Annotated in this window: 115 protein-coding genes and 2 pseudogenes (2 of these 117 running past the window's edge); 72 read left to right on the top strand and 45 right to left on the bottom strand. The window is 65.3% G+C overall.

Going from position 1 to position 108656, the window contains the following annotated elements; translation table 11 throughout:
- The 4 genes from ffh to MJ8_RS31695 form a co-directional block, all read right to left on the bottom strand.
- Window positions 1-1016: the 5' portion of a signal recognition particle protein gene (ffh, locus tag MJ8_RS31710; protein ID WP_201412449.1), read on the bottom strand. The gene continues 574 nt to the left of window position 1, outside the view; the window shows 1016 of its 1590 coding nt (coding positions 1-1016); its start codon is at window positions 1014-1016; its stop codon lies off the left edge, out of view.
- Between the two features lie 342 nt (window positions 1017-1358).
- Window positions 1359-2309: a CPBP family intramembrane glutamic endopeptidase gene (locus MJ8_RS31705; RefSeq protein WP_201412448.1), complete on the bottom strand. Its 951-nt coding sequence runs from the start codon at window positions 2307-2309 to the stop codon at window positions 1359-1361.
- 146 nt (window positions 2310-2455) lie between these two features.
- Complete coding sequence (locus tag MJ8_RS31700) at window positions 2456-3061, bottom strand: DUF1236 domain-containing protein (RefSeq protein WP_201412447.1); 606 nt, start codon at window positions 3059-3061, stop codon at window positions 2456-2458.
- An 85-nt stretch (window positions 3062-3146) separates the two neighbouring features.
- Window positions 3147-4226, bottom strand: coding sequence for a putative zinc-binding metallopeptidase (locus tag MJ8_RS31695; RefSeq protein ID WP_201412446.1), 1080 nt, complete (start codon window positions 4224-4226; stop codon window positions 3147-3149).
- Window positions 4227-4534: 308 nt separating this feature from the next.
- Here MJ8_RS31695 and MJ8_RS31690 point away from each other — a divergent pair, with 308 nt between their 5' ends.
- Entirely contained in the window at window positions 4535-5332 is a 798-nt protein-coding gene (locus MJ8_RS31690; RefSeq protein ID WP_201412445.1) for a lytic transglycosylase domain-containing protein, read from the top strand.
- 232 nt (window positions 5333-5564) lie between these two features.
- Here MJ8_RS31690 and MJ8_RS31685 read toward each other — a convergent pair whose 3' ends face one another.
- Window positions 5565-6788 (bottom strand): argininosuccinate synthase, encoded by a 1224-nt coding sequence (locus MJ8_RS31685; RefSeq protein ID WP_201412444.1) that lies wholly within the window; start codon window positions 6786-6788, stop codon window positions 5565-5567.
- 151 nt (window positions 6789-6939) lie between these two features.
- Between MJ8_RS31685 and MJ8_RS31680 the strand changes: the two genes are divergently transcribed.
- A complete protein-coding gene (locus MJ8_RS31680; protein WP_201412443.1) occupies window positions 6940-7581 on the top strand; it encodes a LysE family translocator in 642 nt (213 codons plus the stop codon).
- Window positions 7582-7605: 24 nt separating this feature from the next.
- Here the strand turns inward: MJ8_RS31680 and MJ8_RS31675 are convergent, their stop codons facing one another.
- The 3 genes from MJ8_RS31675 to MJ8_RS31665 all read right to left on the bottom strand — a co-directional run bounded on the left by MJ8_RS31675 (window position 7606) and on the right by MJ8_RS31665 (window position 11005).
- Window positions 7606-8073 carry a hypothetical protein gene (locus MJ8_RS31675; RefSeq protein ID WP_201412442.1) on the bottom strand — a complete coding sequence of 156 codons (468 nt, stop codon included), beginning with the start codon at window positions 8071-8073 and terminating at the stop codon, window positions 7606-7608.
- Window positions 8070-9302 (bottom strand): 23S rRNA (adenine(2503)-C(2))-methyltransferase RlmN, encoded by a 1233-nt coding sequence (gene rlmN, locus MJ8_RS31670; RefSeq protein WP_201412441.1) that lies wholly within the window; start codon window positions 9300-9302, stop codon window positions 8070-8072. The genes MJ8_RS31675 and rlmN overlap by 4 nt, the downstream gene beginning before the upstream one ends.
- A 272-nt stretch (window positions 9303-9574) precedes the next feature.
- On the bottom strand, window positions 9575-11005 hold the full coding sequence (locus MJ8_RS31665; RefSeq protein ID WP_225248087.1) for a DHA2 family efflux MFS transporter permease subunit: 1431 nt from the start codon (window positions 11003-11005) through the stop codon (window positions 9575-9577).
- A gap of 318 nt (window positions 11006-11323) precedes the next feature.
- Here MJ8_RS31665 and MJ8_RS31660 point away from each other — a divergent pair, with 318 nt between their 5' ends.
- The gene (locus MJ8_RS31660; protein ID WP_201412440.1) at window positions 11324-11623 is read left to right on the top strand and encodes a hypothetical protein; all 300 of its coding nucleotides are present in this window, start codon (window positions 11324-11326) and stop codon (window positions 11621-11623) included.
- Between the two features lie 200 nt (window positions 11624-11823).
- A complete protein-coding gene (locus tag MJ8_RS31655; RefSeq protein WP_201412439.1) occupies window positions 11824-13170 on the top strand; it encodes a chloride channel protein in 1347 nt (448 codons plus the stop codon).
- 65 nt (window positions 13171-13235) lie between these two features.
- Here MJ8_RS31655 and MJ8_RS31650 read toward each other — a convergent pair whose 3' ends face one another.
- The 3 genes from MJ8_RS31650 to MJ8_RS31640 all read right to left on the bottom strand — a co-directional run bounded on the left by MJ8_RS31650 (window position 13236) and on the right by MJ8_RS31640 (window position 14945).
- On the bottom strand, window positions 13236-13742 hold the full coding sequence (locus MJ8_RS31650) for an invasion associated locus B family protein (RefSeq protein WP_201412438.1): 507 nt from the start codon (window positions 13740-13742) through the stop codon (window positions 13236-13238).
- Between the two features lie 257 nt (window positions 13743-13999).
- Window positions 14000-14362, bottom strand: coding sequence for a YkvA family protein (locus tag MJ8_RS31645; protein WP_201412437.1), 363 nt, complete (start codon window positions 14360-14362; stop codon window positions 14000-14002).
- 289 nt (window positions 14363-14651) lie between these two features.
- Window positions 14652-14945 carry a 4a-hydroxytetrahydrobiopterin dehydratase gene (locus MJ8_RS31640; protein WP_201412436.1) on the bottom strand — a complete coding sequence of 98 codons (294 nt, stop codon included), beginning with the start codon at window positions 14943-14945 and terminating at the stop codon, window positions 14652-14654.
- A gap of 102 nt (window positions 14946-15047) precedes the next feature.
- Between MJ8_RS31640 and MJ8_RS31635 the strand changes: the two genes are divergently transcribed.
- Window positions 15048-15557 (top strand): low molecular weight protein-tyrosine-phosphatase, encoded by a 510-nt coding sequence (locus MJ8_RS31635; protein WP_201412435.1) that lies wholly within the window; start codon window positions 15048-15050, stop codon window positions 15555-15557.
- Here MJ8_RS31635 and thpR read toward each other — a convergent pair.
- Window positions 15464-16057 (bottom strand): RNA 2',3'-cyclic phosphodiesterase, encoded by a 594-nt coding sequence (gene thpR, locus MJ8_RS31630; protein ID WP_201412434.1) that lies wholly within the window; start codon window positions 16055-16057, stop codon window positions 15464-15466. The two genes, MJ8_RS31635 and thpR, sit on opposite strands and share 94 nt — an antisense overlap.
- A gap of 118 nt (window positions 16058-16175) precedes the next feature.
- A complete protein-coding gene (locus tag MJ8_RS31625; protein ID WP_201412433.1) occupies window positions 16176-16820 on the bottom strand; it encodes an arylesterase in 645 nt (214 codons plus the stop codon).
- Between the two features lie 82 nt (window positions 16821-16902).
- Here MJ8_RS31625 and MJ8_RS31620 point away from each other — a divergent pair, with 82 nt between their 5' ends.
- From MJ8_RS31620 to MJ8_RS31605, 4 genes are all read left to right on the top strand, one after another.
- Window positions 16903-17601 carry an ABC transporter ATP-binding protein gene (locus tag MJ8_RS31620; RefSeq protein ID WP_201412432.1) on the top strand — a complete coding sequence of 233 codons (699 nt, stop codon included), beginning with the start codon at window positions 16903-16905 and terminating at the stop codon, window positions 17599-17601.
- Window positions 17601-20141 carry an ABC transporter permease gene (locus tag MJ8_RS31615; RefSeq protein WP_201412431.1) on the top strand — a complete coding sequence of 847 codons (2541 nt, stop codon included), beginning with the start codon at window positions 17601-17603 and terminating at the stop codon, window positions 20139-20141. Before MJ8_RS31620 ends, MJ8_RS31615 begins: the two co-directional genes overlap by 1 nt.
- Before the next feature lie 227 nt (window positions 20142-20368).
- Window positions 20369-21109: a Bax inhibitor-1/YccA family protein gene (locus MJ8_RS31610; RefSeq protein WP_041003072.1), complete on the top strand. Its 741-nt coding sequence runs from the start codon at window positions 20369-20371 to the stop codon at window positions 21107-21109.
- 115 nt (window positions 21110-21224) lie between these two features.
- The gene (locus MJ8_RS31605) at window positions 21225-21761 is read left to right on the top strand and encodes a GNAT family N-acetyltransferase (RefSeq protein WP_201412430.1); all 537 of its coding nucleotides are present in this window, start codon (window positions 21225-21227) and stop codon (window positions 21759-21761) included.
- Window positions 21762-21916: 155 nt separating this feature from the next.
- Here the strand turns inward: MJ8_RS31605 and MJ8_RS31600 are convergent, their stop codons facing one another.
- Window positions 21917-22303, bottom strand: a complete 387-nt coding sequence (locus MJ8_RS31600; RefSeq protein ID WP_201412429.1) for a DUF2794 domain-containing protein — start codon at window positions 22301-22303, stop codon at window positions 21917-21919.
- A gap of 732 nt (window positions 22304-23035) precedes the next feature.
- Between MJ8_RS31600 and MJ8_RS31595 the strand changes: the two genes are divergently transcribed.
- On the top strand, window positions 23036-23974 hold the full coding sequence (locus MJ8_RS31595; RefSeq protein WP_201412284.1) for an IS110 family transposase: 939 nt from the start codon (window positions 23036-23038) through the stop codon (window positions 23972-23974).
- Between the two features lie 284 nt (window positions 23975-24258).
- Here MJ8_RS31595 and MJ8_RS31590 read toward each other — a convergent pair whose 3' ends face one another.
- A complete protein-coding gene (locus tag MJ8_RS31590; protein WP_201412428.1) occupies window positions 24259-25077 on the bottom strand; it encodes a DUF1223 domain-containing protein in 819 nt (272 codons plus the stop codon).
- A gap of 185 nt (window positions 25078-25262) precedes the next feature.
- Here MJ8_RS31590 and MJ8_RS31585 point away from each other — a divergent pair, with 185 nt between their 5' ends.
- Window positions 25263-25937 (top strand): ceramidase domain-containing protein, encoded by a 675-nt coding sequence (locus tag MJ8_RS31585; protein WP_201412427.1) that lies wholly within the window; start codon window positions 25263-25265, stop codon window positions 25935-25937.
- A 65-nt stretch (window positions 25938-26002) separates the two neighbouring features.
- On the opposite strand, the gene acnA is transcribed toward MJ8_RS31585, so the two are convergent.
- Window positions 26003-28693, bottom strand: a complete 2691-nt coding sequence (gene acnA / locus MJ8_RS31580; RefSeq protein WP_210345615.1) for an aconitate hydratase AcnA — start codon at window positions 28691-28693, stop codon at window positions 26003-26005.
- A 283-nt stretch (window positions 28694-28976) separates the two neighbouring features.
- Between acnA and ccmA the strand changes: the two genes are divergently transcribed.
- The 4 genes from ccmA (at window position 28977) to MJ8_RS31560 (ending at window position 31328) form a co-directional block, all read left to right on the top strand.
- Window positions 28977-29585: a heme ABC exporter ATP-binding protein CcmA gene (ccmA, locus tag MJ8_RS31575; protein WP_201412425.1), complete on the top strand. Its 609-nt coding sequence runs from the start codon at window positions 28977-28979 to the stop codon at window positions 29583-29585.
- 211 nt (window positions 29586-29796) lie between these two features.
- Window positions 29797-30462, top strand: coding sequence for a heme exporter protein CcmB (gene ccmB / locus MJ8_RS31570; protein ID WP_140700682.1), 666 nt, complete (start codon window positions 29797-29799; stop codon window positions 30460-30462).
- Window positions 30463-30579: 117 nt separating this feature from the next.
- Entirely contained in the window at window positions 30580-30753 is a 174-nt protein-coding gene (gene ccmD, locus MJ8_RS31565) for a heme exporter protein CcmD (RefSeq protein ID WP_201412424.1), read from the top strand.
- Entirely contained in the window at window positions 30750-31328 is a 579-nt protein-coding gene (locus MJ8_RS31560) for a DsbE family thiol:disulfide interchange protein (RefSeq protein ID WP_201412423.1), read from the top strand. Before ccmD ends, MJ8_RS31560 begins: the two co-directional genes overlap by 4 nt.
- 308 nt (window positions 31329-31636) lie before the next feature.
- On the opposite strand, the gene MJ8_RS31555 is transcribed toward MJ8_RS31560, so the two are convergent.
- Window positions 31637-31801: a hypothetical protein gene (locus MJ8_RS31555; protein ID WP_224532113.1), complete on the bottom strand. Its 165-nt coding sequence runs from the start codon at window positions 31799-31801 to the stop codon at window positions 31637-31639.
- Window positions 31802-32096: 295 nt separating this feature from the next.
- On the opposite strand from MJ8_RS31555, the gene MJ8_RS31550 reads away from it, so the two are divergent.
- Both MJ8_RS31550 and MJ8_RS31545 read left to right on the top strand, forming a co-directional pair.
- On the top strand, window positions 32097-33017 hold the full coding sequence (locus MJ8_RS31550; RefSeq protein WP_140752111.1) for an SMP-30/gluconolactonase/LRE family protein: 921 nt from the start codon (window positions 32097-32099) through the stop codon (window positions 33015-33017).
- 93 nt (window positions 33018-33110) lie between these two features.
- Window positions 33111-33317 carry a tautomerase family protein gene (locus tag MJ8_RS31545; protein WP_128259601.1) on the top strand — a complete coding sequence of 69 codons (207 nt, stop codon included), beginning with the start codon at window positions 33111-33113 and terminating at the stop codon, window positions 33315-33317.
- A gap of 236 nt (window positions 33318-33553) precedes the next feature.
- On the opposite strand, the gene MJ8_RS31540 is transcribed toward MJ8_RS31545, so the two are convergent.
- From MJ8_RS31540 to MJ8_RS31505, 8 genes are all read right to left on the bottom strand, one after another.
- Window positions 33554-34084 (bottom strand): NADPH-dependent FMN reductase, encoded by a 531-nt coding sequence (locus MJ8_RS31540; RefSeq protein WP_201412421.1) that lies wholly within the window; start codon window positions 34082-34084, stop codon window positions 33554-33556.
- A 36-nt stretch (window positions 34085-34120) separates the two neighbouring features.
- Complete coding sequence (locus tag MJ8_RS31535) at window positions 34121-34741, bottom strand: pyridoxamine 5'-phosphate oxidase family protein (protein ID WP_201412420.1); 621 nt, start codon at window positions 34739-34741, stop codon at window positions 34121-34123.
- Window positions 34742-34790: 49 nt separating this feature from the next.
- The gene (locus MJ8_RS31530) at window positions 34791-35447 is read right to left on the bottom strand and encodes a septation protein A (protein WP_201412419.1); all 657 of its coding nucleotides are present in this window, start codon (window positions 35445-35447) and stop codon (window positions 34791-34793) included.
- A gap of 60 nt (window positions 35448-35507) precedes the next feature.
- Window positions 35508-37223 carry a signal recognition particle-docking protein FtsY gene (gene ftsY / locus MJ8_RS31525; protein WP_201412418.1) on the bottom strand — a complete coding sequence of 572 codons (1716 nt, stop codon included), beginning with the start codon at window positions 37221-37223 and terminating at the stop codon, window positions 35508-35510.
- A gap of 14 nt (window positions 37224-37237) precedes the next feature.
- Entirely contained in the window at window positions 37238-38563 is a 1326-nt protein-coding gene (gene mtaB, locus MJ8_RS31520) for a tRNA (N(6)-L-threonylcarbamoyladenosine(37)-C(2))-methylthiotransferase MtaB (RefSeq protein ID WP_201412417.1), read from the bottom strand.
- The gene (gene dapF / locus MJ8_RS31515) at window positions 38563-39447 is read right to left on the bottom strand and encodes a diaminopimelate epimerase (RefSeq protein WP_201412416.1); all 885 of its coding nucleotides are present in this window, start codon (window positions 39445-39447) and stop codon (window positions 38563-38565) included. Before dapF ends, mtaB begins: the two co-directional genes overlap by 1 nt.
- 74 nt (window positions 39448-39521) lie before the next feature.
- Window positions 39522-39683, bottom strand: a complete 162-nt coding sequence (locus tag MJ8_RS31510; protein ID WP_031195454.1) for a DUF1328 family protein — start codon at window positions 39681-39683, stop codon at window positions 39522-39524.
- Between the two features lie 30 nt (window positions 39684-39713).
- The gene (locus MJ8_RS31505; RefSeq protein WP_201412415.1) at window positions 39714-40751 is read right to left on the bottom strand and encodes an MBL fold metallo-hydrolase; all 1038 of its coding nucleotides are present in this window, start codon (window positions 40749-40751) and stop codon (window positions 39714-39716) included.
- Window positions 40752-40877: 126 nt separating this feature from the next.
- On the opposite strand from MJ8_RS31505, the gene MJ8_RS31500 reads away from it, so the two are divergent.
- The 3 genes from MJ8_RS31500 (at window position 40878) to zapE (ending at window position 43450) form a co-directional block, all read left to right on the top strand.
- The gene (locus MJ8_RS31500; RefSeq protein ID WP_201412414.1) at window positions 40878-41315 is read left to right on the top strand and encodes a VOC family protein; all 438 of its coding nucleotides are present in this window, start codon (window positions 40878-40880) and stop codon (window positions 41313-41315) included.
- 195 nt (window positions 41316-41510) lie between these two features.
- The gene (locus MJ8_RS31495; protein WP_225248086.1) at window positions 41511-42068 is read left to right on the top strand and encodes a protease inhibitor Inh/omp19 family protein; all 558 of its coding nucleotides are present in this window, start codon (window positions 41511-41513) and stop codon (window positions 42066-42068) included.
- Between the two features lie 182 nt (window positions 42069-42250).
- On the top strand, window positions 42251-43450 hold the full coding sequence (gene zapE, locus MJ8_RS31490) for a cell division protein ZapE (RefSeq protein ID WP_201412413.1): 1200 nt from the start codon (window positions 42251-42253) through the stop codon (window positions 43448-43450).
- 156 nt (window positions 43451-43606) lie between these two features.
- On the opposite strand, the gene MJ8_RS31485 is transcribed toward zapE, so the two are convergent.
- Entirely contained in the window at window positions 43607-44071 is a 465-nt protein-coding gene (locus tag MJ8_RS31485) for a GNAT family N-acetyltransferase (protein ID WP_201412412.1), read from the bottom strand.
- 212 nt (window positions 44072-44283) lie between these two features.
- Here MJ8_RS31485 and mdh point away from each other — a divergent pair, with 212 nt between their 5' ends.
- The 11 genes from mdh (at window position 44284) to lpdA (ending at window position 56159) form a co-directional block, all read left to right on the top strand.
- Complete coding sequence (gene mdh / locus MJ8_RS31480; RefSeq protein WP_095769532.1) at window positions 44284-45252, top strand: malate dehydrogenase; 969 nt, start codon at window positions 44284-44286, stop codon at window positions 45250-45252.
- A 41-nt stretch (window positions 45253-45293) separates the two neighbouring features.
- Complete coding sequence (sucC, locus tag MJ8_RS31475; protein ID WP_201412411.1) at window positions 45294-46487, top strand: ADP-forming succinate--CoA ligase subunit beta; 1194 nt, start codon at window positions 45294-45296, stop codon at window positions 46485-46487.
- 5 nt (window positions 46488-46492) lie between these two features.
- Window positions 46493-46864 carry a cupin domain-containing protein gene (locus MJ8_RS31470; RefSeq protein ID WP_201412410.1) on the top strand — a complete coding sequence of 124 codons (372 nt, stop codon included), beginning with the start codon at window positions 46493-46495 and terminating at the stop codon, window positions 46862-46864.
- 3 nt (window positions 46865-46867) lie between these two features.
- Window positions 46868-47365, top strand: coding sequence for a DUF1579 family protein (locus tag MJ8_RS31465; protein WP_201412409.1), 498 nt, complete (start codon window positions 46868-46870; stop codon window positions 47363-47365).
- A 12-nt stretch (window positions 47366-47377) separates the two neighbouring features.
- The gene (gene sucD / locus MJ8_RS31460) at window positions 47378-48280 is read left to right on the top strand and encodes a succinate--CoA ligase subunit alpha (protein ID WP_201412408.1); all 903 of its coding nucleotides are present in this window, start codon (window positions 47378-47380) and stop codon (window positions 48278-48280) included.
- Window positions 48281-48427: 147 nt separating this feature from the next.
- On the top strand, window positions 48428-51415 hold the full coding sequence (locus MJ8_RS31455) for a 2-oxoglutarate dehydrogenase E1 component (RefSeq protein ID WP_201412407.1): 2988 nt from the start codon (window positions 48428-48430) through the stop codon (window positions 51413-51415).
- 45 nt (window positions 51416-51460) lie between these two features.
- Window positions 51461-52741 carry a 2-oxoglutarate dehydrogenase complex dihydrolipoyllysine-residue succinyltransferase gene (odhB, locus tag MJ8_RS31450; protein ID WP_201412406.1) on the top strand — a complete coding sequence of 427 codons (1281 nt, stop codon included), beginning with the start codon at window positions 51461-51463 and terminating at the stop codon, window positions 52739-52741.
- 16 nt (window positions 52742-52757) lie between these two features.
- On the top strand, window positions 52758-53471 hold the full coding sequence (locus MJ8_RS31445; protein ID WP_201412405.1) for a DUF4241 domain-containing protein: 714 nt from the start codon (window positions 52758-52760) through the stop codon (window positions 53469-53471).
- 29 nt (window positions 53472-53500) lie between these two features.
- Entirely contained in the window at window positions 53501-53977 is a 477-nt protein-coding gene (locus MJ8_RS31440) for a hypothetical protein (protein ID WP_412177083.1), read from the top strand.
- On the top strand, window positions 53974-54729 hold the full coding sequence (locus MJ8_RS31435; protein ID WP_201412403.1) for an SDR family oxidoreductase: 756 nt from the start codon (window positions 53974-53976) through the stop codon (window positions 54727-54729). Before MJ8_RS31440 ends, MJ8_RS31435 begins: the two co-directional genes overlap by 4 nt.
- A 23-nt stretch (window positions 54730-54752) precedes the next feature.
- The gene (gene lpdA / locus MJ8_RS31430) at window positions 54753-56159 is read left to right on the top strand and encodes a dihydrolipoyl dehydrogenase (protein ID WP_201412402.1); all 1407 of its coding nucleotides are present in this window, start codon (window positions 54753-54755) and stop codon (window positions 56157-56159) included.
- A gap of 622 nt (window positions 56160-56781) precedes the next feature.
- Here lpdA and MJ8_RS31425 read toward each other — a convergent pair.
- Both MJ8_RS31425 and MJ8_RS31420 read right to left on the bottom strand, forming a co-directional pair.
- Window positions 56782-57846 carry a TraB/GumN family protein gene (locus tag MJ8_RS31425; protein WP_201412401.1) on the bottom strand — a complete coding sequence of 355 codons (1065 nt, stop codon included), beginning with the start codon at window positions 57844-57846 and terminating at the stop codon, window positions 56782-56784.
- Window positions 57847-57989: 143 nt separating this feature from the next.
- Window positions 57990-58928 carry a tyrosine recombinase XerC gene (locus MJ8_RS31420; RefSeq protein WP_201412400.1) on the bottom strand — a complete coding sequence of 313 codons (939 nt, stop codon included), beginning with the start codon at window positions 58926-58928 and terminating at the stop codon, window positions 57990-57992.
- A 98-nt stretch (window positions 58929-59026) separates the two neighbouring features.
- Between MJ8_RS31420 and rimM the strand changes: the two genes are divergently transcribed.
- Together rimM and trmD are read left to right on the top strand one after the other, a co-directional pair.
- Entirely contained in the window at window positions 59027-59626 is a 600-nt protein-coding gene (gene rimM / locus MJ8_RS31415; protein WP_201412399.1) for a ribosome maturation factor RimM, read from the top strand.
- Complete coding sequence (gene trmD / locus MJ8_RS31410) at window positions 59623-60306, top strand: tRNA (guanosine(37)-N1)-methyltransferase TrmD (protein WP_201412398.1); 684 nt, start codon at window positions 59623-59625, stop codon at window positions 60304-60306. The genes rimM and trmD overlap by 4 nt, the downstream gene beginning before the upstream one ends.
- A 97-nt stretch (window positions 60307-60403) precedes the next feature.
- Here trmD and MJ8_RS31405 read toward each other — a convergent pair whose 3' ends face one another.
- Window positions 60404-61156, bottom strand: coding sequence for a sulfite exporter TauE/SafE family protein (locus tag MJ8_RS31405; RefSeq protein ID WP_201412397.1), 753 nt, complete (start codon window positions 61154-61156; stop codon window positions 60404-60406).
- Between the two features lie 343 nt (window positions 61157-61499).
- On the opposite strand from MJ8_RS31405, the gene rplS reads away from it, so the two are divergent.
- From rplS to leuC, 8 genes are all read left to right on the top strand, one after another.
- Entirely contained in the window at window positions 61500-62018 is a 519-nt protein-coding gene (gene rplS / locus MJ8_RS31400) for a 50S ribosomal protein L19 (RefSeq protein WP_040996377.1), read from the top strand.
- 349 nt (window positions 62019-62367) lie between these two features.
- On the top strand, window positions 62368-62787 hold the full coding sequence (locus MJ8_RS31395) for an organic hydroperoxide resistance protein (protein ID WP_201412396.1): 420 nt from the start codon (window positions 62368-62370) through the stop codon (window positions 62785-62787).
- Window positions 62784-63284, top strand: coding sequence for a MarR family winged helix-turn-helix transcriptional regulator (locus MJ8_RS31390; RefSeq protein ID WP_412177082.1), 501 nt, complete (start codon window positions 62784-62786; stop codon window positions 63282-63284). Before MJ8_RS31395 ends, MJ8_RS31390 begins: the two co-directional genes overlap by 4 nt.
- 168 nt (window positions 63285-63452) lie before the next feature.
- On the top strand, window positions 63453-64250 hold the full coding sequence (locus MJ8_RS31385; RefSeq protein ID WP_201412394.1) for a basic amino acid ABC transporter substrate-binding protein: 798 nt from the start codon (window positions 63453-63455) through the stop codon (window positions 64248-64250).
- Window positions 64251-64328: 78 nt separating this feature from the next.
- The gene (locus MJ8_RS31380; RefSeq protein WP_201412393.1) at window positions 64329-65141 is read left to right on the top strand and encodes an amino acid ABC transporter permease; all 813 of its coding nucleotides are present in this window, start codon (window positions 64329-64331) and stop codon (window positions 65139-65141) included.
- A gap of 58 nt (window positions 65142-65199) precedes the next feature.
- Window positions 65200-65850 carry a class I SAM-dependent DNA methyltransferase gene (locus tag MJ8_RS31375; protein WP_201412392.1) on the top strand — a complete coding sequence of 217 codons (651 nt, stop codon included), beginning with the start codon at window positions 65200-65202 and terminating at the stop codon, window positions 65848-65850.
- A gap of 207 nt (window positions 65851-66057) precedes the next feature.
- On the top strand, window positions 66058-66183 hold the full coding sequence (locus tag MJ8_RS32615) for a hypothetical protein (protein WP_127238320.1): 126 nt from the start codon (window positions 66058-66060) through the stop codon (window positions 66181-66183).
- Between the two features lie 66 nt (window positions 66184-66249).
- Window positions 66250-67659 carry a 3-isopropylmalate dehydratase large subunit gene (gene leuC, locus MJ8_RS31370; RefSeq protein WP_201412391.1) on the top strand — a complete coding sequence of 470 codons (1410 nt, stop codon included), beginning with the start codon at window positions 66250-66252 and terminating at the stop codon, window positions 67657-67659.
- Window positions 67660-67723: 64 nt separating this feature from the next.
- Here the strand turns inward: leuC and MJ8_RS31365 are convergent, their stop codons facing one another.
- Window positions 67724-68029 carry a hypothetical protein gene (locus MJ8_RS31365; RefSeq protein ID WP_201412390.1) on the bottom strand — a complete coding sequence of 102 codons (306 nt, stop codon included), beginning with the start codon at window positions 68027-68029 and terminating at the stop codon, window positions 67724-67726.
- Window positions 68030-68192: 163 nt separating this feature from the next.
- On the opposite strand from MJ8_RS31365, the gene MJ8_RS31360 reads away from it, so the two are divergent.
- Window positions 68193-69389 carry a GGDEF domain-containing protein gene (locus tag MJ8_RS31360; protein ID WP_201412389.1) on the top strand — a complete coding sequence of 399 codons (1197 nt, stop codon included), beginning with the start codon at window positions 68193-68195 and terminating at the stop codon, window positions 69387-69389.
- A gap of 55 nt (window positions 69390-69444) precedes the next feature.
- Window positions 69445-69778 (top strand): annotated as a pseudogene (locus MJ8_RS32505) (GGDEF domain-containing protein); the annotation flags it as partial.
- On the opposite strand, the gene MJ8_RS31355 reads toward MJ8_RS32505, so the two are convergent.
- Window positions 69724-70080, bottom strand: a complete 357-nt coding sequence (locus MJ8_RS31355) for a hypothetical protein (RefSeq protein ID WP_201412388.1) — start codon at window positions 70078-70080, stop codon at window positions 69724-69726. The pseudogene MJ8_RS32505 and the gene MJ8_RS31355 overlap by 55 nt on opposite strands.
- A gap of 240 nt (window positions 70081-70320) precedes the next feature.
- Between MJ8_RS31355 and MJ8_RS31350 the strand changes: the two genes are divergently transcribed.
- From MJ8_RS31350 to MJ8_RS31320, 7 genes are all read left to right on the top strand, one after another.
- Window positions 70321-70851 (top strand): hypothetical protein, encoded by a 531-nt coding sequence (locus MJ8_RS31350; RefSeq protein ID WP_201412387.1) that lies wholly within the window; start codon window positions 70321-70323, stop codon window positions 70849-70851.
- Between the two features lie 228 nt (window positions 70852-71079).
- A complete protein-coding gene (sdhC, locus tag MJ8_RS31345) occupies window positions 71080-71502 on the top strand; it encodes a succinate dehydrogenase, cytochrome b556 subunit (protein ID WP_040996394.1) in 423 nt (140 codons plus the stop codon).
- Complete coding sequence (sdhD, locus tag MJ8_RS31340) at window positions 71502-71897, top strand: succinate dehydrogenase, hydrophobic membrane anchor protein (protein WP_201412386.1); 396 nt, start codon at window positions 71502-71504, stop codon at window positions 71895-71897. Before sdhC ends, sdhD begins: the two co-directional genes overlap by 1 nt.
- 4 nt (window positions 71898-71901) lie before the next feature.
- Window positions 71902-73737, top strand: coding sequence for a succinate dehydrogenase flavoprotein subunit (sdhA, locus tag MJ8_RS31335; RefSeq protein ID WP_201412385.1), 1836 nt, complete (start codon window positions 71902-71904; stop codon window positions 73735-73737).
- A 2-nt stretch (window positions 73738-73739) separates the two neighbouring features.
- Window positions 73740-74174, top strand: coding sequence for a DUF3052 family protein (locus MJ8_RS31330; RefSeq protein WP_201412384.1), 435 nt, complete (start codon window positions 73740-73742; stop codon window positions 74172-74174).
- Window positions 74174-74953: a succinate dehydrogenase iron-sulfur subunit gene (locus MJ8_RS31325; RefSeq protein WP_201412383.1), complete on the top strand. Its 780-nt coding sequence runs from the start codon at window positions 74174-74176 to the stop codon at window positions 74951-74953. Before MJ8_RS31330 ends, MJ8_RS31325 begins: the two co-directional genes overlap by 1 nt.
- Before the next feature lie 73 nt (window positions 74954-75026).
- Window positions 75027-75659: a YceH family protein gene (locus MJ8_RS31320; protein WP_201412382.1), complete on the top strand. Its 633-nt coding sequence runs from the start codon at window positions 75027-75029 to the stop codon at window positions 75657-75659.
- Window positions 75660-75879: 220 nt separating this feature from the next.
- On the opposite strand, the gene MJ8_RS31315 is transcribed toward MJ8_RS31320, so the two are convergent.
- Window positions 75880-76305, bottom strand: a complete 426-nt coding sequence (locus MJ8_RS31315; RefSeq protein WP_059189445.1) for an OsmC family protein — start codon at window positions 76303-76305, stop codon at window positions 75880-75882.
- A gap of 194 nt (window positions 76306-76499) precedes the next feature.
- Between MJ8_RS31315 and MJ8_RS31310 the strand changes: the two genes are divergently transcribed.
- Window positions 76500-76724, top strand: coding sequence for a hypothetical protein (locus MJ8_RS31310; protein WP_201412381.1), 225 nt, complete (start codon window positions 76500-76502; stop codon window positions 76722-76724).
- A complete protein-coding gene (locus tag MJ8_RS31305) occupies window positions 76721-77077 on the top strand; it encodes a YciI family protein (RefSeq protein WP_201412380.1) in 357 nt (118 codons plus the stop codon). The genes MJ8_RS31310 and MJ8_RS31305 overlap by 4 nt, the downstream gene beginning before the upstream one ends.
- Before the next feature lie 164 nt (window positions 77078-77241).
- Here MJ8_RS31305 and MJ8_RS31300 read toward each other — a convergent pair whose 3' ends face one another.
- Window positions 77242-78519, bottom strand: coding sequence for a ubiquinone biosynthesis hydroxylase (locus MJ8_RS31300; protein WP_201415635.1), 1278 nt, complete (start codon window positions 78517-78519; stop codon window positions 77242-77244).
- Window positions 78520-78622: 103 nt separating this feature from the next.
- Here MJ8_RS31300 and tesB point away from each other — a divergent pair, with 103 nt between their 5' ends.
- The 7 genes from tesB (at window position 78623) to xth (ending at window position 86722) form a co-directional block, all read left to right on the top strand.
- On the top strand, window positions 78623-79486 hold the full coding sequence (gene tesB, locus MJ8_RS31295; RefSeq protein WP_201412379.1) for an acyl-CoA thioesterase II: 864 nt from the start codon (window positions 78623-78625) through the stop codon (window positions 79484-79486).
- 247 nt (window positions 79487-79733) lie between these two features.
- Window positions 79734-80072 carry a P-II family nitrogen regulator gene (locus MJ8_RS31290; protein ID WP_006327120.1) on the top strand — a complete coding sequence of 113 codons (339 nt, stop codon included), beginning with the start codon at window positions 79734-79736 and terminating at the stop codon, window positions 80070-80072.
- Between the two features lie 49 nt (window positions 80073-80121).
- Window positions 80122-81450 (top strand): ammonium transporter, encoded by a 1329-nt coding sequence (locus MJ8_RS31285; RefSeq protein WP_412177136.1) that lies wholly within the window; start codon window positions 80122-80124, stop codon window positions 81448-81450.
- Window positions 81451-81758: 308 nt separating this feature from the next.
- Window positions 81759-82034 carry a hypothetical protein gene (locus MJ8_RS31280; protein WP_201412377.1) on the top strand — a complete coding sequence of 92 codons (276 nt, stop codon included), beginning with the start codon at window positions 81759-81761 and terminating at the stop codon, window positions 82032-82034.
- Between the two features lie 208 nt (window positions 82035-82242).
- The gene (locus MJ8_RS31275) at window positions 82243-84921 is read left to right on the top strand and encodes a DNA translocase FtsK (RefSeq protein WP_201412376.1); all 2679 of its coding nucleotides are present in this window, start codon (window positions 82243-82245) and stop codon (window positions 84919-84921) included.
- A 223-nt stretch (window positions 84922-85144) separates the two neighbouring features.
- Entirely contained in the window at window positions 85145-85822 is a 678-nt protein-coding gene (locus MJ8_RS31270; RefSeq protein WP_127237421.1) for an outer-membrane lipoprotein carrier protein LolA, read from the top strand.
- A gap of 93 nt (window positions 85823-85915) precedes the next feature.
- Window positions 85916-86722: an exodeoxyribonuclease III gene (gene xth / locus MJ8_RS31265; RefSeq protein ID WP_201412375.1), complete on the top strand. Its 807-nt coding sequence runs from the start codon at window positions 85916-85918 to the stop codon at window positions 86720-86722.
- 109 nt (window positions 86723-86831) lie between these two features.
- Here xth and MJ8_RS31260 read toward each other — a convergent pair whose 3' ends face one another.
- Together MJ8_RS31260 and MJ8_RS31255 are read right to left on the bottom strand one after the other, a co-directional pair.
- Complete coding sequence (locus MJ8_RS31260) at window positions 86832-87287, bottom strand: Crp/Fnr family transcriptional regulator (RefSeq protein ID WP_201412374.1); 456 nt, start codon at window positions 87285-87287, stop codon at window positions 86832-86834.
- 263 nt (window positions 87288-87550) lie between these two features.
- Window positions 87551-88234, bottom strand: a complete 684-nt coding sequence (locus MJ8_RS31255) for a response regulator transcription factor (RefSeq protein ID WP_040991447.1) — start codon at window positions 88232-88234, stop codon at window positions 87551-87553.
- Between the two features lie 149 nt (window positions 88235-88383).
- Here MJ8_RS31255 and MJ8_RS31250 point away from each other — a divergent pair, with 149 nt between their 5' ends.
- Window positions 88384-88917 (top strand): L,D-transpeptidase family protein, encoded by a 534-nt coding sequence (locus MJ8_RS31250; RefSeq protein ID WP_225248085.1) that lies wholly within the window; start codon window positions 88384-88386, stop codon window positions 88915-88917.
- Window positions 88918-88976: 59 nt separating this feature from the next.
- On the opposite strand, the gene MJ8_RS31245 is transcribed toward MJ8_RS31250, so the two are convergent.
- Window positions 88977-89237, bottom strand: a complete 261-nt coding sequence (locus tag MJ8_RS31245; protein ID WP_201412372.1) for a hypothetical protein — start codon at window positions 89235-89237, stop codon at window positions 88977-88979.
- Window positions 89238-89367: 130 nt separating this feature from the next.
- Between MJ8_RS31245 and gcvA the strand changes: the two genes are divergently transcribed.
- On the top strand, window positions 89368-90288 hold the full coding sequence (gene gcvA / locus MJ8_RS31240) for a transcriptional regulator GcvA (RefSeq protein WP_201412371.1): 921 nt from the start codon (window positions 89368-89370) through the stop codon (window positions 90286-90288).
- A 10-nt stretch (window positions 90289-90298) separates the two neighbouring features.
- On the opposite strand, the gene MJ8_RS31235 is transcribed toward gcvA, so the two are convergent.
- From MJ8_RS31235 to tsaD, 6 genes are all read right to left on the bottom strand, one after another.
- Window positions 90299-90724 carry a DUF1761 domain-containing protein gene (locus MJ8_RS31235; protein ID WP_201412370.1) on the bottom strand — a complete coding sequence of 142 codons (426 nt, stop codon included), beginning with the start codon at window positions 90722-90724 and terminating at the stop codon, window positions 90299-90301.
- A 51-nt stretch (window positions 90725-90775) separates the two neighbouring features.
- Entirely contained in the window at window positions 90776-91474 is a 699-nt protein-coding gene (locus tag MJ8_RS31230) for a class I SAM-dependent methyltransferase (protein ID WP_201412369.1), read from the bottom strand.
- Window positions 91429-91854, bottom strand: coding sequence for an EVE domain-containing protein (locus MJ8_RS31225; protein ID WP_201412368.1), 426 nt, complete (start codon window positions 91852-91854; stop codon window positions 91429-91431). The genes MJ8_RS31230 and MJ8_RS31225 overlap by 46 nt, the downstream gene beginning before the upstream one ends.
- Window positions 91855-91942: 88 nt before the next feature.
- Window positions 91943-92239 carry a YciI-like protein gene (locus MJ8_RS31220; protein ID WP_140753950.1) on the bottom strand — a complete coding sequence of 99 codons (297 nt, stop codon included), beginning with the start codon at window positions 92237-92239 and terminating at the stop codon, window positions 91943-91945.
- Between the two features lie 17 nt (window positions 92240-92256).
- Complete coding sequence (locus MJ8_RS31215; RefSeq protein WP_201412367.1) at window positions 92257-93276, bottom strand: NAD(P)H-dependent glycerol-3-phosphate dehydrogenase; 1020 nt, start codon at window positions 93274-93276, stop codon at window positions 92257-92259.
- Window positions 93273-94373, bottom strand: a complete 1101-nt coding sequence (tsaD, locus tag MJ8_RS31210; protein WP_201415634.1) for a tRNA (adenosine(37)-N6)-threonylcarbamoyltransferase complex transferase subunit TsaD — start codon at window positions 94371-94373, stop codon at window positions 93273-93275. The genes MJ8_RS31215 and tsaD overlap by 4 nt, the downstream gene beginning before the upstream one ends.
- A 101-nt stretch (window positions 94374-94474) precedes the next feature.
- Here tsaD and hemC point away from each other — a divergent pair, with 101 nt between their 5' ends.
- The 6 genes from hemC to MJ8_RS31180 all read left to right on the top strand — a co-directional run bounded on the left by hemC (window position 94475) and on the right by MJ8_RS31180 (window position 100532).
- Entirely contained in the window at window positions 94475-95398 is a 924-nt protein-coding gene (gene hemC, locus MJ8_RS31205) for a hydroxymethylbilane synthase (protein WP_201412366.1), read from the top strand.
- A gap of 1 nt (window position 95399) precedes the next feature.
- Window positions 95400-96113: a uroporphyrinogen-III synthase gene (locus MJ8_RS31200; RefSeq protein WP_201412365.1), complete on the top strand. Its 714-nt coding sequence runs from the start codon at window positions 95400-95402 to the stop codon at window positions 96111-96113.
- 105 nt (window positions 96114-96218) lie between these two features.
- Window positions 96219-97706, top strand: a complete 1488-nt coding sequence (locus MJ8_RS31195) for a COG4223 family protein (protein ID WP_201412364.1) — start codon at window positions 96219-96221, stop codon at window positions 97704-97706.
- A gap of 9 nt (window positions 97707-97715) precedes the next feature.
- Entirely contained in the window at window positions 97716-99284 is a 1569-nt protein-coding gene (locus tag MJ8_RS31190) for a heme biosynthesis protein HemY (protein ID WP_201412363.1), read from the top strand.
- Window positions 99285-99317: 33 nt separating this feature from the next.
- Window positions 99318-99797 carry a TerB family tellurite resistance protein gene (locus MJ8_RS31185; protein WP_201412362.1) on the top strand — a complete coding sequence of 160 codons (480 nt, stop codon included), beginning with the start codon at window positions 99318-99320 and terminating at the stop codon, window positions 99795-99797.
- 18 nt (window positions 99798-99815) lie between these two features.
- On the top strand, window positions 99816-100532 hold the full coding sequence (locus tag MJ8_RS31180) for a glutamine amidotransferase (RefSeq protein WP_201412361.1): 717 nt from the start codon (window positions 99816-99818) through the stop codon (window positions 100530-100532).
- A 29-nt stretch (window positions 100533-100561) separates the two neighbouring features.
- On the opposite strand, the gene MJ8_RS31175 is transcribed toward MJ8_RS31180, so the two are convergent.
- Together MJ8_RS31175 and MJ8_RS31170 are read right to left on the bottom strand one after the other, a co-directional pair.
- Complete coding sequence (locus MJ8_RS31175) at window positions 100562-101560, bottom strand: membrane dipeptidase (protein WP_201412360.1); 999 nt, start codon at window positions 101558-101560, stop codon at window positions 100562-100564.
- Window positions 101557-103004: pseudogene (locus MJ8_RS31170) on the bottom strand (aldehyde dehydrogenase family protein). The gene MJ8_RS31175 and the pseudogene MJ8_RS31170 overlap by 4 nt, the downstream one beginning before the upstream one ends.
- 100 nt (window positions 103005-103104) lie before the next feature.
- Between MJ8_RS31170 and MJ8_RS31165 the strand changes: the two are divergent.
- Genes MJ8_RS31165 through MJ8_RS31145 form a run of 5 tightly spaced genes read left to right on the top strand, consistent with a single transcriptional unit; the run spans window position 103105 to window position 108373 of the window.
- Window positions 103105-104013: a LysR family transcriptional regulator gene (locus MJ8_RS31165; RefSeq protein WP_201412359.1), complete on the top strand. Its 909-nt coding sequence runs from the start codon at window positions 103105-103107 to the stop codon at window positions 104011-104013.
- Between the two features lie 15 nt (window positions 104014-104028).
- Window positions 104029-105033, top strand: a complete 1005-nt coding sequence (locus MJ8_RS31160; protein ID WP_201412358.1) for an Ldh family oxidoreductase — start codon at window positions 104029-104031, stop codon at window positions 105031-105033.
- Window positions 105030-106679 carry a hypothetical protein gene (locus MJ8_RS31155; protein WP_201412357.1) on the top strand — a complete coding sequence of 550 codons (1650 nt, stop codon included), beginning with the start codon at window positions 105030-105032 and terminating at the stop codon, window positions 106677-106679. Before MJ8_RS31160 ends, MJ8_RS31155 begins: the two co-directional genes overlap by 4 nt.
- A complete protein-coding gene (locus MJ8_RS31150) occupies window positions 106676-107251 on the top strand; it encodes a DUF3726 domain-containing protein (protein ID WP_201412356.1) in 576 nt (191 codons plus the stop codon). The genes MJ8_RS31155 and MJ8_RS31150 overlap by 4 nt, the downstream gene beginning before the upstream one ends.
- Before the next feature lie 15 nt (window positions 107252-107266).
- Window positions 107267-108373, top strand: a complete 1107-nt coding sequence (locus MJ8_RS31145; RefSeq protein WP_201412355.1) for an SAM-dependent methyltransferase — start codon at window positions 107267-107269, stop codon at window positions 108371-108373.
- A gap of 70 nt (window positions 108374-108443) precedes the next feature.
- On the opposite strand, the gene MJ8_RS31140 is transcribed toward MJ8_RS31145, so the two are convergent.
- A protein-coding gene (locus MJ8_RS31140) for a hypothetical protein (protein ID WP_201412354.1) crosses the window boundary here: on the bottom strand, window positions 108444-108656 show its 3' portion. Its footprint extends 54 nt past the window's final position; only the last 213 of its 267 coding nucleotides appear in the window; the start codon falls outside the window, past its right edge — the gene reads right to left on this strand; its stop codon occupies window positions 108444-108446.

Here is a 108656-nt window from a genome sequence, read left to right as displayed (position 1 = left end):
TGCTGAAGCTGCTGGGCGAGGTCGTTCAGGTCGAACTTGCCCGACTGCATCTTCTTGGCCATCGCCGCCGCCTGCTCGGCGTCGATTGTCTCGGCAGCCTTCTCGACAAGCGAGACGATGTCGCCCATGCCGAGGATGCGGTCGGCGATGCGCTTGGGATGGAATTCCTCCAGCCCGTCCATCTTCTCGCCGGTGCCGATGAGCTTGATCGGCTTGCCGGTGACGGCGCGCATGGAAAGCGCCGCGCCGCCGCGGCCGTCGCCGTCCATGCGGGTGAGCACCAGGCCGGTGATGCCGACACGTTCGTCGAAGCTTTTCGCCAGATTGACGGCATCCTGGCCGGTCAGCGAGTCGGCGACCAGCAGGATCTCGTGCGGGCTCGACACCTTCTTGATGTCGGCCATCTCGACCATCAGCGGCTCGTCGATATGGGTGCGGCCGGCGGTGTCGAGGATGACCACGTCATGGCCGCCGAGCTTGGCCGCCTGCACGGCGCGCTTGGCGATGTCGACCGGGCTCTGGCCGGCGATGATCGGCAGCGTCGCCACCTTGGTCTGCTCGCCGAGCTGGCGCAACTGCTCCTGTGCGGCGGGACGCCGCGTGTCGAGCGAGGCCATCAGGACCTTCTTGTTCTGCCGCTCGGTCAGCCGCTTGGCGATCTTGGCCGAGGTGGTCGTCTTGCCGGAGCCCTGCAGGCCGACCATCATGACGACAACGGGCGCCGGCGCGTTGAGGTCGATGGCGACGCCTTCGGCGCCCAGCATGTCGACCAGCTCGTCATGGACGATCTTGACGACCATCTGCCCGGGTTTGATCGACTTCAGCACCGCGGCGCCGACCGCCTTCTCGCGCACCTTGTCGGTGAAGGAGCGCACCACTTCCAACGCGACGTCGGCCTCGAGCAGCGCACGGCGCACTTCGCGCAGCGCCGCCGAGACATCCGCCTCGGACAATGCGCCGCGACCGGTCAGGCCGTTCAGGATGGAGCCAAGACGCTCCTGGAGGGATTCAAACATCTGCGGTCCTTGATCTCGGTTCGGGGTCGAACCGAGAGGTAGTGCGTTCGCGCCGGGTCGCCAAGCAAAGCGCAAAGCCAAAAAGCACCCGGGGGCGCATCGCGCTGCCGGGTGTTGGCCTCCGGGATCTCTTTATAGCACTGGCCTCAAAGAGGCGCTGGCGTCCTGGTCGGCTTTCGCGAAGGATACTCGTCGCGGAAATTCAGCGGCTCTAGACAGGAAAACGGCCGCGGAGTCAAGGCTAATGCATGTCGGGCAAAAGTGCGCAGCGGTCTTGCGGCAACGACATGCATCAAGAACAAAGGCTCAAATCCGGGGCCAAACGCCGCGATTCGATGCGCCTCATGGCGAACTTTGCTTGCTCGTCCCAACCCGCAGCGGCGAGCGCCGGTGCAAAAGCAGGAGCATGGTCAAAAGCGTGCTGACAATGCCGATAGCGGCAATCAGAACGGCGTCCAGCCCGGTCCAGCCGGGACCTTCGAGCGGCTTGGCGTTGAGCAAGGCGAAGCCGTTATAGCCTTCCTGGTGCGAGATCAGAAGGAAGCCGGTCAGGTTGTTGCCGAGATGGGCGCCGAAACCGGCGCCGAGATTGCCGGTGACATAGACAAGCAGCGTGAGCAGCAGCGCAAAGATGCCGATCGAGACGAAGACGCTGGCATTGATGGCAAAAGTCGAGGCTGTATTCCAGTGCAGCGCGGTGAACAGCAGGCCCGGCAGCAGCGCCCAGATCCACGGGCTCCGGAAGCGACAGGCGAGGCCGCGCAGCAGATAGCCGCGAAACAGCATTTCCTCCGACGAGGTCTGCAGGAACGCGAGCAGAACGATCGGGATGAGGAAGAGAAGCCAGGACGAGAAGGCGATCGGTCCGCGCGCGATCTCCGGCTGCAGCCAATAGAGCAGGACCTCGGAGAACAGCGATGTGATCAGCACCGCGCCCAGGCCCTTGAGGAAATCCAGGCCGGCGATACGGCGGGTGAGGCCGAAGAGCGCGGATAGCGGCTCGCCGTGAACGAAGCGCGTCGCCACCCACAGGCCGATCCAGATGCCGGCAAAAGAGGTCAGGGCGCTCAGGATTCCGACCGGCGATGCCAGGAAGTCCTGCATATACTGCCCGGTCGAGGGTCCGGGCAGGCGCCAGACGATGTAGACATAGGTGCCGGCAAACAGCACCAGGGCCGTCATTGCCATCCAGAAAGCAACGACGATCGCCGTGCCGAGGAACAGGCGCGGCAAAGTGGTCTTTTCGTTCGGCGAGCGGCGATAGCCCTCGAAGGCGGCATTCTCGATCGTCACGCGGCTCCCCGCCGAAGGCTTTCCACCACATCGGTTTAGGGGATCGCAGTTACCACGCAATTACCGACGTCCGGGTTGCCGCGCGTAAAGAACAAAGAGCGGCCGCCATCGCTGGCGGCCGCTCTTCTCATGGCGATCAAGTCCGATCAGCGCATCACATAGACGATGCGCCGCGTGCCGGGGTCGACCAGCGCCGGCTGGTTGTTCACATAGACATAGCGATACCGGTAATCGGGGATTTCGCGCAGCTCGACCGTGTCGGGCAGCGTGGCGCCGGTCACCACCTCGCCGTCGAGATAGACCGGGTCGACCCGGTGCGTGGCGACATAGGTGCCGACCTCGGCCGGCGGCCTGCCGATCGACTCGATCGCGTCATCGTTGGAGACGATGGCGCCGGTGTAGGTATCGCTGGTGTAGATGTTGTCGGTCGGCGGCGCCACGACGGCAATGTCGGCATTGGCCGGGCGGCGGGTCACGACGACGCGGGTGCCGCCGAAATCGCCGGTCACATAGTCGGAATAGACCCAGCCCTTGCCGTCCGCCTCGGCGATCGTGCACCATTTGCTGCCTTCGATGCAGCCATTAAGGGTGGCCGACTGCCCTGCCGCCAGCACACCGATAACCGGATATTGCGGACCGGGGCCAGCGCGAACGTTCAGGTCGGTCACCGCCTGGACGGGGGTGTCGGCAAAAGCGGCGCCCGAGATCGTGAGCAGCGCACCGGCCAGTGCCGGAAGCATTAGGCGTTTCATGGTTTCTCTCCGTTTTTCAACGCTCCCTCGGGCTCGACAACGAAACAAAGGCTTATGCGTTCCGGCTAAATTGCTTTTGGCGGGCTCACGAATTGTTCCGGTCCTCTTCCGGCGCGCCGGTCAAAAGATCATGCACGAACGCCAGTTTGCGCGCCGCCACCTCCGAAATCACGAAGGGGTAAAGGTCCGGCAGGCCCATGCAGCGATTGATCGAGTTGGAAGCCTCCGACAACACCAGCCATCGGGCCAGAATCCTTTCAAACGGCTCCGGCGCCGGGTCGGGATCGGCGGGCGCCGGCTGCAGACGACCACCAGTGTCGCCGCGCGGGATGGTATCGGCATCCACGGTCTCCAGCCGGCCCAGCGGAAAATTCAGCGCATGGACCATTTCCAGCGTGTCGGCGATGTGGAGATGATGCGCCCAGGTCTCGGCCCAGTCCTCCCAGGGATGGGATGCGGCATAGGCGGAGATGTGGCGTTGCTGCCAGTCCGGCGGCGCGCCATTGGCGTAGTATGCCTTCAGGGCCTGTTCGTAATCGGCCTGCTCGTCGCCGAAGAGCGCGCGGAAGGCCCGGAGACGAGCGGGATCGTCACGGATCAGCCGATCCCAATAATAATGGCCGAGCTCGTGACGGAAATGGCCGAGCAGAGTGCGATAGTTCTCGCCCATCTCGACGCGCCGTCTTTCGCGCTCGGCGGAATCGGCCTCGGCAACGTTGAGGGTGATCAAGCCGTTGTCATGGCCGGTCAGGATGCGCTCACCACCTGGACCGGCGCCGATCGGGTCGGCGAGAAAGTCGAAAGCAAGGCCGATCTCATCCTTGGCATCGGCCTTGGGAACGACCGGCAGGCCGAAGGCGAGCAGAGAATAGACGGCGCGCTTCTTCGCCGCTTCCACGCGGATCCAGCGCCGGCGGTTGCCGTCGATGGAAAGGTCGGGAATGACCTGGTTGAGGGCACAGGCGCGGCAGAAAGGCCGGCCAGCCTCGGCCCGCCAGTTGCAGGCGCATTCATCGGCATTGCCGCATGGCAAAACGCCGTCTCTGCCGCTGAGCACGAAGTTCGCTCGTTCGGGGTCATAGAGCACCAGGCTGGAGCAGTTCAGACACTGGGCGTTCTCGAAATAGAGGCGATGGCCGCAATTGGGGCAGTCGAACAGCTTCATGCGTGATCAACCTGCAGGGAACGTGGAGGTGAACTCGGGCTCTAACGCCTGCCGACATCCGGCGTTCCGGTGCTATTTCGCCGCGCGACGCGTCTTTACCACGGCAAGCCCCGCCGAACCGGCAGCAAAGACCGGACGTCAATGTCTTTTCATGAGGCAAGACCGCCACACCTGACGGCCGATCGCAGCGGGATTGCCTTTCTTTCGCCCGTGTCGGGTGCCACGTCCCCGGCGAGGGCGGTGACAACCGGGCGTTTCGCTGGCAAATTCACAACCGGGACGTGATTCAGGCAATTCAGGAGAACGAGATGGCATTTTTTGCCAAGGGAAGGATTTTCGCGGCGGCAGTGGTGGCGACGCTCGCGCTGGCGGGCGGCGCCGAGGCGGCTCCGAGCTGCGGCAAGAATGGCGCCGGCTTCGACGCCTGGAAACAGGACTTTGCCGCCGAGGCCAGAGCCGAAGGTGTCGGCCAGAGGGGCTTGTCGGCGCTGGCGGGTGCTACCTACGCCACCAGGACGATCGCCGCCGACCGCGCTATCCATAAGGCGTTCAGCGGCTCCGTGGAGGCTTTCATGCAGCGGCGCGGCGCATCCGCGATCATCTCGCGCGGCCGCGCGCTGAAGAAGGCGAATGCGGCGATGTTCGCCAATATCGAGCGGACTTATGGCGTGCCGCCGGGTGTGCTGCTCGCCATCTGGGGCATGGAAACCGGCTTCGGCGCCTCGATGGGCAACCAGAACACGGTTTCGGCGATCGTGACGCTGGCCTATGACTGCCGCCGCCCGGATTATTTCAGGCCGCATGCCATCGCGGCGCTGAAGCTGGTCGATCGCGGCGCGCTCAGCGCCTCCTCGGTCGGCGCCATGCATGGCGAGATCGGCCACACCCAGTTCCTGCCCGGAAACGTGCTGAAATACGGCGTCGGCAGCGGCAATCTGCGCGACCGCAACACGGCGCTCGCCTCGACCGCCAACTTCCTCAAGGCTCATGGCTGGCATGCCGGCGCGAGCTACGAGGCCAATATGGGCGCGATCGCCGGCTGGAATTCGGCCAGCGTCTACCAGCAGGCCATCGCCCGCATCGCCGAGGCGATCGACGCGGATTGATCAAGTATCAGTATTGAGCAGAACAGCCCGGCTTGCGCCGGGCTTTTTTGTGGACTTGGAGATTGGCGAAAGCCGGTACGTGGGAATCTCTCCCTCGAGGCGGAGATGTCGCCGAAGGCGACAGGCAGCAACGTATTCTTCGTCATTCTAGGGTCTGCGCGCGTCGCTTCGCTCCTTGCCCCGCCCTAGAATGACGAAGGGACAGCACTCCCCTTGCGCGAGATCAGCAGCTTCAGCCCTTGCGGTTCCTTGCCGCCAGCGTCCGCAGCCTCAATCCATTCAGCCGGATAAAGCCCTCGGCGTCTTTCTGGTCGTAGGCGCCGCGGTCGTCCTCGAAGGTGACCAGCGCATCGGAATAGAGCGTCTTCTTCGACTTGCGGCCGGTGACGATGACATTGCCCTTGTAGAGCTTCAGCCGCACCGTGCCTTCGACGTCTTCCTGGCTCTTGTCGATCATCGCCTGCAGCATCACGCGCTCGGGTGAGAACCAGAAGCCGTTGTAGATGAGCTCGGCATAGCGCGGCATGAACTCGTCCTTGAGGTGCGCGGCGCCCCGGTCGAGCGTGATCGATTCGATCGCGCGGTGGGCGGCGATCAGGATGGTGCCGCCGGGGGTTTCGTAGACGCCGCGCGACTTCATGCCGACGAAACGGTTCTCGACCAGGTCGAGGCGGCCGATGCCGTTGTCGCGGCCGAGGTCGTTCAGCGCCGCCAGCATGGTGGCCGGCGACAGCTTCTTGCCGTTGAGCGCGACCGGATCGCCCTTCAGGAACTCGATCTCGATCTCGGTGACGACATCGGGCGCGTCCATCGGCGAGACGGTGCGCTGATGCACGAATTCCGGCGGCTCGCTCCACGGATCCTCCAGCACCTTGCCCTCGGAAGAGGAATGCAGGAGGTTGGCGTCGACCGAGAAGGGCGCCTCGCCGCGCTTGTCCTTCGGCACCGGGATCTGGTGCTGCTCGGCAAAATTGAGGAGGTCGGTGCGCGACTTGAACGACCAGTCGCGCCACGGCGCGATGACCTTGATGTCGGGGTTCAGCGCGTAAGCCGACAATTCGAAGCGGACCTGGTCGTTGCCCTTGCCGGTGGCGCCATGGGCGATGGCGTCGGCGCCGGTCTCCCTGGCGATCTCGACCAGGTGCTTGGAGATCAGCGGCCGGGCGATCGAGGTGCCGAGCAGATAGGTGCCTTCATAGACGGCATTGGCGCGAAACATCGGGAAGACGAAGTCGGAAACGAATTCCTCGCGCACGTCCACGATGCGGATGTCCTTGATGCCCATCATCTCGGCCTTGCGGCGCGCCGGCTCCAGCTCGCCGCCCTGGCCGAGATCGGCGGTGAAGGTGACGACCTCGGCGCCAAGCTCGGTCTGCAGCCATTTCAGGATGATGGAGGTGTCGAGGCCGCCGGAATAGGCGAGCACGACTTTCTTGACGTTGTTGGTCTTGGACATTTTTGGCGGTTCCGCGGGAAAAGAGCTTCGCGGGCGAGGTATCACGGGGTTTCCAGGCGATGCAAGAGATGAAGACGCGCAGGACGGCAGTTGCTGGCGAAACAGAAAAGCCTGCGTTATAGGTCTGCGATCCATCTCGCAGGACCTCCCAATGTCCTTCATCCCCGACACTTCGACCCTCATCCAGTTCTCCATCGCCACCGTCATCCTGGCGATCACGCCCGGGCCGGACATGACGCTGTTCGTTTCGCGCACGCTGAGCCAGGGCCGCGCCACCGGCTTCGCCTCGATGGCCGGTGCGCTCTGTGGCACGCTCATCCATACAACTTTGGTGGTGGTCGGCATCTCGGCGCTGATCGTCGCCTCGCCGATGGCCTTCCTGGCCTTGAAGATCTTCGGCGCCGGCTATCTGGTGTTCTTGGCCTGGCAGGCGATCGCCAAGGGCTCGGCCTTCTCGCCGGAGAAGCGGACGGGGCCGCAGGTCTCCTTGTTCCGCAGCTGGGCGGCCGGGCTCGGCGTCAACCTGCTCAACCCGAAGATCATCCTGTTCTTCATGACCTTCCTGCCGCAATTCGTCTCCGCGCATGATCCGAACGCGTCCGGGAAACTGTTCTTCCTCGGCGTGATGTTCATCGTGCTGTCGATCCCGGTGACGGCGCCGATGGTGCTGGCGGCGGAAAGGTTTTCGGCGGCGATGAAGGCCAGCCCGCGCGTCACGCGCGTGGTCGACTATCTGTTCGGCGGCGTGTTCTCGGCCTTCGCGCTCAAGATCCTGACGGCGCAGGCGAGGTAGACCCTCGCGCTTTGCAGGCGCAGGTCAGGCTTCCGGATCTGGCAGCGGCTCGCGGCGCCAGCTGCCGGCCCAGCGGCCGGCGGAGAGCCAGTAGAAGATGCCGCCGACCATGCCGCAGCCGATCACGGCCAATCTGGCGTTGGTCGCGGTGACATCGAAATTGGCGTCGCCCAGACTGTGCACGAAGCCAAGGAAGACGACGGCGATGACGGCGCCGCCCAGCGCGTAGAACAGCCAGTCGCGCCGGCCGAGCGCCTCGGCGATCAGGATGACGACCGCCGCCGGCATGAAGGCGAAATAGGCGACGAACAGCGCCACGAAAGGCACCGAGAAATAGAGCGAGGCGGTGGCCGCCGGCTCGGGATTGGCCGGCGTGTAGCCTAGATGCGCCAGGACCAGGATGTTGAGGAAGGCGCTCGCCGCCAGCGAGGCGACGACATAGCCGACAAGGATGACGCCGAAGCGGACGAGATAGGCGATGATGCGCCTCAAGCCTCGCCGTGCCCCGCGATCATCATGGCTTCCAGCGCCAGGCGATCCACTTTCCGCATCCGCTCCGATTCCGACTTGAGCTGGCCGCAGGCGGCGAGGATGTCGCGGCCGCGCGGCGTGCGGATCGGCGAGGCGTAGCCGGCATTGTTTATGTAGTCGGCAAACTTCTCGATCGTCTCCCAGTCCGAGCACTGGTAGTTGGTGCCGGGCCACGGGTTGAAAGGGATCAGGTTGATCTTGGCGGGAATGCCCTTCAAGAGCTTCACCAGCGCCTTGGCGTCGTCGAGCGAATCGTTGACGTCCTTCAGCATCACATATTCGAAGGTGATGCGCTTGGCGTTGGAGAGGCCCGGATAGGCCTTGCAGGCGGCGATCAGCTCCTTGAGCGGGAACTTCTTGTTGATCGGCACCAAAAGGTCGCGCAGGTCGTCATTGGTGGCGTGCAGCGAGATCGCCAGCATGACGCCGATCTCCTCGCCGGTGCGGGCTATCTCCGGCACCACGCCCGAGGTCGAGAGCGTGATGCGGCGCTTCGACAGGGAAAGCCCGTCGCCGTCGGACGCGATCAGCAGCGCCTTCTTCACCGCCTCGAAATTATAGAGCGGCTCGCCCATGCCCATCATGACGATGTTGGACACTTTTCTGCCCTCGGCCGGCACGATGGCGCCGTCCGGCGTGTCGCGGTCGGGGAAGTCGCCGAGCCGGTCGCGCGCGGTCAGCAGCTGCGCCAGGATTTCTTCCGTCGTCAGGTTGCGCACCAGCTTCTGCGTGCCGGTGTGGCAGAAGGAGCAGGTCAGCGTGCAGCCGACCTGCGAGGAGATGCAGAGCGTGCCGCGACCCTCCTCGGGGATGTAGACGGTCTCGATCTCGACCGGGCGGCCGGCGCCGCGCGGCGGAAAGCGGAACAGCCATTTGCGGGTGCCGTCGGAGGAGATCTGCTCCTCGACGATCTCCGGCCGGGCGACGGTGAAGTGCCTGTCGAGCGCGGCGCGCAATTCCTTGGAGATGTTGAACATATGCGCGAAGTCGGAGACGCCGCGCACATACATCCAGTGCCAGAGCTGCTGGGCGCGCATCTTCGCCTGGCGCTCGGGCACGATGCCGGCACTGATGAGCGCCTCGCCGAGCTCGGCGCGGGTCAGGCCGATCAGCGACGGCTTCTCGGTGGGTGCTGCGCGGCGCAAGGCGTCACGGGCGCCTTCGGCGGTAAGATCAAGCGAAACGGTCATGGTGGCGCCAATATAAGCGATTTGCGGCCGATTTCAGCATCGGCCGCACAGGAAGCGCGGCGCATAGCACAGCTGAGCGCCGGAGTCATGCGGCGGGTTCCCCCTTCTCCCCTTGTGGGAGAAGGTGGCCGAGCGAAGCTCGGCCGGATGAGGGGTGTTCCAGCGGAGTGAGGCGTTGGCGTTTCCTGGAACACCCCTCATCCGTCTCGGCGCTATGCGCCGATCCACCTTCTCCCACAAGGGGAGAAGGAGGAGCCTCGACTGGCACCGCCTTACTCTTGAGCTTCCGCCTTCCGGCGATGGCCGCTGACCTGCTGGCCGTCTTCCGGATGCAGGAAGAAGAAACCCGGAATGGCAAGCAGCGGAATGACCGCCGTCAGCAGGAACGCCCAATGGAACTGGTCCGCCGTCGGCGCGTGCACCTCACCGGAGACGAGGCCGAGCACCATGGCGGCGATCGAGACGCCGAGCGAGACGCTGAGCTGCTGCAGGACGCCGCCCAGGCTGGTGGCGCGGCTGAGCTTCTCCGCCGGCAGGTCGGCATAGGAGAGCGTGTTGGACGACATGAACTGCGCCGAGCGGACGATGCCGAAGAAAAAGACATAAAGGCCGATCGCCCAATGCGGGGTGTCGGCGCCGAGCAGGGCAAAACCCGCCACGGCAACGGAGCCGACCACGGCGCTGCCGCTCAACACGGCCTTGAAGCCGAAGCGCCGCAGGAAGAACGACAAGAGCGGCCGCATCAGCAGGGCGCCGAAGCTGCCGACGAAGGTCAGCGACCCCGACGTGACCGGGCTCATGCCGAAGCCGACCTGCAGCATCAGCGGCAACAGGAAGGGCGCGCCGTTGAGGCCGATGCGGCACAGCCCCCCGGCCAGCGTGCCGACCCAGAAGGAGCGGAATCGGAACAGCGTGAGATCGACCGCGGGCGCGGCGACGCGGCGCGCATAACGGCCGAAGGCGAAGAGCAGCAGGACCGATGCGGCCAGCACCAGCACGGTCGCCAGCGAGGAGATCACCGGCTTGCCGATATTCTCCAGGCCGAACTGCAGGAGCGCCGCGCCGGCGCCCACCATGAGGAAGCCGGCGAAATCGAAAGGCTGCGCTTCCTCGCCCTGGAAATCGTCGACGAAGCGCAAGGCGGCGAAAATGCCGATGAGGCCGAACGGCACGTTGACGTAAAAAATCCAGCGCCAGGAGGCATAGGTGGTCAGGAGGCCGCCGAGCAGCGGCCCGATGACGGGACCGACGATCGCCGGCAAGGTCATATAGGTCATGGCGGTGATTAGCCCGCTGCGCGGAAAGGAACGCAGCAGGATCAGCCGCCCGACCGGCGTCATCATGGCGCCGCCCAGCCCCTGCAGCGCGCGCATGGCCAAAAGCATGCCGACGCTATCGGCCACGCCGCACAGGACCGAGCCGAGGGTGAAGGTAAAGAGCGCCAGCGCGAAGATCTTTCGCGCGCCGAACCGGTCGGCGAACCAGCCGCTGACCGGGATGAACACGGCCAAGGTCAGGATGTAGGTGGTGATCGCCAGATTGAGCCGGACCGGCGTGGTGTCGAGGCTTTGCGCGATTGCGGGAATAGCGGTTGTGAGGATGGTGGAATCGAGCTGTTCCATCAGGAAGGCGATGGCGACGATTGCCGGGATGATCAGCTTCAGCCGCGGGTCGCGCTCTGTCGCAAAGAGATGCTGTTCCAATTGTCCGCCAGTTCCGTCGCGCAGGAAGCGGCGGCCCGATGCGAGCCGTCCGCGATCACGCCGGCGTGGATGTCGTGCGGCCCGGCCGGCCCGGCCTCCCCTCGCACCGGACTGCTTTATGTCCCGACCGATGCGAAGCGGTAGCAATTTCGACTGGCACAGAGGTCAACAAATTTTGACTGGCCTGCGCCAGGGGCGCGACGTGGCCGGCTGCCGCCATGAAACCCGATCACATATTCGTGTTGACGTAACCATTCGAGCCGCTTCCGCGAACCTGAAAGGGGCAACCATGCCCCTCAAACAATGGGAGTTGTTCAGATGCACTCGATCAAGTTCGCACTTGTTGCCGGCCTCGCCGGTCTTTGCGCCTCGCAGGCCTTCGCTGAGGACACGATGGGCGCCATGACGATGATGAAGGGCGGCCAGGTGACCGCGATCATGCCGGACGGTCACATGGGCACCATGATGCCGGACGCCAAGATGAGCGCCGAGATGATGAAGATGGCCAAGCCGATCAAGCATTGCATGATGATGATCACCGACGCCAAGGGCAAAGCCTACATGATCGACACGTCGACCAAGAAGGCCCAGGCCGAATGTGAAAAAATGGCGATGTGACTCGCCCATCCCGCGTGCCGACCTCTCCCGCCGGCCGGTACGCCGGCGGGTTATCCGCCATCCGGCGACATCTTTTGCGAGCCCTCCAGCCGTGATCCTCGAGCACCGTTCCCCGACTTTGCCGGCATAGCGCCAGACCGCCCTCGCGGGTTGATCGCCCCGGCGAGTGTGCTAGGGCGGTGACTATCGAGAGGATGGTCATGGCCGGAATATCGCGAAAATACCGCATGCTGCGGCGTTCACACGCCATGTGGATGTCGCGGCGCGTCTGGCAGCCGCGCCTCGTCTTCTGGGCCGGCGCCATATCGATCGGGCTGATCAGCGTCCTGTTCGCCCTGCTCGCCGACCGGGCGCAGGCCCTGTTCCATGTGGTGACGGGCAATGGCGGCGGCTGGCGCTTCTATCTGCCGCTTGTGGTGACGCCGCTTGGGTTCGTCCTTTGTGCTTGGCTGGCGCATTCCTTCTTCCCGGGATCGCAAGGCAGCGGCATTCCGCAGGCGATCGCGGCGCGGCATCTGCGCGACGAGGACGATCGCAGCCGCATCCTGTCGCTCAGGCTGGTGGTGGGCAAGATCGCGCTCACCATCGTCGGCCTCGCCTGCGGCGCCTCGATCGGCCGCGAGGGTCCGACCGTGCAGGTCGGCGCTTCGGTGATGCTGCAGGCGGCACGCTGGGGCGGCATGGCGCAGGCGCGCGGCCTGATCCTGGCAGGATCCGCCGCAGGCATCGCCGCCGCCTTCAACACGCCGCTCGCCGGCATCGTCTTCGCCATCGAGGAAATGGGCCGCGCCTATGAGGCGCGCACCAACGGACTGGTGCTCACGGCGGTGATCCTGGCCGGCCTCGCCTCGCTGGGTCTGCTCGGCAACTACACCTATTTCGGCGTCGCCAAGGACACGGTCGCCTTCGCCGCCGACTGGCCGCTGGTGCTTGCCTGCGGCATCGTCGGCGGCGGTGTCGGCGCGCTGTTCTCGCTCTCGGCGCTGAAGGTCATGCGCCGCATCCGGCGCTGGAACGCGCTGCAGCCGCTGCCGCGCTCGCTGGTCGTGGCGGGCGTCTGCGGGCTCGCCGTGGCGGTGATCGGCGTGGCGTCCGGCGGGCTGACATTCGGCACCGGCTACGTGCAGGCGCGCGGCGCGATCGAGGGCACGCCGCTGCCGGCCTTCTTCTTCGTCGAGAAATTCGCCGCCGGCCTCCTGTCGATGGTGTCGGGCATTCCCGGAGGCCTCTTCGCGCCGTCGCTGGCTGTGGGCGCGGGGCTGGGCAGCACGCTCGGCCTGGCCTTCGGCACGGCCACGGGAACCGCGGCGCTGCTCGGCATGGCCGGCTATTTTGCCGGCGTCGTGCAGGCGCCGATGACGGCCTTCGTCATCATCCTGGAAATGACCGGCAACCACGACAATGTGATCGCGCTGATGTGCGCGGCGATGCTCGGCTACGGCACGGCGAGGCTCATCTCCAACGAGCCGCTCTATCATGCGCTGTCGCGCGTCTTCATCGCCGAGGCGATCCGGCGACGCAGGGCGGAAACCCCCGCACAGGGCTGAGCGCGCAAACAAAAAGGCCGGACTTGATGCCCGGCCCTGTGCTCAAGATCGGATGCCGTTTCGGCTTACTTGCACTTGGCGATGGAGGCCAGCGCGGCCGAGATGCCCTTCAGCGAGAAGACGTAGGAGGTGGGGTTGCCGCGGCCGGACTTGGCCTGCACCTTCATGTCGGTGCCGGTCTTCATGGCGGCAATCAGCACCGGCTCTTCCGCCGCGTTCTCGACCCAGGCCGACTTGCCGCGGGTGAACATCGAGAAGGTCTTCTTGTCGATGGTGACGGTGGCCTTCGAGCCTTCCTGGAAATTGTAGCCGGCGATGAATTGCGGCTCGTAGGAGACCTGCTGGCCCGGCCGCTGGCTGACGAAGAAGAACATGTCACCATGATCGAGCGACGGGGGCTGCTTGTCGGTGGGCACGGTCAGCACATAGCAGACTTTGCCGGCCTTCGACTGATAGCTGTAGGTGCCCCAGGCATTGTGCTGGCCGATCTTGGTCGCCTGCTGCGCCAGCGCCGGGGCGGCGAAAGCGGCCACCAGGACCAGGCTGGAAACTGTAGCAATCAATCCGCGCATCGTTCTTCCCGTATTCCAAGTGGTGCGGAGGCGGGCCGCGTGGCGTCCTGCCGTCGCTTCATTTTGATTTAATCAGGGTTACCAAACGGTGAATTGTCCTCGAAGAAAAGGAACTCACCCCAGGAAACCGCCACCATCCGCGCCGCCACTGTGGATTGAGGCTGGCGCGACGTCCCGGCGCGGAGTTGGAGGCCACGAAAACGGCAAGAGTTTGTCTTTTCGCCGCTGCTGATTTGCGTGCTACAAACGCGCCGCCATCAGTTCTTGTCGGCCAGCGCGTCCCTGGCGGCCTGCCTGTGGGCGGGCGTGATATGGGCGCTGACGGCGGTGATCGCCGCGGTCAGCACGGCAAGGTCGTCGGTGTAGCCGAGGCCGACGACGAAATCGGGAATGAAATCGAACGGCAGGACGAAATAGCCGAGCGCGCCGAGCAGGGTGGCCTTGGCACGCAGCGGCGTGTCCTTGTCCATGGCGCAGTAATAGGCGGCGACGACCTCATCCATGAACGGAATCTGCCGCGCCGCCTTCTTGGCGGTGCGCCAGAATTTCTCGCGGACCTCGCCTTCGCCTGCGAGCTTGTCGCCAAAGCCGAAGAAATCGAAACCGGGACCTTGCGTCATCAATCGCTCCTTAGCGGCCGCGCGCAACCCATGCGTGCCGACCCGCCGCGAAAGATGTGGTGAAAGCGGGGGGCTGCTGCAAGAGTTCGGGGGTTGGTCGCCCAGGAAAATCGGACTCGGCAGGGCTGGTTCATAAGAAGCATCGTGGCGATCGCCATCGCCTGGCGATTGGCCGAAACCTCCATCCGATCGTGGATGACGAAGTTCGCAGGCTTCGGTCAATTGCGGACGATTGCCGCTTCGCTCCTTGCTCCGCCCCGGAATGATGAAGTCACGAGGCCCTTCGCCCTCAGTGAAAATACCTATTCATCCGCTTGGCCAGTTCGATATCCAGCGCCGTCACGCCGCCGGCGTCATGGGTGTTCAGCGTCACGTCGACGGTCTTGTAGACATTCGACCAATCGGGGTGATGATCCATCTTCTCGGCGGCCAGCGCCACGCGCGTCATGAAGGCGAAGGCTTCGGAGAAATTCTTGAAGACAAAGCTGCGTTTGATGGAAGCGCCGTCGGCGGCCAGCGACCAGCCTTCGAGCTCGGCCAGAGCGGCGGCGATCGCGTCCTTGCTGAGTTTTTCTCTCGTCATGATGATTCCCGTGCTATCTCGAGTTGGCCCTCACCATAGTGCAAGTCGCCCAAAGGCGCTTTGCGGTTTTGGGGTTGCAAATGCACAAATGGCGCATATCGCATGAGCATAAAGCCGATAAATTCCGTTCTGTTCGTCTGCCTCGGCAACATCTGCCGCTCGCCGCTGGCCGAGGGCGTGTTTCGCGCGGTGCTCGCCGAGCACGGCAGAGGCCTTGTGATCGATTCGGCCGGGACCGGCGGCTGGCATGCCGGCCAGGAGCCGGACCGGCGCTCGATCGCGGTGGCCGCAAAGCACGGCGTCGACATTTCAAGACAGAGGGCGCGCAAGGTGCTGCCGGAGGATTTCTCGCGCTTCGACCTCATCCTCGGCATGGACCGGGCGAATGTGCGCGACCTCAAGGCGCTGGCGCCGCATGTCCTGCGCGACCGGGTCCATCTCTATCTGGACTTCGCGACGGGGAATGCCGTGGACGTGCCGGACCCCTATTATGACGGCGCCGAGGCCTTCGCGTCGGTCTACCGCATGATCCGCGAGGCATCGGAGGCGCTGGCGAAGCGGCTCGAGGCCATCGTTTCGCCGACCAGCGGCCAGGCCTCCTCGACGATGTAGGGGCCGCCGCCGACCGAATCGCGCGACGACATCAGCACGAAGCGGCCGACGCGGAAGGGCAACGCGGCGAAATTGCCGCGCGCCGAAAGATATTGTGCGACATCGAGCGGACTCGCATTGCGCAGGCGCGCCAGCGTCACATGCGGCGAGAACTTGCGCGGATCGGCCGGCAGTCCGAGCCGCTGGCAGATGCGGTCGATCTCGCCCTGCAGCGCCGTCAGGTCCGGCGAGGCCGACACGCCGGCCCACACCGCATGCGGCTTCTTGCCCCCGAAGGCGCCGACGCCCGTGAGCGTCATCTGGAACGAGGGGCGGTCGACCCTGTCGAGGGCGTTGGCGATCTCGTCGGCGACATGGCCCTCGACATCGCCGATGAAGCGCAGCGTCAGATGGTAGTTTTCGACATCGATCCAGCGCGCTCCAGGCAGCCCGCCCCGGAGCAAGGATAAGGAGAGAGCGGCGTCACGCGGAATTTCGAGGGCGGTGAAAAGACGTGGCATGTGAAGCCTCCTGTCCTCGAATCGAAACTCTCGGCCCTAGCGAATCATCGATATCAGCGCGGGGCAAGCGGTTTGTTGTCCACAAGGTTTCCCCAGCGGAAAGCGCGGCATTCCGGACTCATGACGGCCCCCCATTGTCGGCGATCGCCTTCTCGACCACGGGAAGGATGCGCTCCACCATGACGTCGACCCCCTTGGGATTGGGATGCAGGCCGTCTTCCAGTTGCAGGTCGGGGTGGCCGGCGACGCCGTCGAGAAAGAACGGATAGAGCGGGACGCCGTACTTTCCGGCGAGCCGCGGATAGATGGCGTCGAAGGCCTTCTGGTAGTCGGCGCCGAGGTTGGGCGCGGCGCGCATGCCGGCGAGCAGCACCGGAATGTTGCGTTGCTTCAGCTTGTCGAGCATGGCGTCGAGGTTCTTCTCGGCAATCTCGGGCGAGAGGCCGCGCAGCATGTCGTTGGCGCCGAGCTCGAGGATCACCAGCCTTGTGCCGTCCGGCACCGACCAGTCGAGCCGCGCCAGCCCGCCGCTCGAGGTGTCGCCCGACACGCCGGCATTGGCGACGGTGACGTCGAGGCCTTTCGCTTTCAAGGCTGCTTGCAGCCTGTCAGTGAAGCCCTGGCCCGGGCCGAGGCTGTAGCCCGCCATCAGGCTGTCGCCGAAGCCGACGATGGTGAAGGTGTCGGCGCGCGCCGGCGAAAAGGCGCCGCAAAGGGCGAGGAAAAGGATGAGGGCTGCGGCAAAACGGTGTTTGAATGCCATGCGGCGAGCCCCATATGACCGGAACAACCCAGGGAAGGAGACACGGACGGTCTCCTTTTTCCACATATAGGGCACTTTCATTGTGACAGAACCGGTCATCGCGCTGAGGGACGTATCGCTGACGCTCGGCGAGGGCGCGTCCTCCGTCCATGTGCTGAAGGGCGTCAGCCTCGATGTGGCGGCGGGGCAAGCCACCGGCATCGTCGGCCCTTCGGGGTCGGGCAAGTCGACGCTGCTGATGGTTCTCGCCGGCCTGGAAAAGGTCGATTCGGGCACGGTCCGGATCGCCGGCGAATTGCTCAACGGCAAAAGCGAGGATCAGATCGCATCGTTTCGGGGACGAAACATCGGCATCGTGTTCCAGTCCTTCCACCTCATCCCCAACATGACGGCGCTGGAGAATGTCGCGGTGCCGCTGGAGCTTGCCGGCCATGCCGATCCGTTCGGGGTGGCCGCGCGCGAGCTTGCGGCGGTCGGCCTGAGCGACCGCTTGACGCACTATCCGGGCGAGCTTTCCGGCGGCGAGCAGCAGCGCGTGGCGATCGCGCGGGCGCTGGCGCCGTCGCCGCGCATCCTCATCGCCGACGAGCCGACCGGCAATCTCGACCAGGCGACGGGAAAGCAGATTGCCGACCTTCTCTTCGCCAAGGCGGCCGAACGCGGCATGACGCTGGTGCTGGTCACGCATGATCCGCTGCTTGCCGGACGTTGCGCGCGCCAGGTTTCGATGCGCTCGGGGCGGATCGAGGATGCGCCTGCGCCTGCCAAGGTGCCGGCCTGATGCGGACATTGAAGCTCGCCGTCCGCTTCTCGCTGCGCGAAATGCGCGGCGGCCTGTCGGGCTTCATGATCTTCCTGGCCTGTATCGCGCTGGGCGTGGCGGCCATCGGCGGCGTCAATTCGGTGGCGCAGGCGATTTCGGCCGGCGTCGCCGATCAGGGCCAGACGCTGCTTGGCGGCGATTTGCGCTTCCAGGTCAACCAGCGCAGCGCTTCCGATGCCGAACTCGGCTTCATCCGCAGTCTCGGGGCGGTGTCGCAGACCTCCGGCATGCGCTCGATGGCGCGGCTGGAGGACGGCTCCGACCAGGCGCTGGTCGAAGCCAAGGCCGTCGACGACGCGTATCCGCTCTACGGCGCGCTGGAAACCGACCCGGCGCTGCCGAAGGACCAGTTGTTCGGCGAAAGGTCCGGCGTGTTCGGCGCCGCCGCGCCCGACCTTTTGTTCGACCGGCTCAATCTTCACATCGGCGACCGGCTGAAGCTCGGCAGCGCCACTTTCGAGCTGCGGGCGGGGCTGGTCAGCGAGCCGGACGCGGTGTCCGACGGTTTCGGCTTCGCGCCGCGGCTGATGATCTCCAGCCAGGGCCTCGCCGCATCCGGCCTGGTGCAACCGGGCAGCCTGGTCGAGAACGCCTATAAGGTGAGGCTGCCGGATGGCACGTCGGAGGCGCGGATCAAGGATATCCAGGCACAAGCCGCGAAAGATTTCCCGCAGGCCGGCTGGTCGATCCGCACGCGCAGCAACGCCGCGCCCGCGCTCTCCGCCAATATCGGGCGCTTCTCGCAGTTCCTCACCCTGGTCGGGCTGACGGCGCTGGTGGTCGGCGGCGTCGGCGTGGCGAACGCCGTGCGCGCCTATCTCGACGGCAAGCGCGGCGTCATCGCCACCTTCAAGAGCCTGGGCGCCTCGGGCGGCTTCGTCTTCACTGTCTATCTGGTCCAGATCCTTTTGATCGCCGGCCTCGGCATCGTGCTCGGGCTGATCCTCGGCGCCGCCATGCCCTTCGTGGCGAGCGCGCTTCTGCAATCGGTCATTCCGGTGCCGGCGCAAGGCGGCTTCTACGCGAGCGCGCTCGCCATGGCCGCGCTCTTCGGCCTGCTGGTGACGCTGGCCTTCGCGCTCCTGCCGCTCGGCCGCGCCCGCGACGTGCCGGCGACCGCGCTGTTCCGTGAGATGGGTTTCGAGAGCCGCGGTCTGCCGCGCCTGCCCTATGCGGGCGCGGCGCTGGCGATCGTCGCCGCGCTGGCGGCGCTGGCGATCCTCTCGGCCAACGACTACCGCATCGCCTCGATCTTCGTCGGCGCCACGGCCTTTGCCTTCCTGGTGCTGCGGCTGGTGGCCGTGCTGGTGCAATGGGCCGCAAGAACGAGCCCGCGCACACGTTCCGTTTCGCTGCGGCTGGCGCTCGGCAACATCCATCGGCCCGGCGCGCTGACGCCCTCGGTTGTGCTCTCGCTCGGCCTCGGACTGACGCTGCTGGTGACGCTGGCGCTCATCGATGGGAATCTCCGGCGACAAATCTCCGGCAGCCTGCCGGAACGGGCGCCGAATTTCTTCTTCGTCGATATCCAGAGCAGCGACGTCGACGCCTTCGCCAACCTTGTCGGCAAGGAGTCGCCGCGGGGAACGCTGGTCAAGGTGCCGATGCTGCGCGGCCGCATCATGGCGCTCAACGGCGTCGACGTCGACAAGGTGAAGATTCCGGCCGACGGCGCCTGGGTGCTGCGCGGCGACCGCGGCCTGACCTATGACGCCAGGCAACCGGAAAACGCGACGCTGACCGAAGGCACATGGTGGCCGCAGGATTATTCCGGCGAGCCGCTGGTCTCGTTCTCGGCCGAGGAGGGCAAGGCGCTCGGGCTGAAGCTCGGCGACAGCGTCACCGTCAACGTGCTGGGACGCAACGTGACGGCGAAGATCGCCAATTTCCGCCAGGTGCAATGGGAGACGATGGGCATCAACTTCGTCATGGTGTTCTCGCCCAACGCCTTTGCCGGGGCGCCGCATGGCTGGCTGGCGACGCTGACCGACAAGCAAGCCACCACGGCCGACGACGCAAGGCTGCTCAACGCCGTCACCCGCGCCTTTCCGGCGGTGACGACCGTGCGCGTCAAGGACGCGCTCGACATCGTCAACCGGCTGGTGGCGCAACTGGGCACGGCGATCCGCGCCGCCGCCGGCGTGGCGCTGATCGCCTCGGTGCTGGTGCTCTCCGGCGCCTTGGCCGCCGGCAACCGGGCGCGCATCCATGACGCGGTGGTGCTGAAGACGCTCGGCGCGACGCGACGAACGCTGATTATCGCTTTCTCGTTGGAATATGTGCTGATCGGCCTTGCGACGGCGCTGTTCGCGCTTGCTGCCGGCGGCATCGCCGCCTGGTTCGTGGTCGCGCATATCATGACGCTGCCGTCGCATTTCATGCCTGAGGTGGCCATGGCGACCATTCTCGTCTCGTTGACGGTCACGGTCGGCATCGGCCTTGCCGGCACCTGGCGGGTGCTTGGCCACAAGGCGGCGCCGGTGCTGCGCAACCTCTGATCGGCGGGCCTTCCGGCAGGCTGCCCGGTTAAATCTTTGTAAGAATGGCGGCCGGGAGGCCCGAAAACCGGGCGTTTGCCTTCTCACAAAGCGTTACCGCGCGTTACCGTCTTGTTCTTGACGTCGAGAACGCTCATATTTTGCGCAGGCATGCTGGAGCCCCGCCAGCGGCGCCTGGTCCCCAAAGACCTGTCACCGGACGGGGCAGAAGCAACAGAGGATTTCCAATGGCTGATCCCATTCGCAACTACCAGACGTCCGCCGCCCCCGGCGCGCGCGTCGATATCGATCAGGGCCTCCGCGCCTATATGATCAAAGTCTACAACCTCATGGGGCTTGGCCTGCTGATCACCGGCCTTGCCGCCTGGGGCGCCTTCCACCTCGCCGTCACGGGCGACGGCCAGCTGACCGGATTCGGCCAGCTCATCTATGCAAGCGCGTTCCGCTGGGTCGTCATCCTGGCGCCGCTCGCCGCCGTGATGTTCCTGTCGTTCCGCATCCAGTCGATGAGCGTGGCGGCAGCGCAGACCACGTTCTGGGTCTATGCCGGCCTTGTCGGCCTGTCGCTGTCGACGATCTTCCTCGTCTACACCGGCACCAGCATCACCCAGACCTTCTTCGCCACGGCCGCGGCCTTCGGCGGTCTGTCGCTCTACGGCTACACGACCCGGCGCGACCTGTCGGCGTTCGGCTCGTTCCTGATCATGGGCGTGATCGGCCTGCTGATCGCGATGCTGATCAACATTTTCCTGCAGTCGTCGGCGCTCGCCTTCGCCATCTCGGCGATCGGCGTGCTGGTCTTCGCGGGCCTCACCGCCTACGACACGCAGCGCATCAAGGAAATGTATTTCGAGGGCGACGTCGCCGACGTCGCCGGTCGCAAGGCGATCATGGGCGCGCTGCAGCTCTATCTCGACTTCATCAACCTGTTCATGTTCCTGCTGCAGTTCATGGGCGACCGCCGCTAAAGGCGTTGTCCGGTTCCGCTGGACCACAGACTTTGCGAAGGGCGGCCCAACGGCCGCCCTTTTCTTTGTGCATTGCTCTGCTGTCATCGAGGCAGGAAAGAGAATTGCCCAAATTATGAGCACTATTGCGATCCGACCCGCCACAGCGGCCGACCTCGACCGGATCACCGAAATCTACGCCGATGCGGTCGCGCACGGCACGGCGAGCTACGAGTTGGAGCCGCCCAGCCGAGCCGAAATGGGCAACCGATTCGATGCCCTGGCGGCGGGCGGCTTTCCCTATCTGGTGGCGGAAAAGGATGGCGTCGTGCTCGGCTATGCCTATGCCGGACCGTTCCGGCCGCGCCCCGCCTACCGATTCGTCGTCGAGGATTCGGTTTATGTCGCGCCCGAGGCCAAGGGGCAGGGCGTGGGCTCCGCGCTGATGCGTGCCTTGATCGAGACGACGCGCGCGGCGGGCTTCCGCCAGATCATCGCGGTGATCGGCGACGGCCATGCCGACAGCGCCTCGGTGCGGCTGCACGAGAAGCTGGGCTTCCGCCATTCCGGGCGCCTGGAAGGCTCCGGCTACAAGCACGGGCGCTGGCTGGACACGGTGTTCATGCAACTGTCGCTGAACGGCGGCGCAGCGCTGCCGCCGGATCCGGAGTAGCTGCCGGAGCGGCGGTTTCGTGAGCGGCTCAGGGGTGCTGAAGAGGGATTGAAGACATGAAGAATTGAAGAACTGGAGAAAAGAAAGATCATTTTATCAGGCGCGTAGCGCCTCTTTGCCTCAATTCCTCAGTTCTTCAATTCTCCAGTTCCTCTTCACGCCTCGACAACCTTCAGCTTCGCATCGAACACGCCGAGCACGCGGCCGAGTTCCTGGCCGCGCTTCAGGATGCGGCCGCCGGCGGCGATCACGGCGAAAGCGCCTTGTCGGCGCGCCAGCTTGGGGTCCTTGACGATCTGGAACAGCGGCACTTCGCTGGCCCGTCGGAAGACGGAAAAGACAGCGCGATCAGCGAGATGGTCTATTGCATAGTCGCGCCATTCGTTGGCCGCCACCATGCGTCCGTAAAGCCTCAGGATCTGGTCAAGCTCGCGCCGGTCGAATCGCACCGGCTGGTCGAGGCGGGCATTGCGCGCCTCGTGCAACGGGATCAATATTCCGGATGCTTCCCCATCCTCCGTCCCGCTGCTGTGATCGGTCATGCCTCGATCCTTCGATTGAATCATGCGCCAGCCAAGGTTCGCGCTTTCATGCTGGAATTGCAAGGGCAGGTTTACAAGGGCCGGCCAGGCACGGGGCGCGGTCGCGCGGTTTCCAAAACGTCCAGTCACGTTTGCAAAACGCATGTTGGAATTGGTGATACTCCGCCACATTCTTGCCACAAATAATCCGCGCTCATGCCCCAATGTCCGACGAGTTTACCCGCGTTGCCTGAGACGGTTCGGTCCGGCACCGGCTCGTAAACCCCAAGCCCCCCGCCCACGGGTCAGCGTCGGATCGAACCAACCTCGGTTTTTCCTTGGAAAAATCAGGTGCGACGATCCCAAAACCTGAATGACCGGCGTCAGAAGCAAGCTGACGCCGGTTTTTTATTTTCCTTCTCCCCTCGTCTACGGCATGCACACATTTCCAAGCGGGCTGGTCTTTGGCGATAGTGTGCATTGCAGCTTGGCGCATGCATTGCCCAATCCAATATAGCGCTGGTCGACCCCCACTCCGTCTCGGCTTCGCCGAGCCACCTTGTATCTACACGAGAGAGATTTCGTGGGATTGAAGCGGTTGAGCCAAGGTCCGGCCGGCCAGCCGGACCTTGGCTTGGCGAAGTCGCCCGTACCACCTGAGGTTACAGCCGCGGGAGAGCTTGGGATCTTCGCCTTCGTCACGCACGACCGAACAGTCGCTTGGTTCCAACCGTACGTACAAGGCAGGTTACCGTGAACAGGATCATTTGTGGAGTTGATGTTTCCAAGGATTGGCTGGACGCGCATGTCTGGCCGAGTGGGGCGATAGAGCGCTTCGCCAACGATGCAACGGGGATCGCAGCTCTTTGGCTGTTCTGTCGCAGCCACGGCGCGGCCGTTGCGGTGATGGAGGCATCGGGCGGCTATGAGCGGCTTGGCTTCATGCTTTTGTGGGCGCACGGCATGCCATGCGCCCTGGTCAATGCCAGAAGCGTGCGGCGCTTTGCCGAGGCGATGGGCTATTTGGAGAAGACCGACCGGATCGACGCTGCTGTCATTGCCCATTATGGCGCAGTCAAGAAGACGGCTCCGACCCCACCGCCCAGTAATTCCCAGCAGCGCCTTGCTGCGCTGGTTGGGCGGCTTTGCCAGGTTGTCGGCGATGCCACCATCAACAAACAGCGCAAAAGCGCCGCACGCGATGCCGAGGTATGCGCCAGCATCGAGGCCATGCTGGCCTTCCTCAAGCGCGAAGAGCGGCGTCTGGAAGGCGAGATCGCCTCGATGATCGACGACGATCCACTGTGGGCCAAGCTGGGGTCGGCCTTTCGTTCGCTCAAGGGTGTGGCTGGCCGCACTGTTGCCCGCCTGATGGCCGAGCTGCCCGAGATCGGCCTCATCTCCAACAAGGCCATCACCAAGCTGGCGGGCCTCGCCCCTATCGCCAACGACAGCGGCAGGCGCGCCGGCAACAGGCATGTGCGCGGCGGACGAGCCGGACCGCGTGGCATCCTCTTTGTCGTCGCGGCCATCGTCGCCAAGTTCGATCCGCATCTCAAAGCGTTCGCTCAACGGTTGCAGCAGGCGGGAAAGCCCAAAATGCTCATCCGCATCGCACTCGCCAGAAAACTTCTCGTCATCCTCAACGCAAAAGCACGCGACGCGAGAACCGAGTTCGCAAATGCAACTTGACACGCCAGATAGTCGCTCTCCCCCGATCGACGGGGGAGAGGAAAGGCGCCAGGTTTTTTGCCGTCACGCTCGTCCGCAAGGCTCCCTTCCTTTCCCTCCGGAGGGGGGAAAGGTGGCGCTGCGAAGCAGCGACGGATTGGGGGAACCACGTGGCAATCAAGCCGCCAGCCGATCAGTCACGCCGATCAAGGCATGCCGGCTATCCGAGCTCCCAGAGATTGCCCTTCCTTGCGGTGAGAAGCGGTCCGCGCTAGCGGACGAGAAGCCAATTGCTAGAAGGGGGGCTAAAGCCGATCCGGCTTGTGGATGAAGGCGGCGCCGAGGATCGGGCCGGGCATGCCGTCCTTGCCGACCGACTGCAGCAGCACGGCGCAGCCGCCCTTCTTGGCGATCTCGGTCATCGGCAATTCGTAGCGCTGCGCCTTGCCATGCCACATGCCGGCGGTCTGGATGTCGGAAACGGCGTTCCAGTAGGTCAGGCTGCGGCCGCTGTTCTCGCCCTGGCCGATCTTCACCATCTGCGGCGGGTCGAAATAGACGATCACCACATGGGCGTCGGTCGGGCCGCCGCCGGCATCGCCGGCGTCGATCATGACGCGGTCGCTGGTGCGGCTGACCTTGATGGCGACCCGCATGCCCTCGCCGGTCCTGTCCATGCGGGCGAGCGCGCCGTCGACGTCCTTGCGGCTGGCGCCGTTGACATGGCTGCGGCCGTTGATCACGGCTTGCGGCGTGTAGACCGAGCGGCTGCCGAAGGCGCGCATATAGTCATATTGGCGCTCGGTGTTCTCCTTGGTGCTCAGCGTGTCCTGCCAGCCGAGATAGTCCCAGTAATTGACGTGGTAGGCGAGCGCGATGATGTCGTCCTTGCCGGCGAGCTCGGCGAAGAATTCGTCGGCCGGAGGACAGGAACTGCAGCCCTGGCTGGTGAACAGTTCGACCACGCCCAAGGGCCTGTCGATTTGGGGCCTGTCGATTTGGGGATTGTCGGCTTGAAGCTTGCCGGTCGCGGCCTTCTCAGGCTCGGCTGCGAGGGCCACGCCGCACAACGCCGTAAGGGCCAGCGCCGCCGCCGCAAGCCGCAATCGTCCTCGAAATGCCATGACTTTTCCAATTCCCGCCGGTGACGCCGGCCTTGTTGTGATTGCTAAAATATGTGGCAGAAGCGCCAGTCAACGGGAAGTCACGTTGCGGTGAAATTTTTGGCGTTGCAGCCGCAGGTAAGGCCGCAATAGGAGAGGCGGTTGCATTTCAAGGCGCGGTTCGATTCGGGGACAGCATCCTCATCATGTGGCAAACTTTCCTGACCCCTGTCGATCTCTATTGCGAACGCACGGGGCCAGGACTTTGGGCGGAGCCGGCTAATGCTTTGACCAACGTGGCTTTCATTGCCGCGGGACTGTGGGGCGTCTGGCAGGTGCGGCGCCACAAGACTGGCGCTTTCGCCGAGGTGCTGGCCTGGTGGGTGGTGGCGATCGGCATCGGCTCGACGCTCTTCCACACCTTCGCCAGCAAAGGCACGATCTGGGCCGACATCCTGCCGATCGCCGGCTTCACGCTGGCCTACACGCTTTTCAACCTGCGGCGTTTCCTCGGTATGGGCTGGGGCAAGGCAATCCTCGTCTTCGTCGCCTTCTATGCCGTGGCCGGCCTGATCACCTATGCTGTGCCCGACTGGCTGCGCCAGGCCTCGAACGGCACCACGGCCTATTTGCCGCCCTTCCTGGCGCTCGCCTTCTTCGGGGCATGGGTGGCGGCCAACGACAACCCGGCCGGCTGGTACAATCTGGCCGGATCGGCGATCTTCGTCGTCTCGATCTTCTGCCGCATGATCGATCCGCTGGTCTGCGCCAGCTTCCCGCTCGGCACGCATTTTCTCTGGCACGTCTTCAACGCGCTGATGCTGGCAGTGCTGCTCGCGGCGGTGGCTAGGTTTGGGAAAGCAAAGGCAGCAGGGCAGTAGGGCAGTAGGGCAGTAGGGAGCGTCCTTCCCTACTCCCTTACTGCCCTACTGCCTTATTTCCCTACTTAAGCGGCCAGGTCGCGGAGCACGTATTGCAAAATGCCGCCGTTCTTGAAGTAATCGAGCTCGTCCAGCGTATCGATGCGGCAGATGATCGGCACGTTCTTCACCGTGCCGTCGGCGAAGGTCACCTTGGCGACCATCTTCTGGCGCGGCTTGATCGCGTCCAGGCCGTCGATCTCGACCAGCTCGTCACCCTTGAGGTTGAGGGAAGCCCATGAGGTGCCCTCCTCGAAGACGAAGGGGATGACGCCCATGCCGACCAGATTGGAGCGGTGAATGCGCTCGAAGGATTGGGCGATGACCGCGCGCACACCAAGCAAATTGGTGCCCTTGGCCGCCCAGTCGCGCGAGGAGCCGTTGCCGTATTCGACGCCGGCGAAGATCACCAGTGGCACGCCCTCCTTCTTGTACTCCATCGCGGCGTCATAGATCGACATCTCCTCCTTCGAGGGATAATGGATCGTGTAGCCGCCCTCGCGCCCGTTCTCGCCCAGCATGTGGTTGCGGATGCGGATATTGGCGAAGGTGCCGCGCATCATCACCTCGTGGTTGCCGCGCCGCGTGCCGTACTGGTTGAAGTCGGCGACGCCGACGCCATGCTCGGTGAGGTACTTGCCGGCCGGCGATGCCGCCTTGATCGAACCCGCCGGCGAGATGTGGTCGGTGGTGATCTTGTCGCCGAAGAGACCGAGCACGCGCGCGCCCTTGATGTCGCCGACCTTGCCGAAGGCGCGGCTCATGCCGGCGAAATAGGGCGGGTTCTGCACATAGGTCGAATGATCGTCCCAGGCATAGGTCTGGCCTTCCGGCGCCTTGACCTTCTGCCAGTAGGCATCGCCCTTGAAGACGTCGGCATATTTGCGGGCGAACAGCTCGCGGGTGACGTTCTTCTCGATGAACTCCTGGATCTCGGCCGAGGTCGGCCAGATGTCCTTGAGATAGACCGGCTTGCCGTCGCTGCCCTCGCCGAGCGGCTCGGTGGTGAGGTCCTTGGTCACCGTGCCGGCCAGCGCATGCGCCACCACCAGCGGCGGCGAGGCGAGGTAGTTCGCCTGCACGTCCGGCGAGACGCGGCCTTCGAAGTTGCGGTTGCCGGAAAGCACCGCCGCGGCGATCAGGCCCTTATCGTTGATGGTTTTCGAGATCGGCGCCGGCAGCGGGCCGGAATTGCCGATGCAGGTGGTGCAGCCGAAGCCGACCAGGTTGAAGCCGATCTGGTCGAGCTCCTTCTGCAGGCCGGATTTCTCCAGATATTCGGCCACCACCTGGCTGCCGGGAGCGAGCGAGGTCTTGACCCATGGCTTCTGCTTCAGGCCGCGCCGGTTGGCGTTGCGGGCCAAGAGGCCGGCGCCGATCAGCACGCTCGGGTTGGAGGTGTTGGTGCAGGAGGTGATGGCGGCGATGACGACGTCGCCATGGCCGAGATCGTAGTCGGTGCCTTCGACGGCATAGCGCTTCGAGATCTCGGCGGCCTTCTTGTACTCGGTCTCCATCGCCTTGGCGAAGCCGGCGGGGATGTCCTGCAGGGCGACGCGGCCCTCGGGACGCTTCGGGCCGGCCATCGACGGCACGACGTCGCCGAGGTCGAGCTCGAGCAGGTCGGTGAAGACCGGATCGGCGGAGCCGGCGTCACGCCACATGCCTTGCGCCTTGGAATAGGCCTCGACCAGGGCGATGCGGCTCTCCTCCCGGCCGGACATGGTGAGGTAGCGCAGCGTTTCCGAATCGACCGGGAAGAAGCCGCAGGTCGCGCCGTATTCCGGCGCCATGTTGCCGATGGTGGCGCGGTCGGCCAGCGTCATGTTGGAGAGGCCGGGGCCGAAGAACTCGACGAACTTGCCGACGACGCCCTTCTTGCGCAGCATCTGGGTGACGGTGAGCACCAGATCGGTGGCGGTGACGCCTTCCTTGAGCTTGCCGGTGAGGCGGAAGCCGATGACCTCCGGCAGAAGCATGGAGACAGGCTGACCGAGCATCGCGGCCTCGGCCTCGATGCCGCCGACGCCCCAGCCGAGCACGCCGAGGCCGTTGATCATGGTGGTGTGCGAATCGGTGCCGACGCAGGTGTCCGGATAGGCGATCGCCTCGCCGTCTTCCGAATTGGTCCACACGACCTGGCCGAGATATTCGAGGTTGACCTGGTGGCAGATGCCGGTGCCGGGCGGCACGACGCGGAAGTTGCGGAAGGCCTGCTGGCCCCATTTCAGGAATTTGTAGCGCTCCTCGTTGCGCTCATATTCGAGCTCGACATTGCGGGCGAAGGCCATCGGCGTGCCGAACTCATCGACGATGACGGAGTGGTCGATGACGAGGTCGACCGGCACCAACGGGTTTATCTTCTCCGGGTCGCCGCCGAGCGCCTTGATGCCGTCGCGCATGGCGGCGAGGTCGACAACGGCCGGCACGCCGGTAAAGTCCTGCATCAGCACGCGGGCCGGGCGGTAGGCGATCTCGACGCCGGCGGTGCCCTTGTCAGTCAGCCAGGCGGCGACCGCCTGGATCGATTCCTTGGTGACCGAGCGGCCATCTTCGTTGCGCAGCAGGTTCTCCAGCAGCACCTTCATCGAATAGGGCAGCTGGGCGATGCCGGTGAGGCCGTTCTTCTCGGCCTCAACGAGGTCGAAATAAACATAGTCCGCGCCACCTGCGGTCAGGGTGCGGCGGCAATTGAAACTGTCGAGGGATTTCGTCACGGCGATCCGTCCTTGTCTGTTCAGCCTGAAAGGGAACGGACGCCGTTGGCATGCAATCACGCGCAAAGGTGCGGGTACGGCCATTTCCGCTGTCCGCTCCCAAGCAACCCGAGCCGTTCAAGGCGGCGCGTGCGCTGGTTCGGCGCTAATTCTGATCCCGCGCCGACCGCTGGCACGGATGAACCGCATATAGAGAATTTCCTGGAATAGTTCTAGACAGTCGAAAGACGAATTTGCGTGAGCCGGAAACGGCTCCGAAAAGGTGCTTTCGGGACGGGCAAGAATGCGGCTGATCGCCGAAAATCTGGGCGGCGAGCGCGGCGGCGAGACGGTTTTCTCCAACATCGGCTTCGCGCTCGACAAGGGCGAGGCGCTCATCGTCACGGGACCGAACGGCGCGGGCAAATCGACGCTGCTGAGGATCGTCGCCGGGTTGTTGCCGGTCGCCGAAGGAAAGGTTCGATTCGAAGGTGGCGGCGAGGCTTTCCCGACGGTCGCCTCAGCCGCGCATTATCTCGGCCATCTCAACGCGATGAAGACGGCGCTCAGCGTCGAGGAGAATCTCGGCTTCTGGCGCGCTTTTCAGGGGGAGTCCGGACTGGGCGTGGAGGAGGCGCTGGAGACGGTGGCGCTCGGTGGGCTCGGGCATTTGCCTTTCGGCTATCTGTCGACCGGGCAGCGGCGGCGCGCCTCGATTGCCAAGCTTCTGGTCAGCCGGCGGCCGGTCTGGCTGTTGGACGAGCCGACGGCGGGGTTGGACAAGGCTTCGGAGGAGCGGTTCGCGGGGTTGATGCACGGGCATCTGCGCGATGGAGGGATCGTGGTGGCGGCCACGCATCTGCCGCTGGGGTTGGAGGGGGCGAAGGTGTTAGGGATGGGGCAGGTTCTTTGATGTCGGTGCTCTACGGCGCCCCCCTCTGGCCTGCCGGCCATCTCCCCCACTTGGGGGGAGATCAGACGTCGCCGGCGATTTCGCCAATAGTCGACGTCGAAAGAGTAAGCGGGGCGCTGAAACAGCCAATCTCCCCCCTTGTGGGGGAGATGGCCGGCAGGCCAGAGGGGGGCGCGAAGGAACGCAAACCCTGCAAAGGGATCACGACGTAATGTGGTCCCTCTTCCTGCGCGACATCCGCCTCTCGATCCGCGCCGGCGGCGGGGCGCTGATCGGCGTGATCTTCTTCCTCGCCGTCATCGTCACCATCCCGTTCGGCGTCGGCCCGGACCTCAACCTGCTCGCCCGCATTGGTCCGGCGATCCTGTGGATCGCGGCGCTGCTTGCTTGCCTGCTCGGGCTCGATCGGCTGTTCCAGGCCGACCGCGAGGACGGCTCGCTCGATCTGCTGGTGCTCAACGGCGACCGGCACATGCTGGCGCTGACGGTGCTGACCAAATGCCTGGCGCATTGGACGGGCAGCGTGCTGCCGCTGGTTGTCGCCGCACCCCTGCTCGGCCTGTTCATGAACATGGAGCCGCTCGGCATCGGCGCCACGGCGCTGACGCTCCTTGTTGGCACGCCGGCCATCACCTTCATTGGCGCCGCGGGTGCGGCGGTGGCGGTGGCGCTGCCGCGCGGCGGACTGCTGATCTCGGTGCTGGTGCTGCCGCTCACCATTCCGGTGCTGATCTTCGGTGTTTCGGCAAGCTATGGCGCCGTCGCCGATCCGGCGCCGTTCCTGCAGCCATTCCTCATTCTCGCCGCGCTGACGCTGTTTCTTGCGGTGCTGGGTCCCTTGGCGGCGGCGTTGGCGCTGCGGCATGGGACGGATTGAGGCGAAGAAGGCGTTGGCCCACTGCGGCACCGCGACAAATTGCGGACCGGCTGGTGCAAGGTTATGAAAAGACATGATCGGAACGGTTGACATGGCCAAAAGCAGGGAGCGGTCGCTGTGAGCGCGCACGTCCTGTTCGTCACCGCCGCCTATGCCATCACGGCCGTCGTCCTGGCCGGACTGATCGGCTGGATCCTGCTCGACCAGCGGGCGCGCAAGCGCGAGCTCGCCGCGCTCGAAGCCGCTGGTGTGAGGCGGCGCTCCGACAAATCCGGAGCGGCAAAACCATGAGCCTCGAAACCGAAGCTCCGGCGCCGCGCCGCCGCCTGTTCGTGCTTTTGCCGCTGCTGGTGTTCCTGGGGCTGGCCGGCCTGTTCCTGTCGCAGCTTCTGTCGGGCCGTGACGCTTCGGAAATCCCCTCGGCGCTGATCGGCCTGCCGGCGCCGCAGACCGACCTGCCGCCGCTCGAGGGCGCCAATCTGCCTGGACTCGAGTCAAAAGACTTCGCCGGCAAGGTGACGCTGGTCAACGTGTTCGCGTCCTGGTGCGCGCCGTGCCGGGAAGAGCATCCGGTGCTTCTCGGCCTCTCGCAGGACAAGCGCTTCACGCTCGCCGCGCTGAACTACAAGGACCAGCCGGAAAACGCCCGCCGCTTCCTTGGCGATCTCGGCAATCCGTATCAGGCGATCGGCGTCGATCCGGCCGGACGCGCGGCGATCGACTGGGGCGTCTACGGCGTGCCGGAGACCTTCGTCATCGGCAAGGACGGCAAGATCGCCTACAAGCATGTCGGGCCGCTGACGCCGGAGTCGGCGCGCGACCTGCTGCTGCCGCAGATCGAGAAAGCGCTGTCGGCGCCGGGCTGAGGCGCCTCCCGTCCATCGTCATTCTAGGGCGAAGCAAGGAGCGAAGCGACGCAGCGCAGACCCTAGAGCGTCTCACCGTTTCACGGAAACGGCGAACCGCTCTATCTCTTTGTTTTGACGCAATTCCTGACGGAAAACCGCTCACACTTTTCCTGGAATTGCTCTAGAATCCATTCCGTGACGTTGATCGTAGAACCCCGCGGTCAAGAACTGGCGCTTGTGGGCGCGCGTGCCTGCACCGCTGCGGCGCTCGAAGGTCACGGCATGGATCCTCGGGTCAAGCCCGAGGATGACGAAAGCGTCGAAGCTCAGCCGTAGATCTGCTTGTGGATCTGGTAGAGCATTTCCGAACGGTCGGCGCGCAGATCGGCGAGATCGCGGCTGGACAGGTTCTCGATTTCGGCGACGAGGCGGTTGTAATGACGGCGCTTGGCGATGCTGGCGCGGGCGCGGGAGACAAGATTGTCGAACATGACAGGGTTCCTTTCATGCCGCATTGGCGCGGCCGGTTGTTCCTCCCTGACGATTGCGAGCATGACATAGGAATGGTGCATTGCAAAAGAAAGATGTTGCAATGCACCATTGCAGCCAGCGCATAGCCGGTTAACCGCAAGCTAACGGGCCATGCGTGCGGCGTGGCATACGAAACCGGTCCGCTTCACGCAGTTCTCATCCGTTTTGTCATACAAATTGCTGGCTGCCGCCTTGCCAGATCGCCTTCGGGCTGGCTTGATCCGCCCCGTCACGTGAATGCCGGGAGGAAAATGTATGGCGGCCGCAGACTATTACGAAATTCTCGATCCGCGCTTTGCGCGCCTGTTCAACGGCAGCGCGCAGGTGGAGAAGCTGTTCACCGGATGCCGCTGGGCGGAAGGACCGGCCTGGTTCGCCGCCGGCCGCTATGTCGTCTGGTCCGACATTCCGAACAACCGCATGCTGCGCTATGACGAGACCGACGGCAGCGTCAGCGTGTTCCGCCAGCCGTCCGGCAATTCCAACGGCAACACGGTCGACCGCCAGGGCCGGCTGGTGACCTGCGAGCATTCCGGCCGCCGCGTCAGCCGCACCGAGCACGACGGCTCGGTCACCACCATCGCCGACAAATGGAAAGGCAAGCGGCTCAACTCGCCCAACGACGTGGTGGTGCGCTCCGACGGCTCGATCTGGTTCACCGATCCGAGCTACGGCATCGACACCGACTATGAGGGCGACAAGGCCGAAAGCGAGATCGGCGCCTGCAATGTCTATCGCGTCGATCCGGAGACCGGCGACGTCGAGGCCGTCATCACCGACATGGTGCGGCCGAACGGGCTTGCCTTCTCGCTCGACGAAAGCCTGCTCTACGTCGTCGACACCGGCCGCACGCATGGCGAGAACAACCCGGCGCATATGCGAGTCTTCAACGTCGGCAAGCACGGCAAGAAGGTTTCGGGCGGCAAGGTGTTCGCCGACTGCACCGCCGGCCTGTTCGACGGCTTCCGGCTCGATTCGGACGGGCGCATCTGGACAAGCGCTGCCGACGGCATCCATTGCTACGACCCGGACGGCACGCTGATCGGCAAGGTGAAGGTGCCCGAAGTGACCGCCAACTGCGTGTTCGGCGGCAACAAGCTCAACTGCCTCTACATCGCCGGCACCACCTCGCTCTATATGGTGCGGCTGATGGTGAACGGGGCGAAGACGTATTGAGCGAGATTGTTTGGAAATGCCGCTCCGGCGGCCATCTGCCGGCGGTTTCTGCGCTTCCGGTGCTCACGGACCTAACCAAAGGGAGGGAGAAAAATGCCATTCGTCAACATCCGCATCGTCAAGGAAGTGATCGCCGCCGATCCGGCCGGCAAGAAGGCTGACATCGCCAAGAAAGTGACGTCGGCCATCATGGAAGCCACCGGGCTCAGCAACAACGATGTCTGGGTGGTGTTCGAGGAGGTCAACGCCCGCGACTGGTATGTCGGCAAGACCGACGTCGAGACGCTGCGGAAGGGGTAGGGGCCGTCGCACGCCGCAGCCCGGAAGTTGCGAGAGGTCGGCGGGACAGCGCCCCCCTCTGTCCTGCCGGACATCTCCCCACAAGGGGGGAGATCAGATGTCGCCTCGGCTTTCGCCAATCGCCGACGTTGCAGGAATGGCGCCGGCGCCGAACCTGCTGATCTCCCCCCTTGTGGGGGAGATGCCCGGCAGGGCAGAGGGGGGCGCGAAGGATCGCAAGCGAAGCTGGTTAGCGCTCACTTTGATCGAATGAACCCGGAGAAAGCCTCGATCGCTCCGCGCATCGCCTGCCGGTTCGCATCCTCGGCCAGGATCGCCCCTATCTCCGCCGGCTTCTTCCCCAGCAGCGCGATCTCCAGCGTCTCCTCATACATCGCCAACGACATCGTCCGCATGATCTCGGCGAGCGCCGCCCGCGCATAGAGCGAACGGGGCGAGGCATGCACCAGCATCGCCGGCTTGCCGACCGCGGCGTCGCGCGAGACCAGCCAGTCGAGCGCGTTCTTCATGCCACCGGGCACGCCATGCGCATATTCTGGGCAGGAGACGATGACGCCGTCGGCGCGGGTGATCATCTCGATCAGGCGCGCCGCTTCGGGCGGCGTGCGCTCGCCCTCGTCATCCGGGTTGAAGATCGGCAGCCGGCCGAGGCCGTCATAGACCCGGACACGGCAATCCGCGGGCGCGTTGGCGGCCAATGCCGCAAGCAGGGCCGAGTTGGTCGAGGCGGCGCGCAGGCTGCCCGATATGGCGACGATTTCTGTCAAGGGAGAGCCGGACGAAGGTTGAGTCGTCCGGAAAGCCTACCACATGGTCTGGCGGTAATCGTCGTCCAGCTCGCGATCGATCTCGCCGGCGCTTTCGCTCAGCGCCAGCTGGTCGCGGATGATCTGGCCGAGCGTCGGCAGCGTGGCGCGATCGTACCAGGTCTTCGGTTTCCAGAGGTCGGAGCGCATGAAGGCCTTGGCGCAATGCATATAGGCCGCCTTGACCGTCACCACGATCACGCTCTGCGGTTCCTTGCCGTCGACGGCCAGGCGTTCGCGCAACACGGTATCGACGGTGATGCGGGCGTCGCCATTGACGCGCAGCGTTTCGTTCATGCCGGGGATGAGGAAGAGCAGCCCGACGGACGGGTTGCGGATGATGTTTTCCAGCGTGTCCAGCCGGTTGTTGCCGGGCCGGTCGGGAATGGCGATGGTCGAGCTGTCGAGGATGGCGGTGAAGCCGGGCTTGTCGCCCTTGGGCGTCACATCGGCATTGCCGGCGCCGTCGGAGGAACCGATCAGCACGAAGGGGCTCTTGCCGATGAAGGAGCGGCAATGGCCGTCGAGGCTTTTGAGCTCCTTGCGGATCGAGCCGTCGGTCGGCCGCGGGGTCTTGTAGATCGTCCTCAGCTCGTCGCGCGTGGTCAGGAATTCCATGCAGTCCCCCTCAAAGCCCAACCGCCGGGCGCGTTTTTAAGGCTTCGCGTTAATTCCCCGTCTTCCCTTCCTTGGCTTTCTCCTCCAGCGAGTGGCGCATGATCAGCGGCATCTGGCTGAAGGTGAACAGCAAGGTGATCGGGATCGTGCCCCAGACCTTGAAATAAAGCCAGGTCGCTTCGGAAAAGTTGCGCCACACCACCTCGTTGAGCACGGCGAGGAACAGGAAGAACAGGCCCCAGCGGAAGGTCAGCTTGCGCCAGCCCTCTGCATCGAGCTGAAAGGCGGAATCGAAGACGTAGCCGAGCAGCGAGCGGCCGAACAGCAGCCCGCCGAGCAGGGTTACGCCGAACAGCGAATTGATGATGGTCGGCTTCATGAAGGCGAAGGTCTTGTCCTGCAGGTAAAGCGCCAGCGCGCCGAAGACGAAGACGACGATCGCCGAGACCAGCGGCATCAGCGGCAGGCTGCGCGTGAGCAGCCAGGAGACGCCGAGCGAAAGCGCGGTCGCCACCATGAAGAAGGCGGTGGCGATGAGGATAGGCTCGCCGAGATGGCTGAGCACCGGGAATTTCTCCGCGAGCCACTCGCCGCGGATGGTGGTGAAGAAGAACACGAGGCCGGGACCAAGCTCGAGCAGGAACTTCAAGCCTGGGTTGATCGGCTTGCGGCGAGGATCGGACGGGTCGCGTTCGATGATGTTCATAAAAACCCTTCTTGCGCATGATCTGGCCAAAAAGCAGGCCATCTCAAAAAAGCGCGCCAATCAAGCAACGCCCGCGATTGCTCTTGCGAATTCGCTGGCGGAAAACGGTTCGAGGTCGTCGACCTGCTCGCCGACGCCGATGAAATAGACCGGCAGCCGGTGCTTGGCGGCGATCGCCACCAGAATACCGCCGCGCGCCGTGCCGTCCAGCTTGGTCATCACCAGCCCGTTGACGCCGGCGACGTTGCGGAAGATCTCGACCTGGTTCAGCGCGTTCTGGCCCGTGGTGGCGTCGACCGTCTGCAGCACCGTGTGCGGCGCTTCCGGATCGAGCTTGCCCAGCACGCGCACGATCTTTTCCAGCTCGGCCATCAACTCGGTCTTGTTCTGCAAGCGCCCGGCCGTGTCGATGATCAGCACGTCCGAGCCGGCCTCCTTCGCCTTCTCGAAGGCGTCATAGGCGAGGCCCGCCGCGTCGGCGCCGAGCTTGGTGGCAATGACGGGCGATTTCGTGCGCTCGCCCCAGATCTTCAACTGCTCGATCGCGGCCGCGCGGAACGTGTCGCCGGCGGCCAGCATCACCTTGAGGCCGCCGTCGGTGAGCTTGGCGGCCAATTTGCCGATGGTGGTCGTCTTGCCGGTGCCGTTGACGCCGACGACCAGGATGACATGCGGCTTGTGGCTGAGGTCGAGCTCGAGCGGCTTTGCCACCGGCGTCAGCACCTTCTCCACCTCCGCGGCCATCACTGCGCGGACTTCAGAGTCGGAGACGTCGCGGCCATAGCGGCTGGAAGCGAGCGAGTCGGTGACGCGGAGCGCCGTTTCCACGCCGAGATCGGCGCGGATCAGCACGTCCTCCAGGTCCTGCAGCGTGTCCTCGTCCAGCTTTCGCTTGGTGAAAACGCCGGCAATGTTGCCGGTGAGCTCGCGCGAGGAGCGGGCAAGCCCGTCGCGCATGCGCTGGAACCAGGAGCGCCGCGGCGCCGGCTCCGGCGCCTTTTGCGGCTCGGCCTTCTGTTCGACTTTTTTCGAGACCGTCACCTTGCCGGCGGCGGGCTTTGCCGGCGACGGCACAGCCTCCTGCTCGGGTGCGATCTCGGCAAGGATCGGCTGCGGCTCGACGGGCGCCGGCTGTCGAATGGGAGGCGCGATTTCCGCGTCGGCCTCGGCGGATGGTTCTACGGAAGGCGCCTCCGCCGGCGGCACCTCGATGGGTGCAGGCGTCTCGGCGGGAACCTCGCTGGGCGTCGGCACCTCGACCGGCGCCGGCTCAGGCTGCGGTTCCGGACGCGAAGGCTCGATGTCCGGCCGAGTTGGCGTGGGTGCTGGCACCTCCTGCGGGGCAGGTTGGGGCGTTGGTGTCGGCGCGGGGGAAGGCTCAGGTTGTGCCGGCGGCACTTCTTCGGGCGCCGGCGGCTCAGGCTTCTCTGGCGCCGGTCGCGGCTCTTCTTCCGGTTCAGGCTCCGGCAGCGGTTCCGGCTCGGCCGGAACGATCGGCTCGGGCGTCGGCGGGATGATTGGCGCGGGCTCGGGCTTCGGCTCTTCAGGCGGCGGAGCGGGAGCTAGATCAAGAGAGGGTTCGCCCGCTGGCGCAGTTTCCGCCGCGGGCTCCTGTTCGCGCGCCAGCACTTCCGCCGGCGCAGCCTGCTCGGCGTCCGGCTTCAGCGCGTCCAGCTGGTCCCATTTGATCGGCGGCAGCGGGGCGGTCTCGTCGACGCGCTCCTCGACCACCTCTTTCCTGCCGAACGAAAATATCTTCTTGAAGAAACCAGCCATGCGTCTCGCAGTTCTCAGGCGGCTTGCGCGGCAAAGGGCGCCGCAACCAGTCGGGCGCCGTCATGGCCGCTGATGACGGCCTCGACGATCTCGCCGGGCGCGCCGGTGTCGATTGCGGCCAGCGTGAAACCTTCGGTACGGCCGAGCCCGTCGCGCTCGATCAGGATCGACTGCCTGGTGCCGGCAAGCGACGACAAATGACGACGATAGGCGGCCTCGCCGGCGGCGCGCAACCTCGCGGCGCGCGCCTTCACCACCTCGCGGCGGACCTGCGGCATGCGCGCGGCGGGCGTACCCTCACGCGGCGAGAACGGGAAGACATGCAGATGTGTCAAGCCGCATTCCTCGACGATCTTCTCCGAATTCTCGAACATCGCCTCGGTCTCGGTCGGGAAGCCGGCGATGATGTCGGCGCCGAAGACGACGCCGGGACGCAGCTTGCGCACGTCCTCGCAGAAGCGGATCGATTGGTCGCGCAGATGGCGGCGCTTCATGCGCTTCAGGATCATGTCGTCGCCCGATTGCAGCGACAGATGCAGATGCGGCATCAGCCTTGGTTCGGTGGCGATCGCGTCGAGCAGGTCGTCGTCGGCCTCGATGGAATCGATCGAGGACAGCCTGAGCCGCCTCACGTCCGGCACCTGACGCAGGATCGTCTTCACCAGCTTGCCGAGCTTCGGGCTGCCCGGCAGGTCGGCGCCGAAGCTGGTCATGTCGACACCCGAGAGCACGATCTCGGCATAGCCGTTGCCGGCGAGACGCTTGACCTGCTCGACCACCGCGCCCATCGGCACCGAGCGTGAATTGCCGCGACCATAGGGGATGATGCAGAAGGTGCAGCGATGATCGCAGCCATTCTGCACCTGCACGAAAGCGCGCGCCCGGCCCTCGATGGCATCGACCATGTGGCTTGCCGTCTCGCGCACCGAAAAGATGTCGTTGACGCGCGCCTTCTCGGTGTCGTTGACGCCGAAATCGGGCAAAGCGCGATAGGAATTGGCCTTGAGCTTCTCCTCATTGCCGAGCACGAGGTCGACCTCGTCCATGGCGGCGAAGTTCTGCGGCTCGGTCTGCGCCGCGCAGCCGGTGACGATGATGCGGGCTTCAGGGTTCTCGCGGCGCGCCTTGCGGATCGCCTGCTTGGCCTGGCGCACCGCTTCGGCGGTAACGGCGCAGGTGTTGAAGATGACGGCGCCGCCCTGGAGCGCGCCGAGGCCGGCGCTCTCGGCCTCGCGGCGCATCACTTCCGATTCATAGGTGTTGAGGCGGCAGCCGAAGGTGACGACGTCGATGCCCTTGCCGGCGAGCGCCTGGGGCGCGCCTTTTTCAAGAGCGGACATCAGGCGGCGCTTTCGGTGTCGCGGGCCCAGGCGCCGGTCGTGGGATCGAAGCTACCGGAAAACTCCCATTCGGCGGCGCCAGTCAGGATGACGTGATCGTCGTCGCGCCATTCGACATGCAATTCGCCGCCGCCGGGCGTCAGCAGCGAGACGCTGCGGCCGGTGCGCTTGGTGCGGGCGGCCGCCACCACGGCAGCACATGCGGCGGAGCCGCAGGCCTTGGTGAGGCCGGCGCCGCGCTCCCAGGTGCGGATGATCATCGTCTCAGGCGAGGTCACCTGCGCGATGGTGATGTTGGCGCGCTCGGGGAAGATCGGATGGTTCTCAAGCAGCGGGCCGAAGCGGTCGAGCTCGTAGGACCAGACATCGTTGTCGACCCAGAAGATCGCGTGCGGATTGCCCATCGATACCGCCGACGGCGAATGCAGCACCGGCGCGTCGATCGGGCCGATCTGCAGCTCGATCATGCGGGTATCGCGGAACTCTTCGGCAAGCGGGATTTCCTGCCAGCCGAAATGCGGCTTGCCCATGTCGACGGAGATCATGCCGTCGGCATGCTCTTGAGCATTCAGGATGCCGGCGCGGGTCTCGAAGGTGAAGCTCTTCTGGCCGGTCTCGGCGGCCAGAGCCTGGACGACGCAGCGCGTGCCGTTGCCGCAGGCCTGCGCGCTGGTGCCGTCGGAATTCAGGATGTCGATATAATAGGCGGTACCCGGCGTGCGCGCGTCATGGATCGCCATGATCTGGTCGAACCTGGTCGCCGTGTCGGCGTTCAGCGCGATTGCCGCTTCCGCCGTCACCTTGTCGGCACGACCGCGCATATCGGCAACGATGATCTCGTTGCCGATGCCGTTCATCTTGGCGAAGGGGGCGGTGCCTGCCATCTAACCGGTCATTCCAGTTCCATTTGGCCGCTATATGGCGGAAATGGCCCGGAATTACCAGTCCGGCCCGAGTCTTATGTGACGGCGAAGACCCCGAGCACGATCAACAGGAAGATGATCAGCACGATGCCGATGAGGATACGCGCACCGGTAGCGGCCGCGCCAGCCAAAGCCGGCATGCCGAGCAGGCTCGCGGCGGCGGCAATGATGAGAAGAATGATGATCCACCTGATCATGGGAAGCTCCGGCGAAATTGCGTCGGCGGATCAACGCGTTTGACCGGTTTGGGTTCCTTTGTAGATGGCCGGCACGTCCCACAGCTCTCCCGGTCGCATGGCGCGGAAACGCTCCGGTGGCAGGTCTTCGGCGGCCAACGCCTCGGCCAGCTTCTGCGCCGGCTCGTCGATCGGCTCATCGGTGAGATGGAAGGTGCCCCAGTGGCAGCCGGCCGCGAAGGCCGCGTTGCAGAGCTTCATGCCTTGCACGGCCTCCTCGGGATTCTGGTGCTGCGGCGCCATGAACCAGCGCGGCTCATAGGCGCCGATCGGCAGGATGGCGAGGCGGAAACCGCCATGCTTTTTTGCCATCAGCCGGTAGTTGATGCCGTCGTGGAAGCCGGTGTCACCAGCGAAGTAGATGTTGCCGGCTGCTGTTTCGATGACGAAACCCGCCCATAGCGCCATGCGGCGATCGCGTCCGCCGCGCGCCGACCAGTGATGCGCCGGCTCGACATGGATGGCGGCCGCGCCGGTATCGATCCTGTCGCCCCAGTCATGCGCGCCGAGCCGCATGCCGGGCACGGCACGTCCGATGATGGTGTCGTTGCCGAGCGGCGTGAGCACCAGCGGGTCGTGTCTCTCCTTCAGCCGCTTCAGCGTGGCGAGGTCGAGATGGTCGTAGTGATTGTGGCTGACCAGGACCAGATCGATCGGCGGCAGGTCGGCAAAGGCAATGCCTGGCGCATTCACCCTTCGCGGGCCGGCGAAGGCGAAGGGCGAGGCGCGCTCCGACCAGATCGGATCGGTCAGTATGTTCAGCCCGGCGGTCTGGATGAGAAGGGAGGCATGGCCAACCATGGTGATCCGAAGCGCGCCGCCATCCAGCCGCCCGTCCGGTTTTGCCGGCGGATGGGGGCTCGGAAAGGCAGAGGGCCATTTCGCCCGTTCGCCGCCGAACTGCCATCTGAGAAGATCGCTGAAGCGCCCGGGCGGCTTGCCGCCGGGATTGAAGAACAAGGCGCCGTCGAAATGATCGCTGGGCGGGCCGCTGTAATAGCGGTTGGCGGATCTTCTTCTCGCGGCCATTCACTCTCCCGCCGGCTCGGTCTTTCCTGAGATAAGGACGCGCGCGCCTGGCGCAAGCATTTTGCTGGCGAATGCCAATGGGCGAAGCCCCATTCAATTAGGATCGGGGAGAGAGGGGGAACCGTCATGGCGATGAAGCGGACCAAGACGCCGTGGATGAAGGCCGAGGATTTCGGCCGCTCGCTGCCGCATGGGGTCGGCGTCAACCTGCTGGTCACGGACATGGCGGCGATGGAGGCTTTCTGCCGCGACGTGCTCGGCGCCAGGATCATCTATGCCGACGAGGATTTCGCGGCGGTCGAGCTTCTGGGCTCGATCTTCATGCTGCATGCCGACCATTCCTATCTCGACAATCCGATGACGGGCGTCACCGCGGGCGCCGAAACGCGCGGAGCCGGGATCGAGCTGCGCCTTTATGGCGCCGACCCCGATGCGGTCGAACAAAAGGCGGCGGCGCTCGGCCACATCGTGCTGGCCGGCTCGATCGACAAGCCGCATGGCCTGCGCGAATGCTACATCGTCGGCCCGGACGGCTATGTGTTCGTGCCGAGCGCCCGGATTTAACACTGAAATTTCAACGGCTTGAAAGATCGGATCGAGCGCGGCCCCGGACCGGTCGCTTACTGCGATAAATTTGCAACATCCGGCTCGAAAACCCTATTTTAACCATATCGGGTTGAAATTCTGCCACCTTCGCCATCTTGGTGGAGCGGAGATTACGCGGATGGCTCCCCCCGGCCGGATCCGACGGAGGTTTTGATGACTTTTTCGATGACCCGCCCCTTTTCGCGGAGTGGCCTTTTGGCCGTGTCGCTGGCCGCGCTGGTAGCCAGCGGCTGCTCGACCTCTCGCTTCTCGTCGATGGACGACCAGCAGCCGGCGCCGCTGACGCCGGCGCCGTCCGGCACCGTGACGCAAAACCAGCTGCCGCCGCCGGCTTCTCCCGGCACCACCGATCCGTCGCAATTCCCGACCGCGCCGAAGAACACCCAGGTCGCCTCGCTGCCGCCCGACGGCACGGCGCCAGCCGGCGCCACCGATCTCACCGCGGCCAGCGTCGCTGGCGTGTGGAACGTCAATGTCTCCGGGCAGAGCTGCAAGGTGGCGACGCCGCAGACCAAGTTCGGCGCCGGCTACCGCGCCGGTCCGCTGCACTGCCCTGCGCCGATCGACGGCATCAAGTCGTGGAACGTGGCCGGCAAGCAGCTGACGCTTTACGACGAAAACGGCGGCACGCTGGCCAGGCTCTATTCGTCGGGCGGCGAAAAGTTCGACGGCCAGACTTCCAATGGGCAGCCGATCTCGCTTACAAGGTGAGGTATGCCTATATTCAGGTGATGCGGCCTGCGAATGGCGGCGTCCTCCGCTCCGGTGCTCGCGTACTTCAAGTACGCTCCGCTTCGGTTTTCGGACACCGCCATTCTCGACTCGGCCTGACCTGAATCTCGGCACACCCGGGCTCCTCCTGAGTAGTCCGCTCAAAGAAAACGACGTGACCTATGCATCTGCGTGACGGTATCCAGACCCATGCGACCGTCAGGCAGCGCTACGATCATCTGGTCGAGAGCGGCGCGGTCGAGCGCGATCCGGCGCAGGAGCGCATCGTCGCCGCGCTCGACCGGCTGATCGACGAGATATCGGCCAAAAGGCTGGCGCATAAATCGAGCGCGCTGGGCTGGCTGTTCGCGGCCAAGCGGCAGCCGCGCGAGCCGGTCAAGGGCCTCTACATCCATGGCGCCGTCGGTCGCGGCAAGACCATGCTGATGGACATGTTCTTCGAGCTGTTGCCGGTGCGGCGCAAGCGCCGCGTGCATTTCAACGACTTCATGGCCGATGTGCAGGACCGGATCCAGAAGCACCGTCAGGCGCGCAAGGAGGGCACGGTCAAGGAAGACGATCCGATCCCGCCGGTGGCGCGGGCGCTGGCCGACCAAGCCTGGGTGCTGTGCTTCGACGAGTTCTCCGTCACCGACATCGCCGACGCCATGATCCTGTCGCGCCTGTTCTCGGCATTGTTCGCCAACGGCGTGGTGCTGGTCGCCACCTCCAACGTGGCGCCGGAGAACCTCTACCGCGACGGGCTGAACCGCCAGCTCTTCCTGCCGTTCATCTCGCTGCTCGAGCGTAACGCCCATGTGATGACGCTCGATGCCGACAAGGACTACCGGCAGGAAAAGCTCAACCGCCAGCCGGTCTATGTCACGCCCGACGACGCCCTGGCTGACCGTGCATTGGACGAGGCCTGGAAGGCGATGACGCATGGCCAGCCGACCGGCGAGGTGACGCTGACGCTGAAAGGCCGCCAACTCGTCGTGCCGCGCGCCGCCGGCGACGCGGCGCGCTTTTCCTTCGCCGATCTTTGCGAAAAGCCGCTCGGCGCGCGCGACTATCTGGCGATCGCCGGCCGTTTCTCGACCATCTTCATCGACCATGTGCCGGTACTGGGCGAAGGCAAGCGCAACGAGGCCAAGCGCTTCATCCTTTTGATCGACACGCTCTACGACCACCATATGCGGCTGGTGATGAGCGCCGCGGCGCCGCCCGAGGGCCTCTACACGGCCAAGCGCGGCACCGAAGTGTTCGAATTCGAGCGCACCGCCTCGCGCCTGGTCGAAATGCAGAGCCGCGACTGGCTGGACGGCTGGGCGGAGCGGCGGCAGGCCGCGCCGGTGGCGGAGGCGCGGCAGGCGCAGGGGTAGCCTCCTCGCCTTCGTCATCCTCAGGCTTGGCCCGAGGGTCCATTCCGTGACGTCCGAACATGGAACGCGGCGGAGCAGAATTCTGAACCGTTCCAAAGCTTTAGCGTCACCGCATGGATCCTAGGGTCTGCGCGTCGCTTCGCTCCTTGCTCCGCCCTAGGATGACGAGAGCGGGGGCGTTTCGACCAACTTTGAAAGCCGATACACATACATCACGAAATCCTCGGCCTTCCCATGCGGCTCCTTCCGCGTTTCATAGAGCGCCCGCGCCGGCTCGTTGTCGGGCTCGGTGCCGACCCAAGCCTCTTCGCAGCCATGCTCGCGGCCGATTTCGAACATGGCGTCGAGCAGCTTTCGCGCGATACCCCGTCGCTGGAAGGGCGGCGCCACGCCGACCTCGTCGATATAAAGCTCGCCCACCTTGTCCGGGTGACGGTGGATGACGGCGGCGCACTGGCCCACCACGATTTCGTCGATTATCGCCACGATCATGAAATGGCCGGGCGAAGCGAGATAGGCGGCGAGGCGGTCCGGCCGTACCGGCTCATCGAACACCGCGTCGGCCACTCGCATCACAACAGCGTCATCGCCGGGATGAAGCCTTCTGATTTCGACGTTCATTGTGTAAATTCTCCTCATTCAGCTCGCAAACTTTTACGTTTACGTAATTCCCGAAGTATCTAACCGATTGAAAACACTAGGCTCAAAATAATCGTTTGAATTTCTTCCGTGCCGGAGTTATTGGGTGCGGCCAAATCTCGCGGCTTCACGCATCCTTTCGGCCTCCCGGCCCCGTCACGACCTCGTCACAGACAAAGGGAAAACATCCTCACATGGCACGCAACAAGATAGCGCTCATCGGCTCGGGCATGATCGGCGGCACGCTGGCCCATATGATCGGCCTCAAGGATCTCGGCGACGTGGTGCTGTTCGATATCGCCGAGGGCATTCCGCAGGGCAAGGGCCTCGACATCGCGCAGTCCTCGCCGGTCGACGGCTTCGATTCCCGGCTGACCGGTGTCAACGACTATGCCGGCATCGAGGGCGCGGACGTGTGCATCGTCACCGCCGGCGTGCCGCGCAAGCCGGGCATGAGCCGCGACGATCTTCTCGGCATCAACCTCAAGGTCATGGAACAGGTCGGCGCCGGCCTGAAGAAGTACGCGCCGAAGGCCTTCGTCATCTGCATCACCAACCCGCTCGACGCGATGGTCTGGGCGCTGCAGAAGTTCTCCGGCCTGCCGACCAGCCATGTCGTCGGCATGGCCGGCGTGCTCGACAGCGCCCGTTTCCGCTATTTCCTGGCGGAAGAGTTCAAGGTCTCCGTCGAGGACGTCACCGCCTTCGTGCTTGGCGGCCACGGCGATTCCATGGTGCCAATGATCCGCTATTCGACCGTCTCCGGCATCCCGCTGCCCGACCTCGTCAAGATGGGCTGGACCTCGAAAGAGAAGCTCGACCAGATCGTACAGCGCACCCGCGACGGCGGCGCCGAAATCGTCGGCCTGCTCAAGACCGGCTCGGCCTACTACGCGCCGGCGGCGTCCGCGATCGCCATGGCCGAATCCTACCTCAAGGACAAGAAGCGCGTGCTGCCCTGCGCGGCGCATCTCTCCGGCCAGTATGGCGTCAAGAACACCTATGTCGGCGTTCCGGTGGTGATCGGTGCCGGCGGCGTCGAGCGCGTCATCGAGATCGATCTCTCCAAGGCCGAGCAGAAGATGTTCGACAATTCGGTCGCGGCCGTCCAGGGCCTGACCGAGGCCTGCACCAAAATCGCCCCGCACCTCGCGGGCAAGTAATCTCGCCGGTAAAGTAACCGTCCTCCCCGGAGACCAAGCGCATGAACATCCATGAGTATCAGGCCAAGGCGCTGCTGAAGACCTTCGGCGCGCCGGTCGCAAGCGGCGTTCCGGTGTTCAAGGCGAGCGAGGCCGAGGCCGCCGCCAAGGCATTGCCCGGCCCGCTTTATGTCGTGAAGAGCCAGATCCATGCCGGCGGCCGCGGCAAGGGCAAGTTCAAGGAGCTCGGCCCCGACGCCAAGGGCGGTGTGCGGCTGGCGAAGTCGGCCGCCGAAGTGGTCGCCAACGCCAACGAGATGCTGGGCCACACGCTGGTCACCAAGCAGACGGGGCCGGCCGGCAAGCAGGTCAACCGCCTCTATATCGAGGACGGCGCCGACATCGCCCGCGAGCTCTATCTGTCGATCCTGGTCGACCGCTCGGTCGGCCGCATCGCCTTCGTCGTCTCGACCGAGGGCGGCATGGACATCGAGACGGTCGCGCATGACACGCCGGAAAAGATCGTCACGGTCGCCATCGACCCGGAAAAAGGCGTGACGGCGGACGACGTGAAGACGCTCAACGGCGCGCTGAAGCTCGACGGCGATGCGGCCAAGGACGGCGCCTCGCTCTTCCCGACGCTCTACAAGGCCTTTGTCGAGAAGGACATGAGCCTGCTCGAGGTCAATCCGCTGATCGTCATGAAGGACGGGCATCTGCGCGTGCTCGACGCGAAGGTGTCCTTCGACAACAACGCGTTGTTCCGCCACCCGGACGTGGTGGAATTGCGCGATACCACCGAAGAGGACGAGAAGGAGATCGAGGCGTCGAAATACGACCTCGCCTATGTCGCGCTCGACGGCAATATCGGCTGCATGGTCAACGGCGCCGGCCTTGCCATGGCGACGATGGACATCATCAAGCTCTATGGTGCTGAGCCGGCTAACTTCCTCGACGTCGGCGGCGGCGCCTCGAAGGAAAAGGTCACGGCGGCGTTCAAGATCATCACCAAGGATCCGGCGGTCGAAGGCATCCTGATCAACATTTTCGGCGGCATCATGAAGTGCGATGTCATCGCCGAGGGCGTGATCGCGGCGGTGAAGGAAGTGGGCCTGAAGGTGCCGCTGGTCGTGCGCTTGGAAGGCACCAATGCCGAACTCGGCAAGAAGATCATCAACGACAGCGGCCTCAACGTCGTCTCGGCCGACGACCTCGACGACGCGGCCAAGAAGATCGTCAAGGCGGTGAAGGGCTAAAGCGGATGCCTCCGCGCAAGATAAACCTGGTCGAGGCTGCGGATCAAAAGATCGCCAAGGTCTTCGATCCGCACATCGCCGGCGACGTCAACGATTTCCAGGCCAAGGTCGCCAAGTTCGGCGAGGTTTTCGACTGGCACGCGCATGACGATGAGGATGAGGCCTTCCTGGTGCTGCGCGGCAGGATCGCCATCGACTTCCGCGACGGGCCGGTCGAGCTCGGCGAGGGCGACTTCGTCGTCGTGCCGCGCGGCGTCGAGCACCGGCCGCGCTCGCTGACCAAGGAGCCGGTGGTGCTGATGTTCGAGCCGGCGACGACGGTCAACACCGGCAATGCCCGGAGTGATCTCACCGTCACCGACCTGAAGCGGCTTTGAGCCATGAACGCGTCGCCCTTCTCTTCCCTCTCGGACGGTCACCAACGCCTGCAGGCGTTGGTCGGCGCTTGGCGCGGCGAGGAAGAAGTCGCGGCAACGCAATGGACCGATGCCGGCACGGCGACTGCGGAAGTGCTGGCCGAGGCGCAGTTCGGCGGCCTGTTCGTGGTGCAGCGCTATCGCCAGCGCCGCGACGGCACCGTCTCGTTCGGCGCGCACAATGTGTTCGGCTTCGACCAGCAGAACGGCCTCGTCACCGTGCATCAGTTCGACTCGATGGGGTTCGTGCCGATGTCACCGGCCACGGGCAGGTGGAACGGCGGCGAACTTGCGCTGGAACGGTCGTCGCCGCGCGGCTCGGCTCGCGTGACCTACAATTTTGACGACATCGATTCCTATCGAATGAAACTTCAGTTCAAGCCCACGAGCAGCAATGTTTGGCAAGACATGGTGAGCGGGCTCTACCGGCGCGTCTCGCCTTCCACGATCAACGGTTTTTAGAAAAGGGCCGCGATGTCCATTCTCGTCGACAAGAATACCAAGGTGCTGGTGCAAGGTCTGACCGGCAAGACAGGCACCTTCCACACCGAGCAGGCGCTGGCCTATCACGGCACCAAGATGGTGGGCGGCATCCATCCGAAGAAGGGCGGCGAAACCTGGACCGGCTCGAAGGGTGAAAGCCTGCCGATCTTCGCCACCGTCGCCGAGGGCAAGGCAAGGACCGGCGCCAATGCCTCCGTCATCTACGTGCCGCCGGCGGGCGCGGGCGAGGCGATCATCGAGGCGATCGAGGCCGAGATCCCGCTGATCGTCTGCATCACCGAGGGCATCCCGGTCGTGGACATGGTCAAGGTCAAGGCGCGGCTCGATCGTTCCAGCTCGCGGCTGATCGGACCGAACTGCCCGGGCGTGCTGACGCCCGACGAATGCAAGATCGGCATCATGCCCGGCAACATCTTCCGCAAGGGCTCGGTGGGCGTTGTTTCGCGCTCGGGAACGCTTACCTATGAGGCAGTCTTCCAGACCACCAATGTCGGCCTCGGCCAGACCACGGCGGTGGGCATCGGCGGCGACCCGGTCAAGGGCACCGAGTTCATCGATGTGCTGGAGATGTTCCTCGCCGACGACGAGACCAAGTCGATCATCATGATCGGCGAGATCGGCGGCTCGGCCGAGGAAGACGCCGCGCAGTTCCTCAAGGACGAAGCCAAGCGCGGCCGCAAGAAACCGATGGCGGGCTTCATCGCCGGGCGCACCGCGCCGGCCGGCCGCACCATGGGCCATGCGGGCGCGGTGATCTCGGGCGGCAAGGGCGGCGCGGAAGACAAGATCGCGGCGATGGAATCGGCCGGCATTAAGGTTTCGCCCTCGCCGGCTCGGCTCGGCACGACGCTGGTCGAGGCGATCAAGGGTTAAGGCAGTAAGGGAGTAGGGCAGTAAGGGAGTAAGGGAATAGGAACAACGGGATGTGCAGCGACAATTGCCGCTTTCCTTACTGCCTTACTCCCCTACTGCCCTACTCCCCTCCAAACTAGGAGACGGAGCCAGGCTCCGCAGACGAAAATGGCAAGACAAGATCAGGCCAACGACCAATTCTCGCTCACCTCGTTCCTCTATGGCGGCAATGCCGACTATATCGACGCGCTCTATGCCGCCTATGAGGACAATCCGGGTTCGGTCGACCCGGAGTGGCAGGATTTCTTCGCGGCGCTGAAGGACGACGCGGGCGACGTGCGCAAGAACGCCAAGGGTGCTTCCTGGGCGAAGCCTTCCTGGCCGCTCACGGCCAATGGCGAGCTGGTCTCGGCGCTCGACGGCAATTGGGGCCTGGTCGAAAAGGCGATCGAAAAGAAGGTCAAGGAGAAGGCGGTCGTCAACGGCGCCGTGCTTTCCGACGCCGACGTGCACCAGGCGACGCGCGATTCCGTGCGCGCCATCATGATGATCCGCGCCTACCGCATGCGCGGCCACCTGCACGCCAATCTCGACCCGCTCGGCATCGCCAAGCCGCTCGAGGACTATAACGAGCTGTCGCCGGAGAATTACGGCTTCACCGAAGCCGATTACGACCGGCCGATCTTCCTCGACAACGTGCTCGGCCTCGAATTCGGCACCGTGCGGCAGATGCTGGACATCCTGACCCGCACCTATTGCTCGACGCTCGGCGTCGAGTTCATGCATATTTCCGACCCGGAAGAGAAGGCCTGGATACAGGCCCGCATCGAAGGCGCCGACAAGGAGATCACCTTCACCGCCACCGGCAAGAAGGCGATCCTGTCGAAGCTGATCGAGGCGGAAGGCTTCGAGCAGTATATCGACGTCAAGTACAAGGGCACCAAGCGCTTCGGCCTCGACGGCGGTGAAGCGCTGATCCCGGCGCTGGAGCAGATCATCAAGCGCGGCGGCCAGCTCGGCCTCAAGGAGGTCGTGCTCGGCATGGCGCATCGCGGTCGCCTCAACGTGCTCTCCCAGGTGATGGCGAAGCCGCACCGCGCCATCTTCCACGAGTTCAAGGGCGGCTCGGCCGCTCCCGACGACGTCGAGGGCTCGGGCGACGTGAAGTACCATCTCGGCGCCTCGTCGGACCGCGAGTTCGACGGCAACAAGGTGCATCTGTCGCTGACCGCCAACCCCTCGCATCTGGAAATCGTCGACCCTGTGGTGATGGGCAAGGCGCGCGCCAAGCAGGACCAGCTCGCCGGGCGCGAGCGCGGCGAGATCGTGCCGCTGTCGGAACGCGCCAAGGTCATGCCGCTGCTGCTCCATGGCGACGCGGCATTTGCCGGCCAGGGCGTCATCGCCGAGATGTTCGGGCTCTCCGGCCTGCGCGGCCATCGCGTCGCCGGCACACTGCATTTCATCATCAACAACCAGATCGGCTTCACCACCAATCCGCGCTTCTCGCGTTCCTCGCCCTATCCGTCGGATGTGGCCAAGATGATCGAAGCGCCGATTTTCCACGTCAACGGCGACGATCCGGAGGCGGTGGTGCATGCCGCCAAGGTGGCGACCGAATTCCGCATGAAGTTCCACAAGCCCGTGGTGGTGGACATGTTCTGCTACCGCCGCTTCGGCCACAATGAGGGCGACGAGCCGTCCTTCACCCAGCCGATCATGTATCGCAACATCCGCAGCCACAAGACGACGGTGCAGATCTATGCCGACCGGCTGATCGCCGAAGGCCACGTCACCCAGGCCGAGGTCGACAAGATGCGGGCCGACTGGCGCGCGCATCTGGAAGCCGAATGGGAAGTCGGTCAGCATTACAAGCCGAACAAGGCCGACTGGCTGGACGGCGCATGGTCGGGCCTGCGCACCGCCGACAACCAGGACGAACAGCGGCGCGGCAAGACCGCCGTGCCGGTGCGCACGCTGAAGGAAATCGGCAAGAAGCTGACCGAGGTGCCGAAGGATTTCGAGGCGCACAAGACCATCCTGCGCTTCCTCGAAAACCGCCGCCAGGCGATCGAATCGGGCGAAGGCATCGACTGGTCGACGGCCGAGGCGCTGGCCTTCGGCGCCATCCTGCTCGACGGCAACCCTATCCGGCTTTCCGGCCAGGACTCGGAGCGGGGCACCTTCTCGCAGCGCCATTCGGTGCTTTACGACCAGCGCGACGAGACCCGCTACATCCCGCTCAACAACCTCTCGGCTGCGCAGGCCGGCTACGAGGTCATCAACTCGATGCTGTCGGAAGAGGCGGTGCTCGGCTTCGAATATGGCTACAGCCTGGCCGAGCCCAACGCGCTGACGCTCTGGGAAGCGCAGTTCGGCGACTTCGCCAACGGCGCCCAGGTGGTGTTCGACCAGTTCATCTCATCCGGAGAGCGCAAGTGGCTCCGCATGTCGGGCCTCGTCTGCCTGCTGCCGCATGGCTATGAGGGCCAGGGGCCGGAGCATTCGTCGGCGCGGCTGGAGCGCTTCCTGCAGCTGTGCGCGGAAGACAACATGCAGGTCGCCAACGTCACCACGCCGGCTAACTATTTCCATATCCTGCGCCGGCAGCTGAAGCGCGACTTCCGCAAGCCGCTGATCCTGATGACGCCGAAATCGCTGCTGCGCCACAAGCGCGCGGTGTCGACGCTGTCGGAGATGGCGGGCGAAAGCTCGTTCCACCGGCTGTTGTGGGACGATGCGCAGCTCTTGGCCGACCAGCCGATCAAGCTGGTGAAGGACTCCAAGATCCGCCGCGTCGTGCTATGCTCGGGCAAGGTCTACTACGACCTCTATGAGGAGCGCGAGAAGCGCGGCATCAACGACATCTACCTTTTGCGCGTCGAACAGCTCTATCCGTTCCCGGCCAAGGCGCTGATCACCGAATTGTCGCGTTTCCGCAATGCCGAGATGGTCTGGTGCCAGGAGGAGCCCAAGAACATGGGCGCCTGGTCGTTCATCGATCCCTATCTCGAATGGGTGCTGGCGCATATCGACGCCAAGCATCAGCGGGTGCGCTATACCGGCCGGCCGGCCTCGGCCTCGCCGGCGACCGGGTTGATGTCGAAGCATCTCAGCCAGCTCGCCGCGCTGCTCGACGACGCTCTCGGCGAATAACCGGACGAAACAGACCTCAAGAAGACAAGAGAACGGACAGGCACAATGGCTACCGAAATCCGCGTCCCCACTCTCGGCGAATCCGTCACCGAGGCGACCGTCGGCAAGTGGTTCAAGAAGGTCGGCGACACGATCGCCGCCGATGAGCCCTTGGTCGAGCTCGAAACCGACAAGGTGACTGTGGAAGTGCCCGCCGCGGGCGCCGGGACGCTCTCCGAGATCACCGTCAAGGAAGGCGAGACCGTCAATGTCGGCGCGCTGCTCGGCTCGATTTCGGCGGGCGGTGCGGCCGCCGCTCCGGCCACCAAGCCGCAGGCGGTGGCGCAGGCTTCCAGCCCGGACGCCGCGTCCACCACCAAGCAGGCCGCGGCCGAGACCGCCAAGGTCGCCGGCGACGCCGGTCCGATCGAGCCGCGCACCATGCCGCCTGCCCCTGCGGCGGCCAAGCTGATCGCCGAAAACAATCTTTCGGTCGATCAGTTGTCCGGCTCCGGCAAGCGCGGCCAGGTGCTGAAGGGCGATGTGCTCGACGCCATCGCCAGGGGCGCGCCGTCGCAGCCGGCCGAGACGCCGAAGGCGGCTCCGGCGCCGGTCGTCGCCCGCGCGCCGTCCTCGGCCGAGGATGCGCCGCGCGAGGAGCGGGTGCGCATGACCAAGCTGCGCCAGACGATCGCGCGCCGGCTAAAGGAAGCGCAATCGACCGCCGCCATGCTCACCACCTTCAACGAGGTGGATATGAGCGCGGTGATGGCGCTGCGGGCCAAATACAAGGACGTGTTCGAGAAGAAGCATGGCGTGAAGCTCGGCTTCATGGGCTTCTTCACCAAGGCGGTGACGCATGCGCTGAAGGAGATCCCGGCGGTCAATGCGGAGATCGACGGCACCGACATCATCTACAAGAACTTTGCCCATGTCGGCGTCGCCGTCGGCACCGACAAGGGCCTGGTGGTGCCGGTGGTGCGCGACGCCGACCAGATGTCGATCGCCGAGATCGAGAAGGAGATCGGCCGGCTGGGCCTCGCCGCGCGCGACGGCAAGCTGTCGGTGGCGGACATGCAGGGCGGCACGTTCACGATTTCCAACGGTGGCGTTTACGGCTCGCTGATGTCGACGCCGATCCTCAACGCGCCGCAGTCGGGCATCCTCGGCATGCACAAGATCCAGGACCGGCCGGTGGTGGTCGGCGGCCAGATCGTCATCCGCCCGATGATGTATCTGGCGCTCAGCTACGATCACCGCATCGTCGACGGCAAGGAAGCGGTGACCTTCCTGGTGCGCGTCAAGGAAAGCCTGGAGGATCCCGAGCGGCTGGTGCTCGATCTGTGATCGGAGCTGATCCGCAATGAGCGGCTGGTCAGATGCCGTACGCCGATTCCTTCGGCGTGGACGCGTCTGGCTTTTCTCCGACTTGCCCGTGGTCGCTTCGCCCGCCGATTGGGACGCCTCCGAGATCAGCAGCAATCTCGGCGTCTTCGCTCTCAGCTCTGCCGAAATGGCAGAACGGAAAATCACCGCCATCACGATTGGTGAGCTTGAATTGCCCACCGGCGAAATCGTTGCCTGCGATCCGCTTATCACCGGACTAAGCAGGCCTGCTTTCATCCGTAAGGTGAAGCCGGGACGCTATCCGGTCATCCTGCTTCAGGCGCACGGCTGTATTGCTGCAGCGGTCTTGCGGTTCGGCCCCGGCTTGCCAGTACGCTGGGAATTGGCGACCTTCGTTCCCGATCGCCCACCTGTCTATAAGTCAGAATTTCTTGAATTTATCGTTGATGACGCGGTTGCGTCGTTTATGGACAAGTCGTTCCTGACGATAATGTCTGACCAAGAGGAACTTGACGACTATCTCGCCGACGTCGCGTGCACTATCGACAGGTTTTGCATCGAGAGTCCGATTGAAGGCAACCCGATCAATGTAGCCATGTTCGATACTGGCTATGGCGACGGGGCGTATCGGTCTTTCTGGGGGTTGGACGCATCCGGCGAACCGCTGCTCCTGATGACCGACTTCGAAGTGCTCGAAAACGCCGATGGCCGTAACGAGGCCGATCGATGAGAATATTTGCCTCACCCATAATCCGGTGGATGGCTGGATCGGCGGTTTTGTTGTCGGCTTCCGCCGCCCAGGCCGCCTGCCCGATCCAGTTGGCCGTCTACGGCGATACGCAGAGCGGCGCCGAGATCGACTTCACCTCGGCCGGCACCTCGGCGACGATCACCAACGCCTTCCGCATGATCCTCGACAACAATGTCGTGCTCGACGGCATCGCGATGTGGACCGAGGGCTCGGCGGCGCGGCCGCACGGTTCGCTGATGTACAAATGCCCGACAGGCGACGTGACCGGCGAGGAGCTCGCCGCTTGCACGGTGTGGGAAGGCGTCATCTACAGCGCCGACGAGAAGGGCGGCGTCGGCCTGCTGCCGGCGGAAGGCGTCGACGCGCCGAAAAGCCTGATTTTCCCCGATCTCGGGCCGTCGCTCGAAATGTCGGCGGCCTATGGTCCCGCCGGCTTCTCCAAAGTGCCGTGGGACATCTTCGTGCTGAAAGGCTGCCAGGAATGAGCGCCGGGAAAAAGACGCTGCTGGTCACCGGCGGCAGCCGCGGCATTGGCGCGGCCATCTGCCGCCAGGCGAACCAGGCCGGCTACCGTGTGGCGGTCAACTACGTTTCCAACCAGGGCGCAGCGGACGCGCTCGTCGCCGAATTCAAGGCCGCCGGCGGCGATGCCTTCGCGGTGAAGGGCGATGTCGGCAGCGAGACCGATGTGATTGCCATGTTCGAAGCCGTCGACCGCGCCTTCGGCCGGCTCGACGCCTTCGTCAACAATGCCGGCATCGTCGACGTCAAGGCGCGGGTCGACGAGATGAGTGTCGAGCGGGTCGAGCGCATGATGCGCATCAATGTCGTCGGCTCGTTCCTGTGCGCGCGCGAGGCAGTGAAGCGCATGTCGACGCGGCATGGCGGCAAGGGCGGCGCCATCGTCAACATCTCGTCCGCTGCCGCCAGGCTCGGCTCGCCGGGCGAATATGTCGACTACGCCGCCTCCAAGGGCGCGATCGATACGCTGACGATCGGGCTGGCGCGTGAGGTGGCGCTGGAAGGCATTCGCGTCAATGCCGTCAGCCCAGGCATCACCGAAACCGAGATCCACGCGTCGGGCGGCCAGCCGGATCGAGTGGCGCGGATGCAGGATATGCTGCCGATGAAACGCGCCGGCACGGCGGACGAAGTCGCCAGCGCGGTTCTCTATCTTCTGTCGGATGCGGCCTCCTATATAACGGGCGCGATCCTGAATGTGAGCGGCGGCCGATAGGCGCCAAAACAAAGGACAAGACTATGGCTTATGACGTCGTAATCATCGGATCTGGGCCGGGCGGCTATGTGTGCGCCATCAAGGCGGCGCAGCTGGGCCTGAAGACGGCGGTGGTCGAGAAGAACGCCACCTTCGGCGGCACCTGCCTCAACATCGGCTGCATCCCGTCGAAGGCGCTGCTCTACGCCTCCGAGATGTTCGCGGAAGCCGGCCATGCCTTCGATACGCTGGGCGTCGAAATACCGGCGCCAAAGCTCAATCTGAAGAAGATGATGGCGCATAAGGACACGACGGTGGCGTCCAACGTCAACGGCGTCGCCTTCCTGTTCAAGAAGAACAAGATCGACAGCTTCCGCGGCACCGGCAAGGTCGTCGGCGCCGGCAAGGTTTCGGTGACCGGCGAGGACGGCAAGGTCGAGGAGATCGAGACCAAGAACATCGTCATCGCCACCGGCTCGGACGTCGCCGGCATTCCGGGCGTCAAGGTCGATTTCGACGAGAAGGTGATCGTGTCTTCCACCGGCGCGCTGTCGCTGGCCAAGGTGCCCGCCAGCCTCGTGGTGGTCGGCGGCGGCGTCATCGGGTTGGAGCTCGGCTCGGTGTGGGCCAGGCTGGGCGCCAAGGTCACGGTCGTCGAGTTCCTCGACACCATTCTCGGCGGCATGGACGGCGAGGTGTCCAAGCAGTTCCAGCGGCTGCTCTCCAAGCAGGGGTTCGAGTTCAAGCTCGGCGCCAAGGTCACCGGTGTGGCCAAGGCCAAGAAGGGCGCCACCGTGACCTTCGAGCCGGTCAAGGGGGGCGCGGCCGAGACCATCGAGGCGGATGTGGTGCTGGTCGCCACCGGACGCCGTCCCTATGCCGACAGCTTGGGGCTGAAGGAGGCGGGCGTCGAGGTCGACGAGCGCGGCCGGGTGAAGACCGACGGCCATCTCAGGACCAATGTGCCCGGCATCTATGCCATCGGCGACGTGGTGGCCGGGCCGATGCTTGCGCACAAGGCCGAGGACGAGGGCGTCGCGGTCGCCGAGACCATTGCCGGCCAGGCCGGCCATGTGAACTACGACGTCATCCCGAGCGTCGTCTACACCAGCCCGGAAATCGCCTCGGTCGGCAAGACCGAGGAGGAGCTGAAGAAGGTCGGCATCGACTACAAGGTCGGGAAATTTCCGTTCAGCGCCAATGGCCGCGCGCGCGCCATGCTGCATACCGACGGCTTCGTGAAGATCCTCGCCGATAAGGCGAGCGACCGCGTGCTCGGCGTCCATATCGTCGGCTTCGGCGCCGGCGAGATGATCCACGAGGCGGCGGTGCTGATGGAATTCGGCGGTTCCTCGGAGGACCTCGCCCGCACCTGCCACGCGCATCCGACGATGTCGGAGGCGGTCAAGGAAGCTGCGTTGGCCACGTTCTTCAAGCCGATTCATATTTAGGAGCAAGAGAGAGGGCCATACCCTCGCGATTTTGTCAGCGGTCACAGTGCGGGTGGTTCTGCTCCGTTTACCTGCACGGAAGGTCAAGCCGAGATGACGACGCGTAGGTGGTTTCGGAAGAATCCTTGAAACAAACGGCCCGCCTTTCGGCGGGCCGTTCGGTTTGAAGCTGCAGCCCGATTATTGAGCCGGCGCAGGCGCAGGTGCCGGAGCAGGCGCAGGGGCCGGTGCAGGAGCCGGGGCTGGCGCCGGAGCGGGCGCAGGCTCAGGTGCCGGAGCAGGCGTTGCAGGCGCAGGGGCCGGCGTGCTGGCGGCCGGCGGCTCAGCCGGGGCGGGGGCGTGCTCGCCGCCGCTTCTGCCAAAGACATAATACGCAACAATGGCCAGGATAATGACAACAAGGGCGATCAGCCATCCGCTGCCGCCACCACCGCCACTCGACGTGGGAGGCGTGCTCGAAGGGGTGAAGGGGTCGTTAGGGTTCGCCATGAAACGTGTCCTCCTTGGATGAAAGTCATCAAAATAACAGCCATCAACGCGCTGATCCCGCATCGGGTTTCACGCGGACGGACGGAAAGCGCTGAAAAACCGGCGTTTTCAGGTCCGCCAGCCGCCAGACGACTCAGTTGACGGCGGTAACAGTATACCCTGCCTTGCGAAAATCCTCGACCAGTCCTTCCGGACCGGGCAGATGCATGGCGCCGACGGCCATGAAGACGTTGCCTTTGGCCAAAATCGGCCTGGCATGCGCTGCCATCACCTTGTTGCGGCTGGTGATCATGGTCTGCTCGAAGGCGGCATAGCCGGCCTTGTCGTCCGCCGTGTCCGGCAGCACGGCTTTGAACAGCGGCCAGAACATGCCGACCTGGCCGCGCTGGTAGAGCACGATCATCGTCTCGTTGACGTCGTTCACCTTGTCACCGAGCTTCATCGTCTCGACCAGGCTCTTCATGTGGAATTCGAGCGGCAGCGAGGCCATGGCGCGCAGCTGATCGACGGCGGTCTCCAGCCCTTCGACGTCCTTGCCCGAGGCCTTGGCGTCGGAAGCCAGCTTGACGTCCAGCACGGGCGCGCCGGCGCTCTGGCGCGCCACCTCACAGGCCGGCAGCGCCATCATCGCCGACAGGATCCACGGCTTCATCTTGGCGACCGTCGCCGGGGGGATGCCGCGGGCGTCGAGCCCCTTGTTCAGTGCCGCCGCATCGTCCGGCGACAGCAGCGACGACAGCGTGGTGTTGTCGGTGAACATCATCAGGCCGGGTTCGCTGGCCATCGCGGCCATCATCTTGGCCTTGTCCATCGCATCCGTGGTTTCGATGACGACGGTGCCGGCGCCGTCATAGGCCTTTTGCGCGGCTGCCGGCAGCGTGGTGACGCGCGTATCGGTCATGTGCATGGTGCCGAACAGATAGGACGGCTTTTCGCCCGGCTTTTCCAGCTTCCACAGCAGGCCCTCGCCGTTGGGAACCGCACCCGCTTCAGTCTCGACTTTCTTGAAGGCGGCGGGATCGTTCTTTTCCAGCGCGGCCAAAAGGTCGGTGCCGACGCAATTGGCCATTTCAGCATGTGCCCGGCCGGCAAGCAGCAGAACGACGACGAACGACAGGAAAAACAGCACGTTGAGCGCTGCGAGCAGCTTCAACGAGACAAGGGCCGCGCGGTCGGCGATGGCGATGACGCGTTTCATGGACAGCGTCTTAGCGCCGAAAAGCGGCAAAACGGTTAATTGGGAGGACGAAATTTGTTTCCGGTCCGGTGAGTTTTGACGTTCGCTCCTTGCTCCGCCCTGGAATGACGAAGTCCGAGCCGCTTCGGATAGCGCCGACGGCTTCACGCCCTTGGATGCGCCTTCTCGTAGATGTCGAGCAGCCTCGCCGTGTCGACGCCGGTGTAGATCTGCGTGGTCGACAGGCTGGCGTGGCCGAGCAGTTCCTGGATGGTGCGCAGGTCGCCGCCACGGCCAAGCAGGTGGGTGGCGAAGGAGTGGCGCAGGGCGTGCGGCGTCGCGGTGTCCGGCAGGTTGAGCGCCGAGCGCAGCTTGGCCATCTCGCGCTGAACGATGGCCGGGTTGAGCGGGCCGCCGCGGGCACCGCGGAACAGCAAGCCCTCGGGACCGATATGGAAAGGGCAGAGCCGGCGGTACTCGGCGACCGCCCTGCGGGCCACCGGAAGCACCGGAGCCAGCCGGGTCTTGCCACCCTTGCCGGTGACACGCAGCACGGTGTCGGCTTCTGTCGCCAGATCGGCGCCGGTCAATCCCAGCGCTTCCGAAATGCGCAGGCCCGATCCATAGAGCAGCGTCAGCACGGCGGCGTTGCGGGCGGCGATCCAAGGCTCTTCCGCGAGCTGGCCTTCCATGGCCACGACTTGTTTCGCGTCGCTTGCCGTCAGCGGCTTGGGCAGCGATTTCGGCTGACGTGGCGCGCGCAATGCCGCCGCGCCCGCCGCATTGACCATCCCGCGTTTTTCGAGGAAGCGCAGCAGCGAGCGGATGCCGGCAAGGCCGCGCCCCAGCGTGCGGGCGCCGGCGCCGTCATTGCGGCGCTTGGCGAGGAAGCCGCGCAGGTCGGCGGGGCGCAACCCGGCGATGTCGGAAATGCCGGGGGGGCCGCCGCAATGTCCGGTCAGGAAATGCAGGAACTGGCGCGTGTCGCGCTCATAGGCCTCGACGGTCTCCGGTGAGAGCCGGCGCTCATGCGCCAGCGTCTTAAGCCAGGTCTCGCGCGCTGCCTGGAGGTCGGGTTTTGCCGGGATGAGGAATTCCTGCATGACGGCATTGTCAGGCGTTAAGGTTAGGAAGCCGTGAAGAGGCCGTCATTGAAAAGGCTTCGGGACGGCGCTAGAGCAGGGCAAAGGAAGCGCCGCCGATGTCGAAGCTCGAAAACCCCGTACAGATGGCCGTCATCGGTGCCGCGCACGGCATCAAGGGCGAACTCAGGGTGAAGACCTTCACCGGCGATCCGCTGGCGCTGGCAGATTACGGGCCGCTTTATGCCAAGGATGGTCGCGCTTTTCAGATCACCGATATCAGGCCTGCCGGGACCGTGGTGGTGGTGCGTTTCAAAGGTGTCAACGACCGCAACGCCGCCGAGGCCTTGGCCGGTACGGAGCTTTTCGTCGACCGCTCGGTGCTGCCCGACGACGGCGAGGAGGACGAGTTCTATCATGCCGATCTCATCGGCCTCGACGTCCGGGACGATACGGGCGTCATCGGCAAGGTCGTCGCCGTGCATAATTTCGGCGGCGGCGACATACTCGACGTCACGCTTGCCGGCCGCAAGGGCGTGCTGATCCCGTTCACGCAGGCGGCGGTGCCGCATGTCTCGATCGCCGACGGCTTCGTCGAGATCAACCCGCTCGCGGCAGGCCTGGTCGAGGATGAGGAAGAAGGGGCGGCGCCTGGCCGTTCCGGCTTCGACCCCAGGGGCAGGCCGCGCGGACCGAAGGATGCCGGGGGCAACCGTTGAGCTTTGCCGCTTCGGTGCTGACGCTCTATCCCGAGATGTTCCCGGGCGCGCTCGGCCTGTCGCTGGCGGGACGGGCCCTGGAGGCAGGCACATGGTCGCTGGAGGCGATCCAGATCCGCGATTTCGCCACCGACAAGCATCGCACCGTCGACGACACGCCGGCCGGCGGCGGCGCCGGCATGGTGATGCGCGCCGACGTGCTGGCCAAGGCCATCGACCACGCCTCGCCACCTGGCGACGAGCGTCCGAGGCTGCTGATGAGCCCGCGCGGAAAACCGCTGACCCAGGCCCGCGTGCGGGAGCTCGCCGCCGGTCCGGGCGCGGTCATCCTGTGCGGCCGCTTCGAAGGCGTCGACCAACGGGTGATCGACGCGCGGGGACTAGAGGAGGTCTCGATCGGCGATTTCATCCTGTCGGGGGGCGAGCCGGCGGCGCTTGTGCTGCTCGATGCCGTGGTGCGGCTTTTGCCCGGCGTCATGGGCAATGCGGTGTCCGGCGAGGAAGAGAGTTTCGAGAACGGCCTGCTCGAGCACCCGCATTATACGCGGCCGCAGGAGTTCGAGGGCATGGCGATCCCGGACGTGCTGATTTCCGGCAACCACAAGAAGATTGCCGAATGGCGGCGCGCCGAGGCCGAGAAGCTCACGCGGGAGCGGCGGCCGGACCTGCTCGCGCCTTAGATCGTGATGGCTTTCGTTGAATCGCCCTCACGATCTCACTCTTTGTTGGAGCATGATCTTTCTCCGAAAACCGGTTCCCACTTTTCGGGATCATGCTCTAGCCCTTGGTGAAATAGTAGAGCGCCAAAAGCAGGCCGATCGCCACGACGAAGCCGCGCACGACAGCCTGCGGCACGCGCTTGGCGATCCACACCCCGGCATAGCCGCCGAGCGCGACGCCCGGGATCATGACGATCGCCTGCGGCCAGGCGACGACGCCTCCGGAAACGAAGACCAGGATGGCGACGACCGCGATTACGATGGACAGCATGTTCTTCAACGCGTTGAGCCGGTGGTAGTCGCCGGCTTGCGTCAGGCCGAGGGTGGCCAGCATCATCACGCCCATGCCGGCGCCGAAGAAGCCGCCATAGATAGCAGTCGCGAATTGAACAAGCGAGCCGGTGAGCGAGCCCACCGAGGCCTGGTGCTCCGGCCCCGCCGCGGGCTTCAGCCACGGCCCGGCTGCGAACAATGCGGTGGCGGCGATGAGCAGCCATGGCACAAGGGCGCGGAAGGACGGGTTGGAGAGCGCGAGCAGGATGAGCGAGCCGGCGAGCGCGCCGAGCGCGGAAATCAGGCAAAGCAGGAGAGCGCCGCGCCAGAAATGCCGGATATCGGTCCAATAGGCGAGCGTCGAGGTGATGTAGCCCGGCAGCTGCGTCACCGAGGAGGTGGCGTTGGCGACGATCGGCGGCAGGCCGACCAGCGTCATGGCGCCGAAGGTGAGGAAAGTGCCTCCGCCGGCGACCGCATTGGCGGCGCCCGAGGCAAAACCCGCGAAGAAAAGCAGGACGGCGTCGAAAAAACTCATTTCCCCGCTTAGAAAGCTTCCCGTGCGAGCGCAACCCGGCACGGCGTCAATGTCATGGGGCCATCGAGCGCAAAAAATATGCCTGAAGGTCCTTTTTGATGCATGTCGTCATCCCAGAACCGCTTACACTTCCGGGCGACATGCATTAGGGCGTGACAAAGCGGCAAAATGGCTGTATGTCGCCGCCCGAACCGGAAGAACGATCTTCTGGACCCGTCAACAAGTGCGGTGTAGCCGTCCCTGCCCGATGTTTCGACAAAGGGCATAGCCGAGCGGTCAATGGAACTGCAAGGCGAGCCGAGGACGCTCTGACTGTCGGAAGAACAAGAAGTGGATATTTGAGATGGATCTCATCCGTCAGCTCGAGGCCGAACAGGCCGCCAAGATCGAAGCCAAGCGCAAGCTTCCCGAATTCCAGCCGGGCGACACCGTGCGCGTCCAGGTGCGCGTCACCGAAGGCAGCCGCACCCGCGTCCAGGCCTATGAGGGCGTGGTCATCGCCCGCTCCGGCTCCGGCTTCCAGGAGAATTTCACCGTCCGCAAGATTTCCTACGGCGAAGGCGTCGAGCGCGTGTTTCCGGTCTACTCGCCGATGGTCGAGGGCGTCGAGATCGTGCGCCGCGGCAAGGTGCGCCGCGCCAAGCTCTATTACCTGCGCGACCGTCGCGGCAAGTCGGCCCGCATTTCGGAAAACACCGGCGTGCGCGCCCGCAAGCTGAACGATGAGGAGCGCGACGCGCTGAACGCCGAGCGCGCCCGCATCGAGGCCGAGAAGGTCGCCGCCGCCCAGGCGCTGGCTGCAGAGACGGCCGCCAAGGAAGCAGCCGAGAAGAAGGCCGCCGAGGCCGCTTCCGCCGAATAAGGTTTTGCGAAACAGGTTCCGGAAAGGCGGCTTCGGCCGCCTTTTTTCGTTTTGGTGGCTATCGCAAGCGATCGGAATTTGATCGAAGCCTTCGCGTTTTCGTCATTCTAGGGCCTGCGCGCGTCGCTTCGCTCCTTGCTCCGCCCTAGAATGACGAAGGTGACTGGTCAGCGTTCCTTCACGCTCCTTCTGTCCCGTCAGCGCCTCAAATTCCACGCTGCGGCAGCGCTTCGATCCTCGGTCTGCGCTCCGCTTCGCATCGCTTCGTCTGTGAATAACGACATTGGGAATTGACACCCAAATACCTTGTACACTAAATAATCGTGTACAAATCAATGGAGATCGAAAAATGCCTGCACTCTACACCGCCCAGGCTCACGTCAGCGGCGGCCGCAACGGTCACGGCGAGACCAGCGACGGCCTGCTCAAGGTCGATCTGGCGATGCCGAAGGAACTCGGCGGCAAGGGCGGCGCCACCAATCCCGAGCAGCTCTTCGCGGTCGGCTATGCAGCTTGCTTCGAGAGCGCGTTGCGCTTCGTCGCCCGCCAGCAGAAGCTGCCGCTCGAGGACGCTTCGGTCGCCTCCACGGTCAGCCTCTATCCGAACGATCAGGGCGGCTTCCGGCTCGGCGTCGCGCTGGCAGCCGAGATCAAGGGGCTTGATCAGGCGGGCGCCGAGGCGCTTGTATCGGAGGCGCACAAGATCTGCCCCTACTCCAACGCCATCCGGGGCAATGTCGACGTGGCGCTCTCGGCAAAGGCTGCATGACGACGACAACCGAACCAATGACCGAGCAAGCCCCGGCGCAGGATGCCGGGGCGCTTGAGGTGCCGCGCCTCGACCAGCAGCTTTGCTTCGCGCTCTATTCGGCAAGCGGGCTGATGACCAAGCTCTACCGGCCGCTGCTCGATCCGCTTGGCCTCACCTATCCGCAATATCTGGCGATGCTGGCGCTGTGGCAGCATTCGCCAAGCACGATCGGTGAGCTCGGCGCGGCGCTGGGGCTCGATTCGGCGACGCTGACGCCGCTCATCAAGCGGATGGAAGCGGGCGGCCTGGTGACGCGGCGGCGCGATGCCGCCGACGAACGCCGCGTGCTGGTCGAGCCGACCGCCAAGGGCGAAGGCCTGCGTGCGAAGATGAAGGACGTGCAGGACGGGCTAAGCTGCGGCATGCCGCTGGAGCGGGCCGAGCTCAAAGCCCTGCACGGCACGCTGACGCGGCTGGTCGCCGGGTTGCGCGAAGCCACGGCCAATCAGGGTTGAAAGCAGCAAGGCCGTTCTCCGAACCATCCGCGAAGAGCATCGGATCGCGTGCTCACCGGCCTGCCGTGGCGCGGAGCGGTTTGCAAGGCGCTTGCGGCAAGCTAAAGTCGGCGCCGGATTTTCTTCGGCCGCGAAATTGCAGCGCGGTCGCACCCTCGGAGATTTGTCATGACCAAGTCGAAACTGCTGCTGGCTGCCATGGTGGCCTGGCTTCTCGCGCCTGTCGCGGCGCGCGCCGACAACCTGCCGGACCTCGGCGGCAAGAAGGTGGTGGTGGTGACGGAGAACGCCTATCCGCCGCTGCAGTTCATCGACAAGAAGACCGGCAAGCAGATCGGCTGGGAATATGACGCCATGGACGAGATCGCCAAGCGGCTGAACTTCAAGGTCGAGTACCAGAACACCTCCTGGGACGCGATGATCCAGGCGGTTTCCGACAACCAGTACAACATCGGCATGACTGGTATCACCATCAAGGACGACCGCAAGGAGAAGGTCGACTTCTCCGACCCCTACATGCGCTCGGAGCAGTTCATGCTCGTGCGCGGCGACGAAAGCCGCTTCACCGACGCCAAGAGCTTCGCCGCCTTCAAAGATGGGCTGATCGGCGCCCAGCCCGGCACCACGCCCTTCTACACCGCCGTCTACAGCGTGCTCGACGGCAACGAGCAGAACCCGCGCATCAAGCTGTTCGAGACCTTCGGCGCGACTGTGCAGGCGCTGAAGGCAGGCGACGTCGACGTCGTGCTCACCGACGGCACCGCCGGCCAGGGCTATGTCGATGCTTCCGGAGGCAAGCTGAAGCTGATCGGCGGACCGCTCGGCACCGAGGATTTCGGCTTCATCTTCCCCAAGGGCTCCGACTTGGTGAAGCCGGTGAATGCCGCCATCGCCGCGCTCAAGGCCGACGGCACCTTCGACAAGCTCAACAAGAAGTGGTTCCTCGACTACAAGATGGGGCAGTGAGCTCGTCTTGTCGCGCGCGGTAAGTTTGCAGGAAATCGCGCAGACATTGCGCCCAGACGGTTGTGCTGGCATCGCCTGATGCCAGCGCCCACATCCACCGCCAAACCCGAATTCCCCTGGTGGCTGGCCGCTGCAGCCGTGCTCGCACTGGTCGCTGCCCTCGCCATCGCGTCCAGCGACCTTTATGCCGAGGTCTTCGCCACGGTCGCCAAAGGCATCGGCATCACCATCTTCGTCACCGCGGTCGCCTTTGCTTTAGCCTCCGCGCTTGGGCTCGGCATCGCGCTGATGGCGCTGTCGGGATCGCAGTGGCTGCGCCAGATCGCGCGCTTCTATGTCGAGATCATCCGCGGCGTGCCGATCCTGGTGCTGTTGTTCTGGATCGCCTTCGCCGGCGCGCCGGCCTTCGTCGCCGCCTGGAATGCGCTGACCGCGCCGCTGCAGAGCGCCGGGCTGATCGGCGAGCTCCTGGTGCGCGATGTCTCGCTGCTCTGGCGCGCCATCATGGCTTTAACCATCGGCTATTCGGCCTTCATCTCGGAAGTGTTCCGCGCCGGCATCCAGTCGGTCGAGAGGGGCCAGATCGAAGCGGCGAAGGCGCTCGGGCTTAGCCGGGCGCAGCGTTTCAGGCTGATCGTGTTCCCGCAGGCGATTCGCATGATCCTGCCGCCGCTCGGCAACGACTTCGTCGCCATGGTCAAGGATTCCTCGCTGGTCTCGGTGCTCGGCGTCGCCGACATCACCCAGATCGGCAAGGTCTATGCCGCCGGCTCGTTCCGCTTCTTCGAGACCTATTCGATCGTCGCCTATATCTATCTCATCCTGACCGTCGGCCTGTCGCTGGCGCTGCGGGCGCTGGAACAGCGGCTGCGCCGGCAGCATCAGGAATAGCCGGCAGCCTCGAGGCGCGCTACGATCCTTCGGCTCATCATCGCGGAGGACACGCCCCATGAATTTCGACAAGGCCAATGCGGCGCTGGACTCCGTCTATTCGGCCGACTCGCCGGAAGGGCTCGCCAAGGCCTATGCCGACTGGGCCGCGACCTATGACAGCGAGACCGCCTCGCTCGGCTATCTCCTGCCTTTCCTGATCACCGCCTGGGTGGCGCGGCACGTGCCGGCCGGCGAAGGCCCGCTGCTCGACGCCGGCTGCGGCACCGGCCTGTCGGGACCGTCGCTGAAGGCGCTGGGCTATGGCGAGATCGCAGGGCTCGACCTTTCCGACGACATGCTGAAAATCGCGGGCAGCCGCCAGGCCGGTGGTGAGCCGGCCTATAGCGAGCTGAAGAAGGCGATGCTCGGTGGTCCGCTGCCCTGGCCCGACCGGCATTTCCGCGCCTTCTTCTCGACCGGGGTCTTCACCATCGGCCATGCGCCTGCTTCCGGCCTGCACGAGCTGGTGCGCATCACGAAGGCCGGCGGTCACGCCATCTTCACCGTGCGCGACCAGGTGTTCGAGAGCGGCGGTTTTCAGGCGGTGTTCGATGGATTGGAGCAGGCCGGGAAGTGGCGGCTGGTGGAGCAAAGCCCGTGGTTCCGTTGCTACGCCATCGGCGATCCGGACGCGCTGGTGAAGACGTTCGTGTTCGAGGTGACGTGAGCGCCAGCCTCCCCTTCCCCCCTTGTGGGGGAAGGTGGCCGCGAAGCGGCCGGATGAGGGGTGCTCCAGGGAAAGCCGGCGTCTCACTCCGCTGGAACACCCCTCATCCGTCTCGGCGCTGCGCGCCGAGCCACCTTCTCCCGCAAGGGGAGAAGGGGAAGTCGCCGCTAATTGCCGAAAAGCCAAAACATTGCTATCTACCCGGCCATGGAAAAGCTTTTCAGCGATCCGGCCTACAAGGGTTTCGTGCTGCAGGACAGGAAGCGCCTGCCGTCGCGATTTGCCGCGCGCGTCTGTGGCGCGCTCACCAGCCGACTTAGCCTGGCCGACTGATCGAAGTCGCTCGCCGGCCAAGGCCGCGCAGCTTTTTCCCATTCTCATATCGACGGATTTACGCACATGAGCGCACCGCGCACCCTCTACGACAAGATCTTCGACGACCATACGGTCGACCGCCAGGACGACGGCACCTGCCTGCTCTATATCGATCGCCATTTGGTGCACGAGGTCACCAGCCCGCAGGCCTTCGAGGGCCTGCGCATGTCGAACCGCAAGGTCCGGCATCCGGAAAAGACGCTGGCCGTGGTCGACCACAACGTGCCGACCTCGCCCGAGCGCAAGTTCGGCATCAAGAACGAGGAGAGCCGCATCCAGGTCGAGGCGCTGGCCAAGAACGCCAGGGATTTCGGCATCGATTATTATTCCGAGAACGACGTCCGCCAGGGCATCGTCCACATCATCGGGCCGGAGCAGGGTTTCACGCTTCCCGGCATGACCATCGTCTGCGGTGACAGCCATACCTCCACGCATGGCGCGTTCGGCGCTCTCGCGCATGGCATCGGCACCTCCGAGGTCGAGCATGTGCTCGCCACCCAGACACTGATCCAGCGCAAGGCCAAGAATATGCTGGTGCGCGTCGACGGCCAGTTGCCGGAAGGCGTCACCGCCAAGGACATCATCCTGGCCATCATCGGCGAGATCGGCACCGCCGGCGGCACCGGCTACGTCATCGAATATGCGGGCGAAGCGATCCGCTCGCTGTCGATGGAAGGCCGCATGACGATCTGCAACATGTCGATCGAGGGCGGGGCCCGCGCAGGCCTGATCGCGCCGGACGAGACGACCTTCGCCTATGTCAAGGACAAGCCGCGCGCCCCGAAGGGCGCCGCCTGGGATGCCGCGCTCGCCTATTGGAAGACGCTGCATTCGGACGAGGGCGCGCATTTCGACAAGGTCGTCGTGCTCGACGCGCAAAAACTGCCGCCGATCGTCTCCTGGGGCTCCTCGCCCGAGGACGTGGTCTCGGTGCAGGGCGTCGTGCCCAATCCGGAAGAGATCGCCGACGAGAACAAGCGCACGTCGAAGCTGCGCGCGCTCGACTATATGGGGCTGACGCCCGGAACCAGGATCACCGACATCGCGCTCGACCGCGTCTTCATCGGCTCCTGCACCAATGGCCGCATCGAGGACCTGCGCGCCGCCGCCAAGGTGGTCGAGGGCAAGAAGGTCAATCCGCGCGTCAACGCCATGATCGTGCCGGGGTCCGGCCTGGTCAAGGAACAGGCCGAGGCCGAAGGCCTGGACAAGATCTTCATCGCCGCCGGCTTCGACTGGCGTGAGCCCGGCTGCTCGATGTGCCTGGCCATGAACGACGACCGGCTGAAGCCGCATGAACGCTGCGCCTCGACCTCGAACCGCAATTTCGAGGGCCGGCAGGGCTTCAAGGGCCGCACCCATCTGGTGTCGCCGGCCATGGCGGCGGCGGCGGCGATCGCCGGCCATTTCGTCGACATCCGCGACTGGAAGTAAGCGCCCGCCTGCCGTGCTCGACAAAGGCCCGGACGCGACGTCCGGGCCTTTAGCTTTCAGCGATCTATCTGCGAATGATCTCGTGAAACTCCTCGCGCCGGCCGGGCTCGTCGGCAGCGACGACCAAGGCCAGCTGCCGCTCGTCAAAAATCTTGAACCACTCGTCCCACTCCACAAGTTCGTACCCGCCGGTGTTGATCGGACGTTCCGGGCGGTCGGTGTCTTCATAGGCCTGCTGGCCGAACACCAGCCGCAGCATGGGCTGCGTTCCGGCCTCGGGCGAGACGTCGACGATGGCCGGGAAGCCGGCGCGCGCCGCCGCCCAGGAGCGGATGTCATCGTGGTTCGTCAAAGTGATCGTGCCGGCCATCTCGGTCGTCTCCCGTCAGACGTCTGCTGTCCTGGCCGGACAACGCCGCTCCGGCAGGCCGGTTCCGCATGGCTTCACGGCGTATTATCGGAGGCTTAACCGCTTGTTTGGGCTTAAGCCCTAGCATCTCCCCTTGGGTAAAGTTGGGGAAAGTCGCAGTCCTTTGGACACCGGTCTGCTCATAGCGCTGCTCAATCCGACGATAGCGCTGGCGCTCGGCGCTGCGTTCTTCGTGCTGTGGTCCTATCAGCGCCATCGCCCGTATCTGGCCGTCCTGTCGGCGAGCTATGCTCTCGCCGCGGCCGGTTTCCTGTTCCAGCACTTCACCCTTCCGGTCGGCCTGGCGCCGTCCAAGTTCCTCTCCAATCTGTGTTTCTGCGTTGCCGGGTCCTGTCTGGTCGGCGCCATCGTCGCGCGCCACGGCCGGCCCGTCCCCTTTGCCGCGATCGGCGTGCTCGCGGGAGGCGGAATGGCCGCGTTCTGCTGGTTCCTGTTCGTTCAACCGGACCTGACATGGCGGATACTCGTCGTCAATTTCGCGCTCGGCGGCATCAGCCTTCTGGCCGCCGCGGAGCTGCGCGTGGTGCGCGGCAATGGCCCGACGGAAAAGATCCTGTTCGTGCTGGCATTGCTTTCCGGGTTGAACTTCTTCGTGCGGACGCTGGCAGTCATCATCGCGCAAGGACCGTTCAAGGGCTATGACGAGCTCTATGCCTCGTCTTACTGGACGACGGCGCTGCTGTCGCACGCGCTGCTGTCCCTGCTGATCGCGCTTAGTCTGTTCACGGCCGCCGCGCTCGATGTGGTGAAGGCGCTGAAGGCCGAGACCCATACCGATCCGCTCTCCGGCATCCTCAACCGCCGCGGCTTCGAGGAGCGGGCGGCCCTTTTGCTCGACCAGTGCGGCAAGGCCGGGTTTCCCATCGCCCTGGTGCTCGCCGATCTCGATCATTTCAAGGCACTCAACGACCAGCACGGCCACGAGGCCGGCGACCGGGTGATCGCCGACTTCGCCGCCAAGCTGCGCGCCGCCACCGGCGCGCGCGGGGCCGCCGGCCGCATCGGCGGCGAGGAGTTCGCCGTGCTTCTGCCGCTCAGCGACCTCGCCTCGGCAAGGCTTTTCGCCGAGGCGATCCGCGCCTTCTATTCGGCCGGAGCGATCGACGGCCTGCCGCCCGGCACCAGGGTCACCGCGAGCTTCGGCGTCGCCGCCCGCTCCGGCAAGGAAGGCCTGATGCCGTTGATGCGGCGCGCCGACGAGGCGCTCTACAAGGCCAAGAAGAACGGCCGCGACAGCGTGCGTGTCTCGTATGAGAGGCCCGAGACCGTCTTCGTCGCCGAGCGGCTTGCTGCCGGCTGAGGCAGGCTGTCAAAACCCTGTAGGTGATTGCTAGGTTCGTTATTAGCTCCCCTGCGGCCGTATCGGCGGCGAGGAATTCGCCATCATCCTGCCGGGCACCAAACTGCGGCGCGGCCGTTTGCCGAGGGCGCGCGCAACGCCTTCGGCGCCTTGCCGATCGAAGGCCTGCTGGCCGAGCATCGCTGCAGCGCAAGCTTCGGCGTGGCCGAGCTCGCTGCCGACGAGGGTTTTGCAGACTTTTGCGGCGAGCCGACGCCGCGGTCTACGCAGCCAAGAATGCCGGCCGCGACTGCGTTCGCGTCTCAGGCGCCGCGCCGCCCGGCGCCGGCGGTCGTCAACGGCAAGGGCTGAGATTGGGCATCTCGCCGTCGGAAAGCCCGTACATATAGGAGCGGCCCTTGACCAAAACCGGCGGCTGGTAGCAGCCGGGGGCGCCGGCCTCGTCCGCATCGTCATAGACGACGTCCGGCTGGCCGGCGCTGGTAAATTCGGAAAGTTTCTTGGCGAGCTTGCCCTCGCCGACGATGATGCGCTTGTAGCCGGCGGCGCTGTCGATTACGAGATTGCCGAAGGAATCGGCATAGACGCGGTCGTGATGGCGCAAGCCGGCTTCCGCCGGAGCGGCGATCGCCGTCACCAGCCCCGCCAGCGCCGCGGCGGCAACGCCTGCACGCACTGAATTCGAACGCATGTCGCTCTCCCTTGATGCCGCGATGATCGCGCCTGGATTCCGGTTCGAATGGGAAATTAACCCTTTCTTAACCTTTGTTAAGAGGTGGGAGGCCTTCGGCGCCGGTTCTTAAGGAACATGGTTAATTTTCGAGGGTCCGGTTTTCGCCCGCCGCAGGGCGGGCATGCGGTCGGCTGACTCCGGGTGAGCTTGATCTTGATGCGTCGCGTGGCTAGCGTGCCGCGCACGAAAGGGCAGCGCATGAGTTTTGGCCACACGGTTCGGGTGTCGATCACCATCCCGCTGCTTCTCGCGGCCGCGGCCTGCGTGCCGCAGGACGGCGCGCCGAAGGCGGCGAATGCCGCGCCGCCCGCCGCCTCGCCTGCCCCAGCGCCGCTGTCCGGCGCCCCCGGGACACCACCGCCGGCGGCTGCCACGCCCCCGTTGCCCGCGGCAGCCCCGGCACCCGCGACGCCCCCGGGATCTGCAACGGCCAAGACGCCTGCAACGCCTGCGCCCGCGACTAAGATCGTCACCGACCTTACCGTGCCGCGGTCCGGCCTCGGCACGGCGACCTACAGATGCGGCAATGGCGGCATGATCACCATCCAGAATCTCGGCTCGTCGCTGCGCGTGGTCCGCCCGGACGGCACGGCCGAGGAATTCGCGGCCTCGCCCGCCAACCAGAGCAGTCGCTACCAGGAAGCGGCCACCCATGACGCAATCGTGATCGACGGGCGCGAAGCGCTGGTGATGAAGAGGGGATCGACCCCGCAGACCTGTCGGAGATAGCGCTCTTTGTTGCACTGCAACGAGACATTGCGCCGGCTTCGAAACAGCCGCTAATCGATTGAAGCCTCCGGCCCTCAATTTGTCAGACTAAATGATGTTTCCAAAACGATTTTCCGGCTTTGACGCGGTGCAAAAAGCGCATTAGAAACCGGCTGTCCGGAGCCATATATGAGGGCGGCAAACACCGCATTCCCATTCCGGCTTCAAGGATGCCGAACTGGGGGAGCCATGAGCAAATCACCAGCCACCCGCGCAGTCGCCAGACGTGAACGGCCGCTTTCGCCGCATCTGACGGTCTACCGGCCGCCGATCACGATGACGATGTCGATCATCCATCGTATCACCGGCGGCGCGCTTTATTTCGGGACGCTGCTGGTGGCGGCCTGGCTGATTGCCGCCGCGAGCTCGCAGGCCGCCTTCGACTGGGTCAACTGGGCCTTCGGCTCCTGGCTCGGCCGGCTGGTTCTCTTCGGCTACACCTGGGCGCTGATGCACCACATGCTGGGCGGGCTGCGCCACCTCATCTGGGACACCGGCGCAGGGCTTGAAAAACACACCGCGTCGAGGATCGCCTGGGCGACGCTTGCCGGTTCGATCGTGCTGACGCTTCTGATCTGGATTGCCGGCTATATGGCGCGGGGAGCATTCTGATGGCCGCCAACAATTCGGACATGCGCACGCCGCTGGCGAGGGTCCGCGGCCTCGGTTCGGCCCGGGAAGGCACCGGGCATTTCTGGCGCCAGCGGCTGACCGCCATCGCCAACATTCCTTTGATCCTGTTCTTCGTCGGCTTCCTGATCGCGATCAACGGCCACGGCTACGCGGAGGTGCGGGCGGCGCTCGCGAACCCGTTCGTGGTGGTCATGCTCGGGCTGGTGCTGATCTCACCGCTCTATCATATGCGCATCGGCATGCAGGTGATCATCGAGGATTACGTGCATGGCGAAGGCCTGAAGCTGGCGCTGATCGCCCTCAACACCTTCTTCTGCGTGGCAGTCGGCGTCGCTTCGCTGTTTGCCCTGCTCAAACTCGCATTCGGAGGCTGACGCCTTGGCCAACGCAAATACAGCCGGCACGGCTTCCGCCTACACTTTTGTCGATCACAAATTCGACGTCGTGATCGTCGGCGCCGGCGGCGCCGGCCTACGCGCCACGCTCGGCATGGCCGAGCAGGGGCTGCGCACCGCCTGCATCACCAAGGTGTTCCCGACGCGCTCGCACACCGTGGCTGCGCAGGGCGGCATCGCCGCCTCGCTGTCCAACATGGGGCCGGATTCCTGGCAGTGGCATATGTACGACACCGTCAAGGGCTCGGACTGGCTGGGCGATGTCGACGCCATGGAATACATGGTGCGCGAGGCGCCGGCCGCCGTCTACGAACTCGAGCATTACGGCGTGCCGTTCTCGCGCACCGAGGAAGGCAAGATCTATCAGCGGCCGTTCGGCGGTCACATGATGAACTATGGCGATGGTCCGCCGGTGCAGCGCACCTGCGCCGCCGCCGACCGCACCGGCCACGCCATCCTGCACACGCTCTACGGCCAGTCCCTGAAGAACAACGCGCAGTTCTTCATCGAATATTTCGCGCTCGACCTGATCATGGAGCCGGACGGCACCTGCACCGGCGTGGTGGCCTGGAACCTCGATGACGGCACCATCCACCGCTTCTCGGCCAAGATGGTGGTGCTGGCGACCGGCGGCTATGGCCGCGCCTATTTCTCCGCCACCTCGGCGCATACCTGCACCGGCGACGGCGGCGGCATGGCTGCCAGGGCCGGCCTGCCGCTGCAGGACATGGAGTTCGTGCAGTTCCACCCGACCGGCATCTACGGCGCCGGCTGCCTGATCACCGAAGGCGCGCGCGGCGAGGGCGGCTATCTCGTAAATTCGGAGGGCGAACGCTTCATGGAGCGCTATGCGCCGTCTGCCAAGGACCTTGCCTCGCGCGACGTGGTCTCGCGCTGCATGACGCTGGAGATCCGCGAAGGCCGCGGCGTCGGCAAGAAGAAGGACCACATCTTCCTGCATCTCGACCATCTCGATCCGGCCGTGCTGCACGAGCGGCTGCCGGGCATCTCGGAATCGGCCAAGATCTTTGCCGGCGTCGACCTCACCAAGGAGCCGATCCCGGTGCTGCCGACGGTCCATTACAATATGGGCGGCGTGCCGACCAATTACTGGGGCGAGGTGCTCAACCCGACGGCCGAGAATCCCGACCGCGTGTCGCCCGGCCTGATGGCCGTCGGCGAGGCTGGCTGTGCTTCGGTGCATGGCGCCAACCGGCTTGGCTCGAACTCGCTGATCGACCTCGTCGTGTTCGGCCGCGCGGCGGCTATCCGCGCCGGCCAGGTCATCGACCGCAAGTCGGCGATCCCGTCGCCCAACGAAGCTTCGGTCGAAAAGATCATGGAGCGCTTCGACAGGCTGCGCCACACCAACGGCTCGATCCCGACCGCCAGCTTGCGCGAAAAAATGCAGCGCGCCATGCAGGAGGACGCCGCCGTGTTCCGCACGCAGGAATCGCTCGAGAACGGCTGCAGGCGAATCTCGGAACTCTGGGGCGAGCTAAAGGACCTCAAGGTCACCGACCGCTCGATGATCTGGAATTCCGACTTGGTCGAAACGCTGGAGCTGGAAAACCTGATGGCGAACGCCATCACCACGGTCTACGGTGCCGAGGCGCGCAAGGAGAGCCGGGGCGCGCATGCGCGTGAGGATTTCGACAAGCGCGACGACGCGAACTGGCGCAAGCACACCCTTGCCCATCTGAGCGAGGACGGCAAGGTGACGCTGACCTACCGGCCGGTCCACACCGAGCCGCTGCTGGCGGAGAAGGACGGCGGCATCAGCCTGGCCAAGATCGCGCCGAAGGCCAGGGTGTACTGATCATGGCGCTCGCGGCCACCGGATATTCCGGCACGCCCCTCCCGGCCAAGCTCGGCCTGAAGGACGGGATGGTCGCCGCTTTCATCGCGCTGCCACCGGAACTGGGCGATCTGGCTGAAGCGGTGTCCTTCGCCAAGGTCGATCGGCTGCCGAAGTGGTCGGCGATCTCGGGCAACCGCAAATACGATGCCGTGCACGCCTTCACCCGGCAGCGCGCCGAAATCGAGGACGGCCTGGCCGGCATCGAGACGGCGATCAAGCGCGACGGCATGGTCTGGGTCTCCTGGCCGAAGAAGGCCTCGAAGGTCGCCACAGACGTCACCGAGGACGTCATCCGGTCGGAGGCGCTGAAGCGCGACCTGGTCGACGTCAAGGTCGCTGCCGTCAACGAAATCTGGTCCGGGCTGAAGCTCGTCATCCGAAAGGACCGCAGGTAATGGTCGAACTCACGCTTCCCAAGAATTCGCAGATCAAGCAGGGCAAGACCTGGCCGAAGCCGGAAGGCGCAACCAATCTGCGCGAATACCGCATCTACCGCTGGTCGCCGGACGACGACGAAAATCCGCGCATGGACACCTATTTCGTCGACATGGACGATTGCGGGCCGATGGTGTTGGACGCGCTTCTGTGGATCAAGAACAAGATCGACCCGACGCTGACGCTGCGCCGTTCCTGCCGCGAAGGCATTTGCGGCTCCTGCGCCATGAACATCGACGGCTCCAACACACTGGCCTGCACCAAGGGCGCCGAAGACATTTCCGGCGCGGTGAAGATCTATCCGCTGCCGCATATGCCGGTCATCAAGGATCTGGTGCCCGACCTCACCAATTTCTACGCCCAGCACGCTTCGATCCAGCCCTGGCTGCAGACGGTCTCGCCGACGCCCGCCAAGGAATGGCTGCAGAGCCATGAGGATCGCGAGAAGCTCGACGGGCTTTACGAATGCATCCTGTGCGCCTGCTGCTCCACGTCCTGCCCGAGCTACTGGTGGAACGGCGACCGCTATCTCGGCCCGGCCACCCTGCTGCAGGCCTATCGCTGGCTGATCGACAGCCGCGACGAGGCGACGGGCGAGCGGCTCGACAACCTCGAAGACCCGTTCCGGCTCTATCGCTGCCACACCATCATGAACTGCGCGCAGACCTGCCCGAAGGGGCTGAACCCGGCCAAGGCGATCGCGGAGATCAAGAAGATGATGGTGGAGCGGCGCGTCTGAGACGAAGAGGTTTGGCGACAGCAACTACAAGGTCGGGGTGCTGTCCCTCCAACCTTGAAGGCTAGGCAACTCAATGAGCGAAGATCTCCCCATCCTCTCACCCGTCGAGGCCCGTGTCCTCGGCTCGCTGATTGAGAAGAAGGAGCTGACGCCGGACGTCTATCCGCTGACGCTCAATGGCGCGCACGCCGCCGCCAACCAGAAGACGGCGCGCGAGCCTGTCATGGCGCTGGAGTTGACCGAGGTGCGGCGGGCGCTGAGCACGCTGGAGCAGAAGGGCCTGGTGCGTCAGGCGTTTGCCTCGCGCGTCGAGCGTTACGAGCATCTGATGGCGCAGCGCTTTTCGCTGACCACGCCGCAGATCGCGGTGATCGGGCTTTTGCTCCTGCGTGGCGCGCAGACGGCGCATGAGCTGCTTGCCCGTTCGGAGCGCATGGCGCGCTTCGCTTCGATCGAGGAGCTGCGCGACAATCTCGATTTGATGATCGGGCGAAGGCCGCCGCTGATCCATTTGCTCGAACGCGCGCCCGGGCAGCGCGAGGAGCGCTATGTGCATCTGCTGAGCGGGCCCGTGGAAGCGGCGACGGTGGCGGCGCCGTGGCAGGCGCCGGCGACAACTGTGGATTCCGGACTTGAGGCGCGGGTCAAGGCGCTGGAGGAAGAGGTCGCGGCATTGCGGGCGAAGATCGAGGCGCTGGGCGGGTGAATTTGATGGCGGGAAACGTCGGCGGGACAGCGCCCCCCTCTGTCCTGCCGGACATCTCCCCCACAAGGGGGGAGATCAGATGTTACGCCGGCTTTCGCCAATCTCCAGCGTTGAAGGACAAGCGCCGGCGCCAAAACTGCCAATCTCCCCCCTTGTGGGGGAGATGCCCGGCAGGGCAGAGGGGGCGCGAAGGATCGCCACCCCGCCAGGTAGAAGCCGATTACCCCAACCTAGCATCCAGCGACACCTTGATCGCTCCCAGCGCCTTCGACACCGGGCATTCGGCCTTGGCCTTCTCGGCCAATTCCTTGAACTTCGCCGCGTCGATGCCCGGCACCTTGCCGACCAAAGTGATGGCGCTGCCGGTGATGCCGGTGCCTGGCACCAGCGTCACCACCGCCTTGGCGTCGAGCTCGGCGGCCGGCGTGCCGTTTTCGGCGAGGAAATGCGAGAGCTGCATGGCGTAGCAGCCGGCATGGGCGGCGGCGATCAGCTCTTCCGGGTTGGTGCCGGATTTCCCGCTCTCGTCCTCGAAGCGCGCCTTGAATGAATAGGGCGTGCCCTTCAAGGTGCCGCTCTGGGTGTCCAGCGTGCCCTTGCCTTCCTTCAGATTGCCTTTCCAGACGGCGTTTGCGGTGCGGTCCATGGAGTCCTCCTTGTCGGGGTTTTCGCCGGCGGGCGCCGACGTTCCCGAAGACTATAGCGCGGGTGCGGCGGAAGACCATCCGGCTCCAGGCGTCAAAAAAAATCTCAAAGAAAGGTGCGTGCAAAAATGTCGGCTTCGATCGGGCCGGAGCGTCCTGCGGGCGGCCACGACTTGACGGCCGGATGGAGGCTCGCATGGACAACCTGTTTTTCTCGGTGTGGCAACGTTCAGGCGGCAAGCCGCGGCGCAAGGAAGACTTCTGGCTGGATTTGCCGCCATCGGGCTTCGGCCGGCTTTTGGTGGCGGTTGCCGTCATCGGGGTCGCCGCGTGCCTTCTCGACCACGGGGCAGCCAGAGGCGCGGCTGACACCGTCCGGGCCGGATCTTATGGTTCATCGCAACAAGGAAGATCGAAATGAGATATGTGCTGCTGGTCTACGGCCAGGAAAAGGACCTCTTCGCGCTCAGCCCGCAGGAATCGGCCAAGCTCGATGCCGACTCGCTGGCCTATGACAGGGAACTGGAAAGGCAGGGCAAGCTGATCGTCGCTCAGGCGCTGCAGCCGGTGAAGATGTCGAAGTCGCTCAGGCGGCGCAAGGGCAAGCGGCTGGTGACCGACGGCCCCTTCGCCGAAACCAAGGAGCAATTGCTGGGCTTCCTCATGGTCGAGGCGGCGGATCTCGACGAGGCGCTGGCGATCGCCGACCGCGTTCCCTTGGCCGAGCTCGGCACCGTCGAGGTCAGGGCGATCTACGACATACCAGGGTCATGACGCGTGTCGCACAAGCGCGACGACCTGCTCAGGATGCAGAACCGCGGCGGCGCAGAATTCTGCGCCCTGCGATCAAGGTCACGAAATGGATCCCCGGGTCTGCGCTCCGCTTCGCGTCGCTCCGCCCGACGAAGTTGAGAGGCGTGCGCCAATCAGCAAATCGTTCAGATCGCCTCGCCCTTCAACAGCCTTGGCGTGTCGCCGGAGAGGCCCGAGGCCTGACGGATGAAGAAATCCTTGAGTTTCGGCATGCGCTCGACCAGGCCGAGGCCGAGATCGCGCGCGGCGCGCAGCGGGCCGATGTCGTTGGAGAACAGCCGGTTCAGGACGTCGGTGGTGACGCCCATCTGCAGCGTGTCGAAGCGGCGCCATTGCTGGTAACGCTCGAGCACGTCTAGGGCGCCGATATCCTGGCCGAGCCGGTCGGCCTCCACCACCACTTCGGCGAGCGCCGCGACATCCTTGAAGCCGAGATTGAGGCCCTGGCCGGCAATCGGGTGGATGCCGTGCGCGGCGTCGCCGGCGAGCGCGATGCGCGGCGCGACGAAGGCGCGGGCGAGCGTCAGGCCGAGCGGCCAGGCACGCGGCTTGTCGGCGACGCGGATCTCGCCGAGCTTCAGGCCGAAGCGCTGCTCCAAATCGTGCTCGAAGACGAACTCGTCGCCCTCGACCAGCGCCTTGGCATCTTCCGTGCGCTCCACCCAGACGATCGACGAACGGTTGGTGCCGTCCTTGTCCGGCTTCAGCGGCAGCGTGGCGAAGGGGCCGGCGGGGAGGAAATGCTCCTCGGCGCGGCCGTTGTGCGGGCGCTCATGCGCAACCGTGCAGACGATGCCGGACTGGCCGTATTCCCACTTCACCGTCTTGATGCCGGCCATGTCGCGCAGCTTCGAATTGACGCCGTCGGCGGCAACCAGCAGCCGCGCCCTGAGCGTCGCGCCGTCGGCCAGATGCACGGTGATGCCGGCGCCATTCGCGTCGAAGGCGCTGACCGCCATGCCCTCTATGATGTCGATGCCGAGCTTTTCGGCGCGGCGGCGCAGCGCGCCGTTCAGGTCGCGGTTGGCGACCATGTGGGCGAAAGGCTCGCCGGGCGCCACCTCGCCGTCGAAGGTCAGGAACACCGGACGCACCGGGTCGGCGGCGCGCGAATCGGTGATGATCATTTCGGTGATCGCCTGCGCTTCGGGCGCGATCTCCTCCCAGACGCCGAGCTGCTCCAGCATGCGGCTGGCGGCCGCCGCGATGGCCGAGGCGCGGCCGTCCTTCCGCCAGACGCCGGCGGGGGCCGCATCGACGATGGCGATGGCGAGGCTAGGGCGCGCCTGCTTCAGCGACACGGCGGCGGTGAGGCCGACATAGCCGGCGCCGGCGATGAGCACGTCGAGCGGCGCCTCGCGGCTCCCGTTCGCTTCCGCTTCCTTCGGCTTGCGATCGACCATGGCATTATCCTTTCGCGGCTTCGGCCGGCCGCCGTCTGCGGCCTTGACTGCCTGCGCGTCCTGTCCGAAACCGGCCATGGCACATCCTTGAAGGATTTCAAACATGACCGCGGCCATGGACGAGCTTCTGGACATTCTCGACCTCGAGCAGCTCGAACACAATCTGTATCGTGGTCGCAGCCCCAAGGTCGACTGGCAGCGCGTCTTCGGCGGCCAGACCATCGCGCAGGCCCTGGTCGCTGCCCAGCGCACCGTGGAGCCGGAACGCCACGTGCATTCGCTGCACGGCTATTTCATGCGGCCTGGCGACACCAAGCTGCCCATCGTCTACGAGGTCGACCGCATCCGCGACGGCGGCTCCTTCACCACGCGCCGGGTCGTGGCGATCCAGCACGGACAGGCGATCTTCTCGCTGGAGGCGTCCTTCCAGCAGGACGAGGTCGGGCTCGAGCACCAGCTGCCGATGCCGCGCGACGTGCCGGCGCCGGACACGCTGCTCACCCAGCGCGAGCTACTCGGCAAGTTCGGCGAGGCGGTGCCGGAAGGCATCAGGCGTTACTGGGAGCGCGACCGGCCGATCGAGATGAAGCCGGTGATGCTGAAGCACTATACCAGCCGCGAGAAGCTGGAGCCGCAGCAGAACATCTGGATCCGCACCACCGGCCCGGTGCCTGAAAACCGCGCGACGCAGGCGGCCGTGCTCGCCTATCTCTCGGACATGACGCTGCTCGACACCTCGACCTTCGCGCATGGCCGCGCCATCTTCGACCGCGACATCCAGGCCGCCAGCCTCGATCACGCCATGTGGTTCCACCGCGCCCATTCGCTTGACGACTGGATCCTCTACAACCAGGACAGCCCGTCGACGCAAGGGTCGCGCGGTTTCACCCGCGGCTCGCTGTTCGCGCGCGACGGAACGCTGATCGCCTCCGTCGCTCAGGAAGGGCTCATCCGGCTCAAACGTTGAGCCGGCTTCCCTTGTTTGCCTGCAAAACGCGCATTTTTGATTTTCTGCCCACTTTTTAGGCTTTGATACCTGCCAAGCCGTGCGCGAATGATGTGCACCGGCCGGCCATCCCCTTTGTTTACAACAGGTTAACACCCTGCTTCGGCAATTGGCACGGAGCTTGAATCCTGTCGTGCACTCTCCGGCTCCTCGGGATCGGTGAAGGTGTGCAAACGCGGGGGACCGCAACAGCAAAGGGTGAAACCTTATGAAAATCGTGATGGCAATCATCAAGCCGTTCAAGCTCGACGAGGTGCGCGAAGCGCTCACCGCCGTCGGCATCCAGGGCCTGACCGTCACCGAAGTCAAAGGCTACGGGCGTCAGAAGGGGCACACGGAAATCTATCGCGGCGCGGAATACGCGGTCAGCTTCCTGCCCAAGATCAAGATCGAGGTCGCCGTCGGCGCCGACATGGTCGACAAGGCCGTCGAAGCCATTACCGCGGCCGCCAAGACCGGCCAGATCGGCGACGGCAAGATTTTCGTCTTCGGCATCGACCAGGCGGTGCGCATCCGCACCGGCGAAACAGACACCGACGCGCTCTAAGCGGCGACCATCCATTCCAACGGAGAGTTCAATGAACATACCTTCCCCCTTGAAGACGACGGGACGCGCGGCCGCTTCGCTGGCACTCGTGGCCATGAGCACCGTCGCCGCCATCGCGCAGGAGGCCGCCCCGGCAGCCACCGCTGCCGCGCCCGCCACGCCGGCGCCCGCGCTCGACACCGGCAACACCGCGTGGATGCTGACCTCGACGGCGCTTGTGCTGATGATGACCATCCCCGGCCTGGCGCTGTTCTACGGCGGCATGGTGCGCAAGAAGAACGTGCTCGCCACCATCATGCAGAGCTTCGCCATCACCTGCCTGGTGACCGTGCTGTGGTTCATGTTCGGCTATTCGCTCGCCTTCTCCGACGGCGGCGCCACGAACGCCTATCTCGGTGGCTTCACGAAATTCTTCCATCACGGCATCACCACCGCGACGCTTTGGGCGCCGGGCGTGGCGAACATCCCTGAATTCGTGTTCTCGATGTTCCAGATGACCTTCGCCATCATCACCCCGGCGCTGATCGCCGGCGCCTTCGCCGAGCGCATGAAGTTCTCGGCGCTGCTGATCTTCATGGGCCTGTGGCTGGTCTTCGTCTATGCGCCGATCGCGCACTGGGTGTGGGGCGGCGGCTTCCTCGGCTCGGCCGGCGTGCTCGACTTCGCCGGCGGCACGGTCGTCCACATCAATGCCGGTGTCGCGGGCCTGGTCTGCGCGCTGGTGCTGGGCAAGCGCGAAGGCTACGGCACCACCAACATGGCGCCGCACAACCTGGTCTACTCGGTGATCGGCGCCTCGCTGCTGTGGGTCGGCTGGTTCGGCTTCAACGCCGGTTCGGAACTGGCGGCCGACGGGCTTGCGGGTGCCGCCATGATGAACACGCAGGTCGCCACCGCGGCGGCGGCGCTGGCCTGGATGTTCGCCGAATGGATCGTCGCCAAGAAGCCTTCGGTTCTCGGCATCATCTCGGGCGCCGTCGCCGGCCTGGTCGCCGTGACGCCGGCTTCCGGCTTCGTCAACCCGACCGGCGCCTTCATCGTCGGCATCATCGCGGGCGTCGTCTGCTACCTGTCGGCGGTCAAGCTCAAGCATGCGATGGGCTATGACGACTCGCTCGATGCCTTCGGCGTGCACGGCGTCGGCGGCGTGGTCGGCGCCCTGCTCACCGGCGCGCTCGCCGATCCGGCGATCAACGCGCTCGGCAAGGACGCCTCCGTCGGCAAGCAGCTCTACGGCATCGTCTTCACTATCCTGTGGACGGCGATCGCCACCTTCGTGATCCTCTACATCGTGAAGGCGCTGGTCGGCCTGCGTCCGTCGACCCAGGAAGAGGTCGAAGGTCTCGACGTCACCCAGCACGGCGAGGTGGTGCCGTAAGGCTCATTTCGCTCTCTGCTTCGGCGCAATTCCGGACCGGGACCGTTCGGAATTGCGCCAAGGGCCGGCGGATCCTCCTCCCGCCGGCCCGGAATTCCTCCCAAGATCCCGTCGTGACGCTCTCGAAAGGGGCTCACGCCTTGAGGCCCGGAACACTTCCGGGCCTCCTTTTTGTCAGGGGGCCATCCTCGCCTTTTCGATCACGTTCACTTGATCTCGCCTGCATGAAACATCGGCCTGCGAGGTTCCGTACCTGGACTGCGAGCGTCATCAAGGCGTCCGCCAAACAAGAGGGAAGGAACCACCTGATGAACATCAAGAATATCTTCCTGGGAGCGATGGCTCTTTCGATGATCAGCGGCGTTGCACTTGCCGGTGCTCTCGATGAGCCGGCCAACATGGCCCCGTTCTTCACCGACTCCAGCATGAAGACCATGAAGTCCGAGGCCGACTTCAAGGCGGCCTGGGCTGCGATGCCCAAGGACAAGCAGGACATGATGATGAAGGAATGCCAGGACGCGGCGATGAGCAAGCCTCACGCCGAGTTCTGCGCCAATCTCGTAACCTACGCCGGCAGAAGGTGACTGCGGCAGGTCGGGTCCGCAAGGAGCCCGATCACTTCGCCGTTTCAGGCAAAGGATGGCGGGTCGCGAGGCCTGCCATCTTTGTTCGAGCCGAAGCCCGGTAAAGACCCATGGTTAATGCGGCCTTAACCTTCCCCCCGATAGTCTGACGCTCGAATCTGCCGGAATGCGCCATGCGCCCGGCCAGGCAACGATCACGGGGAAGAGCATGCGTTCAGGCGCCTCAGCACCGCTCGCGCTGACCGATACGGGGCACGGCATCCAGGCATTCGCGCGACGCCAGGTCGGGCGGCTGGTCGGCGCCGGGCTGTTCCTGTTCACCGCCTTCGGCATCGCGGCTCTGGCCACATGGAACGTCGCCGATCCGAGCTTCTCGCACGCCACCAGCAACGTCGTCACCAACGCCATGGGCTATGCCGGCGCGGTGTTCGCCGACCTTGCTATGCAGTTCTTCGGCCTTGCCGCGGTCGCGGGGCTGGTGCCGGCGGTGATCTGGGGCTTTCTCCTGTTCACCGCGCGCGGCGTCGACAAACTGCCGAAGCGCGGCTTCGCCTGGTTCGGCTTCGCGCTCTTGGCCGCGGCCATCGCCGGCTGCGTGACGCCGCCCAACACCTGGCCGCTGCCGACCGGGCTCGGCGGCGTGTTCGGCGACATGGTGCTGAAGATCCCGGGCATCGCCGTCGGCGGCTACCCGAAAGGCCTTTTCGCGACGATCATAGCGGTCATCCTCGCCGCGCCGACCTTGTGGCTGTTCGCCTATGGCTCGGCGCTGATCGCCCGCAAGAACGGCTTTGCCGTGATGGAGCGCGCCGCCGCGCCCGATCCGCGCGAGCAGGACGAGATGCTGTTCGACGAGGATGAGGACGAAGGCGACGAGGGGATCCTCGCGCTCGGCGCCCTCACCCATTGGTGGCTGTCGTTCCGCGCCTTCCTGCACCGCCGCGCCGAGCGGCGCAGGCGGGAGCGTGATGAGTTCGAGCCGCCGATGGAGCCCAAGGCCAGCGCCTGGCGGCGCGCCGCCGAGCGGGTCGAATCGGCCGAATTCGCCGAAAGCCGGATGAGCCCGGGCGGTCGTGCCCGCGTCGAGCCGGAATTCTTCGCCGCCATGGTCAACGACCGCAGCGCCTCGGTCGATCCGGCCGACCAGGATATATTCGACGACGAGCAGGACGAAGACGTCGACCTCGACGATTTCGACGACGAGGCGCCTGCCCAGCGCCGCGGCGCGCCGGCGGCCAAGGTGCGGAACTTCCGCTCAGATGCCGCGACCCGCGTCGAGGCGCCGGCGGCGCGACCGGTGCCGGGCGCCCGCGTCCAGCGCGAGGCGCAGACCTCCCTCATCGGTTCCGACACGTTCGAGATGCCGTCGCTGCATTTTCTGTCCGAGCCGAAGAACGTCGCCAAGGACCCGAGCCTGTCGAAGGACGCGCTGGAGCAGAACGCGCGGCTGCTCGAAGGCGTGCTGGAGGATTTCGGCGTCAAGGGCGAGATCATCCATGTCCGCCCCGGCCCGGTCGTCACGCTCTACGAGCTGGAGCCCGCGCCCGGCATCAAGTCCTCGCGCGTCATCGGCCTCTCCGACGACATCGCGCGCTCGATGAGCGCGATCGCCTGCCGCGTCGCGGTCGTGCCCGGCCGCAACGCCATCGGCATCGAATTGCCAAACGCCAAGCGCGAGACGGTCTATCTGCGCGAAATCATGGCGAGCCGCGATTTCGAGACGACCAAGGCCAAGCTCGCGCTGGCGCTCGGCAAGACCATCAATGGCGAGGCGGTCATCGTCGACATCGCCAAGATGCCGCACGTGCTGGTCGCCGGCACCACCGGCTCGGGCAAGTCGGTCGCCATCAACACCATGATCCTGTCGCTGCTCTACCGGATGACGCCGCAGGAATGCCGGCTGATCATGATCGACCCGAAGATGCTCGAGCTCTCGGTCTATGACGGCATCCCGCATCTTTTGACGCCTGTCGTCACCGATCCGAAAAAGGCGGTCGTCGCGCTGAAATGGACCGTGCGCGAGATGGAGGACCGCTACCGCAAGATGTCCAAGGTCGGCGTGCGCAACATCGACGGTTTCAACGCGCGCGTCCAGCAAGCGGAGAAAAAGGGCGAGAAGATCTCGCGCACGGTGCAGACCGGCTTCGACCGCCAGACCGGCGAGGCGATCTACGAGACCGAGGACCTCGACCTCGAGCCGATGCCCTATATCGTGGTCATCATCGACGAGATGGCCGACCTGATGATGGTGGCCGGCAAGGACATCGAAGGCGCGGTGCAGCGCCTGGCGCAGATGGCGCGCGCCGCCGGCATCCATGTCATCATGGCGACGCAACGCCCGTCGGTCGACGTCATCACCGGCACGATCAAGGCCAATTTCCCGACCCGCATCTCCTTCCAGGTGACGTCGAAGATCGACAGCCGCACCATCCTTGGCGAGCAGGGCGCCGAGCAGCTGCTCGGCATGGGCGACATGCTCTACATGGCCGGCGGCGGCCGTATCCAGCGCGTCCACGGCCCGTTCGTCTCCGACGACGAGGTCGAGAAGGTCGTCGGGCACCTGAAGCTGCAGGGCGTGCCGGAATATCTCGACGCCATCACCGAGGACGACGAGGAGGAGGACGAGGACGGTCCGTCCGGCAAGGGCGGTTCCGGCGGCGGTGGCGGCGGCAATTTCGAGGATTCCGACGATCCCTACGACCAGGCGGTGGCGGTTGTGCTGCGCGACGGCAAGGCCTCGACCAGCTACATCCAGCGCCGGCTCGGCATCGGCTACAACCGCGCCGCCTCGATCATCGAGAAGATGGAGAAGGAAGGCATTGTCGGCCCGGCCAATCATGCCGGCAAACGCGAGATTTTGGTCCCGACCGAAGACGACAAATTCTAGGGTCTGTCGAACTTCAGGTGAGGCCAGCCTGACCTGAAGCTCGACAAACCTTGGCCCGGCGAGACGCCAGCCCGGGCCAGCAGGCAACCGGAGATCGTCTGGCGCGTTCATGCGAGGGACAGTCGTCCGCGCCTTTGCGGCGGAGCTCTCGCGCATCCGCCAAACTTAGGCCCCAGTGGAAGTGCAGAAACTGCGGCGACACGAATCACAGGAAGTGACCGGCATGAAGACCCAGACCGAATTCGCCCTCACCCGCCGCCAGCTTCTCGGCCTCGGCCTGATGCTTGGCGGAGCCGCCGCTCTCAACCTCGTGCCGGGCTACCAGCTCGTGGCCGCCGCGCAGGCCGCGGTGCCGCCGGCGGCGCAGAAGATCGCCGACCATTTCTCCTCGGTGAAGTCGATGAGCGGCGAGTTCGTCCAGTTCGGGCCGAAAGGCGAGCAGACCGGCGGCAAGTTCTTCCTGGAGCGTCCGGGCAAGATCCGCTTCAATTATGACGGCTCCTCGAACTTCCGCGTCATCTCCGACGGCAAGTCGGTGGTGATCCTCAACAAGAAGCTCAACACCTCCGACCTCTACCCGCTGTCGAAGACGCCGCTGAAGCTGCTGCTCGACGACCGGATCGACCTCTCGGGCGGCCGCGTCAAGGCGGTCAAGGAAGAGGATGACCTCACCACGATCAAGCTTTCCGACAAGTCGGTCTTCGGCAATGCGATGATCACAATGATGTTCGACCCGAAGACCTACGATCTGCGGCAGTGGACGATCACCGATGCGCAAGGCAAGGACACCACGGTGATGATCTTCAACACCAAGGAAGGCGTCAGCTTCCCGCCCGACACGTTCGCAATCGACTATACGGCGAACCGCGAGCTGAATTCCAGGACGCGATCTGGCGGATAAACCGGCACGGAAGCGGCCGAGGGCTTTAGGCGAGCTTGTCTTTCCGGCGCGCGGCTGGCACTAGATCGGCGACCTTTGCCGGACCTCGCCTGAATGCCCTTCACCATCGCCACCTGGAACATCAACTCCGTGCGCCTGCGCATGCCGATCGTCGAGCGGCTGCTGAAGGAGCACGCGCCCGATATGCTCTGCCTGCAGGAAACCAAGGTGCCGGACGAGCTCTTCCCGGAAAAGGCGTTCCGCAAGGCAGGCTATGAGCACATTCTGTTTCATGGCCAGAAGGGCTATCACGGCGTCGCCACGGTCGCCCGCCGGCCGATCGAACTGGTCGAGAAGCGGCGGTTCTGCGAAATCGACGACAGCCGGCATCTGTCGGTCAGGATACAGGCGGGCGGCAAATCGGTGCTGGTGCATAACTTCTATGTGCCGGCCGGCGGCGATGAGCCGGATCCGGAGATCAACCGCAAATTCCGCCACAAGCTTGATTTCGTCTACGAGATGAACTCCGTGCCGGCGAGCGGAGACGAATCCTCAGCGTCGATCCTCGTCGGCGACCTGAACATCGCGCCGCAGGAGCACGACGTCTGGTCGCACAAGCAGTTGCTCAACGTCGTCAGCCACACGCCTGTCGAGACGACAAATTTCGAGGCGATGCGCGAGGCCGGCGGCTGGGTCGACCTGATGCGGCTCAACGTGCCGGCAGAGCAGAAGCTCTACACTTGGTGGAGCTATCGCGCGAAGGACTGGGAGGCGTCGAATCGCGGCCGCCGCCTCGACCATGTCTGGTCCTCGGCCAACCTGGTGCCGGTTTTCAAAGGCTACGAGATCCTGCGGGCGGCGCGCGGCTGGGAGAAGCCGTCCGACCATGTGCCGGTGATCGCGCGGTTCGATCTGGATTGACGCGCGGCCCCGGGCGCCCGCCTCTCAGATTCGTCCTGGGGCGGAGCGACGCGTAGCGGCGCGCAGACCCTAGGATGACGAACGCGCCGATCGACGCCTGACCACCACGCTACCCCGTAAAGCGCGGCGCCAATTCCTCGATGCGGGCGATCATCTGCTGGAACTCCTCCAGGATGCGCTCATGCAACAGAACCGCGATCTCCGGATATTCTTCCAGGATCCGGTGGAACATCTTGCGGCTCAGTCGGATCACTTCCGAATCGACTGCGGCGGAGGCGCTGGTCAGCCGGTTGGTGTCGGCGATCAGCGCGAGTTCGCTCAGCATGGTGCCGGGACCCGCAGTGCCGATCGGGACGCGTTCGCCGCCTAGCTCCCGATAGAGCGTGATCAAGCCGCTGACCACGATGTAGGCAGAGTCGGCGACGTCGTCCTCGCGATAGAGCTTATGGTCGGCCTGCAGCACGGTGGTCTCGGCGCCGAAGGCGAGCAGGCGCAATTGCTCCTGCGTGAAGCCCTGGAAAAGCTTCACACCGGACAGGATGAGGATGTCGTCATCCAGCGCCATCCTAGCTGTGTCCCCGAGCGGTCAGTCCAGTCCCTCCTTTGGAGCGGCGCGCCCTCCTGGGCACGCGAGAAACGCTCCGCCATGCATCGTACGATGCGTGCAACGAGCCGATCCATCACCCTCCAGCACCAGGATCGTACCCGAAGCGGTCCCGCCCGACCGCTCTAACTCTTTTGGCTCAATTCCGGACGGAAGGCTACGGCGAAGCCGCCAAGCCCGACCGTTTCGTACTATTTCTGGAATTGTTCTAGATCATCAAATGTTTAAGGAACCAGCTTGTAGCCGCCGCTTTCTGTCACAAGAATTTCGGCATTGGAAGGATCGCGCTCGATCTTCTGGCGCAACCGATAGACATGGGTCTCCAGCGTGTGCGTGGTGACGCCGGAATTGTAGCCCCAGACCTCTTCCAACAGCACGTCGCGGGTGACCACCTTCTGGTCGGCGCGGTAGAGATATTTGATGATCGAGGCTTCCTTCTCGGTCAGCCGCACCTTGGCGCCGCGCGGATCGATCAAGAGCTTCTGGCTAGGCTTGAACGTGTAAGGGCCGACCGAGAAGGTCGCGTCCTCGCTCTGCTCATGCTGACGAAGCTGGGCGCGGATGCGCGCGAGCAGCACGGCGAAGCGGAAAGGCTTGGTCACATAATCGTTGGCGCCGGCCTCGAGACCCAGAATCGTGTCCGAATCGGTGTCGTGGCCCGTCAGCATGATGATCGGCGCCTTGTAGCCGCCCTTGCGCAGGATCTTCACCGCCTCGCGGCCGTCCATATCCGGCAGGCCGACATCCATGATGAGCAGGTCGACGACGCCGCCGCGCGCCGCGGCAACGCCTTTTGCGGCGGTCGATTCCTGCTGGACGTCGAATTCTTCGTAAAGCGCCAGCTGCTCGACCAGAGTGGCGCGCAGGTCGTCGTCGTCATCGACGATGAGAATGGTGCGTGATGTCATGGATATCAATCCGTTGTTTTAAAAAGAATATTCAGTTGACCTCCCCCCATTTATGCGGAAGCTCACCGGCGCAACAGCCGATCACAGTGATTTGTTCCGTGGCACGATCATACAAGAAAAAACGCGCTCGCAATGCGGCGGACGCATTTTTGCCGAAAGGCTTGCGCGTTTTGGTGGTGCGAGCGCGCCCCGGCAACCCCGCGCAAGGCTTCCTGCAAGCCGGCAAAACGGTGTTCCCCTGCGCGCTGGGGCGCAGCGGCATCACCGCCAACAAGCATGAAGGGGACGGCGCGACGCCACTGGCGTCGATGCGCATCCTGTCGGGCTATTTCCGGGGCGATCATTTTCCGGGCGGACGCCGGACAAGGCTGCCGATGACGCCGATCGGTCCGGATCTCGGCTGGTGCGAGGTGCCGGACGACCGCAACTACAACCGTCCGGTCAAGATCCCCTATGGCGCGAGCCATGAACGGATGAAGCGCGACGACCGGCTCTACGATGTCTGCCTGGTGCTCGACTGGAACATCGCGCCGCGTCGGCGCGGGCGCGGCAGCGCGATCTTCTTCCATCTGGCGCGGCCGGGCTTCACGCCGACGCAAGGCTGCGTGGCGGTGACGGCGCGGACCATGGCGAGACTGCTTCCGTTGCTGTCGGACAGGACGGTGGTGAAGGTGGTGAGGTAGGCAATAGGCAATAGGCAATAGGCAATAGGTTTCCTTCCCTATTGCCTACTGCCTAATTCCTACTGCCTCTTTCCCGGTTTCTGCCAACCTGTCCCCAGCAGTCCGATCTCGCGGAACTCGCGGTCCAGCGCCTTTGTGATGTCGCGGCGCCGCCCGCCGATGTCGCGCAGGTCGCGATCGGAAAGGTCTTCGAGGGATTCCCCAGGTAAGGTGGCGGCGACGCGAGCCTGGCGCAACCAATCGCCCACCGAACGCAGCCTGAGGGTCAGGCCCGAGGGTGATTCCAGGGGAGTACAGGGCTTCAGGGCGATCTCAGACATGGTTCTATCCGTGTTCTCCGGATATCAAATCCGGTTTGATGGTGTTTCGATGAAGCCATGATGCCGGATTGAAAAACAAACGGGAAACGAGTAGTTCTTTTCTGATCATCAAGTTTTATTTGGAGATCGCATGTCCAAGCTGCTGCCGGGAACGCGGGCGCTGAGGACGTTCGAGGCGGCCGCCAGGCATCTCAACTTCACCCGCGCGGCCGACGAGCTCGGCCTGACGCCGGCGGCGGTCAGCCACCAGATCAAGGAAATCGAGGATCAGCTCGACCTGGTGCTGTTCACGCGTACCAGCCGCACCATCCGGCTGACGGAGGCTGGCAATGTGCTGCTGGAAGCCTCGGTCGATGCGCTCGACCTGCTGAATCGCGCCGTCAGCCGCGCCCGCAAGATGACGCGCGGCACGGCGCTGCTGAAGGTGACGCTCGACGCCCAGTTCGCGACGAAATGGCTGATGCGGCGCGTCGACGACTTCCGCCAGCAGAAGCCAGGCGTCGAATTGCGCTTCGACATCACCTACGACGTCAGGGATTTCGAGCGCGACGATGTCGATATCGGTATCCGCTTCGGCACCGGCAAATATCCGGGGATCATCGCGCATCGTCTGTTCGAGAACATCATCATCCCGGTGTGCAGCCCGGCGCTGCTGGCGTCAGGTCCGCCGCTGAAGGAGCCGCGTGACCTCTTCAACCACACGCTCGCGCATATCGAATGGTCGCGGCAGGGCGTGACCTGGCCGAACTGGAGCATGTGGATGCATGCGGCCGGCGTCGACGATTTCGACGACAGTCGCACGCTGGTGTTCGGATCCTCGACCGACGCCATCCAGGCGGCGCTCGACGGCAACGCGGTGGCGCTTGCCGACTTTGCCATGGTGGCCAACGATCTTTCGCAGGGGCGCCTGGTGCGGCCCTTCGAGCTCGGCATCAGGGTCGCGCCGGAATTCGCCTATTTCCTGGTCTATCCCGAGGCGGCGAAGGACGACGCGCGGATCATCGCCTTCCGCGAATGGCTTCTGGACGAGGTGGCGAAAACGCCGACATAGAGACCTGTCATCAACCCGCCGGTGCCGCCGGCGCACCGAACCAGCCGATGACGGCACCGATGATCAGCATCACCCCCAGCCAGTGGCCGGCATCGATCAGGGTGAGCGCCCAGCCGAAACCTTCATAGCGGTGGTTGACGGCAAGCGTGGTGGCGATGAAGCCCAGCCAAAGCACGAAGCCGAACAGCAATCCCGCGACCGGGTTCGGCTCGCCGCCGGTGATCGCCCCCACCACCAGCGTCAGGACGAGCGCCATGATGAGCTCGGCGATGAAACTGACGACGAAGGGAACGACCGAGCGCTGCATGGTGGCCGGGTCGAGCTTGGCCGCCTTCAGCCAGAGCTTGCTCAGGCTCATATACCAGGCGGCGCCGAACAACCATGCGACGACGGCGGCGAGGATCACCGCCAGCCAGTTCACGACCGAAAAATCCATGCTTCCCCCCTCCAGATCGACACGCGATGGAACGCTTGTTCGGCGATCGCGTCAAGCGAGGCGCCAGACGGTCGTGCGCTTGACCTCGGCATCCTCCAGCACGCGCGTCACCGGAACCTGGTAGACGGCAAGCGATTGCAGCCCGGTCTTCGGCAGGTAGGCGCGGCCGGGATCGCCGACGAGGATCTCGGCTCCGCGCGCCTTCAGAGACCCGAGCCAGGGCAGCAGCCTGTCGGCGAAAGCCTTGTCGTAGAAGACATCGCCGGCAAGAACGACGTCCCAGCCATCGTCGGTGCCGACGCAATCCGTGCCGAGGAATTGCGCCTCAACGCCGTTGGCTTGGAGATTGATGGCGATCGCCGTCTCGCAGAACGGGTCGATGTCGGCGGCGATCACCTGCTTCGCGCCCGCTTTGATCGCGGCGATGGCGACGAGGCCCGAGCCGGAGGCGAAGTCGAGCACGCGCCTGCCGCGAACGGTCCCCGGGTGGTCGAGCACATAGCGGGCGAGACCCTGGCCGCCGGCCCAGGCGAAGGCCCAGAAGGGCGGCGGCAGGCCGATCTCGGCCAGCTCCTCCTCGGTGCGCAGCCACAGGTCATGCGCCTCGTCGGCAAGGTGCAGAAGCACTTCCGGCACATGCGGCGGCGCCATCAGCGCCGTGTTGTCGAGGATGAAGTTCTTCGCGCTTTTCGGCGTAAGTCGTTTCACGGCGCCGGGTTGAGCTCGGCCATGCGGCAGACCTCTTTCCATTCGGCCGGCGTCACCGGCTGCACGGAAAGCCGGCCGAGCCGCACCAGCGCCATCTCGGCGAGCTTGGGGTTGGCCTTGACCTGTTCCAGCGTCACCGGCTTCGGCACGTCCCTATAGGCGCGGATGTCGACGCATTCCCAGCGCGGATCGTCGGTCGTCGTATCGGGGTGCGCCAGCGCGCAGACCTCGGCGATGCCGACGATGTCGAGCCCCTCATTGGAATGATAGAAGAAGCCGAGATCGCCGATCCGCATCGCCTTCATGTTGTTGCGGGCGGCGTAGTTGCGCACGCCGTCCCATTGCGTGCCGGCCTTGCCCTTGGCCTTCAGCGCCTCGAAGGAAAAGACCGAAGGTTCGGACTTGAACAGCCAGTAGTTCATATTTCTTGTCCCATCGCTTTGCCGCCACGCATGGCGTTCCCGTCTATGCTTACTCTCTCGCCGTCGCCGCGGCGAGAGCCGCGAACGATCACGCGCCGGCAGGCTTCTGGAAGACCCAGTTCCACGGACGGATCTGGACGCTTTCGAACAGGCCGGCCTTGGCGTAGGGGTCGGCGGCGGCGAGCGCTTGGGCCCCAGCCATGTCCGGCGCGTCGATCATCACCAGGCTGCCGTCCGGCTTGCCGTCGGCGTCGAGGAAGGGACCGGCAAAGGCAAGCTTGCCTTCGCTGATCAGGCCTTCCAGGAACGCCGCATGCGCCGGCCGCGTGTCGACGCGCAGCTGCAGGCTGCCGGGCTTGTCCTTGCAAATCAACGCAAACAGCATTTTTCAGCTCCGATGGTTCAGATGTCGGTTTCGGTCTTGAGCGGGCGTGTCATCAGCGCGGTCACCGCCTGGCCGATGGTCACCTTGCCGTCGAGGATGGCGGCGACGGCGGAAATGATCGGCGCCTCGATGCCACGCTCGGCGGCGATGCGGGCGGCGATGCCCGCCGTCGGCACACCTTCGGCCAGCGGCAGGCCGGCAAGCGGCTTGCCCTGGCCGAGCGCCAGGCCGTAGGCGAAGTTGCGCGACTGCGCCGAGGAGCAGGTAAGCAAGAGGTCGCCGAGGCCGGAAAGCCCCATCAGCGTCTCCGGTTTCGCACCGAAGGCGGCGCCGATGCGGCGCAGCTCGACGAAGCCGCGCGTCACCATGGCGGCCTGGGCGCTGGCGCCGAGGCCGGCGCCGGTGATCGCGCCGGCGGCGATGGCGAAGACGTTCTTCAGCGCGCCGCCGATCTCGACGCCGATCAGGTCGTCGCTGGAATAGCAGCGCAAGTTCTCGGCCGAGAAGCGGGCGGCAAGCTCGGCCGCCAGTTCCGCCTCGCGGGCGGCGACCACCACGGCCGTCGGCAGGCCGCGCGCGACGTCGCTGGCAAAGCTCGGACCGGAGAGCGCCGCGACCGGATTGCCCGGCAGGCTCTCCTCGACGATCGCCGACAGCAGCGCGCCGGTGTCGCGTTCGATGCCCTTGGCGCAGAGCACCAGCGGCACGCCCGCAGGAACGTGGTTGCGGGCATGGGCGAGCACAGCGCGCAGCGATTGCGCCGGCGTCACGGCGAGCACGCAGTCGGCGCCGCCGAGCGCCGTGGCCATGTCGCTGGTGGCCGCGATGCCGGGTTCGATGCCGATGCCGGGCAAATAGCGCGGGTTCTCGCCCCGGGTGATGGCGGCGACGGTTTCGGTGTCGCGCGCATAGAGTCGGACATCGTGGCCGGCACGCAGCATGGCCAGCGCCAGCGCCGTGCCCCAGGCGCCGCCGCCTAGCACCGCGACGCGCCAGCCGCTGCCCGGGCTCCTGCCGCTCGCTCCCTTCGCGCTCATGCCTTGGCACCGCGCCGGCCCGAGCCGACCAAAGGCGCGGAAATGCTGTCGAGCGGCCAGCGCGAGCGCGGCACGAAATCGGCAGTGTTTTCGTCGGCAATGCCGGCGCGCAGCCGCTCGATGCCGGCCCAGGCGATCATCGCCGCATTGTCGGTGCAGAGTTTTTGCGGCGGGGCGACGAAGGCGAAGCCCGCCCCGGAACAAAGCGCCTCAAGCGTCGCCTTGATGGCGCGGTTGGCGGCGACGCCGCCGGCGACGACCAGCGCCGGCTTTGCGTGGCCGGGAAATTCGCGGCGGAAGCGGGCAAGCGCGCGGCCCACGCGATCGCCCAGCGCGTCCGCCACCGCCGCCTGGAAGGAGGCGCAGATGTCGGCAACGTCCTGGTCGCTCAGCGGCGCGATCGCGGTTGCCGCCTGGCGCACCGCCGTCTTCAAACCGGAGAAGGAGAAGTCGGGCTGCGCCGAGCCCTTCATCGGGCGCGGGAAGGCAAAGCGGTTCGCATCGCCGCCGGCCGCCGCCTTCTCGACATTCGGACCGCCGGGATAGGGCAGGCCGAGCATCTTGGCGGTCTTGTCGAAGGCTTCGCCCAGCGCGTCGTCGATCGTCGTCGCCCAGCGCTGGTAATCGCCGACGCCGCGCACCGCGACGATCTGGGTGTGGCCGCCGGAGACGAGCAGCAGAAGATAGGGGAAGTCGAGACCATCGGTCAGCCGCGCCGTCAGCGCGTGGCCCTCGAGATGGTTGATCGCGATCAGCGGCTTGTTCGCGGCGGCCGCGATCGCCTTGGCCGTCATCAGGCCGACGATCAGCCCGCCGACCAGGCCCGGCCCCGCTGTCGCGGCAATCGCGTCGACCTCGTCGAGCGACACCTTGGAGTCTTCGAGCGCCGCCTCGACAATCCCGTCCAGCGCCTCGACATGGGCGCGCGCGGCGATCTCCGGCACGACGCCGCCGAAGGCCGCGTGCTCCTCGATCTGGCTCAGCACGACATTCGATAGGATCTTTGGGGACAGGATTTCGGGCGCGGCAGCGCCGTCCAGCGCCACCACGCTGGCCGCCGTCTCGTCGCAACTCGTCTCAATGCCCAGAACCCGGATCAATTGTCGCTGTCCTCGAAGATTGTCTGACCGGCGTTTACTAGATAGGACAAGCGCGGCAGATCTCGAAACTGCCCGGGGGTTATCACGGACCGCGCGCCATGCAAACTTTGAAAATCGGAACACGCGGCAGCCCGCTGGCGCTGGCCCAGGCGCATGAGACGCGGGCGCGGCTGATGCGGGCGCATGGCCTGCCCGAGCAGGCGTTCGAGGTGGTGCCCATCTCGACCAGCGGCGACCGCATCCAGGACCGGCCGCTCTCGGAAGCAGGCGGCAAGGGCCTGTTCACCAAGGAAATCGAGGAAGCGCTGCTCGACGGCCGCATCGACATCGCGGTGCATTCGTCGAAGGACATGCCGACGGTGCTGCCCGACGGGCTGGAGCTTGCCACCTTCCTGCCGCGCGAGGACGCGCGCGACGCCTTCATCGGCAAGAAGGTGAAGCGGATCGCCGACTTGCCGCATGGCGCCACGGTCGGGTCGTCGTCGCTGCGGCGCCAGGCGCTGCTTCGCCGCATGCGGCCGGATTTCGAGGTGGTGATCTTCCGCGGCAATGTCCAGACGAGGCTGCGAAAGCTGGACGAAGGCGTCGCCGAGGGCACGATCCTGGCCTATGCCGGGCTGAAGCGGCTTGGGCTCGAACATGTCGTCACCGACCTGATGACGCTCGAGGACTTTCCGCCGGCGCCGGGCCAGGGCGCGATCGGCATCGAAACCCGCATCGGCGACCGCGACGTCAAAAAAATGCTGGCGGCGATCCATCATGTGCCGACCGGTCAGGCGCTCACCTGCGAGCGCGCCTTCCTGGCCGCCCTCGACGGCTCCTGCCGCACGCCGATCGCCGGCCATGCGACGGTCGCGGGCGAAAGACTGTCCTTTGTCGGGCTGATCATCTCGCCCGACGGCACGGAATCGCATGAGGTGCGGCTGGAGGGCGAGGCGGCGGACGCGGCGGAGATCGGCCTCGACGCCGCGCGCACGGTTCGCGCCAGGGCCGGCGCTAAGTTCTTCGACGGCTGGGCCTGACATGGTCCGCGTCCTGGTGACGAGGCCGGAGCCTGGCGCATCGCGCGCGGCACGACGCCTCGAAGCCCTGGGATTCCAGCCTGTCGTGCTGCCGTTGACCGAGACGAGCGCCTTGCCGGTCGAGGCGGGCATCGGCGGCGATGCCGTCGCGGTCGCTGTCACCAGCGCCAATGCGGTGCGGCATGCGCCGAAACCGCTGGTCGCGGCGCTTGCGGGCCTGCCTTGCCGCGCTGTCGGCAAACGGACGGCCGAGGCCTGCCGCGCGGCGGGATTTCTCGCCGTCACGGAGGGGCCAGGCGACGCCCAGGCGTTGGCCGACGGCATCGCGCGCGACCTTGCCGGCAAGACAATCGTCTATCTGTGCGGCCGCGTCCGCTTCCCCGTGTTCGAGCAGCGGCTGAGGGCGGCGGGCGTGCATGTCCAGGCAATCGAGAGTTACGACACAACAGCGATCGATCCTGGCGATGCCGATGTGGTCGCCCGGCTGTCGGGCCGGCCGATCGACGCCGCGCTGCTTTATTCGGCCAAGGCAAGTGCTGCGCTGGTCGGCCTGATGGCGCGGCCGACGCTGCGGCATCTCTTTGAAAGAACGCAATTCCTGGCGCTTTCGGCCCGTGTCGCCGAACCGATGGAACGGGTTGCCGGCAGCAGGATCCGCGTCGCGTCCCAGCCTGAGGAAGAGGCGTTGCTCGCGCTTTTGTCGCAACCGCGCTAGGCCGCGTCATCACACCGCCCCTTTTCACCGCTTGGTGATGTGCTAGAGCATCCTGACGCTCTGGACCCATTGATCCATCTCCAAGCCATTTTGCGGAGCCCAAGCATGGTCAAGACGCCGAAGATGCGACATTCGAAGACCCGGCGCGAGCCGGTGACCATCGAACTCGAGCCCGGCGCCGTCTCGCGAATCACCGGCGAGGATGCCGCGAAGGCCAAGGCCGCGCAGACAGATGAGGCGAAGGCGGAAGAAGCCGCCGCCGCTTCGCAGCCGGAAGCGCCGGACGAGCCGATCCATGCCGAGCAGGCCGATATCGAGCCGTGGGAGCATAGCGACGCCCCCCAGGCCGCGGCAGATAAGCCCGAGACCGACAAGCCCCATACCGATAAGCCCCAGACCGGCAACGACGAGCCGGAAAAGCCTTATCCCAGCGGTTCCGATGCGGCGAAGAGCCAGCCGCGCGGCTTCGACTACAATTTCGAGGATGCATCCGCGCCCGGGGCCAACGCCTCGGCAGCGAAACCAGGCGATACGAAGAGCGAGGATCGCGTGCCGCAGCCGCCGCGCAAAGCCGGCGTCAATGCCATCGCCGCCGGCGTCGTCGGCGGGGTGATCGCGCTTGCCGGGGCCGGCCTGCTGCAGGCGGTCGGGCTGATTGGCACGCCGGGATCGAACGGCGGATCGCTCGACGGCGTCAATGGCGAGATCGCCTCGCTGAAAAGCGAGATCGCGGCGCTGAAGGAAAAAGGCGACACAGGCGCGTCGGCCAAGGTCGACGGCCTGTCCTCGGCGCTCGACCAGGTGAAGTCGGATATCGCGGCGCTGAAATCCTTGGCTGCGCAGAGCAGCGACGGCGTCGCGCTCAAGGCGCTCGGCGACAAGGTCGGCCAGATCGAGACGACCGTCGCCGACCTACAGAAGAACGGCAATGCCGCGCCCGTCGATCTCGGTCCGCTCAACGAGAAGATCGCCGGGCTCGACGCTCAAGTGAAATCGACTGGCGACGCGGCCAAGGCCGTGGATGGCCGGGTGGCGGCGCTGGAGCAGTCCGTATCGCAGCTTTCCGGCAAGGTCGAGGCGCAGGCCTCGCAGCCCAAGATCGCGCTGGCGATCGCGGCGTCGGCGCTGAAGTCGGCGCTTGACCGCGGCGCGCCCTTCGCCACCGAGCTCGACACTTTCGCGGCAATCGCGCCGGACGCGCCCGAGCTCGCGGCGCTGCGCTCCTATGCCGAGAAGGGCGTGCCGACTCGCGCCACCATCGCCTCGGAGGCCGATGCCGCCGCCAACGCCATGGTCGAGGCGGCAAGGCCTGCCGACCAGAATGCCGGGTTCTTCCGGAGTCTGCTGTCGAGCGCGGAATCGCTGGTCAAGGTGCGGCCCGTCGGTGCTATCGAAGGCAAGGGCGCGCCGGAAACCGTCGCCCGCATGGAAGTGGCGGTCAACCAGGGCGACTATGCCAAGGCGCTCAGCGAATATGACACGCTGCCAGATGCCGCGAAGGCGGCCGGCGCCGACTTTGCCGGCAAACTGAAGGCGCGGCTCGAGGTCGAAAAGCAGCTCGAAGCGCTGATTGCCGGCGCGACGAAGGCGTAAGGAGACAAGATGATCCGCCTCCTTGTCTTCCTCGCCGTCGTCTTCGCGCTGGGGCTGGGCTTTGCCTGGCTGGCCGACCGTCCGGGCGACATGATCGTCACCTTCAACGGTTACCAGTACCAGGTCACGCTGATGGTGGCGGCAGTGGCGATCGTCGCCGTGGTCGCCGCGGTGATGATCGTCTGGTGGCTGATCAAGTCACTGTGGAACAGCCCTTACACGATCTCGCGCTATTTCCGGGTGCGCCGCCGCGACCGCGGCTACCAAGCGCTGTCGACCGGCATGATCGCCGCCGGCGCCGGCGACGGCGCGCTGGCGCGCAAGAAGACCAAGGAAGCCGCCAAGCTGATCAACTCCGACCAGGAGCCGCTGATCAACCTCCTCGACGCGCAGGCGTCGCTGCTCGAAGGCGACCATGAAGGCGCGCGCGAAAAGTTCGAGCGCATGCTCGACGATCCCGAGATGCGGCTGCTCGGCCTGCGGGGGCTCTATCTGGAGGCCGAGCGGCTCGGCGACCGCAATGCCGCGCGCCACTATGCCGGCCGCGCGGCGGCGGTTGCGCCGCAGCTCGCCTGGGCGGCGGAATCGACGCTCGAGGAACTGACCGAACGCGGCGACTGGGATGGCGCGCTGAAGCTGGTCGATGCGCAGAAATCGACCAGGCAGATCGAGCGCGACGTGGCCAACCGCCGGCGCGCCGTGCTGCTGACGGCCAAGGCGCAGGCGCTGGTCGACAGCGATCCGAACGCGGCCCGCACCGCGGCGCTCGAAGCCAACAAGCTGGCGCCCGATTTCGCGCCGGCCGCAGTGATTGCCGCCGATCTGGTTATCCGGCAAAACGACGTGCGCAAAGGCTCCAAGATTCTGGAGGCTGCCTGGAAGGCCGAGCCGCATCCCGATATCGCCGAGCTCTACACCCATGCCAGGCCGGGCGACGCCGTGCTCGACCGCCTCAACCGGGCGAAGAAGCTTCAGGAATTGAAGAGGAATCATCCCGAGTCGTCGATGGCGGTGGCGCGCGCGGCGCTCGACGCGCAGGATTTCGCCACCGCGCGGCGCGAGGCGGAGGCGGCGATACGCATGGATCGCCGCGAGGGCGCCTATCTCCTGCTCGCCGATATCGAGGAGGCCGAGACCGGCGATCAGGGCAAGGTCAGGCAGCTGCTGTCGAAAGCGGTGCGCGCGCCGCGCGATCCGGCCTGGGTGGCGGACGGCGTCATCTCCGAGCGCTGGGCGCCGGTGTCGCCGGTCACCGGCAAGCTCGACGCCTTCACCTGGCGCGCGCCGATGGAGCGCCTCGGCCAGCTGATAGACAGCGAGGCCGATGTCGCGGTGCCGGCGATCACGGCTGCGCCCGCCGCCGCAGCTGCCGAAAAGGCGATCGACATCGTTGCCGACGCGCCCGTCGATAAGCCCGCGTCAGCGAATGGTGGCGAGAAGGTCGCGGCCGTTGCGGACGCCGTCAGCGAGCCCGAAACCGGCGGGCGGGATTCGGAGCTGCCGCCCCTGCCGGACGATCCGGGTATCGCGCCGGAAGAAGAAGCGGAAAAATCGCCGCGCCGGTTTCGTTTGTTCTGAGGCAAGGCTTTGGCGGGCAGGGAAAAGGTATCGATGTTCGAGCGTGTATTGGCCTTCCTGAGGGATCTGCCGGCCGGCGGCGAAGCCAGGCCGAGCGCCGACGATCCGCGCGTCGCGGCTTCCGCGCTGCTCTACCACGTGATGAACGCCGACGGCGTGCGCCAGGACGTCGAATGGGAACGCTTCAAGCAGATCCTGGCCGAGACCTACTCGGTGAGCGGCGAGGAGCTCGATGCGCTTGCGGCGGCCGGCGAGCGCGCCGACAATGAGGCGATCGACCTCTACGCCTTCACCAGCGTCTTGAAGCGCGATCTCGATGCCGAGGCGCGCAAGGCCTTCATCGGCCTGATGTGGGAAATCGTCTATGCCGACGGCGAATTGCACGAGCTCGAGGACAACACGGTCTGGCGGGTCGCCGAATTGATCGGCGTCGAGCGCCGCGACCGCATCGAGGCGCGCCGGAAGGCGGCGGCCGAGGCGCCTGGCGCCAAGGGCAAGCCGAGCGACGAATAACGGGACCCTTCGCCTTCCATGCCACCCAGACCGAGGCCGAGACCAAAGATCCTGATCGTGCTGCATCAGGAGACTTCGAGCCCCGGCCGCGTCGGCCATATGCTCCTGGAAGAAGGCTTCGACCTCGATATCCGCCGGCCGCCGCTCGGCGACGAGCTGCCCTGCACGCTTGACGATCATGCGGGCGCGGTGGTGTTCGGCGGTCCGATGAGCGCCAATGACGAGGACGAGTTCGTCCGCCGCGAGACCGACTGGCTGGAAATCCCGCTCAAGGAGAACCGGCCGTTCCTTGGCATCTGCCTCGGCGCGCAGATGCTGGCCAACCATCTCGGCGGCAAGGTCGAGGGTCATGGCGAGGGCCTGGTCGAGATCGGCTGGTATCCGCTGAAGGCGACCGAGGCCGGCAAGAAACTGCTGCACTGGCCGGAGATGGTCTACCAGTTCCACCGCGAGGGCTTCTCGCTGCCCAAGGAAGCGACGCTGCTGGCGACCGCGGAAACCTATCCCAACCAGGCGTTTCGTTACGGCGAGAATGCCTGGGGCATCCAGTTCCACGGCGAGCTGACACGCATCATGATGCATCGCTGGGTAGTGCGCGGCGCGCATCGCTTCGAATTGCCCGGCGCGCAGCCCGGCCGCGACCATCTCGGCGGCCGGCTGATCTGGGACATGCATCTCAAGCGCTGGCTGGGCGAGTTTCTGGGTCTGATTTTCGGCAGGCCGGCTGTGGAATAGTCGATAGCCCTGAGTGGACGAGCTTGCGCCTATCGGCTCGTTGGCTGCGAATCCCGGGCGGAAGGCAGGCTGGCCTTGAGGAAGCGGTGCCAGGCGCCGCCAAGAACAAGCGCGGTCTCGGCCGCACCGAATCCGGCCGAGGAAAGGCCTTGCGCCAATTTCGGGAAATCGAGGTTCGATCTGAACCAGGACGGCTGGGCGGGAAAGCTCGCGGTCGCCTCGACATCGCGGGTCCAGCGGCCCTCGCGCATCCAGCGCACCACGCTGTCGGGCTGGTCCTGGCAGAGATCCGAGCCGATGCCGAGATGGTCAGGTCCCATGATCCCGGCCGCTTCCGCAGCCATTTTTCCGAACTGCTCCAGCGTGGTGTCCGAGCCGTCCGGAAGGTGCAGCGGGTAGAGCGACAGGCCGAGCAACCCCTCCTTTGCGCGCAATGCCTGCAAGAGGGTCTTGGAAACATTGCGGTTGCTGTCGCGCAGCCAGCGTGGATTGGCGTGGCTGACGACCACCGGCCGCTCTGAGAGCGCGATCGTTTCCAGCGCGGTCCGCTCGCCGGCATGCGACAGGTCGATGATCATGCCGAGCCGGTTCATCTCGGCGATGGCCTCGCGCCCCATTCGCGTCAGGCCGCTGTCCTCCTTTTCCATCCAGCCGCAGCCGAGCAGCGACTGGTTGTTATAGGTGAGCTGCATGAAGCGGATGCCGAGATCGAAAAGCATCTCGATCAGGCCGATGTCGTCCTCGATCGGCATCGGGTTCTGCAAGCCGAGAAAGATGGCCGTGCGGTTCGTGGCCCGCGCCCGCTCGATGTCGCCGGCATTGCGCGCCAGGAGGATCAGGTCCTGATTATCGCGAAGCCAAGTGCGCCAATCGACCAGGTGGCGCACGGTCTCGCGAAAGCCCTCGTGATAGCCCACCGTGGCGTGGACCGCGGTCAGCCCGCCCCGGCGCATCTCCTCGAAAATCGCGCGCGACCAGTTGCAGTATTGCAGCCCGTCGATGAGCACCTGCGGCGCGTCGGGGGTCATTCGGGCGCACCCGCGTGGATGTAGGATGTCTTGACCTGCGTGTAGAACTCGACCGCCGAACGGCCCTGCTCGCGCGGGCCGTAGCTCGAGGCACGAACGCCGCCGAACGGCACATGATAGTCGGTGCCGGCGGTCGCCAGGTTGACCATGACGCAGCCGGAACGCGAGGCGTGGCGGAACTTCGTGGCGCGCGCCAGCGAGCGCGTGGCGATGCCTGCCGTCAGCCCATAGGGCGTGTCGTTGGCAAGGAAGATCGCCTCGTCGAGATCGTCGGCTGGAATGACGCAGGTGATCGGTGCGAACATCTCCTCCTGGTTGATGCGCATGCGCGAGCGCCCGTTGAGGAATATGGCGGGCGCCATGTAGTGGCCGCGATGCGCCAGATCGAGCGCCTCGCCGCCGGTCGCAAGCTCGGCGCCCTCGCTGATGCCGAGCGCCACATAATCGAGATTGGCCGAGAGCTGCTCGGCGCTGACGACCGGCCCCATCTGGACGCCGGCCTCGAGTGCATGGCCGACCTTCAGGGCCCTGGTTTTCGCCAGCAGCTTCTCGACGAAGGCGTCATGCACCGGCCGGTGGACGATCAGGCGGGACGAGGCCGTGCATTTCTGACCGGTGCCGCCGAAGGCGCCGTTCACCGCAAGGTCGACGGCGCGCTCGAGGTCGGCGTCGTCCATGATCACGAACGGATTCTTCGACCCCATTTCGAGCTGCAGCTTCACGAAGCGCGCGGCGGCGAGCGCGGCGATGCCGGAGCCGACGGCGCCCGAGCCGGTGAGCTCAACCCTTGTATGTCGGCCTTGGCGGCAAGCTCGCGGCCGATCGTCGAGCCCGATCCCATCACCAGGTTGAACAGGCCTTTCGGGATCGCCTGCCGGCTGATGATCTCGGTGAGCGCCCAGGCACTGGCCGGCGTGACGCTGGCCGGCTTCCAGATGACGGCATTGCCGAAGGCCAGCGCCGGCGCGATCTTCCAGGACGCCGTGGCGATGGGGAAATTCCAGGGCGAGATGATCGCGACGACGCCGAGCGGCTCGCGCTCGACCAGCACGTCAACGCCCGCCCTGACCGAGTCGGCCGAGGCGCCCAGATTGCGCAGCGCCTCGGCGGCGAAATAGGTGAAGAACTGGCCGGCGCGATAGACTTCGCCGACGCCCTCGGGGAGGGTCTTGCCCTCCTCGCGCGACAAAAGCTCGCCAAGCTCCTTCGAGCGCGCCATCAACTCGCGCCCGATGGCGTCGAGAACGGTGGCTCGCGCTTCGAGGCCTGCCGCCGCCCATTCCCGCTGGGCGCCTTGCGCCGCAGCGGCGGCGTCATGGATGTCGGACGGCCGCGCCTGGGAGAAACGCCCGACAACGTCGGTCACGTCGGATGGATTGATATCCTCGACCCAGTCGGCACCATCGCGCCATTCACCTGCAACGAAGTTCTGACCGCTCAGCATCGTGTTCGACCTGCATCAATTCGGTTGACAACGACCTAACCAATGCTGTGAACTTCAATCAAGCTCAATTTTTGGCGTAAATGTTCAGGCAAGCTTAACAGTGACCAAAACCATCAGCCTGACCGGCATGCGCAGCTTCGTCGCGGTCTGCGAGACCGGAGGCGTGCGCGCCGCGGCGGACCAGATCGGCCGCACGCCGTCGGCCGTGTCGATGACCCTGAAGCAGCTGGAGGACGATATCGGCGCGCCGCTGTTCGAAAGCGAGCGCAAGGGCGCGCTTTCGCCGGTCGGCCGCATCGTGCTCGACGAGGCGCGCGCCATGATCGCGCATTACGATCGCGCCTGCCTGGCGATGACCAGCTACGCGGCGGACCGGCAAGGCCGCTGCGACGTGGCCAGCGTGCCTTCGGTCGCGGTGACATTGCTGCCGCGCGCGATCGCCCAGCTTCGTGCCGAGGGCAGCCGGTTCGACATCCACGTCCGCGACAGCGATTCCAGCGCCATCGTCGAGGCGGTTGAGAACGGCATGGTGGAGGTGGGCCTCTGCGTGCTCGCCACCAGGCGGCCGCAACTCAGCTTCGAGCCGCTGTTCCATGAGCCGCTCGATTTCGTCTGCCCGGCCGACCATCCCCTGGCAGGATCGAAGCGCCCGTTGAAATGGGGTGAGCTCGACGGCGAGAGCTTCATCCGCAACGGCGCGGCCGCGGCACTCGGACTGGCCGAAACCGAAGCGCTTGCCGCCGGCTCCAAGCTCACCGCGACCAATGTGAGCTCCAACCTGGCGATGGTGGAGGCCGGGCTCGGCGTCACCATCCTGCCCCGGCTCTGCCGCTGGAAATCGAGCCACGACGTTCGCTTCGTGCCGCTTGCCGATCCGCGTTCGAGCCGCACCGTCGGCTGGATCGCCAAGGAGGGCCGTAACCTTCAGCCGGCGTCGCTGCGCTTCATCGAATGCATCCGCCTGCAGACGCGGGCGAGCGAAGAGGAGTTCGGCTATGCGGCGGCATGATCGGTGGGTGAGGCTATGACACGCCTGACGCAAGCCCGCATCGAAACGCTCGCCCGCGCCGCGCTGATGCGCCATGGCGCAAGCGAGCGGCAGGCCGGGGCGCTGGCCGCCGGCATCGCGGCCGCCGAACGCGACGGGTTGAAGTCGCACGGGCTGATGTATTTGCCGACCTATTGCGAGCATCTGACCTGCGGCAAGGTGCTGGGGCAGGCCGAACCGCGCCTGACGCGGCCGGCTCCGGCGGTCGTCGCCGTCGATGCCGCCAACGGCTTCGCGCATGTGGCAATCGCCGTCGGCCTGCCGGCGCTGGTCGAGGCGGCGCACGCGCAGGGCGTGGCCGCGCTCGCCATCCGCAACTCCTACAATTGCGGCGCGCTCGGCTACCACACCGAACGGATCGCCCAAGCCGGCCTGGTCGGTCTGGGCTTCACCAACGCGCCAGCCTCGATCGCGCCGTGGGGCGGCCGCAAGGCGGCGCTGGGCACCAATCCCTGGTCGCTTGCGGTTCCGGACGGACAAGGCGGCGCGCGCTTCGTCATCGACCAGAGCGCCAGCGTCGTCGCCAAGAGCGAGGTCATCAAGCGCGCCCGCGTCGGCGAGCCGATCCCACCCGGCTGGGCTTTCGACGCAAGCGGGGGGACGACCACCGATGCCGGCGAGGCGTTGAAGGGCACGATGGCGCCGGCGGGCGGCTACAAGGGCGTCGGTTCCGCGCTCTTGGTGGAGATCTTCGCCGCATGCCTGACGGGAGCCAATCCCGGGCTTGTCGCCAGCCCCTTCTCCGGCACGGCCGGTGGCCCGCCGGGAACCGGGCAGTTCTTCCTGGCAATCTCGCCCGATGCGACGTCGGGCGGCGCGTTCGCGGGCAATCTGGAAACCGTCGCTGGCGCCTTCACCGGCGAGGCGAGGCTTCCCGGCACAAGGCGCTTCGGCGCGCGCGAACACAACACCAGGGACGGTATCGACGTCGCGGCCGAGACGCTCGCCACGCTCGAAAAGCTGGCCGGGACCGCCGCATGACGGCGATCGCGCTGCGCCCGCCGGAGGTGGTCATGCGCCTTGAGCGGCTGGGCGCGGCGCATCCGACGCGGCTCAGCTTCCTGCGCCAGTTGATCCGCCGCGCCACCAGGGAGAAATGGCGCGTCCGCAAGCACCTGTTCGACCTCGACGACAACGGGTTCGGGCGTGCGGTCTATGCCGTCGAGACGCCGGCAAGGACCTACAGTCTGGTTGCCTTCTCGACCCCGCTCGACGACGAAAAGCGGTCCGACCGGGTGATCGCGCAGGCCTGGGACACGAGCTACGTGCTTTACGACGGATTGCCGGACGCCGCCGAAATCGAGCGGCTGGAGGCAAATGCGCCGCTGCAGGAGGCGAGCCGCTACACCAGGAGCGAGCTGGTGCTGGCGCGCGCCAACAAGAGCGTGCGACTGTTCGAGGACGTGGCGTCGGCGCTGGCGCGGGGAGAACAGCCGGACGAGGAGCAACTTCTCGGCGTCGGCTATCTGCTGCGCACCACGGCCGTTTACGGCAACGGCAAGTTCGGCATCGCCGACCGCGACGAGATCGCGACACGGCCGGAGCTTGCCGGATCCTTCCAGGCCGAGATGCTCACCGTCTGGCTGATCCGGTCCTTCACGCTCGACCTTGTCGATCATATCGCGCGTCGCCGCAACCCGGCCGGCGCGGCAAGGCTGGCGCCGCAATTGCGCCGGGCGCTCGGCGTGGGCAACGCGACCGGACTCGGCATGGCGCCCTTTCTCGTGCGCCACCCTCTGCTTACGCATAGCTGGTTCCTGGCGCGCGAAACAGCGCTGGCGCGGGTGCGCGCCGAAGAGCATACCGGCGCGACGGAACGGGACGCTTTCTTGAAAGCGCTCGCCGATCTACGGCAGCGCGTCGCCCGCTGGCACAGCGACGACGACCGTCAGGCCGCCGCGACCCGGTCCTTGGCCACCGATCTCGATAGACTGTCCGAAAACCTCGACCGGCTTCTGGCGAAACCGCAGCCCTGGGATGCGCTCTACCGCTTCGCGGAAGAGCACTTCTCCCTGGAAGGGCAGGAGGCCTGCGTCTCGTTGATCCTCGAGCCGCACGGGGCGCTGGTCGACGAGCTCGGCGACATGATGAAAGCCGACGAGACGCCTGGCCATGCCATCGACGGCAGCATGAGTTGCGCTTCGCTTCGCCGGGCGCTCCTCGACAGCTATTCCTGGGCGGAAAAAGTCGACTTCGCCGATCCGGCCGCCAACGCGCGCTTCTGGTATGTGTCGGCGGAGAAGCTCGAGCCCCGGCTCGGCGAGCGGTTCGAGGAAGACGGCGCCGAGTTCGAACAACCTTTGGCCACCGCGCGCGACGCGCTCAGCCTGGCGGCCGCGCTGGCGCAGGAGCCGGCCTCGGCCCGTGTCGCGGACTTCCTGCTGCGCCGGCCCGAATGGCGCCATGCGGTGCGGCGCGCGCAAATCGTGGCGAAATTCCCCTATGCCGAGATCCACGACAATCTGATCGGCGCCGAGTTGCGGCCCGTCGACATATTGCGCGCCAAGCTGGCCTTCTTCGGCGCGCGCAGCTTCGATCCGCGCTCGGACCGCTGGCTGCGCATCGCGCTGTTCAGCGGCGAGCCGCTGATCGAGGATGTCGCCACGATGGCGGGAGAGGCCGCATGATCGACCTGTCCCTCAACGAGGTGGAAACGCTGAGCGCCAAGGCGGCCCGAGGCGCCGGATTTTCATGGGGACTGGCCGAGGATATCGGCCGCGCCGCGCGCCGGATCGCCGTCGAGGACGACAATTGGGGCATAGCCATGCTGAGCCTCGCCGAAAACGCGCAATCCCTCGACCCGCCCGATCCTGCTCGGGCAGCGGGCTGGCGAAGAGGCGAGGCCGACAAACCTGCCCAAACGCCGCTCTGTCCGATCCGAACGGCGGCCTTGCTGCTCGACGATCCGCTTCCGGCGAGCGCGCTGCCGCTGGCGATCAGCAATGTCGGTCTGCCCATCTGGCTCGACGCCATGCTGCGCCGCTCGGCCATGGTAGTGCGGCCTATAGGTCCGGCGATGCGCGCCGATGTCGTCGTCGAGCTCCGCGCAGAAATCGGGCAGCCGATCACGGGCCGGCGCGGCGCGATCGACGAGCGGACGCTTGCGGCGCTCAATTGCTTCGCCGCCAGAACCTATGTGCCTGAAAGCGAGCGATCGCGCATGCGCGGCGCAGGGGGCGGCCGGGTGGACGATGAATAAGAAGGGGAGAACAAAATGAGCGCAGCCGAGGGCCAGAAGATCGCCATGCGTGGGGCGGGCTACTACTCGGCCAACACCGTCGGCGCCAAATACGTCATCGACAAGGTCGGCGATCTCGTCGTCAAGGCGGTCGCCGGGATGCCCCGACTGGCCGATGGCCAGCCATTCGCCGTCGCCGATTTCGGCGCCGCCGACGGCGGCACCTCGATGGACATGATGCGGCGGCTGGTCGGCGCCGTTCGAGAGAGGGAACCGGACCGTACGATCTCGATCACCTATACCGACCTGCCCCATAATGATTTCTCGACCCTGTTCCGGTTGAGCCAGGGACTGCTCGGGAACTCGACGGACATTCCGCTGGCCGAAACGCCCGGGCTCTACATCTTCGGCAGCGGCACCAGTTTCTACCGCCAGATCCTGCCGGACAATTCGCTGTCGTTCGGCTTTTCCGCCACGGCGATGCACTGGATCAGCAAGCGGCCCTGCATGATCGCCGATCATGTCCAGGCGGTCGGCGCGACCGAGGCCGAGCGGGCGCAGTTTCGCGCGCAGGCGCTGCGCGATTGGGAGACGATCCTGTTGGCGAGGGCCCGTGAGCTGAGGTCCGGCGGCCGGCTGGCGCTGGCCAACTTCTGCGTCGACGAGGAAGGGCGCTATCTCGGGCACACGACCGGGGTCGACATGTTCGACAGCTTCGCGCGCCATTGGCGCGATTTGCTTGCAGCGGGGCGGATCAGCGAGGCGGAATATGTCGACGCGACGTTCCAGCAATTCTACAAGACGCCGGACGAGTTCGCGGCGCCCTTCCGCGATCCCGCTTCGCCGGTGTCGCGGGCAGGGCTGAGACTAGAGAACATCTTCACCATGGTAACGCCGTGCCCCTATGCCGAGGCCTTCCGGGTCCATGGCAGTGCGCAGGATTTCGCCAAGGCCTATGTGCCGACGCTCCGCTCCTGGTCGGAAACCGTCTTTGCGAACGCGCTCGATCCCTCGCGTCCCGCCAATGACCGTGCCGCAATCGTCGACGATCTCTACGGCGCCTACGAAGCCGATGTCGCGCAGGCCCCCGAGGGCCATCGGATGGACTACGTCCACTGCGTGACGGAGATCGTCAAAGAGTAGGGATACCGCCATCGCGAACTTCGCGCGGCTCGGTGTCAGGTGCTTATGTGAAATCCCGGGTTAAACAGTTTCAAGCCGCTGGTTCGGCGGTGAGCTCCTGGATTTTCCCGAGAAGATTTTTGACCAGCAGCTGGTAGACGCGGGTGAGTTCGTCCGGCGACAGTTCAACTCTGATGTCGTACTTGCCGGAATAGTTCACCTGGAGATCGACGGTTCCGAACAGCGTCGTTGCGCCATCGCGAATGTCGGTCGCCACGATCATGTTCGCCAATGGCTGATCCAG

This window comes from Mesorhizobium sp. J8, from assembly GCF_016591715.1.
In the GTDB taxonomy this organism is placed as follows: Bacteria; Pseudomonadota; Alphaproteobacteria; order Rhizobiales; family Rhizobiaceae; genus Mesorhizobium.
The sequence above is the reverse complement of the archived record's forward strand: the minus strand, read 5'-3'. Positions and strand labels throughout refer to the sequence as shown.

Bases quoted from the DNA above. Each gene is read 5' to 3' on its own strand.
- MJ8_RS31700 (WP_201412447.1), bottom strand. From the start codon at position 3,061: ATGAAACGCCTAATGCTTCCGGCACTGGCCGGTGCGCTGCTCACGATC.
- MJ8_RS31695 (WP_201412446.1), bottom strand. From the start codon at position 4,226: ATGAAGCTGTTCGACTGCCCCAATTGCGGCCATCGCCTCTATTTCGAG.
- MJ8_RS31690 (WP_201412445.1), top strand. From the start codon at position 4,535: ATGGCATTTTTTGCCAAGGGAAGGATTTTCGCGGCGGCAGTGGTGGCG.
- MJ8_RS31685 (WP_201412444.1), bottom strand. From the start codon at position 6,788: ATGTCCAAGACCAACAACGTCAAGAAAGTCGTGCTCGCCTATTCCGGC.
- MJ8_RS31680 (WP_201412443.1), top strand. From the start codon at position 6,940: ATGTCCTTCATCCCCGACACTTCGACCCTCATCCAGTTCTCCATCGCC.
- rlmN (WP_201412441.1), bottom strand. From the start codon at position 9,302: ATGACCGTTTCGCTTGATCTTACCGCCGAAGGCGCCCGTGACGCCTTG.
- MJ8_RS31660 (WP_201412440.1), top strand. From the start codon at position 11,324: ATGCACTCGATCAAGTTCGCACTTGTTGCCGGCCTCGCCGGTCTTTGC.
- MJ8_RS31655 (WP_201412439.1), top strand. From the start codon at position 11,824: ATGGCCGGAATATCGCGAAAATACCGCATGCTGCGGCGTTCACACGCC.
- MJ8_RS31650 (WP_201412438.1), bottom strand. From the start codon at position 13,742: ATGCGCGGATTGATTGCTACAGTTTCCAGCCTGGTCCTGGTGGCCGCT.
- MJ8_RS31645 (WP_201412437.1), bottom strand. From the start codon at position 14,362: ATGACGCAAGGTCCCGGTTTCGATTTCTTCGGCTTTGGCGACAAGCTC.
- MJ8_RS31640 (WP_201412436.1), bottom strand. From the start codon at position 14,945: ATGACGAGAGAAAAACTCAGCAAGGACGCGATCGCCGCCGCTCTGGCC.
- MJ8_RS31635 (WP_201412435.1), top strand. From the start codon at position 15,048: ATGAGCATAAAGCCGATAAATTCCGTTCTGTTCGTCTGCCTCGGCAAC.
- thpR (WP_201412434.1), bottom strand. From the start codon at position 16,057: ATGCCACGTCTTTTCACCGCCCTCGAAATTCCGCGTGACGCCGCTCTC.
- MJ8_RS31625 (WP_201412433.1), bottom strand. From the start codon at position 16,820: ATGGCATTCAAACACCGTTTTGCCGCAGCCCTCATCCTTTTCCTCGCC.
- MJ8_RS31615 (WP_201412431.1), top strand. From the start codon at position 17,601: ATGCGGACATTGAAGCTCGCCGTCCGCTTCTCGCTGCGCGAAATGCGC.
- MJ8_RS31610 (WP_041003072.1), top strand. From the start codon at position 20,369: ATGGCTGATCCCATTCGCAACTACCAGACGTCCGCCGCCCCCGGCGCG.
- MJ8_RS31605 (WP_201412430.1), top strand. From the start codon at position 21,225: ATGAGCACTATTGCGATCCGACCCGCCACAGCGGCCGACCTCGACCGG.
- MJ8_RS31600 (WP_201412429.1), bottom strand. From the start codon at position 22,303: ATGACCGATCACAGCAGCGGGACGGAGGATGGGGAAGCATCCGGAATA.
- MJ8_RS31590 (WP_201412428.1), bottom strand. From the start codon at position 25,077: ATGGCATTTCGAGGACGATTGCGGCTTGCGGCGGCGGCGCTGGCCCTT.
- MJ8_RS31585 (WP_201412427.1), top strand. From the start codon at position 25,263: ATGTGGCAAACTTTCCTGACCCCTGTCGATCTCTATTGCGAACGCACG.
- ccmA (WP_201412425.1), top strand. From the start codon at position 28,977: ATGCGGCTGATCGCCGAAAATCTGGGCGGCGAGCGCGGCGGCGAGACG.
- ccmB (WP_140700682.1), top strand. From the start codon at position 29,797: ATGTGGTCCCTCTTCCTGCGCGACATCCGCCTCTCGATCCGCGCCGGC.
- MJ8_RS31560 (WP_201412423.1), top strand. From the start codon at position 30,750: ATGAGCCTCGAAACCGAAGCTCCGGCGCCGCGCCGCCGCCTGTTCGTG.
- MJ8_RS31555 (WP_224532113.1), bottom strand. From the start codon at position 31,801: ATGTTCGACAATCTTGTCTCCCGCGCCCGCGCCAGCATCGCCAAGCGC.
- MJ8_RS31550 (WP_140752111.1), top strand. From the start codon at position 32,097: ATGGCGGCCGCAGACTATTACGAAATTCTCGATCCGCGCTTTGCGCGC.
- MJ8_RS31545 (WP_128259601.1), top strand. From the start codon at position 33,111: ATGCCATTCGTCAACATCCGCATCGTCAAGGAAGTGATCGCCGCCGAT.
- MJ8_RS31535 (WP_201412420.1), bottom strand. From the start codon at position 34,741: ATGGAATTCCTGACCACGCGCGACGAGCTGAGGACGATCTACAAGACC.
- MJ8_RS31530 (WP_201412419.1), bottom strand. From the start codon at position 35,447: ATGAACATCATCGAACGCGACCCGTCCGATCCTCGCCGCAAGCCGATC.
- ftsY (WP_201412418.1), bottom strand. From the start codon at position 37,223: ATGGCTGGTTTCTTCAAGAAGATATTTTCGTTCGGCAGGAAAGAGGTG.
- mtaB (WP_201412417.1), bottom strand. From the start codon at position 38,563: ATGTCCGCTCTTGAAAAAGGCGCGCCCCAGGCGCTCGCCGGCAAGGGC.
- dapF (WP_201412416.1), bottom strand. From the start codon at position 39,447: ATGGCAGGCACCGCCCCCTTCGCCAAGATGAACGGCATCGGCAACGAG.
- MJ8_RS31510 (WP_031195454.1), bottom strand. From the start codon at position 39,683: ATGATCAGGTGGATCATCATTCTTCTCATCATTGCCGCCGCCGCGAGC.
- MJ8_RS31505 (WP_201412415.1), bottom strand. From the start codon at position 40,751: ATGGCCGCGAGAAGAAGATCCGCCAACCGCTATTACAGCGGCCCGCCC.
- MJ8_RS31500 (WP_201412414.1), top strand. From the start codon at position 40,878: ATGGCGATGAAGCGGACCAAGACGCCGTGGATGAAGGCCGAGGATTTC.
- MJ8_RS31495 (WP_225248086.1), top strand. From the start codon at position 41,511: ATGACTTTTTCGATGACCCGCCCCTTTTCGCGGAGTGGCCTTTTGGCC.
- zapE (WP_201412413.1), top strand. From the start codon at position 42,251: ATGCATCTGCGTGACGGTATCCAGACCCATGCGACCGTCAGGCAGCGC.
- MJ8_RS31485 (WP_201412412.1), bottom strand. From the start codon at position 44,071: ATGAACGTCGAAATCAGAAGGCTTCATCCCGGCGATGACGCTGTTGTG.
- mdh (WP_095769532.1), top strand. From the start codon at position 44,284: ATGGCACGCAACAAGATAGCGCTCATCGGCTCGGGCATGATCGGCGGC.
- sucC (WP_201412411.1), top strand. From the start codon at position 45,294: ATGAACATCCATGAGTATCAGGCCAAGGCGCTGCTGAAGACCTTCGGC.
- MJ8_RS31470 (WP_201412410.1), top strand. From the start codon at position 46,493: ATGCCTCCGCGCAAGATAAACCTGGTCGAGGCTGCGGATCAAAAGATC.
- MJ8_RS31465 (WP_201412409.1), top strand. From the start codon at position 46,868: ATGAACGCGTCGCCCTTCTCTTCCCTCTCGGACGGTCACCAACGCCTG.
- sucD (WP_201412408.1), top strand. From the start codon at position 47,378: ATGTCCATTCTCGTCGACAAGAATACCAAGGTGCTGGTGCAAGGTCTG.
- MJ8_RS31455 (WP_201412407.1), top strand. From the start codon at position 48,428: ATGGCAAGACAAGATCAGGCCAACGACCAATTCTCGCTCACCTCGTTC.
- odhB (WP_201412406.1), top strand. From the start codon at position 51,461: ATGGCTACCGAAATCCGCGTCCCCACTCTCGGCGAATCCGTCACCGAG.
- MJ8_RS31445 (WP_201412405.1), top strand. From the start codon at position 52,758: ATGAGCGGCTGGTCAGATGCCGTACGCCGATTCCTTCGGCGTGGACGC.
- MJ8_RS31440 (WP_412177083.1), top strand. From the start codon at position 53,501: ATGGCTGGATCGGCGGTTTTGTTGTCGGCTTCCGCCGCCCAGGCCGCC.
- MJ8_RS31435 (WP_201412403.1), top strand. From the start codon at position 53,974: ATGAGCGCCGGGAAAAAGACGCTGCTGGTCACCGGCGGCAGCCGCGGC.
- lpdA (WP_201412402.1), top strand. From the start codon at position 54,753: ATGGCTTATGACGTCGTAATCATCGGATCTGGGCCGGGCGGCTATGTG.
- MJ8_RS31425 (WP_201412401.1), bottom strand. From the start codon at position 57,846: ATGAAACGCGTCATCGCCATCGCCGACCGCGCGGCCCTTGTCTCGTTG.
- MJ8_RS31420 (WP_201412400.1), bottom strand. From the start codon at position 58,928: ATGCAGGAATTCCTCATCCCGGCAAAACCCGACCTCCAGGCAGCGCGC.
- rimM (WP_201412399.1), top strand. From the start codon at position 59,027: ATGTCGAAGCTCGAAAACCCCGTACAGATGGCCGTCATCGGTGCCGCG.
- MJ8_RS31405 (WP_201412397.1), bottom strand. From the start codon at position 61,156: ATGAGTTTTTTCGACGCCGTCCTGCTTTTCTTCGCGGGTTTTGCCTCG.
- rplS (WP_040996377.1), top strand. From the start codon at position 61,500: ATGGATCTCATCCGTCAGCTCGAGGCCGAACAGGCCGCCAAGATCGAA.
- MJ8_RS31395 (WP_201412396.1), top strand. From the start codon at position 62,368: ATGCCTGCACTCTACACCGCCCAGGCTCACGTCAGCGGCGGCCGCAAC.
- MJ8_RS31390 (WP_412177082.1), top strand. From the start codon at position 62,784: ATGACGACGACAACCGAACCAATGACCGAGCAAGCCCCGGCGCAGGAT.
- MJ8_RS31385 (WP_201412394.1), top strand. From the start codon at position 63,453: ATGACCAAGTCGAAACTGCTGCTGGCTGCCATGGTGGCCTGGCTTCTC.
- MJ8_RS31380 (WP_201412393.1), top strand. From the start codon at position 64,329: ATGCCAGCGCCCACATCCACCGCCAAACCCGAATTCCCCTGGTGGCTG.
- MJ8_RS31375 (WP_201412392.1), top strand. From the start codon at position 65,200: ATGAATTTCGACAAGGCCAATGCGGCGCTGGACTCCGTCTATTCGGCC.
- MJ8_RS32615 (WP_127238320.1), top strand. From the start codon at position 66,058: ATGGAAAAGCTTTTCAGCGATCCGGCCTACAAGGGTTTCGTGCTGCAG.
- leuC (WP_201412391.1), top strand. From the start codon at position 66,250: ATGAGCGCACCGCGCACCCTCTACGACAAGATCTTCGACGACCATACG.
- MJ8_RS31365 (WP_201412390.1), bottom strand. From the start codon at position 68,029: ATGGCCGGCACGATCACTTTGACGAACCACGATGACATCCGCTCCTGG.
- MJ8_RS31355 (WP_201412388.1), bottom strand. From the start codon at position 70,080: ATGCGTTCGAATTCAGTGCGTGCAGGCGTTGCCGCCGCGGCGCTGGCG.
- MJ8_RS31350 (WP_201412387.1), top strand. From the start codon at position 70,321: ATGAGTTTTGGCCACACGGTTCGGGTGTCGATCACCATCCCGCTGCTT.
- sdhC (WP_040996394.1), top strand. From the start codon at position 71,080: ATGAGCAAATCACCAGCCACCCGCGCAGTCGCCAGACGTGAACGGCCG.
- sdhD (WP_201412386.1), top strand. From the start codon at position 71,502: ATGGCCGCCAACAATTCGGACATGCGCACGCCGCTGGCGAGGGTCCGC.
- MJ8_RS31330 (WP_201412384.1), top strand. From the start codon at position 73,740: ATGGCGCTCGCGGCCACCGGATATTCCGGCACGCCCCTCCCGGCCAAG.
- MJ8_RS31325 (WP_201412383.1), top strand. From the start codon at position 74,174: ATGGTCGAACTCACGCTTCCCAAGAATTCGCAGATCAAGCAGGGCAAG.
- MJ8_RS31320 (WP_201412382.1), top strand. From the start codon at position 75,027: ATGAGCGAAGATCTCCCCATCCTCTCACCCGTCGAGGCCCGTGTCCTC.
- MJ8_RS31315 (WP_059189445.1), bottom strand. From the start codon at position 76,305: ATGGACCGCACCGCAAACGCCGTCTGGAAAGGCAATCTGAAGGAAGGC.
- MJ8_RS31310 (WP_201412381.1), top strand. From the start codon at position 76,500: ATGGACAACCTGTTTTTCTCGGTGTGGCAACGTTCAGGCGGCAAGCCG.
- MJ8_RS31305 (WP_201412380.1), top strand. From the start codon at position 76,721: ATGAGATATGTGCTGCTGGTCTACGGCCAGGAAAAGGACCTCTTCGCG.
- MJ8_RS31300 (WP_201415635.1), bottom strand. From the start codon at position 78,519: ATGGTCGATCGCAAGCCGAAGGAAGCGGAAGCGAACGGGAGCCGCGAG.
- tesB (WP_201412379.1), top strand. From the start codon at position 78,623: ATGACCGCGGCCATGGACGAGCTTCTGGACATTCTCGACCTCGAGCAG.
- MJ8_RS31290 (WP_006327120.1), top strand. From the start codon at position 79,734: ATGAAAATCGTGATGGCAATCATCAAGCCGTTCAAGCTCGACGAGGTG.
- MJ8_RS31280 (WP_201412377.1), top strand. From the start codon at position 81,759: ATGAACATCAAGAATATCTTCCTGGGAGCGATGGCTCTTTCGATGATC.
- MJ8_RS31275 (WP_201412376.1), top strand. From the start codon at position 82,243: ATGCGTTCAGGCGCCTCAGCACCGCTCGCGCTGACCGATACGGGGCAC.
- MJ8_RS31270 (WP_127237421.1), top strand. From the start codon at position 85,145: ATGAAGACCCAGACCGAATTCGCCCTCACCCGCCGCCAGCTTCTCGGC.
- xth (WP_201412375.1), top strand. From the start codon at position 85,916: ATGCCCTTCACCATCGCCACCTGGAACATCAACTCCGTGCGCCTGCGC.
- MJ8_RS31260 (WP_201412374.1), bottom strand. From the start codon at position 87,287: ATGGCGCTGGATGACGACATCCTCATCCTGTCCGGTGTGAAGCTTTTC.
- MJ8_RS31255 (WP_040991447.1), bottom strand. From the start codon at position 88,234: ATGACATCACGCACCATTCTCATCGTCGATGACGACGACGACCTGCGC.
- MJ8_RS31245 (WP_201412372.1), bottom strand. From the start codon at position 89,237: ATGTCTGAGATCGCCCTGAAGCCCTGTACTCCCCTGGAATCACCCTCG.
- gcvA (WP_201412371.1), top strand. From the start codon at position 89,368: ATGTCCAAGCTGCTGCCGGGAACGCGGGCGCTGAGGACGTTCGAGGCG.
- MJ8_RS31235 (WP_201412370.1), bottom strand. From the start codon at position 90,724: ATGGATTTTTCGGTCGTGAACTGGCTGGCGGTGATCCTCGCCGCCGTC.
- MJ8_RS31230 (WP_201412369.1), bottom strand. From the start codon at position 91,474: ATGGAAAGAGGTCTGCCGCATGGCCGAGCTCAACCCGGCGCCGTGAAA.
- MJ8_RS31225 (WP_201412368.1), bottom strand. From the start codon at position 91,854: ATGAACTACTGGCTGTTCAAGTCCGAACCTTCGGTCTTTTCCTTCGAG.
- MJ8_RS31220 (WP_140753950.1), bottom strand. From the start codon at position 92,239: ATGCTGTTTGCGTTGATTTGCAAGGACAAGCCCGGCAGCCTGCAGCTG.
- MJ8_RS31215 (WP_201412367.1), bottom strand. From the start codon at position 93,276: ATGAGCGCGAAGGGAGCGAGCGGCAGGAGCCCGGGCAGCGGCTGGCGC.
- hemC (WP_201412366.1), top strand. From the start codon at position 94,475: ATGCAAACTTTGAAAATCGGAACACGCGGCAGCCCGCTGGCGCTGGCC.
- MJ8_RS31200 (WP_201412365.1), top strand. From the start codon at position 95,400: ATGGTCCGCGTCCTGGTGACGAGGCCGGAGCCTGGCGCATCGCGCGCG.
- MJ8_RS31195 (WP_201412364.1), top strand. From the start codon at position 96,219: ATGGTCAAGACGCCGAAGATGCGACATTCGAAGACCCGGCGCGAGCCG.
- MJ8_RS31190 (WP_201412363.1), top strand. From the start codon at position 97,716: ATGATCCGCCTCCTTGTCTTCCTCGCCGTCGTCTTCGCGCTGGGGCTG.
- MJ8_RS31185 (WP_201412362.1), top strand. From the start codon at position 99,318: ATGTTCGAGCGTGTATTGGCCTTCCTGAGGGATCTGCCGGCCGGCGGC.
- MJ8_RS31180 (WP_201412361.1), top strand. From the start codon at position 99,816: ATGCCACCCAGACCGAGGCCGAGACCAAAGATCCTGATCGTGCTGCAT.
- MJ8_RS31175 (WP_201412360.1), bottom strand. From the start codon at position 101,560: ATGACCCCCGACGCGCCGCAGGTGCTCATCGACGGGCTGCAATACTGC.
- MJ8_RS31160 (WP_201412358.1), top strand. From the start codon at position 104,029: ATGACACGCCTGACGCAAGCCCGCATCGAAACGCTCGCCCGCGCCGCG.
- MJ8_RS31155 (WP_201412357.1), top strand. From the start codon at position 105,030: ATGACGGCGATCGCGCTGCGCCCGCCGGAGGTGGTCATGCGCCTTGAG.
- MJ8_RS31150 (WP_201412356.1), top strand. From the start codon at position 106,676: ATGATCGACCTGTCCCTCAACGAGGTGGAAACGCTGAGCGCCAAGGCG.
- MJ8_RS31145 (WP_201412355.1), top strand. From the start codon at position 107,267: ATGAGCGCAGCCGAGGGCCAGAAGATCGCCATGCGTGGGGCGGGCTAC.